General features: G+C 38.9%; 103 protein-coding genes, 5 tRNA genes and 1 other RNA gene. 66 read left to right on the top strand and 43 right to left on the bottom strand.

The genetic code is table 11. From position 1 onward, the window contains the following. Nucleotides 1-42: 42 nt before the first annotated feature. The 8 genes from H4J54_RS07980 to H4J54_RS07945 form a co-directional block, all read right to left on the bottom strand. Nucleotides 43-1782 carry a hypothetical protein gene (locus H4J54_RS07980; protein ID WP_182190352.1) on the bottom strand — a complete coding sequence of 580 codons (1740 nt, stop codon included), beginning with the start codon at nt 1780-1782 and terminating at the stop codon, nt 43-45. 80 nt (nt 1783-1862) lie between these two features. Further along, nucleotides 1863-2171 (bottom strand): hypothetical protein, encoded by a 309-nt coding sequence (locus tag H4J54_RS07975; RefSeq protein ID WP_182190351.1) that lies wholly within the window; start codon nt 2169-2171, stop codon nt 1863-1865. Nucleotides 2172-2348: 177 nt separating this feature from the next. Next, nucleotides 2349-5249, bottom strand: coding sequence for an aminomethyl-transferring glycine dehydrogenase (gcvP, locus tag H4J54_RS07970; protein ID WP_182190350.1), 2901 nt, complete (start codon nt 5247-5249; stop codon nt 2349-2351). A 306-nt stretch (nt 5250-5555) separates the two neighbouring features. Next, on the bottom strand, nt 5556-5945 hold the full coding sequence (gene gcvH / locus H4J54_RS07965) for a glycine cleavage system protein GcvH (RefSeq protein WP_182190349.1): 390 nt from the start codon (nt 5943-5945) through the stop codon (nt 5556-5558). A 179-nt stretch (nt 5946-6124) separates the two neighbouring features. Beyond that, entirely contained in the window at nt 6125-7213 is a 1089-nt protein-coding gene (gene gcvT / locus H4J54_RS07960; RefSeq protein WP_182190348.1) for a glycine cleavage system aminomethyltransferase GcvT, read from the bottom strand. Between the two features lie 391 nt (nt 7214-7604). Beyond that, entirely contained in the window at nt 7605-8993 is a 1389-nt protein-coding gene (locus tag H4J54_RS07955) for a UbiH/UbiF/VisC/COQ6 family ubiquinone biosynthesis hydroxylase (protein ID WP_182190347.1), read from the bottom strand. A gap of 138 nt (nt 8994-9131) precedes the next feature. Beyond that, entirely contained in the window at nt 9132-10469 is a 1338-nt protein-coding gene (pepP, locus tag H4J54_RS07950) for a Xaa-Pro aminopeptidase (protein ID WP_182190346.1), read from the bottom strand. Between the two features lie 160 nt (nt 10470-10629). Beyond that, complete coding sequence (locus tag H4J54_RS07945; protein WP_182190345.1) at nt 10630-11199, bottom strand: UPF0149 family protein; 570 nt, start codon at nt 11197-11199, stop codon at nt 10630-10632. Nucleotides 11200-11434: 235 nt separating this feature from the next. Between H4J54_RS07945 and H4J54_RS07940 the strand changes: the two genes are divergently transcribed. The 9 genes from H4J54_RS07940 to H4J54_RS07900 all read left to right on the top strand — a co-directional run bounded on the left by H4J54_RS07940 (nt 11435) and on the right by H4J54_RS07900 (nt 19298). Continuing rightward, nucleotides 11435-11740 carry a cell division protein ZapA gene (locus H4J54_RS07940; RefSeq protein WP_182190344.1) on the top strand — a complete coding sequence of 102 codons (306 nt, stop codon included), beginning with the start codon at nt 11435-11437 and terminating at the stop codon, nt 11738-11740. 140 nt (nt 11741-11880) lie between these two features. Next, nucleotides 11881-12062, top strand: a non-coding RNA gene (gene ssrS / locus H4J54_RS07935) — 6S RNA. Nucleotides 12063-12549: 487 nt separating this feature from the next. Continuing rightward, nucleotides 12550-13404, top strand: a complete 855-nt coding sequence (murI, locus tag H4J54_RS07930) for a glutamate racemase (protein ID WP_259366933.1) — start codon at nt 12550-12552, stop codon at nt 13402-13404. A 197-nt stretch (nt 13405-13601) separates the two neighbouring features. Further along, nucleotides 13602-14789 (top strand): methionine adenosyltransferase, encoded by a 1188-nt coding sequence (metK, locus tag H4J54_RS07925; RefSeq protein ID WP_182190343.1) that lies wholly within the window; start codon nt 13602-13604, stop codon nt 14787-14789. A 593-nt stretch (nt 14790-15382) separates the two neighbouring features. Then, the gene (rsmE, locus tag H4J54_RS07920; RefSeq protein ID WP_182190342.1) at nt 15383-16129 is read left to right on the top strand and encodes a 16S rRNA (uracil(1498)-N(3))-methyltransferase; all 747 of its coding nucleotides are present in this window, start codon (nt 15383-15385) and stop codon (nt 16127-16129) included. Between the two features lie 121 nt (nt 16130-16250). Next, on the top strand, nt 16251-17204 hold the full coding sequence (gene gshB / locus H4J54_RS07915; RefSeq protein WP_182138073.1) for a glutathione synthase: 954 nt from the start codon (nt 16251-16253) through the stop codon (nt 17202-17204). A 77-nt stretch (nt 17205-17281) separates the two neighbouring features. Further along, complete coding sequence (locus H4J54_RS07910; RefSeq protein ID WP_182190341.1) at nt 17282-17836, top strand: YqgE/AlgH family protein; 555 nt, start codon at nt 17282-17284, stop codon at nt 17834-17836. Beyond that, nucleotides 17836-18273: a Holliday junction resolvase RuvX gene (gene ruvX / locus H4J54_RS07905; protein WP_182190340.1), complete on the top strand. Its 438-nt coding sequence runs from the start codon at nt 17836-17838 to the stop codon at nt 18271-18273. Before H4J54_RS07910 ends, ruvX begins: the two co-directional genes overlap by 1 nt. Before the next feature lie 92 nt (nt 18274-18365). Further along, nucleotides 18366-19298: an AEC family transporter gene (locus H4J54_RS07900; protein ID WP_182190339.1), complete on the top strand. Its 933-nt coding sequence runs from the start codon at nt 18366-18368 to the stop codon at nt 19296-19298. Nucleotides 19299-19326: 28 nt separating this feature from the next. On the opposite strand, the gene H4J54_RS07895 is transcribed toward H4J54_RS07900, so the two are convergent. From H4J54_RS07895 to H4J54_RS07885, 3 genes are all read right to left on the bottom strand, one after another. After that, complete coding sequence (locus tag H4J54_RS07895; RefSeq protein ID WP_182190338.1) at nt 19327-19872, bottom strand: DsrE family protein; 546 nt, start codon at nt 19870-19872, stop codon at nt 19327-19329. 146 nt (nt 19873-20018) lie between these two features. Beyond that, a complete protein-coding gene (locus H4J54_RS07890; RefSeq protein WP_182190337.1) occupies nt 20019-21146 on the bottom strand; it encodes a PilT/PilU family type 4a pilus ATPase in 1128 nt (375 codons plus the stop codon). 35 nt (nt 21147-21181) lie between these two features. Next, nucleotides 21182-22225 (bottom strand): type IV pilus twitching motility protein PilT, encoded by a 1044-nt coding sequence (locus H4J54_RS07885; RefSeq protein ID WP_182190336.1) that lies wholly within the window; start codon nt 22223-22225, stop codon nt 21182-21184. A gap of 70 nt (nt 22226-22295) precedes the next feature. Between H4J54_RS07885 and H4J54_RS07880 the strand changes: the two genes are divergently transcribed. The 7 genes from H4J54_RS07880 to tadA all read left to right on the top strand — a co-directional run bounded on the left by H4J54_RS07880 (nt 22296) and on the right by tadA (nt 27840). Further along, the gene (locus H4J54_RS07880) at nt 22296-22970 is read left to right on the top strand and encodes a YggS family pyridoxal phosphate-dependent enzyme (RefSeq protein WP_182190335.1); all 675 of its coding nucleotides are present in this window, start codon (nt 22296-22298) and stop codon (nt 22968-22970) included. A 140-nt stretch (nt 22971-23110) separates the two neighbouring features. Continuing rightward, nucleotides 23111-23923, top strand: a complete 813-nt coding sequence (proC, locus tag H4J54_RS07875; protein ID WP_182190334.1) for a pyrroline-5-carboxylate reductase — start codon at nt 23111-23113, stop codon at nt 23921-23923. 145 nt (nt 23924-24068) lie between these two features. Then, nucleotides 24069-24617 (top strand): YggT family protein, encoded by a 549-nt coding sequence (locus H4J54_RS07870; RefSeq protein ID WP_182190333.1) that lies wholly within the window; start codon nt 24069-24071, stop codon nt 24615-24617. A gap of 67 nt (nt 24618-24684) precedes the next feature. Next, the gene (locus H4J54_RS07865) at nt 24685-25125 is read left to right on the top strand and encodes a DUF4426 domain-containing protein (RefSeq protein WP_182190332.1); all 441 of its coding nucleotides are present in this window, start codon (nt 24685-24687) and stop codon (nt 25123-25125) included. A 348-nt stretch (nt 25126-25473) separates the two neighbouring features. Next, nucleotides 25474-26073, top strand: coding sequence for an XTP/dITP diphosphatase (locus H4J54_RS07860; protein WP_182190331.1), 600 nt, complete (start codon nt 25474-25476; stop codon nt 26071-26073). Then, entirely contained in the window at nt 26074-27219 is a 1146-nt protein-coding gene (hemW, locus tag H4J54_RS07855; protein WP_182190330.1) for a radical SAM family heme chaperone HemW, read from the top strand. Nucleotides 27220-27357: 138 nt separating this feature from the next. Next, nucleotides 27358-27840, top strand: a complete 483-nt coding sequence (tadA, locus tag H4J54_RS07850; protein ID WP_259366938.1) for a tRNA adenosine(34) deaminase TadA — start codon at nt 27358-27360, stop codon at nt 27838-27840. 97 nt (nt 27841-27937) lie between these two features. Here the strand turns inward: tadA and H4J54_RS07845 are convergent, their stop codons facing one another. Continuing rightward, complete coding sequence (locus tag H4J54_RS07845) at nt 27938-28318, bottom strand: hypothetical protein (RefSeq protein WP_182190328.1); 381 nt, start codon at nt 28316-28318, stop codon at nt 27938-27940. Nucleotides 28319-29146: 828 nt separating this feature from the next. Beyond that, nucleotides 29147-30583, bottom strand: a complete 1437-nt coding sequence (gene mltF, locus H4J54_RS07840; RefSeq protein WP_182190327.1) for a membrane-bound lytic murein transglycosylase MltF — start codon at nt 30581-30583, stop codon at nt 29147-29149. Between the two features lie 196 nt (nt 30584-30779). Between mltF and purL the strand changes: the two genes are divergently transcribed. Beyond that, entirely contained in the window at nt 30780-34715 is a 3936-nt protein-coding gene (gene purL / locus H4J54_RS07835; protein ID WP_182190326.1) for a phosphoribosylformylglycinamidine synthase, read from the top strand. 95 nt (nt 34716-34810) lie between these two features. On the opposite strand, the gene H4J54_RS07830 is transcribed toward purL, so the two are convergent. Continuing rightward, entirely contained in the window at nt 34811-35689 is an 879-nt protein-coding gene (locus H4J54_RS07830; protein WP_182190325.1) for a universal stress protein, read from the bottom strand. 309 nt (nt 35690-35998) lie between these two features. Here H4J54_RS07830 and H4J54_RS07825 point away from each other — a divergent pair, with 309 nt between their 5' ends. Together H4J54_RS07825 and H4J54_RS07820 are read left to right on the top strand one after the other, a co-directional pair. Next, nucleotides 35999-36274, top strand: a complete 276-nt coding sequence (locus H4J54_RS07825) for a hypothetical protein (protein ID WP_182190324.1) — start codon at nt 35999-36001, stop codon at nt 36272-36274. Between the two features lie 129 nt (nt 36275-36403). Then, on the top strand, nt 36404-37078 hold the full coding sequence (locus tag H4J54_RS07820) for a nitroreductase family protein (protein ID WP_182190323.1): 675 nt from the start codon (nt 36404-36406) through the stop codon (nt 37076-37078). A gap of 58 nt (nt 37079-37136) precedes the next feature. Here the strand turns inward: H4J54_RS07820 and H4J54_RS07815 are convergent, their stop codons facing one another. Further along, nucleotides 37137-37349, bottom strand: coding sequence for a hypothetical protein (locus tag H4J54_RS07815; RefSeq protein ID WP_182190322.1), 213 nt, complete (start codon nt 37347-37349; stop codon nt 37137-37139). Nucleotides 37350-37365: 16 nt separating this feature from the next. After that, nucleotides 37366-37716 (bottom strand): ribonuclease E inhibitor RraB, encoded by a 351-nt coding sequence (locus H4J54_RS07810; protein ID WP_182190321.1) that lies wholly within the window; start codon nt 37714-37716, stop codon nt 37366-37368. 197 nt (nt 37717-37913) lie between these two features. Between H4J54_RS07810 and H4J54_RS07805 the strand changes: the two genes are divergently transcribed. Further along, nucleotides 37914-38786 carry an RluA family pseudouridine synthase gene (locus H4J54_RS07805; RefSeq protein WP_182190320.1) on the top strand — a complete coding sequence of 291 codons (873 nt, stop codon included), beginning with the start codon at nt 37914-37916 and terminating at the stop codon, nt 38784-38786. Between the two features lie 160 nt (nt 38787-38946). On the opposite strand, the gene dapA is transcribed toward H4J54_RS07805, so the two are convergent. Both dapA and H4J54_RS07795 read right to left on the bottom strand, forming a co-directional pair. Beyond that, a complete protein-coding gene (dapA, locus tag H4J54_RS07800; protein ID WP_404851893.1) occupies nt 38947-39855 on the bottom strand; it encodes a 4-hydroxy-tetrahydrodipicolinate synthase in 909 nt (302 codons plus the stop codon). A gap of 79 nt (nt 39856-39934) precedes the next feature. After that, nucleotides 39935-40330 (bottom strand): hypothetical protein, encoded by a 396-nt coding sequence (locus H4J54_RS07795; RefSeq protein WP_182190318.1) that lies wholly within the window; start codon nt 40328-40330, stop codon nt 39935-39937. A 437-nt stretch (nt 40331-40767) separates the two neighbouring features. Here H4J54_RS07795 and H4J54_RS07790 point away from each other — a divergent pair, with 437 nt between their 5' ends. The 4 genes from H4J54_RS07790 (at nt 40768) to H4J54_RS07775 (ending at nt 45261) form a co-directional block, all read left to right on the top strand. Continuing rightward, nucleotides 40768-42048: a CinA family nicotinamide mononucleotide deamidase-related protein gene (locus H4J54_RS07790; RefSeq protein WP_182190317.1), complete on the top strand. Its 1281-nt coding sequence runs from the start codon at nt 40768-40770 to the stop codon at nt 42046-42048. A 195-nt stretch (nt 42049-42243) separates the two neighbouring features. After that, nucleotides 42244-42570: a hypothetical protein gene (locus tag H4J54_RS07785; RefSeq protein WP_182190316.1), complete on the top strand. Its 327-nt coding sequence runs from the start codon at nt 42244-42246 to the stop codon at nt 42568-42570. Between the two features lie 191 nt (nt 42571-42761). Then, the gene (locus H4J54_RS07780) at nt 42762-44447 is read left to right on the top strand and encodes a DUF342 domain-containing protein (RefSeq protein ID WP_182190315.1); all 1686 of its coding nucleotides are present in this window, start codon (nt 42762-42764) and stop codon (nt 44445-44447) included. A gap of 40 nt (nt 44448-44487) precedes the next feature. Beyond that, a complete protein-coding gene (locus H4J54_RS07775; RefSeq protein ID WP_182190314.1) occupies nt 44488-45261 on the top strand; it encodes a DUF2884 family protein in 774 nt (257 codons plus the stop codon). 181 nt (nt 45262-45442) lie between these two features. On the opposite strand, the gene H4J54_RS07770 is transcribed toward H4J54_RS07775, so the two are convergent. Then, nucleotides 45443-47092, bottom strand: a complete 1650-nt coding sequence (locus H4J54_RS07770; RefSeq protein WP_182190313.1) for an electron transfer flavoprotein-ubiquinone oxidoreductase — start codon at nt 47090-47092, stop codon at nt 45443-45445. A 290-nt stretch (nt 47093-47382) separates the two neighbouring features. Between H4J54_RS07770 and H4J54_RS07765 the strand changes: the two genes are divergently transcribed. The 4 genes from H4J54_RS07765 (at nt 47383) to H4J54_RS07750 (ending at nt 50556) form a co-directional block, all read left to right on the top strand. Then, nucleotides 47383-48135, top strand: a complete 753-nt coding sequence (locus H4J54_RS07765; RefSeq protein ID WP_182190312.1) for an electron transfer flavoprotein subunit beta/FixA family protein — start codon at nt 47383-47385, stop codon at nt 48133-48135. Further along, nucleotides 48132-49058: an electron transfer flavoprotein subunit alpha/FixB family protein gene (locus tag H4J54_RS07760; RefSeq protein ID WP_182190311.1), complete on the top strand. Its 927-nt coding sequence runs from the start codon at nt 48132-48134 to the stop codon at nt 49056-49058. The genes H4J54_RS07765 and H4J54_RS07760 overlap by 4 nt, the downstream gene beginning before the upstream one ends. A gap of 280 nt (nt 49059-49338) precedes the next feature. Further along, nucleotides 49339-49737 (top strand): translation initiation factor, encoded by a 399-nt coding sequence (locus H4J54_RS07755; RefSeq protein ID WP_182190310.1) that lies wholly within the window; start codon nt 49339-49341, stop codon nt 49735-49737. A 30-nt stretch (nt 49738-49767) separates the two neighbouring features. Next, on the top strand, nt 49768-50556 hold the full coding sequence (locus H4J54_RS07750) for a response regulator (RefSeq protein WP_182190309.1): 789 nt from the start codon (nt 49768-49770) through the stop codon (nt 50554-50556). A gap of 51 nt (nt 50557-50607) precedes the next feature. Here H4J54_RS07750 and H4J54_RS07745 read toward each other — a convergent pair whose 3' ends face one another. After that, nucleotides 50608-52173, bottom strand: coding sequence for a sigma 54-interacting transcriptional regulator (locus H4J54_RS07745; protein WP_182190308.1), 1566 nt, complete (start codon nt 52171-52173; stop codon nt 50608-50610). A gap of 324 nt (nt 52174-52497) precedes the next feature. Here H4J54_RS07745 and megL point away from each other — a divergent pair, with 324 nt between their 5' ends. Then, nucleotides 52498-53709 (top strand): methionine gamma-lyase, encoded by a 1212-nt coding sequence (gene megL / locus H4J54_RS07740; RefSeq protein ID WP_182190307.1) that lies wholly within the window; start codon nt 52498-52500, stop codon nt 53707-53709. Between the two features lie 169 nt (nt 53710-53878). Here megL and H4J54_RS07735 read toward each other — a convergent pair whose 3' ends face one another. From H4J54_RS07735 to topA, 3 genes are all read right to left on the bottom strand, one after another. Then, nucleotides 53879-54310, bottom strand: a complete 432-nt coding sequence (locus H4J54_RS07735) for an HIT domain-containing protein (RefSeq protein WP_182190306.1) — start codon at nt 54308-54310, stop codon at nt 53879-53881. 93 nt (nt 54311-54403) lie between these two features. After that, nucleotides 54404-55336: a ribosome biogenesis GTPase YlqF gene (ylqF, locus tag H4J54_RS07730; RefSeq protein ID WP_182190305.1), complete on the bottom strand. Its 933-nt coding sequence runs from the start codon at nt 55334-55336 to the stop codon at nt 54404-54406. A gap of 402 nt (nt 55337-55738) precedes the next feature. Then, nucleotides 55739-58438, bottom strand: coding sequence for a type I DNA topoisomerase (gene topA, locus H4J54_RS07725; RefSeq protein ID WP_182190304.1), 2700 nt, complete (start codon nt 58436-58438; stop codon nt 55739-55741). A gap of 398 nt (nt 58439-58836) precedes the next feature. Here topA and H4J54_RS07720 point away from each other — a divergent pair, with 398 nt between their 5' ends. Together H4J54_RS07720 and H4J54_RS07715 are read left to right on the top strand one after the other, a co-directional pair. Continuing rightward, nucleotides 58837-59943: an arginase family protein gene (locus tag H4J54_RS07720; RefSeq protein ID WP_182190303.1), complete on the top strand. Its 1107-nt coding sequence runs from the start codon at nt 58837-58839 to the stop codon at nt 59941-59943. A 129-nt stretch (nt 59944-60072) separates the two neighbouring features. Continuing rightward, nucleotides 60073-61277, top strand: a protein-coding gene (locus tag H4J54_RS07715) for an IS3 family transposase (RefSeq protein ID WP_182190302.1) whose coding sequence is annotated in 2 segments (ribosomal slippage) — nt 60073-60439 and nt 60439-61277 — 1206 coding nt in all. Because the reading frame shifts where the segments join, the coding sequence is not laid out codon by codon here. A 42-nt stretch (nt 61278-61319) separates the two neighbouring features. On the opposite strand, the gene H4J54_RS07710 is transcribed toward H4J54_RS07715, so the two are convergent. After that, nucleotides 61320-65702, bottom strand: a complete 4383-nt coding sequence (locus H4J54_RS07710) for a hypothetical protein (protein WP_182190301.1) — start codon at nt 65700-65702, stop codon at nt 61320-61322. Between the two features lie 451 nt (nt 65703-66153). Between H4J54_RS07710 and H4J54_RS07705 the strand changes: the two genes are divergently transcribed. Beyond that, nucleotides 66154-67488 (top strand): dicarboxylate/amino acid:cation symporter, encoded by a 1335-nt coding sequence (locus H4J54_RS07705; protein ID WP_182190300.1) that lies wholly within the window; start codon nt 66154-66156, stop codon nt 67486-67488. 222 nt (nt 67489-67710) lie between these two features. Here H4J54_RS07705 and kdsA read toward each other — a convergent pair whose 3' ends face one another. From kdsA to hemA, 7 genes are all read right to left on the bottom strand, one after another. Continuing rightward, nucleotides 67711-68553, bottom strand: a complete 843-nt coding sequence (gene kdsA, locus H4J54_RS07700) for a 3-deoxy-8-phosphooctulonate synthase (RefSeq protein WP_182190299.1) — start codon at nt 68551-68553, stop codon at nt 67711-67713. A 37-nt stretch (nt 68554-68590) separates the two neighbouring features. After that, a complete protein-coding gene (locus H4J54_RS07695; protein ID WP_182190298.1) occupies nt 68591-69853 on the bottom strand; it encodes a DUF819 domain-containing protein in 1263 nt (420 codons plus the stop codon). An 87-nt stretch (nt 69854-69940) separates the two neighbouring features. Beyond that, nucleotides 69941-70741 (bottom strand): tetratricopeptide repeat protein, encoded by an 801-nt coding sequence (locus tag H4J54_RS07690; protein WP_182190297.1) that lies wholly within the window; start codon nt 70739-70741, stop codon nt 69941-69943. A gap of 312 nt (nt 70742-71053) precedes the next feature. Further along, nucleotides 71054-71428 carry a SirB2 family protein gene (locus tag H4J54_RS07685; protein ID WP_182190296.1) on the bottom strand — a complete coding sequence of 125 codons (375 nt, stop codon included), beginning with the start codon at nt 71426-71428 and terminating at the stop codon, nt 71054-71056. A 36-nt stretch (nt 71429-71464) separates the two neighbouring features. Next, nucleotides 71465-72304 (bottom strand): peptide chain release factor N(5)-glutamine methyltransferase, encoded by an 840-nt coding sequence (gene prmC, locus H4J54_RS07680; RefSeq protein ID WP_182190454.1) that lies wholly within the window; start codon nt 72302-72304, stop codon nt 71465-71467. Between the two features lie 50 nt (nt 72305-72354). After that, nucleotides 72355-73443 carry a peptide chain release factor 1 gene (gene prfA, locus H4J54_RS07675; protein WP_182185068.1) on the bottom strand — a complete coding sequence of 363 codons (1089 nt, stop codon included), beginning with the start codon at nt 73441-73443 and terminating at the stop codon, nt 72355-72357. Between the two features lie 188 nt (nt 73444-73631). Beyond that, complete coding sequence (gene hemA, locus H4J54_RS07670) at nt 73632-74900, bottom strand: glutamyl-tRNA reductase (RefSeq protein WP_182190295.1); 1269 nt, start codon at nt 74898-74900, stop codon at nt 73632-73634. A 266-nt stretch (nt 74901-75166) separates the two neighbouring features. Between hemA and lolB the strand changes: the two genes are divergently transcribed. The 11 genes from lolB (at nt 75167) to H4J54_RS07615 (ending at nt 82207) form a co-directional block, all read left to right on the top strand. After that, nucleotides 75167-75781, top strand: a complete 615-nt coding sequence (gene lolB / locus H4J54_RS07665) for a lipoprotein insertase outer membrane protein LolB (RefSeq protein ID WP_182190294.1) — start codon at nt 75167-75169, stop codon at nt 75779-75781. 10 nt (nt 75782-75791) lie between these two features. Continuing rightward, nucleotides 75792-76652: a 4-(cytidine 5'-diphospho)-2-C-methyl-D-erythritol kinase gene (ispE, locus tag H4J54_RS07660; protein ID WP_310650182.1), complete on the top strand. Its 861-nt coding sequence runs from the start codon at nt 75792-75794 to the stop codon at nt 76650-76652. A gap of 123 nt (nt 76653-76775) precedes the next feature. Further along, nucleotides 76776-77723, top strand: a complete 948-nt coding sequence (locus H4J54_RS07655; RefSeq protein ID WP_182190293.1) for a ribose-phosphate pyrophosphokinase — start codon at nt 76776-76778, stop codon at nt 77721-77723. Nucleotides 77724-78176: 453 nt separating this feature from the next. After that, on the top strand, nt 78177-78791 hold the full coding sequence (locus H4J54_RS07650) for a 50S ribosomal protein L25/general stress protein Ctc (protein ID WP_182190292.1): 615 nt from the start codon (nt 78177-78179) through the stop codon (nt 78789-78791). A gap of 128 nt (nt 78792-78919) precedes the next feature. Continuing rightward, nucleotides 78920-79504 (top strand): aminoacyl-tRNA hydrolase, encoded by a 585-nt coding sequence (gene pth, locus H4J54_RS07645; protein WP_182138024.1) that lies wholly within the window; start codon nt 78920-78922, stop codon nt 79502-79504. Nucleotides 79505-79536: 32 nt separating this feature from the next. Then, nucleotides 79537-80628, top strand: a complete 1092-nt coding sequence (gene ychF, locus H4J54_RS07640) for a redox-regulated ATPase YchF (RefSeq protein WP_182138023.1) — start codon at nt 79537-79539, stop codon at nt 80626-80628. Between the two features lie 979 nt (nt 80629-81607). After that, nucleotides 81608-81684: transfer RNA gene (locus tag H4J54_RS07635), tRNA-Met, on the top strand. Between the two features lie 31 nt (nt 81685-81715). After that, nucleotides 81716-81800: transfer RNA gene (locus tag H4J54_RS07630), tRNA-Leu, on the top strand. Nucleotides 81801-81851: 51 nt separating this feature from the next. After that, nucleotides 81852-81926: transfer RNA gene (locus H4J54_RS07625), tRNA-Gln, on the top strand. Between the two features lie 63 nt (nt 81927-81989). Beyond that, nucleotides 81990-82064, top strand: a tRNA-Gln gene (locus H4J54_RS07620). A gap of 58 nt (nt 82065-82122) precedes the next feature. Beyond that, nucleotides 82123-82207, top strand: a tRNA-Leu gene (locus H4J54_RS07615). Nucleotides 82208-82573: 366 nt separating this feature from the next. Here H4J54_RS07615 and H4J54_RS07610 read toward each other — a convergent pair. Continuing rightward, complete coding sequence (locus H4J54_RS07610) at nt 82574-83743, bottom strand: FAD-dependent oxidoreductase (protein WP_259367166.1); 1170 nt, start codon at nt 83741-83743, stop codon at nt 82574-82576. 427 nt (nt 83744-84170) lie between these two features. Between H4J54_RS07610 and miaB the strand changes: the two genes are divergently transcribed. From miaB to H4J54_RS07575, 7 genes are all read left to right on the top strand, one after another. Further along, complete coding sequence (miaB, locus tag H4J54_RS07605; RefSeq protein ID WP_182190291.1) at nt 84171-85613, top strand: tRNA (N6-isopentenyl adenosine(37)-C2)-methylthiotransferase MiaB; 1443 nt, start codon at nt 84171-84173, stop codon at nt 85611-85613. 86 nt (nt 85614-85699) lie between these two features. Further along, nucleotides 85700-86779, top strand: a complete 1080-nt coding sequence (locus tag H4J54_RS07600) for a PhoH family protein (protein ID WP_182190290.1) — start codon at nt 85700-85702, stop codon at nt 86777-86779. Beyond that, complete coding sequence (gene ybeY, locus H4J54_RS07595; protein ID WP_182190289.1) at nt 86769-87239, top strand: rRNA maturation RNase YbeY; 471 nt, start codon at nt 86769-86771, stop codon at nt 87237-87239. The genes H4J54_RS07600 and ybeY overlap by 11 nt, the downstream gene beginning before the upstream one ends. Nucleotides 87240-87441: 202 nt before the next feature. Beyond that, nucleotides 87442-88320, top strand: a complete 879-nt coding sequence (locus tag H4J54_RS07590) for an HlyC/CorC family transporter (protein ID WP_182190288.1) — start codon at nt 87442-87444, stop codon at nt 88318-88320. Nucleotides 88321-88326: 6 nt separating this feature from the next. Continuing rightward, nucleotides 88327-89886, top strand: coding sequence for an apolipoprotein N-acyltransferase (gene lnt / locus H4J54_RS07585; RefSeq protein WP_182190287.1), 1560 nt, complete (start codon nt 88327-88329; stop codon nt 89884-89886). 268 nt (nt 89887-90154) lie between these two features. After that, on the top strand, nt 90155-91816 hold the full coding sequence (locus tag H4J54_RS07580; RefSeq protein WP_182190286.1) for an amidohydrolase: 1662 nt from the start codon (nt 90155-90157) through the stop codon (nt 91814-91816). 5 nt (nt 91817-91821) lie between these two features. After that, nucleotides 91822-92187: a VanZ family protein gene (locus H4J54_RS07575; RefSeq protein ID WP_182190285.1), complete on the top strand. Its 366-nt coding sequence runs from the start codon at nt 91822-91824 to the stop codon at nt 92185-92187. A 114-nt stretch (nt 92188-92301) separates the two neighbouring features. On the opposite strand, the gene H4J54_RS07570 is transcribed toward H4J54_RS07575, so the two are convergent. Beyond that, a complete protein-coding gene (locus tag H4J54_RS07570) occupies nt 92302-93261 on the bottom strand; it encodes a GGDEF domain-containing protein (RefSeq protein WP_182190284.1) in 960 nt (319 codons plus the stop codon). A gap of 2 nt (nt 93262-93263) precedes the next feature. Next, the gene (locus H4J54_RS07565) at nt 93264-94346 is read right to left on the bottom strand and encodes a response regulator (RefSeq protein ID WP_182190283.1); all 1083 of its coding nucleotides are present in this window, start codon (nt 94344-94346) and stop codon (nt 93264-93266) included. Nucleotides 94347-94572: 226 nt separating this feature from the next. Here H4J54_RS07565 and tpx point away from each other — a divergent pair, with 226 nt between their 5' ends. Both tpx and H4J54_RS07555 read left to right on the top strand, forming a co-directional pair. Then, nucleotides 94573-95217 carry a thiol peroxidase gene (gene tpx, locus H4J54_RS07560; RefSeq protein WP_182190282.1) on the top strand — a complete coding sequence of 215 codons (645 nt, stop codon included), beginning with the start codon at nt 94573-94575 and terminating at the stop codon, nt 95215-95217. 352 nt (nt 95218-95569) lie between these two features. Further along, on the top strand, nt 95570-96043 hold the full coding sequence (locus tag H4J54_RS07555; protein WP_182190281.1) for an Hsp20 family protein: 474 nt from the start codon (nt 95570-95572) through the stop codon (nt 96041-96043). 224 nt (nt 96044-96267) lie between these two features. On the opposite strand, the gene H4J54_RS07550 is transcribed toward H4J54_RS07555, so the two are convergent. After that, the gene (locus H4J54_RS07550; protein ID WP_182190280.1) at nt 96268-97605 is read right to left on the bottom strand and encodes an amidohydrolase; all 1338 of its coding nucleotides are present in this window, start codon (nt 97603-97605) and stop codon (nt 96268-96270) included. A gap of 780 nt (nt 97606-98385) precedes the next feature. On the opposite strand from H4J54_RS07550, the gene H4J54_RS07545 reads away from it, so the two are divergent. Beyond that, on the top strand, nt 98386-98547 hold the full coding sequence (locus H4J54_RS07545; protein ID WP_182190279.1) for a hypothetical protein: 162 nt from the start codon (nt 98386-98388) through the stop codon (nt 98545-98547). Between the two features lie 82 nt (nt 98548-98629). Further along, the gene (locus H4J54_RS07540) at nt 98630-98812 is read left to right on the top strand and encodes a hypothetical protein (RefSeq protein ID WP_182190278.1); all 183 of its coding nucleotides are present in this window, start codon (nt 98630-98632) and stop codon (nt 98810-98812) included. A gap of 187 nt (nt 98813-98999) precedes the next feature. Here the strand turns inward: H4J54_RS07540 and H4J54_RS07535 are convergent, their stop codons facing one another. The 3 genes from H4J54_RS07535 to H4J54_RS07525 all read right to left on the bottom strand — a co-directional run bounded on the left by H4J54_RS07535 (nt 99000) and on the right by H4J54_RS07525 (nt 100562). Further along, the gene (locus tag H4J54_RS07535) at nt 99000-99392 is read right to left on the bottom strand and encodes an MGMT family protein (RefSeq protein ID WP_220464325.1); all 393 of its coding nucleotides are present in this window, start codon (nt 99390-99392) and stop codon (nt 99000-99002) included. Beyond that, on the bottom strand, nt 99386-100051 hold the full coding sequence (locus H4J54_RS07530) for an SDR family oxidoreductase (protein ID WP_182190277.1): 666 nt from the start codon (nt 100049-100051) through the stop codon (nt 99386-99388). The genes H4J54_RS07535 and H4J54_RS07530 overlap by 7 nt, the downstream gene beginning before the upstream one ends. Nucleotides 100052-100184: 133 nt before the next feature. Next, nucleotides 100185-100562 (bottom strand): hypothetical protein, encoded by a 378-nt coding sequence (locus H4J54_RS07525; RefSeq protein WP_182190276.1) that lies wholly within the window; start codon nt 100560-100562, stop codon nt 100185-100187. 609 nt (nt 100563-101171) lie between these two features. Between H4J54_RS07525 and H4J54_RS07520 the strand changes: the two genes are divergently transcribed. From H4J54_RS07520 to H4J54_RS07505, 4 genes are all read left to right on the top strand, one after another. Further along, nucleotides 101172-102137: a tRNA-dihydrouridine synthase gene (locus H4J54_RS07520; RefSeq protein ID WP_182190275.1), complete on the top strand. Its 966-nt coding sequence runs from the start codon at nt 101172-101174 to the stop codon at nt 102135-102137. Nucleotides 102138-102297: 160 nt separating this feature from the next. Then, nucleotides 102298-103275 (top strand): methylenetetrahydrofolate reductase, encoded by a 978-nt coding sequence (locus H4J54_RS07515; protein WP_182185054.1) that lies wholly within the window; start codon nt 102298-102300, stop codon nt 103273-103275. An 81-nt stretch (nt 103276-103356) separates the two neighbouring features. Next, complete coding sequence (locus tag H4J54_RS07510) at nt 103357-103599, top strand: hypothetical protein (RefSeq protein ID WP_182185053.1); 243 nt, start codon at nt 103357-103359, stop codon at nt 103597-103599. Nucleotides 103600-103674: 75 nt separating this feature from the next. Then, nucleotides 103675-103875, top strand: coding sequence for a hypothetical protein (locus H4J54_RS07505; RefSeq protein ID WP_182190274.1), 201 nt, complete (start codon nt 103675-103677; stop codon nt 103873-103875). Nucleotides 103876-104125: 250 nt separating this feature from the next. Here the strand turns inward: H4J54_RS07505 and H4J54_RS07500 are convergent, their stop codons facing one another. From H4J54_RS07500 to H4J54_RS07490, 3 genes are all read right to left on the bottom strand, one after another. After that, a complete protein-coding gene (locus tag H4J54_RS07500; protein WP_182190273.1) occupies nt 104126-104515 on the bottom strand; it encodes an acyl-CoA thioesterase in 390 nt (129 codons plus the stop codon). Between the two features lie 63 nt (nt 104516-104578). Further along, nucleotides 104579-105649 (bottom strand): beta-ketoacyl-ACP synthase 3, encoded by a 1071-nt coding sequence (locus H4J54_RS07495; protein WP_182190272.1) that lies wholly within the window; start codon nt 105647-105649, stop codon nt 104579-104581. A 331-nt stretch (nt 105650-105980) separates the two neighbouring features. Continuing rightward, nucleotides 105981-106595, bottom strand: a complete 615-nt coding sequence (locus H4J54_RS07490) for a DsbA family protein (protein WP_182190271.1) — start codon at nt 106593-106595, stop codon at nt 105981-105983. A gap of 159 nt (nt 106596-106754) precedes the next feature. Between H4J54_RS07490 and H4J54_RS07485 the strand changes: the two genes are divergently transcribed. From H4J54_RS07485 to H4J54_RS07460, 6 genes are all read left to right on the top strand, one after another. Next, nucleotides 106755-106970, top strand: coding sequence for a hypothetical protein (locus H4J54_RS07485; RefSeq protein ID WP_182190270.1), 216 nt, complete (start codon nt 106755-106757; stop codon nt 106968-106970). Between the two features lie 20 nt (nt 106971-106990). Then, nucleotides 106991-107317 (top strand): hypothetical protein, encoded by a 327-nt coding sequence (locus tag H4J54_RS07480; RefSeq protein ID WP_182190269.1) that lies wholly within the window; start codon nt 106991-106993, stop codon nt 107315-107317. A gap of 114 nt (nt 107318-107431) precedes the next feature. Next, nucleotides 107432-108112, top strand: a complete 681-nt coding sequence (locus tag H4J54_RS07475) for a hypothetical protein (protein WP_182190268.1) — start codon at nt 107432-107434, stop codon at nt 108110-108112. Between the two features lie 127 nt (nt 108113-108239). Then, nucleotides 108240-108398, top strand: a complete 159-nt coding sequence (locus H4J54_RS07470; protein ID WP_182190267.1) for a hypothetical protein — start codon at nt 108240-108242, stop codon at nt 108396-108398. Between the two features lie 667 nt (nt 108399-109065). Then, nucleotides 109066-110490 carry a nodulation protein NfeD gene (locus H4J54_RS07465; RefSeq protein ID WP_259367164.1) on the top strand — a complete coding sequence of 475 codons (1425 nt, stop codon included), beginning with the start codon at nt 109066-109068 and terminating at the stop codon, nt 110488-110490. Further along, entirely contained in the window at nt 110474-111256 is a 783-nt protein-coding gene (locus H4J54_RS07460; RefSeq protein ID WP_182136929.1) for a slipin family protein, read from the top strand. The genes H4J54_RS07465 and H4J54_RS07460 overlap by 17 nt, the downstream gene beginning before the upstream one ends. A gap of 476 nt (nt 111257-111732) precedes the next feature. Here H4J54_RS07460 and H4J54_RS07455 read toward each other — a convergent pair whose 3' ends face one another. Together H4J54_RS07455 and H4J54_RS07450 are read right to left on the bottom strand one after the other, a co-directional pair. Continuing rightward, a complete protein-coding gene (locus H4J54_RS07455) occupies nt 111733-112170 on the bottom strand; it encodes a universal stress protein (protein ID WP_182190266.1) in 438 nt (145 codons plus the stop codon). A 30-nt stretch (nt 112171-112200) separates the two neighbouring features. Next, nucleotides 112201-112656, bottom strand: a complete 456-nt coding sequence (locus H4J54_RS07450; protein WP_182190265.1) for a cytochrome C — start codon at nt 112654-112656, stop codon at nt 112201-112203. A 617-nt stretch (nt 112657-113273) separates the two neighbouring features. On the opposite strand from H4J54_RS07450, the gene H4J54_RS07445 reads away from it, so the two are divergent. Beyond that, nucleotides 113274-113738 (top strand): Hsp20/alpha crystallin family protein, encoded by a 465-nt coding sequence (locus tag H4J54_RS07445; protein WP_182190264.1) that lies wholly within the window; start codon nt 113274-113276, stop codon nt 113736-113738. 386 nt (nt 113739-114124) lie between these two features. Continuing rightward, nucleotides 114125-115036: a DNA-binding protein gene (locus H4J54_RS07440; protein ID WP_182190263.1), complete on the top strand. Its 912-nt coding sequence runs from the start codon at nt 114125-114127 to the stop codon at nt 115034-115036. Nucleotides 115037-115343: the final 307 nt, after the last annotated feature.

The following is a 115343-nucleotide window of genomic DNA, read 5'->3' as shown; positions in this document are numbered from 1 at the left end:
ACATTTTTACCAATTTGAAATTGAATAAAGTTTGTGACTAAATTAAGACTCTGTTCGATAAAAACTTCTCAACAAAGATCCTGCCTTTTCCAAAGGTAATGCGTTAATTTCCTTATTAAGCATTATACCGACTGTACATAGTTTCTCTGGTTCTTCGTGATATTTAGTTGGATTACTAAGAACGTCCCCATATGAACTATCTACCGCTATCATTTTTTCAACAACACCAGTAATGATCGTAGTTTGCTCTTCTTTATCTACAATATAATTAGAAGACGATAGTGATTTAATTAATGAGTTAAAAGCAATGGTCTCTTGGTCACTTACTTCTGAAGGTATTAAACTAGATATATTATTGGCAATATTCGCATCGAACACTTCTGGATATGTATAAGCAGCACATTTAGCAGGGTAATCATTCTTCAAATACTCCATCTGTAAAATTTGAGATGCCATATATTGAATAACTTCTTCATCCCCACCCAACTGCATATAGTGATTTAGCCTTTCAATATAAAGGTATTGGTTAACACTAGTCGTTAGAGTATTTAATGGTGTTCCATCTTTTATTGCTGAAACCATCTTTTCTCTTACAACGTTGTACCCTTCTTTATCAAATTGGTTAAGGCTTTTATAAACTTCATGCTTTTGTAATTCTTGATCGATTGTTGTTGGGTTTTGCCAATCACTAACTCCACTATGAGCATAGTTTCCCGAATCTACCACTTTATCAATAACTCCAGCTTTTTTAAGCTCATCATTTGATGGATTCCAAACATCCTCGGAACTAATTTTCGATACTTTTTTAACAAACCAAGATGGTACATTGGCTTCTTCAAGTTGAGAAAGTAAAGGCTTATTCAATTCTTCAACTTCACTACCTGAAACACTTCCAAATGAAGCGCTATGAAAACCCAATTTGGCAGAATCTCCTAATAACTTCTCTTTTCCAGCTAGAAAGACAATGGGGCAAGCAGATAAACACTGTGTCTTACTATAAGTTATCAACTTATTCTTCTTAACTAATAAAGCCAGCTTTTTAGCTTCCGCTATACGTCCCCCCATGCTATTTAAATGAATTACTTTAATCGATGGGTTATCAATTAATACTTGAGACAAGTGGTTAGATGTACCAAATTCAATTCCTCCTTGAAGCTCAACTTCGGTGCCTTGGTTCATTACCCGGATAGATAATGGAGGCAACTTTGATTCTCCAACTATTAGTTTGCCACTCTCTAAAATGAAAGGAACCCCAGTCTGATTCATATCAAAACAATAGCGGCCAATACCAATCAGAACCATCATTTTAGCTATCATTGCCCAGCCAGAGGAGCCGCCTCTAGAGGTGTGTTTATCAGCAGAACGATAAAGCCCCGTCAATTGCCAGACAGATACACCAGTTATTACCACATAAAATGTAATAATAAGCAGTCCTCTCAATGTGGAAGATGCTTCACTATCAGCCAAGTATTGAAATAATGGTGGAGTAATAAATAAGAATGCTATGCCAATAGCGAACACATTGACCCAATAACTAAGATCTAATGGTAAAAGTCCTTGCCAATGTAACTTAAACCAATTTCCATCAGGCGCTTGGTATTCCTTTTCATTTATATATTCAGCAGGTTTATTCTCAAGGAACTCATTGTCTGAATTCAAACGAGCTTCGATTTCTTCTTTTAGTTTTTTCGCTCGATCTGGGTAAGCATCTTTATCAATATAAGAATATGTGCTTTCAAGTTCAGATAAATTATAATTTTTATAGTCAGGTTCCGTTTCCAAGTTTAATCCTTTAATTAACATTCATGAGTTTGTCTTAACAAAATAATCGCTAAAACTCTACCAAGTGATGATTACAAATTCTATATGATATCGCTTTTCACTTGATTTGAGTTTGCTTGTAGCCAGTTTTTAGATTCATCCATTAGATAACCTAAGAATTTTTGTTCAGCTTTATCTCTTGGGAGATCTTCATGGCAGATTAATCTTGAACCGTCCCGACAATCCCAAACCTCTCTTAGCCAACAAAATACCTGTTCAAGTTTAAGATTACTACCTAAATATTTGCCGTCAGGTAGTTCCGTATCTATCTCATGATGAACATCCCAATAAATGAAGTTCACACCTTCCATCAGATCGATAGAGTTAAAAACTATCTTTTCTCTAAACAAGCCACTAGCAACTTTAGCAATTGAGTTAAATTGCTATAGAAGAAACTCTATATATCAGATACAAAAAAGGTGAGCATTAAGCTCACCTTTTAATTAATTCTGAGTCACAAACTTAATTGTACTCACAAACTACCAATATTAAGTCACATACTTAATTAGAACGCGACAATCAATTAGTTAGTCCTGATAACTAGAAACTGGAGGACAACTACAAATTAAATTTCTATCGCCATAAACATCATCGATACGGTTAACCGTTGGCCAAAATTTATTTGCTGCAGCCGCAGGCACTGGGAATACTGCTTCTTGAATCGTGTAAGCACGATCCCAAGGTGAGGTAATGTCCGCTAGTGTATGTGGTGCGTTGTGTAATGGGTTGTCTTCACTTGTCCACTCGCCTGAGGTAACTTTACGCACTTCGCCGTGAATAGAAATCATAGCTTCAATAAAGCGATCAAGTTCAACTTTTGACTCAGATTCAGTTGGTTCAATCATAAACGTACCCGCTACTGGGAACGACATGGTTGGCGCATGAAAACCGTAATCTATTAAGCGTTTAGCGATATCGACTTCAGTAACACCTGATTCTGCCTTAAGTGGGCGTAAATCAATGATACATTCGTGGGCAACACGGCCATTTTTCCCTGCATATAACAGTGGGAAGTGTGGGCTAAGTTTTGTTGCTACGTAGTTAGCATTAGTAATCGCGTATTTAGTGGCATCGGTAACACCTTTTTTACCCAGTAAGGCACAGTAAAGATATGAGATACATAAAATACCGGCACTACCATAAGGTGCTGCTGATACCGCGCCGTTACCTTTAGTTTCTTCATCAACATTAATTAATGCATGGTCAGGTAAAAATGGGGCTAAGTGCGCTTTAACGCCGATAGGACCCATACCTGGACCGCCACCACCGTGTGGAATAGAAAAGGTTTTATGTAAGTTTAAGTGTGAAACGTCAGCACCGATGAAACCCGGTGATGTTAAACCCACTTGGGCATTCATGTTTGCGCCATCAAGGTAAACTTGACCGCCGTGATCATGCACTATGTTACAAATTTCTGCAATTGTGGTTTCATATACACCGTGCGTAGACGGGTAAGTGATCATGATACAAGACAGGCTGTCAGCTAACTCACTTGCTTTCGCTTTTAAGTCGGCCATATCAACGTTACCGGCTTTATCACAAGCAACCACTACCACTTTCATACCAACCATTTGCGCTGACGCAGGGTTAGTACCATGTGCTGAAGATGGAATTAAACAAATGTTACGATGCGCATCACCACGGCTTTCGTGGTACTTGTGAATCGCAATTAAGCCAGCATATTCACCTTGTGCGCCGGAGTTAGGTTGCATTGACATTTTGTCGTAGCCGGTTAACTCAACTAACCATTTGGCTAGTTCGTCAATCATGTGCTTATAACCTTGCGCTTGGTCAACAGGGGCAAAAGGATGCATGTTGGCAAATTCAGGCCATGATACTGGGATCATTTGCGCTGTCGCATTTAATTTCATGGTACAAGAGCCCAATGAAATCATGGAATGATTTAAGGCTAAATCTTTGTTTTCTAATTTTTTGATGTAACGTAGCATCTCAGTTTCACTGTGATACGAGTTAAATACTGGGTGCGTTAGAATCGCTGATTCACGTTGTAAGGCCGCTGGAATTGACGACTGCCCTGCAGCGATAATTTGCTGATCAAGTACTGCTACGTCTAGGCCGTGATCTGCACCTAATAAAATATCAAACAAGGTTTGCACGTTTTCACGAGTTGTAGTTTCATCTAATGAAATACTGATTTGACCGTCAACATCAGTGCGGAAGTTAGCGCCATTCGCTAATGCACGGGTAACAATTTCATCTTTATTGCTGACATTAAAGGTTAAAGTGTCAAAGTAGTGCTGATGAAGTGCTGGCAAGCCATTTGTTGCCGTACCTAAAGATAAAATATCCGCAAAACGGTGAATACGTTGTGCGATAGTTTTTAAACCTTTAGGACCATGGTAAACCGCGTAAAACGCCGCCATGTTCGCTAATAATACTTGTGCAGTACAAATATTTGAGTTGGCTTTTTCGCGGCGAATGTGTTGCTCGCGTGTTTGCATGGCCATACGCAGTGCTGGGTTATCGCGTGTATCTTTTGATACACCAATAATACGACCTGGTAATGAACGTTTGTATTTTTCAGAGGTAGTGAAAAATGCCGCGTGTGGTCCGCCGTAACCCATGGGCACACCAAAGCGTTGAGTTGAACCAATAACGGCATCAGCACCTAACTCGCCTGGTGCTTTTAATAGCACTAAGCTCATGATGTCGGCCGCAACGGCAACAATGCCTTTTTTCTCATGTACTTTGGCAATTAAATCGCTAATGTCAGTGATTTCACCTGTGGCACTTGGGTACTGTAATAAGGCGCCAAATACGTCGTGTTCAACAACTTCTGCAGCCGGTGCTACAAGGATGTCGAAACCAAACATTTCAGCACGTTGTTTAACTAAGTCGATAGTTTGTGGATAAACGTCACTTGAGATAAAGAACAAGTTTGATTTCTTGTTTTTTGATACCCGTTTCGCTAATGCCATGGCTTCAGCTGCGGCTGTGCCTTCATCAAGTAATGACGCCGACGCTAGCTCTAAACCCGTCAGGTCGATACACATTTGTTGAAAGTTTAATAATGACTCTAAACGCCCTTGAGCAATTTCTGGTTGGTATGGCGTGTATGCCGTGTACCAGCCTGGATTTTCTAACACGTTACGTAAAATAACGTTAGGCGTTAGTGTGCCGTAGTAGCCTAAACCAATATATGTCTCGTTTACTTTGTTCAAACTTGCGACCGCTTTCAAGTCGGCTAAAGCTTGTACTTCAGTTTTGCTTTCTTCGATAGCAGGTAAATCAGCTAAACGAATATCATTAGGTACGATTTCATCGATAAGGGCATCGACAGATTCTGCACCGATATCTTTCAACATGGCTTGTGTTTGCTCATCACTTGGACCAATGTGACGTCGAATAAAATTTTGTCTTTGCTCTAATTCAGTCAAAGATAAAGAGTCATTATATTGAGTAGTCATAAAACAGCTTCACTATAAAGTTAATAATATTTAATAAAAAGAAAGCCCTGAACTATTAGATCGAGTTAAGGGCTTAAATATCGTTTTTGATAACAATCGGCTTTTAGGCACAAATAAATGGCTGCAAACTTAATCTAGTACTTAACCCTAGTACTTAAAATTGGCACTTAGGTTAAGTGTTTGAGCTCAGTAGTTACTTTAATATAAGCAACACGATTGATGTTATGAGTTGTACGAGTTTAGTCGACTAAATGATCACAAAAAATAACAGAAACAAGGTGCGTCGCAGCATAATGTGCCTAAAATTTAATCTTCGTCGATTGAGTTTGCATAACCTTCAGCATCAAGTAAGTTGTCAAACTCACTTTCATCTGCAATTTTTAATTTAAATAACCAACCGCCACCGAAGGCCTCTGAGTTAACTAACTCAGGTGAGTCTTCAAGGTTTTCATTCACTTCAATGACTTCACCGCTCATTGGTGCGTAAATGTCTGATGCAGCTTTTACCGACTCTGCTACAGCAACATCGTCGCCCGCACTTAATGTGTCGCCCACTTCAGGTAACTCAACAAATACCATGTCACCTAAAAGGTCTTGTGCGTGTTCAGTAATACCAACAGTAACAACACCGTTGCCATCGTTGCGTACCCATTCGTGTGATGTTACATATTTTAATTCTGAAGGAATGTTGCTCATTGATTTTGTCCTAATCTTTATTTTTAAATTGGATATACCAAGCAGATTAACTAATTGGTATTAACGACTATAGTATGAAGCTTGCCTGCGCTAATCATCCCATACTATAGCTTAAATTTTTAGCATTTTTTAACTAGCTTTTACGGTTCACTAATGAACCTTGACCTAGCCCTAAGTGGTTAAAAAGCTTTTTTGCCATTACGCACAAAACTTGGCTTAATCACTTGAACCTTAACTAGCTTTTTACGCATTTCAACTTCTACTGTGCTACCTAGCGCTACACTACGTGGTATACGAGCCATTGCGATACTGTAACCTAAAGTTGGAGAAAAAGTCCCTGAGGTAATAACGCCTTCGCCTGCTTCAGTAATCACTTTAAGACCCGTGCGTAATACGCCTTTTTCTTCAAGCACTAAACCAACGAGTTTAGGTTGGTCGCCTGCAGCACGTTGCGCCGCTAATACTTCACGACCGTTAAAGTTACGATCTTCAGGTTCCCAGCTAATCGTCCAGGCCATATTGGCGGCTAATGGCGAAACGCTTTCGTCCATGTCTAAACCATAAAGGTTCATACCAGCTTCTAAACGTAGAGTATCGCGAGCGCCTAAACCGCAAGGCTTAACACCCACATCAAGCAATTGTTGCCATAGGTCGGCAGCTTGGTCAGCAGGTAGGGCTATTTCATAACCGTTTTCACCTGTGTAACCTGTTGTAGCAAGAAATAAGTCGCCGGCTTGTACCGAGAAAAATGGCTTCATGCCTTCAACAGCAGCTCTTTGCTCAGCGTCTAATAATGTGGCTACTTTGGCTTTAGCTTGTGGGCCTTGCACGGCGATCATGGCAAATTCTGGACGTTCTGTTATTGCTACGTCAAATGCTGATGCTTGCTCGTTGATCCAAGCTAAGTCTTTTACGCGAGTCGCTGAGTTAACGACTAAGCGGTAATCTGTGTTACTGAAAAAATAAACGATTAAGTCATCGATAACGCCACCTTCAAGGTTACACATTCCTGTGTAAAGTGCTTTACCTGCAACATCTAATTTGGCTACGTCGTTAATCACTAAACGACGTAGAAATGCCTGTGCATCAACACCTTGAACATCAACAATAGTCATGTGTGAAACATCGAACATACCAGCGTCTTTACGCACCGCATGATGTTCTTCAATTTGAGAGCCATAGTTGATCGGCATTTCCCAACCATAAAAATCAACCATTTTAGCGCCAGCTTCTATGTGCTTAGCATGTAATACTGTTTTATTTGTCATCGTACGTTTCACTCACGTTAGTTGTTTTATCTAAGTTTGTCAGTGCTTAAAATAAGCATCACAACTAAACCTAGGATAAAGACGGAAGATTTATAAAAAGTACGGATGATTATAGCCCTGAGTAACTGTTGATTCAACAGATAAGAAAGCATTTTTGAAATTTAAAACCGACTAAAGAAATTATTTAAAATTATATTTCCAAAAACGCCTGTTTTAAAAATATAATTCCTTGAGCGTATTAAAAGTTAGCTTGTAGCAAACTTAAATTTTATATTGGTGAAAAGAATAAAAGTACTATTTTACTCAAACGGCCCATTTGTTATCGGCTGACTGAGCAAAACAGTGCTTTTGTTGACTAAATAGTCAACAAAATGAGGCGATAAGTGTGATGCTATGAGCTATTTTTTTGTTGTGGCACTTGTTGTGGTGACTGCGATGATGGTTGTAGAGTTTTTTGTGAAACTTGTGGTAAGACTTGTTCTGATAATTTTTGCGGCACTTGCTGTGAAAGTGCTGTAGCTAATTTGGGTAAATCATCTTTGAAACCCAAGGCTTGATTAATCAATAACGCTTTTGCCGGTTTAATATTATTGAGTAACGACATACCCAAGCCACGAAGTAATTTAATCGCGCTTTGCTGAGGCGTAAAGGCTTGTTTTATAGCCTCCATCGAGGCAATCATTTCTACTGCTTCACTTTTGCGCCAGCGGGCAAATTGTTGTAACGATTTGTTGCTATACCATGCGTTATCATCAAGCGTGCCTTTAGCTTGTACTTTGCGAAGTTGCTCGCTAATGGTTTGTGACAAAGCGGCAGCATCAAGCAAGCCTAAGTTAGCACCCTGTCCAGCTAACGGGTGAATAGTATGTGCCGCGTCACCCACCAATACCATTCTGCCTTTAACAAACTCTTGAGCAAAACGCATGGTTAACGGGTAGGTAAATCGCTCACCTACTAGCGATACTTGCCCTAAATTACCATCGCTAGCGGCGGTAATTTCTTTGCCAAAGTCTTCGGCTGACAAGGCAGTTAATCGAATCGCCTCTTCAGGGCTTGTTGACCAAACAATAGAGCATAAATCAGCTTGATATAAAGGCAATAGTGCTAATGGGCCGGTATCTAAAAATACTTGCCAAGCCGTGCTTTGATGGCCTTGTTGACATTTAACTGTAGCGACAATCGCGTGGTGATCGTAATCTCGAAAGGTTAACGGCACGTTCATTTGTTGACGTACAAAAGAGTTTGCCCCATCAGCACCAACCACCAATTTCGCCACTATCGGCATAGGTTGGCTGTTGGTATGGCTGTTATATTCGAAGGTAGCAAAAACTTCGTTATCGCTAGGATTTAATTGTTGGAGTTTGCTGTCAGTAAAAAACTCAATACCGCTGTCTTGCGCCGCTTTCTGCCACAAGGCGTTACGAATGGCTTTATTTTCAATAATAAAACCTAACTGCTCTGGGCCATTACCCAAGGCCGAGCGGCTAACATCTTTTAAAGCAAAGTTTAGCTGTCCATAACCGGCCTTGTCCCAAATGTGCATATCGTAATAAGGCTGAGCACGTTGCGCGATAATATCTTGCCAAACATTAAGCTGGCTGAATATTTGCTGGCTGGCGGCATTAATAGCACTAACGCGCACCTCAGGTTCAACGCTTAACGCTTCAATAGGCGCGTTATCAACAATAGCGACACTTAACTGACTTTGCTGGCGAATAGCAAGTGCCAGTGTTAAACCCACCGTACCGCCACCGACAATTAATAGATCAAATTTTTGCATTGTTTTTCACATTTATGTTATTCACAAGCCCACAAAGTTGTAGGTAGCTGATTATTTTCCTGCCTACGTACTTGGATCAGCAAGCCAGCTTTAAGGCTTAAATCACCAGCAAGTCAATATTGATTAACTCCCTAACAACTAAGCCATCAAGGCTTCAATTTCAGCAATGGTTTTTGGTGCATTGACCGTTAGGTTTTCATAACCTGTTTCGGTTACTAGCACATTGTCTTCAATACGTACGCCAATACCACGCCATTTTTCATCCACGGTTTGATCATTTTTTGGAATATAAATACCCGGCTCAATAGTCATTACCATACCGGCGACAAAAGGGCGTAATTGCTCTCGCTGTTGACTCGCATGGTAATCACCCACATCATGCACATCAAGACCTAACCAGTGTCCAAGGCCATGAATAAAGTATTTTTTGCAGGCTCGTTGAACTAATAATATGTTTAAATTACCTTTAAGAATGCCTAAATCATGCAAACCTTTGGTCAGAAAGTCACACACTATACGGTTTAATTCAGCAAGGTTTTGTTCTGGCTTTATCGCCGCAATGGCAAGGTTTTGGCTATCAAGCACTAATTGATAAATCACTTGTTGTGCCACAGTAAATTTACCATTAACCGGAAATGTGCGTGTAATGTCAGCGGCATAACCCGCTAACTCACCACCGGCATCAATAAGTAATAAGTCGCCGTCGTTTAGCACGTCATCATTGTCAGTGTAATGTAAAATATTGGCGTTATCGCCGCCAGCAACAATTGAGCCATAAGCCGGGTAACGCGCACCATTAGTTGCAAATTCGTGCAATAACTCTGCTTCTATTTGATATTCAAACTTACCAGCTTTAGTTTGTTGCATTGCTCTTTGATGAGCGCCGCCACTGATGACATTAACCTGGCGCATAATATCAAGTTCAGCATTTGATTTATGTAAGCGCATTTCATCTAGCAAGTTACTGCAATCAATCAAGGTCCTTGGTGCTTTAACACCCGTGCGAGCTGCCTTTTTAATCTCGGCTAACCATGCAAGTACTTGTTGCTGGAATGCCTTTTGTTCATGCTGGCAAATTAATACGGCGGTTTTACCTGCCATTAACGGCAATAATTGCTCATCAATTTCTGCTAAGCTAAAACACTTATTAAACTGATAAAGGTCAACCGCTTGCACTTGACCAACACGTCGTCCATGCCAAATCTCTTGCTGAGGATCTTTTTCACGAGAAAATAAAACACTTTCTGCTGACCTTGCGTCATCACCTTTAATTAAGGCTAAAATGGCATCGGGTTCATTAAAACCGGTAAGATAATAAAAGTGCTTATTTTGGCAAAATGGATATTCGGTGTCATTACTGCGGGTAACTTCCTGACCAGCAGAAATTAATGCAATGCTATTTACCGGCATTTGCGCCATAAAATCATTTCTACGCTGACAAAATTCAGCAACGGGCAATAAGGTGTTTTTGATCATGGATACCAGCTTATTTTTTAATTAAATTTTAACAGTTAGGTCTTCAACCTTGAGTGTTTTAAGCTGATTTTTAAGTTATTGGTGTTTCAGTTTTAAAAAGGTCAGCGTTAAAAGGTCAGCGTTAAGTGCTTTATTACTAAAGCACTTTAACCGCAAAGCGCTAGTGCAAGGTCGCGCTTGTGTCTTGTTGCGCGGGTGGCGCACCTAATTCAGTAAAACACAGTAGCGCAGAGATTCTAACATATTCAGCAATTTCAAAATACGCTTGCTCGGTCGCTTCATTTTCTTCCATTTCATCTGACAAGTTAGCAATTTCGCCAAAGTCGACCAATACTTCTTTAACATCTTCAGACAAAGCGGCATTTTTAATTTGTTGTAAACCAAAGCCTAAGTTGAAGCCTTGCACCCACTTACTTAGTGCGTGCCCGCGTTCAATAATTGAGTCATCATCATCGGGTAGCATTAATTGGAAGCCGTATGAGTCATCAAGGATTTTTTGCCAAATATCACTATAAATGTCTTTAACTAAGCTTTTAATGGCTACCGGTAAACCTTCAGCATTATTAAGCATGTCATTAACCATAGCGATATAATCATTACTTTCAAATTCAAAGCCTGCAGAAATCAAACCTGTTAGCACACCGTGAATTTCAGCAGCATGTGCCTCAATACCTTCACTGGTTAATATCGCTTGTGCGGCGGAAAAATCTAAAGCGGTGTTATTAGACATAAAAATATAAATTCAATCAGGGGGATATTGTTAGCTATCTTAACATTGGCATAGCCTTGATTCCAGAAAAAACCATAGAGATCACTTGCATAGTGTAGCGCTCACCGTTATAGTTTCATCTTATGGCGCACTAAGTTTAGTTATCAGTATTTTTCTTGGTATTACAAGCGAGTAGCGCAATTTTTTGAGTTTAGAGCTCAATAAACTAATATTATGCATTGAGAATATACACGCAATGAGCCAACACACAGTCACCATAAATGTTGCCAACAAACGACTAAAAGTCGCTTGTCCAGCGGGAAATGAGTCTGCGTTGTTGCAGGCGGCGAGTGAAATAAACAAACGTTTAGAACAAGACGCCAAGAAAAAATTCTCAACAAAAACTGTTGAGCAGTCGCTGGTGATGATGTCATTAAACCTTGCGCATGATTTAATCCAAGCCCGATATGAGCAAGAGCAAGAACGCGAAAGAATGCAAAGCAAAATTGAATTACTACAAGCCACCATTGAACAAGCGGTAAACCGTACTAAATCTGCCTAATAGACTTATTCATCGTTTAACCTATTTTTAAATAAACTACTTTCGTTTAAAGAAACTTCAATTTGTTCAAGCATTAAGCGAACAGGTCTTATAAGTAATAAAAGACTTAATTTGGCTGACATTATTCGCTATAATGTTTGTGACTTCTGGGGTGTTTGTTTGTGAACTATGTCCCTGAGCCGATAAGTTTTACCTAAGGATGTTGATTATTAACTATTGTGCAAGCCCGGCTCGTATCGGGAAGCCTACGGTTAGCATGATACGTCCGCCCTGAACACCCGGTGTTCAGGACAAATGTGAACTGCGGCACCTTGGAAGTCACTTTCCTCTATTTTCTAATTCTGTAACTCATCCTATAATATCAACAATATTTTCGCGCCTTGCTAGAAAATCAAGATTAATCGCATTAAAAAATCAACCCGCATATTCATGGTCAATCCTTAAATTATCAATGATTTTATTTAGCTAAATCTTATCGTAACGTTCAATTTTTCTAAGACAGCTGTGCTAATTAGCCCTCCTTCCCTTCTCATTTTTTCCTCTCTGTAAAAAATAACAAAATTATTCACAGGGAGAAAAGCAGGAGAGCTATAGGAGGAAGCACGGAAAAACCACACTTCAAACTTTTTTAACTTACTGACAGCTGAGACTGGTCTTTAAACGTCCCTAAATGCTCTGCCTTCGGGACTCATCTCAATTGCGACAGCTTTGCAATCACTACCTATCTCAAAATATGTATAGATCTCATTTGCTTGTTGATAATATACTTAGCCTAACTAACTACACCAAACTTAAGCTGTGCTTAATTAATGCCCATGCAAAACCAAGCTGATATAAAAGCAGCTACTTCAATCCTAAAAAGTAAACGCCAAACGGCTAATGCCGATCCTATTGGTATATTTGACTCCGGCGTTGGTGGTTTATCTATCACCCAGTGCATTGAACAGCAATTACCCCATGAAAATTTGCTCTATGTCGCTGATACTCTATATGCACCCTACGGTGAAAAGTCTACTGAATTTATTCAACAACGGGTTAATGAAATTGCCCAGTGGTTTATTGCCCGTAACGCTAAAGCTATCGTTGTTGCCTGCAATACCGCCACGGTTAATGCTATAGATCAGCTACGGAGAAATATTTCAATTCCTGTTATTGGTGTTGAACCTGCCATAAAGCCGGCCGTAAATATGAGTGAAAATAAAAAAGTAGCCATATTAGTCACTAAAGCTACGGCTGAAAATAAACGCTTTTTAGCCTTAGTGGCGCAATATAGTTATAACACTGATGTTACTATTCAGCCTTGTCCCGGCTTGGTAGAACTTATTGAACAAGATAAGAAAAATTCGCCTGAGTGCAAATTAATGCTGTTGAACTATTTACAACCTTTACTCGAAAAAGGGGTAGATACTATCGTATTAGGTTGCACACATTACCCGTTAGTCAAAAACTTGATTAACGAAATATGTGGCGACAGCGTAGTTGTTATGGAAACAGCACAACCGGTAACTGAACAATTAAAACGGCAATTAGCCTTACATCAGCTCATTAATCCCAGTAAAAACTTAGGCACAACGACCTTTTACAGTTCGAAGTATTGCTTAAGACAACAAGCGCTTTTTAGCCATATTTGGCAACGGCCATTATGCTTAAATAGCTATCCTTAATGACCTAACTTCATTTTTTACCTCATTAAAATTCAATATGCTCAAGAAATTGCCATCAAAGTTTACTCAAAATTGCCACACCCTAAAGACGTTTAGCCATCTAGGCGTAAATAAATCTAGAAAAAGATTAACTAAACAGTTAGAATATCGTTATTAAAGACGATTATTGTTTTTCAGTTAATTTTTACCGAGGTTTTATGTCTACACACCTTTTTACTTCTGAGTCAGTGTCAGAAGGACATCCAGATAAAATTGCCGATCAAATTTCTGATGCGGTTTTAGATGCTATTATTGCCAAAGACAAACATGCACGCGTTGCTTGTGAAACTATGGTAAAAACGGGTGTTGCTATTATTTCAGGTGAGGTTTCAACCTCTGCTTGGGTAGATTTAGAACAAATTACCCGTGATGTTATTTCTGAGATTGGCTATACCTCATCAGATGTTGGCTTTGATGGCGCAACATGCGGGATTATGAACTTAATAGGCCAACAATCACCCGAAATTGCCCAAGGTGTTGACCGAGAAAATCCAGAAGACCAAGGTGCCGGTGATCAAGGTTTAATGTTTGGTTATGCGACCAATGAAACCGAAACCCTGATGCCTGCGCCACTATATTACTCGCACCGTTTAGTTGAGCGTCAGGCGGAAGCACGTAAATCAGGAATTTTACCTTGGTTACGTCCAGATGCAAAAAGCCAAGTAACCTTTATTTATAAAGATAACAAGCCTGTAGCTATTGATACCGTTGTGTTGTCAACTCAGCATAATCCAGATATTAAACAAGAAGACTTGCACAATGCCGTAATGGAAAACATTATTAAGCATGTTTTACCTGCCGAGTTATTAACCAAAGACACTAAATATCATATCAACCCAACAGGTCGCTTTGTTATTGGTGGTCCTGTCGGCGATTGTGGTTTAACCGGTCGTAAAATTATTGTTGATACTTATGGCGGTATGGCTCGTCATGGCGGTGGTGCTTTCTCGGGTAAAGATCCATCAAAAGTCGATCGCAGTGCGGCTTATGCTGGTCGCTATGTTGCCAAAAACATTGTCGCAGCCGGTTTGGCTGAGCGTTGTGAAATTCAAATATCTTACGCTATTGGTGTTGCTGAGCCGACCTCAATCTCAATTGATACTTTTGGTACCGGTAAAGTGTCTGAAGAGCGTTTGGTTGAAATAGTACGTGAACACTTTGACTTGCGTCCTTACGGTATAACTAAAATGTTAGACTTGCTACACCCTATGTATAAGCAAACGGCGGCTTATGGTCACTTTGGTCGCGAACCCTTTGAAATGACCGTTGGCGATGATACCTTCACCGCATTTAGCTGGGAAAAAACAGATAAAGCGGAAGCACTGCGCTTGTCAGCCGGTATTTAATTCGTACTTTGATTAAAGCTTCTGTTTAAAAAAAACCGCTCTTTGAGCGGTTTTTTATTTTCATACTCTTATTTTCATACTCTTATTTTCAATAAGCTTACCAGCCATAACGTATAAAAATACTCCTAATATGCCCTTGCTCGTCACACTTGGCTAAATATCATCATCCGCTGCCACTTATTTAGCAGGTACTTCACCAACCTCAATGATTACAGTGATATACTCAAGCAAATAGAGAAAAATAACACGGGTTATATAATAAGTTAGCTGCAAATAATAAATCGTCTGGCAAGTGACTTATCTTAATAAAAATTCAATCAAGATTAGCCGTATCTCAATTTCAAGTATTTTCATAGCCTGCGAGTTTTTCTGCTTTATTTCGAACAAGTGCTAACAAAAAATAATGTCATTTTTTTAATATAAACAATTGAATTTACGATGAGTTGCCCTTATTAACAGGCTATATTAGAAAAAATTATGACTCATACTTTCTAGCAACAAAGCCTTGGCCTTTAATCGCTATTAATTTTAACCTGAACGGCTACTGTAAATCACTCATCTATAGCTGCGACAATAAACATGGATAACCTTATATGCGTAACCCTCGTATTTACCAAGCACAAGCATTTGAAATAGGTCAAACACAAGTATTAAATGCTGACGCTTTTGGCCATATTGTGCGCGTATTACGACTTAAAGACGGCGATGATATTACGCTATTTAATGGTATAGCAGAGCAAGAAGGTTATTTTGAGTATCAAGCAAGACTTTGTAATGTAAATAAAAAGTCTGCTGATGTAGAAATTATTACTAAAAAAATCGTTGCAAACGAGTCGCCACTTAATATTCATTTAGCACAAGGTATTTCACGCGGTGAACGCATGGACTTTACTCTGCAAAAATCGGTAGAGTTAGGTGTTAATACCATTACGCCTATTTTCAGTGAACGTTGCAATGTAAAGCTTAGCGGCGAGCGTTTAGAGAAAAAGCACCAGCAATGGCAAAAAATAGTGATCAGCGCTTGTGAGCAAAGTGGCCGTTGCACTGTCCCTATTGTTGCCCTACCCATTTATTTGGATGAGTGGTTACAACAAGACAGTTCAGCATTAAAGCTAAATTTACACCCTAAAGCCCAGCACTCTATTATGAGTTTGCCAATAGAAAACCAACGGGTTCGCCTGTTGATTGGGCCAGAAGGTGGTTTAAGTGATGATGAAATTTCTCGTGCCAATACAGCAGGCTTTCACGATGTTTTACTCGGGCCGCGGGTACTAAGAACAGAAACCGCAGCCCTAACCGCAATAACGGCATTACAATGTCGTTACGGTGATTTAAATTAACTAAGTGTTAAGTTTAGTGCACCATAGAGCAACTAACAGAAAGACCAGCTAAGAATTTAATGGCTTGTAGCATTTACATAATGCCATGGCATTTATCAACATATAACCTTTAGGAAAACACATGAGCATAAAAATTGGCGTTGTTATGGACCCCATTGCCCAGGTCAAGGTAAAAAAAGATTCTTCAATGGCGATGATGCTTGAAGCGCAAGCGCGTGGTTATGAAATTTATTATATGGAAATGCAAGATCTCTATTTAGAGCAAGGCGTTTGTCGAGCAACCGCAGCCAAAGTGAAAGTATTTGACGACACTGAGCATTGGTATGAATTAGATGAACGAGAAGACATCAATGTAGCTGACTTAGATGCGGTATTAATGCGAAAAGATCCGCCGTTTGACACTGAGTTTATTTATGCCACCTACATGTTAGAACGCGCAGAAGTTGCGGGCACTTTGATTGTTAATAAGCCACAAAGTTTACGTGATTGTAACGAAAAATTATTTACCGCTTGGTTTCCAGAGTTAACACCAAAAACATTAGTCACACGTAATAATCAAAAAATCAGAGAATTTCATAAAGAAAACAAAGATATTATCATCAAACCCTTAGACGGTATGGGTGGTTCATCTATATTTCGTATTGGTGAGAATGATCCCAATGTTGGCGTAATTCTTGAAACATTAACAGCACATTCAACACAATATGCTATGGTACAAGAGTACCTGCCAGAAATCGTTGACGGTGATAAACGCATATTAATCGTTAATGGTGAACCTATGCCTTACTGTTTAGCCCGCATTCCTGCACAAGGAGAAACCCGCGGTAATTTAGCCGCTGGTGGTCGTGGTGAAGCGCGTCCATTAAGTGCTAGCGACAAATTTATTGCAGAAACTATTGCACCAGAATTGAAAAAACGTGGATTATTTTTTGTTGGTTTAGACGTTATTGGCAACAAAGTCACCGAAATCAATGTAACAAGTCCAACCTGTATTCGCGAAATTGAAGCAGCATACCCAATAAATATTAGCGGTAAACTCATGGATGCTATTGAGCAAAACATCAGAAAACGCTAGTTAATATCAATCGCAATAAGATTGCTAAAGGCAAAGTGACCTTTAGCGTATTTCTCTCTGATTATTAAGGTATATTTATGGATAGTTTTGAAAATCAACTTTTGATTGCTATGCCCAGTTTAGACGACTCTTATTTTAATAAAACAGTGACTTATATCTGTGAGCATAATGCTGAAGGGGCAATGGGTTTGATCATAAACCTTCCTATCAATGTCACCTTGAACGAATTATTAACCCAAATAGATCAAGATAAAATTGCCACACCCGAGTTAGACCAACAAGTCTTAACTGGTGGCCCAGTATCACAAGACCGTGGCTTTGTTTTACACAGCACACAAGCAGGCTGGAATAGTTCTTTAGCCTTAACTGCTGACGTAATGATCACGACCTCAAAAGATATTTTATTGGCCCTAGGTACGGCACAAGCACCTGAAAAATATATGGTAACCCTAGGTTATGCTGGCTGGGGACCGGGCCAATTAGAGGAAGAAATTAAAGCTAACTCTTGGCTACTCACCCCCGCTGATGGCGATATTATATTTAATACCCCTATTGAGCAAAGGTGGAAAAAAGCCACTGATAAATTGGGTATTGATATGGCTCATTTATCCAGTGAAGTAGGGCATGCATAATGGCGAGTAAAGCCGCGATTGGCGAACGAACAATACTTGGCTTTGATTTTGGCAAAAAGTATATTGGGGTTGCTGTCGGTCAAGAAATAACCGGTTTAGCTTCCGCTTTGGGTTCAGTAAAAGCGCGTGATGGTATTCCTGATTGGGATAAAATGACCAAATTTATGCACGAATGGCAACCTGACTTTATTGTGGTGGGTTTGCCACTCAATATGGATGGCAGCGAGCAGCCTTTGACCCATGACGCGAAAAAATTTGGTAACCGAGTATCCGGACGATTTGGTGTTAAAGTTGAATTTCAAGATGAACGCCTAACCACCGCCACCGCCAAAGAAGCACTGTTTGCTGAAGGTGGTTACCGTAATCTTAAAAAAGATAATATAGACGCCGCATCAGCAAAATTAATTATAGAAAGTTATTTTGAAAATCAATATTAAGCCAATTAACCTTGATAACGTTCTGCCCTTATGAGTATTAGCAAGTACTTGTTTAGCGAGTTTTACTTTGTCGTTAGTGTCATAAGCGTTTAATGGCTATTTTCACCCTTATTAGTCCATTAATTATGGTTGGCTTGCTCGGTTTTATACTGGCTAAAAGTAACTGGTTTAATAAAGGCCAAATTGATACCTTAAGTAAATTTACCTTTAATATCGCTATTCCGGCATTTTTATTTCAACAATTGGCCAATGCGGATATGAGCACAATAAATTTGAATATTTATAGTGCCTTTTATTTACCCTTATTGTTAGTTTATGGCCTAGCTTGGACGATAAATTACTATTTTCACCAGCATTTAAAACGTGATCTTCCTGCATCCGCGGTTTACGCTTTCGGCGCTAGTTATTCAAATAATGTTATTGTTGGCATGCCTATCGCTTTAATGGTGCTAGGTGAGCAGGTATTGCCAACAATATTTTTAGTGATCAGTTTGCACAGTGCACTGCTAATTGGCATTACCAGTATGTTGGCGGTTAATATTAAACAGTTTAATTGGTGGATATTTCTCAAGCAGACTTTTTACAACCCATTACTGATTGCTATTACCGGTGGCTTTATCGTTAACTTAATGACGATAAAGTTACCCGTAATCGTTAACAACAGTCTGTTATTGTTAGGTAAACCTGCAATTACCTTAGCACTTTTTTTACTCGGCGCTTCGCTAGCCTTTTATAAAATTCGTAATGAAGTTAAATTTATTGTTACTGCCAGTCTAATAAAGCTAGTACTGTTACCGACTTTAATCCTATTAACCAGTCATTTTATATTTCAGTTTTCGGCGCTCACCACCATGACTTTAGTGATTTTAAGTGCAAGTCCAACGGGCGTAAATGCTTATTTAATTGCTAAGCAACATGCAAAACATCAAGAGACTATAGCCGGAATAGTCGTGATTACCACCTTAATGTCTATCGTTTCTATCCCCTTATGGATATGGGGTTTGTCGAATCTATTTACTTTATAAAGACTTTATAAAAGGCTTATTGAAAGTCTTAGAATGGATTAACCTTATAACCTTTACTTTGTAATACCGCATGAGCTGTCATTGCTGACAAGGCCATTTTAACCCCTGATGCTAACATGTCATTGCTAATATCGTAATAAGCGGCCGATTGACCACATAAATAAACCCTTACTTGGTTTTTCATCAAGTCTTGCAACAGTGCGCTATTAGCATTTTTTTGCTGAAATTTTTCTTGGTACAACGGCCCTTTTAGTAAATCAAAACCCGCTTGACCATGTACCACCAAAGCTAAATGAATATTATTTGCCGGCATACCATTTGCCACATGCATGTTAATAAAACGCGCCAGAGTCTCGATCTTTCGATTAACCTCGCCTATTTTTCCTTGCTCACCGATGTCAAAAGCGACTTTAAAGACACTATTTTTATCAAAATTAAAATCCTGCTGAACCTTGGCATGCTTGCCATAGTTTTTAATGACTGGCCCCGCCATAAATTCATCAGCCCCCGCTATCGCGAAATTGGCTGTAGTGAAAGTTAAAACAAGTATTAACACACGTATTGTAGATAACATTGGCTGATCCTTTTATATTGCAGCTAAACTTTATTGTACTTTATTATATTATAGCGTTTAAAAAAACCACCACTCTTTCTAAACATAAAAGCATGCCGATATAGGCATGCCTTTATGTTTAGAAAGAGTGACTTGTCAGATAATTATCATTGTTCTTTGGGCGCTAAACCATCAATCGTTACACCCGACAATGAACCCGCCCCCCCTTGATCATTGCTACGCAATTTGATCATCAAGCGTAAATCATTAGGTGAATCAGCATGATGTAAAGCGTCAGCGTAATTAATAACTCCTTGTTGATACAAATGAAATAATGCTTGGTCAAATGTTTGCATACCTTGATCGGTAGATTTTTCCATGACTTCTTTAATACTACCGATATCACCTTTTTTAATTAGCTCAGCGATATACGGCGAGTTAAGTAATATTTCAATCGCTGCCACTCGGCTATTTCCATCACACGTTGGAATTAATTGTTGTGCGACAATACCGCGTAAATTTAACGCAAGATCAAACAGTAGTTTGCCATGTTGCTCTGCGGGTACTAAATGCATAATACGATCTATAGCTTGGTTTGCATTATTAGCATGCAAGGTCGCAATACATAAGTGACCCGTTTCTGCAAAGCTCAACGCATGCTCCATGGTTTCTTGGCTACGAATTTCGCCAATGAGTATAACATCGGGGGCTTGGCGCAAAGAACTTTTTAAGGCGGCATCAAAGCTCTCAGTGTCTAAACCCACTTCACGTTGCGTTACCATACATTTACCGTGCTCATGAACAAACTCAACTGGGTCTTCTATCGTCAGAATGTGGCCACGAGAGTTTTTGTTACGATAGCCAATTAACGCTGCCATTGACGTTGACTTACCAGTACCCGTACCACCAACAAATAACAATAAACCGCGCTTTGACATCACCACATCTTTTAATACTGAGGGTAAACCCAGATCATCCGCTTCGGGTATTTCGGTAACAATACGGCGAACAACCATACCCGCCATATCTCGCTGCCAAAATGCCGAAATACGAAATCGGCCAATGCCTTCAATTGAAATCGCAAAGTTACATTCTTTGCTTTCTTCAAACTCAATTTTTTGTTTTTCTGACATAGTGTCATGCACTAAGCCTAAAGCCTCAGTCGCCGACAAAACGTGCTCATCAATAGCGATGAGTTCACCATTAATTTTTGCACTAACAGGCAATTTAGCTGTAACAAACATATCTGATGCTTCGTGCTGCACCATCTTTTGTAATAAATCATGAAAATTCATTTAATTACCTTTCGCTTTATTTTATACCAGCAAGACTAGTAACCATTAAATTGATTTTTATCGTACGCTGTGTCCATAGCATCTTGCCTAGTTATCATGCCTCGGTTGACCAAGTTTTGTAAACATTGATCCATCGTTTGCATGCCATGAGACATACCGGTTTGAATAGCTGAATACATTTGTGCAATTTTATCTTCACGAATAAGGTTACGAATTGCCGGCACACCCATCATAATTTCGTGTGCAGCAACACGGCCGCCACCCACTTTTTTAACCAAGTTTTGCGAGATTACCGCACGCAATGACTCAGAAAGCATTGAACGCACCATAGCTTTTTCTTCGCCCGGAAATACATCAATAATACGGTCAATCGTTTTTGGCGCTGAAGTCGTATGTAAGGTGCCAAAAACTAAATGGCCGGTTTCAGCTGCGGTCATCGCTAAACGTATGGTTTCTAAATCACGCATTTCACCCACCAGAATAACGTCAGGGTCTTCACGTAATGCCGAGCGTAATGCGGCGCTAAAACTTAAGGTATCGCGATGAACTTCGCGTTGGTTAATCAAGCATGACTGACTTTGATGCACAAATTCAATTGGGTCTTCAATAGTTAAAATATGATCGTGCTTATTTTTATTGATATAATCAACCATCGCGGCCAGCGTTGTTGATTTACCTGAGCCTGTAGGCCCAGTAACCAAGACTAAACCACGAGGAAGATCGGCTATATCTCGGAAAATATCAGGGCAACCTAAATCATCTAATGAGAGTATTTTGCTCGGGATAGTACGAAATACCGCGGCAGGGCCACGATTTTGATTAAAGGCATTGACCCTAAAACGCGCTAGATTGGGCACTTCAAAAGAAAAATCGACCTCTAAATTTTCTTCATACTCTTTGCGTTGTCTATCATTCATAATATCATAGACCAAAGCGTTAACATCTTTTTCATCAAATGCTGGTATATTTAACTTACGCACATCACCATCGACGCGAATAGACGGGGGATTTCCCGATGATAAATGTAAATCGGAAGCATTATTTTCGACACTAAATGCTAATAATTCGGTAATATCCATACAAACCTCTTAGTCTAATTTATAATTGAACTAACAACTTAATAAGTCATTGAGAACTGAAATAAACAATATGATTGCTATTAAAGATAATATTGCTGCGGTTAAACTGCAAATCGCTTCTGCTTGTCAACTTGCTCACCGCAACCCTGATGAAGTCACTTTACTGGCGGTAAGTAAAACTAAACCTATTGAAATGCTCGAACAAGCTTACCACGCAGGGCAACGAAATTTTGGCGAGAACTATGTACAAGAAGCGGTGGAAAAAATTATCGCTTTGCAAAATAAGCCAGATATAACTTGGCATTTTATTGGCCCAATTCAAACCAATAAAACCAAGTTAATCGCCAGCCATTTTTCGTGGGTACATAGCATAGACAGAATTAAAGTGGCTAAACGTCTTAACGAGCATAGGTCTGGTCAAGATACTCCGCTCAACATTTGTTTACAAGTGAATATTAGTGGCGAATTAAGTAAAGCTGGCGTATTACCCGAAGCGCTTCCTGAACTGCTGGGGGTTATCGAAACTTGTGACCATTTATGCTTGCGTGGTTTGATGGCCATTCCAGAAAAAAATGCGGCTCAGGCAAGTTTTGTTAAGATGCAGAACCTGTTCATCGAACTTAAACAGCAATACCCCACCATGGATACGTTATCAATGGGCATGTCTGCTGACCTGCAACTTGCGATTAATGCCGGCTCTACGTTAGTACGTATTGGCTCAGCAATATTTGGCGCTAGAAGCTAAGTAAATCAGTGCAAAAAAAATAATATAATAATGTTAATATAAAGGGTATCTGCCGCTAACAATAGTGGCGGTTTACTACAATATCATCCGGTGTTTGAGCCACGATTAAATATCGAATCAGTAATTCTTGAAGGAAAATTATGAAAAAAATAGCTTTTATCGGCGCAGGCAACATGAACGGCGCTATTATTTCTGGCCTTATCAATGGCGGTTTCAACCCTGAAAATATCATGGTGTCGAATCCATCGCCCGAAAAACGCTTAGCATTGCAAGCAACACATGGCATTAAGCAAACACCAGATAATATTGAAGCAACAACATTTGCTGACGTTATCGTGCTTGGCGTTAAGCCTTACCTTATTAGCGATGTATGCCAACACTTAAGTGAGCATATGGATATTACCGGTAAATGCTTTATCTCTGTTGCGGCAGGATGCACCATAAAGCAAATAGAGCAGGCGCTAAATAAACCATGCACTGTGATCAGAACCATGCCAAATACTCCTTCACAACTAGGTTTTGGCGTGTCTGGAATATATGCCAACGATCACGCTAATGACGAAGAAAGAGCATTCACTACATCGCTTATGGAATCGGTCGGTATTGTTAAATGGTTAACATCAGAACAGCAGATTGATCATATCATTGCCGTGTCAGGCTCTGCCCCTGCCTACTTCTTCTTATTTATGGAAGCTATGCAAAAACAGGCGATCGCTTATGGGTTTAGCGAACAAGATAGTCGAGATCTTGTTCAGCAAACCGCATTAGGCGCAGCTAAGATGGTGATAGAAAATCAGTTGCCGATCAGCAAACTACGTGAAAACGTCACCTCTAAAGGTGGCACAACCCAAGCGGCTCTGAGTTCTTTGATTGAAGGTGGATTAGAGTCACTGGTATCAAATGCCATGAATTGTGCTGTAGATCGTGCTAAAGAAATGGCGAAAAATGGTTAATAGTATTATTATCATCATGTTTGAGATTTTAACTGTATAAAAAATTAGTAAAGTGCTGATGTTTTTAATCTTTTAGATCTCTAATAGTCACTTGAGTCACTATTACATGATGATCAAATCCCTTCTCATAATTTTGGAGTTTTAGATGGAAGCAATTAATTACTTGCTTAAATTTGCCTTTGACACTGTACTCATGATTTTAGTATTGCGAGTGTGGTTACAATTAGTGCGCGCTGATTTTTATAATCCTTTTAGTCAATTTATTGTCAAAGTGAGTAACCCATTAGTTATTCCATTGCGCCGTGTCATCCCCAGTATTGCTGGTGTTGATTTAGCCACCATTGTTTTAGCTTATATTTTCGCCACGTTAACTTTTATCATTATTCCATTAATCAATAGTGGCCCTATTGATATCGTTTCTGCTTTGTATTTGGGCTTAATATATCTTATTAAACAAACCGGAATCTTACTGTTTATCATTATGTTGGTTATGGCGTTAATGAGCTGGGTAGTTCAAGGTTACAATCCAACACAAATGATTTTTCATCAACTGACTGCACCGGTTTTAGCACCGATTAGACGCATTATCCCCAGCATTGGTGGACTTGATTTATCTGTGCTGATCGCCTTTTTATTATTGAACGTACTTAATATTCTCTTTCGAGGTTGGATACCGTATTGGGCGATGTTGTAAGCGGTTATCTAATTTGAGATTGTCATATATACTCAACATCAACGACGTAAATAATAAGGTCATCAAAATGAAAAGTATCATCAACAAATTTGTATTAATTACTTTATTAGCACTCTCTGTTATTACCACCAGTAGCGCTGAAAACATGAAAAAAATGGATGGTCTTAATGTACATTACATTGCCTTAGGCTCTGCATTTTTAACACCTGAAATTGCTAAAGCATACGGTATTGAACGTAGCCGCTATAAAGGTTTAGTCAATATCTCAGTGCTGGATAATACCCAAGCTGGCAATCCGTCAAAAACAGTATTTATTAACGGCAAAGCTAGAAACGATGTTGGGCAAATTAAATCATTAGAATTTACCGAAGTAAAAGAAGGTGATGCGGTTTATTATCTCGCACAAGTGAGTTATACCAATGAAGAAACCATCTATTTTGATATTAATATCACAGATAAAGGCAAGCAACATAACTTAAAGTTTTCTCAAAAGTTTTATGTTGATTAATTTTATATTGACTAGCTTTATGTTGACTAGCTAAGTTCCTAATTAGACTTAACCCAAATAAACGGCAATTAATTTGCCGTTTTTTATTGCCTGCTTTTAACATAAACTAGCATTTTGAACCTGATAGCAATCTCATTAAATTATCGCCCACTTGTGCTCAGTTCTGGGTAATTGTGTCTTTGATGTTCCCTCTTTGATGCAGATTAAGGTATTATGCGCGCCATTGTTTTAATTAATTTATCGAGTCGTTTACTTATCAGTATTCTAGGTTGTAAACCGCTTGTTTAAGCTCAGCCGCTAATCAGACATTAGCTAGGCTTTTAGCTAGGAATATAAAAGGTATTTTCTATGACCACTATTGTATTAGCCACAGGTAACAAAGGTAAAGTTAACGAACTTACCAGTTTGCTAGCAACACAAAATATTGAAATTAAGCCACAAAGCGAATTCAATGTAAGTGATGTTGCAGAAACAGGCACAACCTTTGTCGAAAACGCGATTATTAAAGCTCGTCACGCGGCAAAAATTACCGGTTTACCCGCTATTGCTGATGATTCAGGTCTAGAAGTTGACGCGTTAAACGGCGCACCTGGTGTTTATTCAGCACGTTATGCCGGCGAAAATGCCAATGATGATGACAATACCACTAAGCTGCTAAGCGCCCTAGAAAACATTGCTGATGAGCAACGCAGTGCGCGTTTTCATTGTGTGCTAGTTTATATGCGCCATGAAAACGATCCAACGCCGCTTATTTGTCATGGCGTGTGGCAAGGTAGCATTAGCAGAGAAAAAATAGGTCAGCAAGGGTTTGGCTATGATCCCGTATTTTGGCAAGCTGAACATCAAATGACATCGGCACAATTACCAAGAGAGCTAAAAAACCAACTCAGCCATCGTGGCCAAGCACTACAGAAATTGGTGCCACTGCTTTTAGAAGAACTCGCTTAGATGTTAATTGCACCGCCACTTTCGCTTTATATCCACATACCTTGGTGTGTAGAAAAATGTCCCTATTGTGATTTTAATTCGCACGCATTAAAGCATGCTATTCCTGAGCAAGACTATATTTCGCAGCTGTTGCTTGATTTAGACAGTGATATTACCCGTTTCAAACTCAACAACAGGCCCTTACATTCCATTTTTATTGGCGGCGGAACACCCAGTTTGTTTTCTGCGCCCGCTATTGAGCAACTGCTAACACAAGTTCTGCAACGCTTTGAGCATAAAGTTGATATCGAAATAACCTTAGAAGCCAATCCAGGCACGGTTGAAGCAGATAAGTTCATCGGTTTTTTTAATGGTGGTGTTTCAAGATTATCGGTGGGTGTACAAAGTTTTGCTTCAGATAAGTTAATTAAGCTAGGGCGTATTCATGATAGCGAGCAAGCTAAAGTAGCGGCAAAGTTAGCTCACGAGTGTGGGGTTAAAAGTTTTAATCTTGACTTAATGCACGGCTTACCAGAGCAAACGGTCGCCCATGCACTTGATGATTTAAAAACAGCCATTAGCTTAAATCCAAGCCATATTTCTTGGTATCAATTAACCATTGAACCTAATACTGCCTTTCATTCTCGGCCACCTAAATTACCGCAAGATGAAGTACTTTGGAATATCCAAGACCAAGGCATTGCGTTATTAAACCAAGCCGGTTATCAGCAATATGAAATTTCAGCTTACAGCAAGCCTGAATTTCAATGTCAGCATAACCTTAATTACTGGAAGTTTGGTGACTATCTTGGCATTGGTTGTGGCGCACACGGCAAAATTACTGATGTTGAAAAACAAACCATTCACCGTACGGTAAAAGTAAAACATCCAAAAGGTTATTTAGATATTAGTAGAAAAGCACTGGATAAACTGCATACCGTAAGCAATGAAGAATTGCCCTTTGAATACATGATGAATCGTTTACGTTTGTTTTCAGGTTTCTCACTCGATGAGTATCAAGCGTATACTGGCTTAAGCATTAACAGTGTTTTACCGATATTATTAAAAGCCCAAGATAAAAACCTCATGGAATTTAATGGCACACATTGGTCAGTCAGCACACTTGGCCACCGCTACCTTAATGATTTATTAGAAATGTTTTTATAGCTTATGATAAAAAACACCTTAGCAGATAAACACAAGAATCAAGTCGTTAGTAAAGTAAATGATGACGGATTTTCTGACCACAGTGTTTCTGATGACAGTTTTTCTGATGACGCTTTTTCTGATGACGATCGTAAGTTTATGCGCCGCGCTATTGAACTAGCAAAAATTGCCGACAGTCATGATGAAATTCCGGTTGGCGCTGTAGTTGTTTGTGCCGGGGAAATTGTTGGCGAAGGTTTTAATCAATCGATTATGAATAATGACCCTTCAGCACATGCAGAAATGATGGCCATGCGTGATGCGGGTAAAAATTTACAAAATTATCGTCTGCTAGATTGCACCCTATACGTCACCCTTGAGCCTTGTCCAATGTGTGCTGGTTTATTGGTACACAGCCGTATCAAGCGATTAATATTTGCCAGTAACGATTTAAAAACAGGGGCTGCCGGTAGTGCTTTTTCACTAATAAACCATGAAAAACATAATCATCAAGTGGCCGTAACAGCCGGTCTTTTAGCCGATGAATGCAGTACTATGCTGTCGACTTTTTTTAAACGTCGACGAGCAGTAAAAAAAGCTGAAAAACAAGCGGCAAAAAAAGCGCTAAGAATCCCAGAATAAACGCCAATTAAAATGGCCAAATGATTATAACGAGGAAATACAGCTCAATTTGTATAAAAATACTGCACTGGGAATGTTGTGCTAGAAATCTTGCACACTACAACTGGCTTATAAGCCAAAGTTTTGCTTCTTGCACGTCAGTAAACTCTCGACGGCTTTTGAGTTCAACTAATGCCGCTTGCTCATTTTTTACAATATCAGCATAAATACGTTGGCTATAAATACTGGCTAGGGCAATATAGTTACTTTTATTTAACCATAGCAAATATTTGTTGGATATTTTATGCGCATCAGGCGTACTACCTTCATAGCCAATACAATTAAGCAATATGCCAAAGGCTTGACCATTCAAGCTTTCAACTTTAGCTTTTATTTGCTGACAAGCAGAAAGTGTTGCAATATCATTAAACGTACCTAATAAACTAATGCTTAACAAATTCCCCTCGAGTACAACTGAAAAAGTGCCGTGTTCATGCATAAGTAAAAAGACCTCATTAAATATTGATTTTCTTACGTTAAGTTTAGCTTAAATATTTTTTTTACACCAACTTAGATGCTCTTTTTGCACAGCTAAAATGTGCCCTTTGATTAATAAATGAAAAAGCCGATTGTATTTACAATACATATTTGATGATTTAAAACGATGGTGTGACTTAATGACGACTATAATAGAAATTGGTAAAATTAATCTGGGAGTGAAGCGACTGAAAAACCGACTGGAACCGCGGCAAGCACGATTGAAAGGCTAGCAAATTAATTCAAATCCAGCTCGCTATCGCTATTTAACCACGGGCGGTCGTTACTACACAGATCCAAGGCAAACTGGGTATGACGGCGATTAACTAATCTTATTTTATTACGATTTAATGTTCTTTTTCTTTGGTTACTTAATAAACTTTTTTTAATTCTCATATTTACCTCTTTGGCATGAGTATAACTAATAATATATAGACTGATAATTGTAGTGTTATACCAAGCAGATTAGCAAATGGATCACCTTCAAATTGTCTAAATAATAAATTTCTTCACTGTGCGCAATCGTGAAACTAGCTATTGCTCAACACTTTTTTTGCCTTGTTCTACTGACTTACCTCAAGCTACAAGGCTTTGCTAATGCCGTACAGCCGTGTTGTGACATAGCTGTAGGTACTTATGTTTAGTCTGGAACAAAAACATCTGAATTTAACTATTTATCCGTGTTGAATTTTTAATTCTTTATTTAATCCCTTGGGTATTACACTTAGTATTACCCACTTTTGTGACAACTTAGTGACATAACAGATAATATTCTAGTCTGCCTTAACCATTATTCTTCAGCCTCATTCACCGTTAACTCACTTTTCGCCGGCTGTTGCTTAGTCTGATTGTCTATCCAAGTTAACGTATCATAGTAACGACGAATATTCTCTACGTAATGAACAGGTTCATCACCGCGAGCATAACCATAACGGGTTTTTTTATAAAACTTCTTTTGCTTTAGGAGTGGTAAACGTTCTTTTACGTCGACCCAGCGGTCATGATCTCCACCTTGTTGTCGGGTGATTTTACGCGCATCGTTTAAGTGCCCTAAGCCAACATTATAAGACGCTAACGCGAACCAAAGTCGATCCGGTTCTGGCACTCGCGCAGGCATACGTTCAATAAGTTGTTTAATATATTTAGCACCACCACGAATACTTTGCTCTGCATCTAAGCGACTTTTTATACCCATTTGTTTTGCTGTCGGCAAGGTCAACATCATCATGCCACGCACACCGGTATAAGAACGGGCATGAGGCTCCCAATGCGACTCTTGGTAACTTATAGCCGCCAATAAGCGCCAGTCAACTCCTTGACCATATTTTTCAAATAGCGGCCTGTATTTAGGCAACTTTTTTTCAATCGCTTTGATATACATACGGGTATCGACATAATTGAACTCTTCAATGTGGCCATAATGTTTATCATTCAAGGCTAACAAAACACCGTTATGATGCACTTGACCAAAAAACTCAATTAAACTAGCAAAAATGGAATCATCGCTATTTTTATTGATCATCCAAGCTAAAGACTCTGCTTCATGGATAGTAAATCCTATACTGATTTCTGGATAATATCGGCGACTAATGGCCAAAGCATTACTATCTGCAATGGTATAGTCAATTTCATCCATAAGTACACGTAACAAAAGCTCTTCGCTATCTAACTCGCTAGTTGTCGACCATGATAGTTCAGGGTTAGATAATTTTAATTGCCCTAAACTTTCCACGTGACTAGATTGCTCTAGCACTTCTAACGTGCCGGTTAAATCAGCCAATGTACGTGGGCGAATATTACCTTGCTTGAAAACCAACTTTTGGCTGACATCATCATAACTTGGCGAAAAGTGATAATTTTTCAGGCGTTTATCTGTGACCGCTAGCCCAGCAGCCAGTAAATCGACGCTACCATTATCAAGTTGCTGAAATAACTCTTTTAAGTTGTAACTCGGCATCATTTTTAATTCGACACCTAAATATTCAGCATATTCTTGCGCAAGTTCGTATTCAAAACCTGCCGGCCCCTCGGCATCAAGATAGTAGCTAGTGTTACCATAAAGTGTGCCTACGGTTACATAGCCGCGATCAATAATACGCTGCAAATTTGCCGAGGTTTTTTGTGTTTCACAAGCAGACAAAATAAAAATACAGGGCAGTAACAACAAGGTTAACAGCTTATGTATATTAACTTTATGAGCAAATAATTTTATTTGTTTTTTTATCATAGTAGCCATTGTCACGTGAATTGAGTTATTTAAAAAGCTATTTTTTTACTGCTTAACCAGTTTTACCCTTATAAAATTAGTTTGAAATGAGACAAATCATTTCTCTAATCGCCCTGTTTCATCTATAATACGCGCGTTTTTTATGCTTAATTTCCTTAATTAATATAACCCGGTGAAATAGTCTATGTCGATGTTGATGAAAACCTTTCGCGGTGCGCCAGCACTGTCTGATTTTAGAGTAAACAAGCTATTAAATCAGTGTGCTGAGCTGCAACTGCCCGTCACGGATATCTATGCTGAATTTAGCCACTTTGCTCATATTTCAGCAGCACTAAACGTTGAAGAGTCTCAGGTTTTACAGCAACTGCTTAAGTACGGTCCGACCATAGAAGAACATGAGCCTGTCGGGCAATTTATCTTAGTAACCCCACGACCTGGCACTATTTCTCCTTGGTCATCAAAATCTACCGATATTGCCAACAACTGTGGTTTAACTAAGGTTATTCGCCTTGAACGTGGTTTAGCTTATTATGTCAATACCGAAAACGCAGCACCATTGACGACAGAGCAACAATCGACATTGAATAATTTAATTCATGATCGCATGATGGAAGCCATTTTCACCGATCTCAATGACGCTACCGCACTTTTTGCTAGTGCAGAGCCTGGTGAACTTACCAGTATTGATATTGAACACGGCGGTAAAAACGCTTTAGTTCGAGCCAATAGTGAACTCGGCCTTGCCTTAGCCGATGACGAAGTTAATTATTTATTCGAAAACTTTACTAAACTTGGCCGTAATCCCCACGATATAGAACTGTACATGTTTGCCCAAGCAAATTCAGAACATTGTCGTCATAAAATATTTAACGCCGATTGGACTATTGACGGTGTAAAACAGCCTAAATCATTATTTAAGATGATCCGCAACACGCATGAACTCAATCCTGATTTTGTCTTAAGTGCCTACAAAGATAACGCCGCGGTTATGGTCGGCAATAAAGGCGGTCGTTTCTTTCCAAATCCAGACACTAATATTTATGGTTATCACCATGAAGACATTCAAATATTAATGAAGGTTGAAACACATAACCACCCTACCGCTATTTCTCCTTATCCAGGTGCAGCAACTGGCTCAGGGGGTGAAATTCGTGACGAAGGCGCAACCGGTATCGGCTCAAAACCCAAAGCAGGTTTAGTCGGGTTTTCAGTTTCAAACTTACGTATACCCGGTTTTGAACAACCTTGGGAAACCGACTTTGGCAAGCCCAATCGTATCGTTTCAGCCTTAGATATAATGTCTGAAGGCCCATTAGGTGGCGCCGCATTTAACAACGAATTTGGTCGCCCAGCTATTTTAGGCTACTTTCGTACCTATGAAGAACAAGTTAATTCATTCAATGGCAGTGAAGTGCGTGGTTACCACAAACCTATCATGCTGGCCGGTGGCTTAGGTAATATACGTGATGAACACGTACAAAAACGTGAAATTATTGTCGGTGCTAACTTAATTGCCCTTGGCGGCCCCGCAATGAACATTGGTTTAGGTGGCGGTGCGGCTTCTTCAATGGCATCAGGTCAATCAGCTGAAAGTTTAGATTTTGCTTCTGTTCAACGTGAGAATCCTGAGATGGAACGTCGTTGCCAAGAAGTTATTGATAAGTGTTGGCAGCTAGGAGAGGAAAATCCTATTGCTTTTATTCATGATGTGGGTGCAGGCGGTTTATCTAATGCTTTCCCTGAGTTAGTCGCTGATGGCGGTCGTGGTGGTGTTTTTGAACTACGTAACGTCCCTAATGATGAACGCAGCATGGCGCCACATGAAATCTGGTGTAACGAATCTCAAGAACGTTATGTTATTGCCGTATCAGACAAAAATTTAGCGACTTTTGAACAAATATGCCACCGTGAACGTGCACCGTTTTCTGTCGTTGGTCGTGCGACCGAAGAGCTACATTTAACCGTGACTGATGCCCACTTTGCCGGTAATGATAAACTCGATACACCGATTGATTTACCGCTTGAAGTTTTATTAGGCAAAACCCCTAAAATATTCAAGGACGTGTTAACGGCAAAGGCCGCTGGCGATAATTTCTCTGTTGCTGACATCACTTTAGTTGATGCGGCAGAACGTATTTTATCGCTCCCCACGGTTGCAGAAAAAACCTTCCTCATTACCATAGGCGATCGTTCAGTAACTGGCATGGTTAATCGCGATCAAATGGTTGGCCCATGGCAAGTACCCGTGGCTGATTGTGGCGTTACCGCTTCAGCACTTGACTCTTACCACGGCGAAGCCATGTCATTAGGTGAGCGTACGCCAGTGGCATTATTAAACTTTGGCGCTTCAGCGCGTTTAGCCGTTGCTGAGTCGTTAACTAATATTGCCGGTACTGATATCGGCGATTTAAATCGCATTAAGCTTTCAGCTAACTGGATGTCGCCAGCAGGCCATCCGGGTGAAGATGCGGGTTTATATGAAGCGGTTAAAGCCATTGGTGAAGAGCTTTGTCCAGCGCTTGGCTTAACTATCCCAGTGGGTAAAGACTCGATGTCGATGAAAACCCAATGGGATGAAAACGGTGAGCAAAAATCTGTTACCTCACCAATGTCATTAATTATCACCGCTTTTGGTGTTGTTGAAGATATTCGTAAAACGGTAACGCCAGAATTACGTATAGATTTAGGCGAGACGCAACTTATTGCCATTGATTTATCAAAAGGTAAACAGCGCTTAGGGGGCTCATGTTTAGCTCAGGTTTATAAACAGTTAGGCAATGAAACGCCTGATGTTGATAGCCCTGAAACCTTAAAAGCTTTCTTCAATGCCATGCAAACCTTAGTACGTAATGAGAAACTGATCGCTTACCATGATATTTCTGATGGCGGCTTGTTCACCACTGTGGTTGAAATGGCTTTTGCTGGTCATACCGGTGTTGATATCGACTTATCTCAGTTAACATCAATATCAGGCAACGACGTTGATGTATTATTTAATGAGGAGCTTGGCGCAGTAATTCAAATTCTCGCCAGTGATGCTAATGCTATTCAGGCTGTTTTTGCTGAGTACGGTATTGCCGATTGTTGTACTGATATTGGTCGTATCAATAACGAAGATACACTCCGCTTTAGCCGTGATGGCGAAGTGGTGTTAGAAAACTCTCGTACTTATTACCGTACTACTTGGGCACAAACCACCTATAAAATGCAGTCACTGCGTGATAACCCAGAATGTGCACAGCAAGAACACTTTGTTAAATTTGATACCGAAGACCCAGGCCTAAGCGCTGACTTAAGCTTTGATATCAATGAAGATATTGTTGCACATTTAATTGCAAAAGATGCACAACAGGGTACCAATCCGCGTATAGCCATTTTACGTGAACAAGGCGTTAACTCTCATGTAGAAATGGCAGCGGCCTTTGATCGTGCAGGTTTTATTGCTATTGATGTGCATATGTCAGACATTTTATCTGGCCGTACTGATTTAGCTGACTTTAATGGTTTAGTGGCTTGTGGTGGTTTCTCTTACGGTGATGTATTAGGCGCTGGTGAAGGTTGGGCAAAATCAATCTTGTTCAACAAAGAGGCCAAAGCCATGTTCAAAACATTCTTTGAACGTGAAAATACTTTCTCATTAGGTGTGTGTAACGGCTGTCAAATGTTGTCAAACCTGAAAGAAATTATTCCGGGTGCAGCCGCATGGCCTCGCTTTGTACAAAACCAGTCAGAGCGCTTTGAAGCGCGCTTTAGTTTAGTTGAAATACAACCAACGCCATCTATCTTCTTTGATGGTATGGCTGGCTCTCGCATGCCTATCGCTGTATCACACGGTGAAGGTCGAGCAGAATTTAGTTCTGATGACGCGATTGATAGCGCAAATGAATCTGGTACAGTTGCTATGCGTTATGTCGATAACTATGGTCAGATCACTGAAACTTATCCGGCAAACCCTAACGGTTCACCAGACGGTATTACGGCATTAACCACCACTGATGGTCGTGTAACTATTATGATGCCACACCCTGAACGCGTATTTCGCACCGTAGCTAACTCATGGCACCCTGATGAATGGCAAGAAGATTCGCCTTGGGTACGTATGTTCCGCAACGCGCGTAGGTTTATTGCTTAAGTCGAGGTTCTTTGCTTAAGTCGACAACCTCAGTATAAAAATATAAGCATAAAAAAGCGCCTTAGTGGCGCTTTTTTTATGCCTCTTAATAAGTACTATTGTTCATTACACCTATTAGCTTTTAAAATCAGGGCATCACAAGCTAAGCCATCAACAACATACTCGCAAGCGTGACCTTTAAGTAAATCGATTAAACCATGATGCTCACCGGCCCCTAGGGTAACAATATTCGCATGATGTTTTTTAGCTTGATGTGGAATAACATACTCAGGTAATCCCGGTTCAACGTGTATCTGCTCTGGTGGTAAACCGTAGCGCAATGCTGAGTCTTGTAAGTGACGCCAATGCTGTTGTAATGGCTCTTCAACACCTTCGGCAAGTAGTTGGTCAGCCAATGAAATACTGGGTTGTTCTTGATAACAGTTGAGCAAATGCACTTCGCTATTTAATAGTCTAGCCAAGTACTGACTTTCATCTATCATAAAATGGTTTAGCTGTTGGTGTTTTTCAGTTAACTCTTCTGTTTCTAGCGCCGCGAGAATCTTGCCTCTGTCTGGCCATTGTGTTTCACCAACGAGCAAGAGGTTTGTCTCACCTTCGCGCAATAAATAATAATTATCAGACCAAGATAACCCCCACTGAAAATGTGCTGAATGAATATCCTTAATCAGCAAATCATAAGCATGTTCGGTAATTTCAGCGAGTATATCTTGGTGAGAAAACGGAGCTGCACAATATTTTATATTGATATCAATGTTAAGTTTTGATACTTGATAGCCATTTAGCATGGCTAAATCAGCTGTTTTTTGTTGATAAATCAGCTCAAGATGCTGCTCTATTTCCTTATCTTGATTATTGGCAATAATCGTTAAACTTGCCTTGGCATGTTGCGCAAGCGTCAGCGCTTTGTGCAGTAATGTTTGATTTAGGCCAATGTCTTCAGCAATCACTAAAATATTTTTAAAGTTTTTCATGTTAAAACCTTATTTATCCCTAAGGAGTTAATGAATAATTTTAGCCCATTTAAATTTCTGTGTTGATAATTATACTGTCTAACACAAGTGGCTTTTTATTGATTTTACTGCCCTTGTAAGCATTAAAAAATAAAACCTCATAAGCTATTGAAATAAAAAATTTAAACCTCGTACTAAAAAAAGGAGATGACTTTATAAGCTTCACTTCTTTGATATATTATTTTTGAATATAAATTGACTTATATATTCCTGTTTAGTTAATTATACTCATTTATGAATTATTAACTTTGTATATAAGAAAATCATCCTTTGAAAAAAGTCACATCGATAAATCCGCTCTATCTAGAGAAAGCGCTAATGGCAACATACATCTGGTTACGCATAACCTTAAGCTATTGCGTTGTAGGTGCTGTTATCACCACACTCTTGTCTGCTTATATTCAAACGGTGAGTTTACCCACCATCAGCTTAATTATGACCCTATTCCTTTTCATTGGCGTGTATAATGCTGAAGTTACCCGTCGTTATACTGGCCTCAACAGCTATTTGATTAAGTTATCTCATCAAAAACACCACGATCTTTAAACCACTGCCCTCGCCCTAATATATCCAGCGACTCCTCGCTCATTTAAAATATATTATGCTGACATAAGCTTGCCTTTTGATAAGTTTTATCGATAAGCTATAAAAAATATTGATCAGAGAAGTTAGTTTATGAAGGCCCATAACTCATCGCCTTTAAGCGATTATATTGAATACACCCCTGACGAAATGTTACAGCGCTCGGCTGAATTTTATGAAAATATTAAACGCCGCCACAGTATTCGCAGTTTTAGTGATCGCTTAGTGGCAAAACAGATCATTGAAAACTGTATAAAAGCAGCAGGAACAGCGCCAAGTGGCGCTAATCATCAGCCATGGCATTTTGTTGCAATCAACAATATTGACGTTAAAAAGCAAATACGCCAGCAAGCTGAGATTCACGAAAGTAATTTCTATCAGGGCCGAGCCAGTGAGGAATGGTTAGACGCGTTAAAGCCTTTAGGTACCGATGCTAAAAAGCCTTACCTAGAACATGCGCCATGGTTAATTGCGGTTTTCAGTGAGAAAAAAGGCGGGGTTGCTACAGCAGATAAAAACACCAATTATTATGTACATGAGTCAGTGGGTATCGCCACCGGTTTTTTAATTAATGCTTTACACTCAAGCGGCCTAGTCACCTTAACCCATACCCCAAAACCCATGTCATTTTTAAGTAAAATTTGTGGTCGTGATGATAATAGCCGGCCTTATATGCTGCTTATTGTTGGTTATCCAAGTGAAGACGCGACCATTCCAGATCACGCAACAACAAAAAAAGCGCTTGCAGATATCGCAACATTCTTATAGCAAATAAAACATAACGAGCTAGGTCAAACCTACGAGCTAAGAAAAATCACTTAACTCCTTATATAACAAAGTCTAAAGCGATATTCGTGCAACCTTTAGCACAAAATAAACCTGTGGTTTTTTTGTCTTCAGGCAAAGTAACTCTGATAAATGTTCCGCATTGCTTACATGCCACATCTCGTCCGGCTAGCACTTTTTTTATCAAGGCTTTTTGATCATTAAATGATTTGGCACTGACACTTTTTAGACGATCAAACTGCTGTTCATCCATAAAAAATTCTCAACCTTTAGGTTTTACTAGCATCAACACAATACCAGCCGTCATACTGGCCAGAAAAGGGAGTCGCGCTGGTCATTAGTAGCTCTTGATAAGCGGCTATATTTTCATAACTCGCTGACATAAAAGGATAAGCGGTAATTTCCCAAGGAAGGTTGTCATCACCTTCGTAAGGACAAAAAGATAATTTTTGATTGTTTTCTAACAGTAACTGACCAAATTTTAAGGCTTGGTCTTGGTTTGAGAAAATGGTGGAAAATTCAAACTCGCGTTCAATAGTTAAATCATCACCGCTATTTAACATCTCCCATAGTGCATTACCGACATTATCGAGTGGAAATAATTCTTCGTTACGTTGCATAGCTTGTGCTCATATTAGTTTTACTGTTGCGGGTATTTTATCTTTCTCTGACGTTAAAAACCAAGGGCAATTACACTTAATTAAACATATTTATAGTCAATATTCCCTTGCAGCAATAATAAGTTGCTTTTAGCCATGCCAATTATCGGAAAAAATTTGTTAAACTAAGCATTAATCATTAATTGAGTAGATTTATTTTGAAAAAATTTGAATGCCATATCAATATTGATCGCGCGATAAATATCGTTGAAGCACTGCAAATTCAATGTGACTTAAGCGTCGGTGAAATAAAAAAAGCGATTGATAAAGGCGCATTATGGCATAGCCGCGGTAAAACAACACAACGCTGCCGTCGCCTGAAAAAAAAATTACATATCGAAGATAAACTACATTTTTATTATGACCTAGATGTTTTATCTCAAACACCGACACCGGCAATATTAATCGCCGACTTAAGTGATTACAGTGTTTGGTATAAACCTTACGGTATGTTGTCTCAGGGTTCGAAGTGGAGTGACCACTGCACAGTAACGCGCTGGGCACAAAAAAACTTGCTTCCTGAACGGCCAGTTTTCCCCGTACATCGTCTTGACCGTGCCGCTACTGGCTTAATTTTAGTTGCTCACAGTAAAAGTGCCGCACGGGCATTAAGCATGATGTTTGAGCAAAACCAAGTAGAAAAAACCTATCATATTATTGTTCATGGCGATCACCAGCAGCGCCCGCAACCTGACACTATTGACTTGGCTATTGATGATAAAAGCGCTCGCAGTCATTTTCGTTGCCTTGAACATCACCAAGCAAGCAATTTATCTTTACTGCAAGTTAACATTGAGTCTGGCCGCAAGCATCAAATACGCATTCACGCCGCTAGTATCGGCTTGCCCGTGGTTGGCGACCGACTGCATGGCAAGGCAGCAGAGCTGAATCAACTCAAGGACTCTGATGACCCAGTAGATTTGCAACTTTGCGCCGTACAGCTCAAATTTATCTGTCCAACAAACAAAACTGAGCAGCACTTTTCTCTACCGATTGAACTTCACCCGCAATTAGCAAAATTGATCGATTAGCAGCGAGTTCAAGTAAATTTAGCTGACTTGTAACTTACCTTTAGTTTACTTTTAATTTGGTTATAGCCTTAGAAACAAAAACAGCGAGCATAAGCTCACTGTTTTTTCATTTTTAGGACCTTGTTAAGTTATAAACTTAACGCTTTAGGTGTTAGGTGTTTTAACAACAATATTGAAAGTCATCATCTGCCATTAACATCAGTTTATTACCAACAAGTTCATCCTTAGCAATCTTGGCAAGTACGGCTAGACCTTGTTCACGCTGAACTTTAGTTAATGCTTTATAAGGCATTCTGAAAATAGGCGCTACAGCACCTGTCATCATGAGTGCAGTATTAATACCAATGGGGTTCGGTTCACAAAAAAGCCATTGCATTAACGGCTGCATAGTTTGCTGTAAACTGTCGTTTGGCGCGTCGATTAATTGTCTCATTAAGTTAGGAACAATATTAGAAGTGACCGAAATAACACCATGAGAGCCATACTGATGGCGCCCAGCGGCACTTTCATCATCATTACCTGACCAGCAAGCAATGCCTCGCTCTTCATAATAGGCAATGCGCTCATTACCGGTACATTCTTTAACACCGATAAAGTTTTTATGTTTTGATAATGGCTCAATTAAGGCGGGCGTTAGATCCTGACCGGTACGGCTTGGCACGTTGTAAATAAAAGCAGGGCCAATATCAAGCAATTTTTCAAAATGCGCTATGACACCTTCAGATGAGCTGCGACCATAATAGGGATTAATTTGCAGTGTTGCATCCATACCGGCAGCAAAACCATATTGTGTCGCTTTAATAGCTTCTCGAGTGTTGTTACTACCGGTATTACCGATAATAAGTAAATCTTTACCATGTTTGTGAACACTATGAGCAATAAGGATTAAATGTTCTTCCCAAGTAAGCAAGTGTCCTTCACCTGTAGTACCGCCAACAACAATGCCATCAACACCGGCTTTAATTTGTTTAGCGACCAATTGATCATAAGTATTAAAATCTATCTCGCCTTTGACATTAAATGGTGTTTTGATTGCCGTGATTAAACTGGCTGCTTTAAATTGCTTCATCCGAACTCTCAAAAAAATGATAAATGGAAACTGATAACAAGAAGACGATACTTTTGCCCTTGTATTAGTTTAAATAAGTTTAACTTAAGGCAATATTATCAATAACTCGGCGTAGGATAAACACTTCATTACTTAAGATGTGTTGATATTCAAAAATTTGGCTATTTAAGGTCAGTACGCGATAAGCATGATAATTATCATCATGCTCTAAGTCCGCCGCATAATGTTCATCATTGACGAATTCACTCTTACTAATGGTAAAGTGAATATCGCCTACTAAACCCCAATCACCTGATTCTACCGATTGTTCTGAAACCGTGCCATGGTCGTCATGCTGCATAAAAGTAAACTCGTAACGGCCATCAGCTGAAATTTCTGCAAACTCGGTAAACATGTAACCTTCGTCATCTCGTTCGCTGCGATACCATTTACCAAACAAAAGTGTTCGATGGTACGACTGTATTTTTTGGGTCATATTATAAAAAGTCTTATTAATTCATAGTGATACAGCCAAGCCACTTCAAGCTGCAGGCTTGGGTATTGGACTAAAGTTTTTCTGGTATTCAACAATTTCGCTAGTGTTGCAACCATAGTGTATTTCTGCTTTATGTTAGTACGGCTTGACTATTTTCACTTCAGCATTACTCTCATCAAGATTACCATATAATAGAGGCTTTAGCCTCTATGTTAGTCAGAGTGATAGTGACAGATTAAATAACCACAAGATAAAAAATACACTTAATAACCTCTGTACTTTGGTTTTTCTCTACTATTCGCTCATTTTGCTTTATATTTATTATATCTAATGAAAATACGGTAATCCTGTGAAATAAACCCAGCTAAATTTACAGCGCAATTTAGCCACTTTTTCGCTAACATGAAAGCCATATTACAATTGAATTTTGGCGCTATATGACTACTCAGGTAAATATACTATTAACCGGTAACGAATTGATGAATGGCGATGTTATTGATACAAACTCAGTGATGTTTGCACAACAGCTCAATGACATTGGCTTAACTATCAATAAAAAAGTAACTATTGCAGATGAGCTAGCCCTTTTACGTGCAGAAATAGTTCAACTTAGTCAAACAGCAGATGTACTGCTCATTAATGGTGGCCTTGGCCCAACGATTGATGATCTTACATCACAAGCACTCGCACAAGCTTGCTGTGTTGACTTACACCTTGACCCACAAGCACATTTACACTTAAAAAAATGGGCCAAGCGCAGAAACACTCAACTCAATCAACCTAATTTAAAACAAGCTTACTTACCCTTAGGCAGTGAAATTGTTGATAATGCCACTGGCAGCGCTGTCGGTATTCGTATTCAATTAGGCCAGTGTCTGATTATTTGTACCCCTGGGGTGCCAAGCGAATTAAGCCACATGCTAAAAGATGAGATTATTCCTAGCTTGCAGCAATTATTTCCAATAACAAACAAACAAAACCTCATCCGTTTGCAGACTTTTGGTATGGGTGAGTCAACATTACAGGCACTGGTCAATGACAAACTCCCCGACTGGCCTAATGAAATAGCGATTGGTTTTCGCGCAGCGATGCCATTGCTTGAAGTGAAATTAAGCGTTCAATGCCCAAAAGGTAAAGAGCTATTAGCGCAATGGCAGCATAAACTGAGTAACTTGTTAGGCAGTCATATTCTCACAACAGGTAAAAGTAACCATGTAACAGTCGCTGATTACCTTGTCCCCTTACTCATTAAGTCACAACAAAAAATTACCCTTGCAGAATCTTGTACTGGCGGACTAATTGCCAGTCAAATAACCGCTATAGCTGGCGCTTCAGCAGTTTTTGAAGCCGGTTTTGTTACCTATTCTAATAAGATGAAAAGTATCATGCTTGATGTGCCAGCGGCGACTTTAGTTAGCCAGGGCGCAGTTAGCAAGGCAACAGTGTTAGCCATGGCCAAAGGAGCTTTAGCTAAGTCGAATGCCGATTATGTCATCGCTGTTTCCGGCATAGCAGGGCCAGATGGTGCTACAGAAGATAAACCTGTCGGCTCGGTCTGGATAGCTTGGGGTAACAAACAAGCGTTACAGGCGAAGTATTATTGTATCCCTGTCGCTAGACAACATTTTCAGCAGGTGGTTGCGGCTCGCAGTTTAGATTTAATTCGAAGGATGTTAATAAATAGTCAAGATGAACCATACTACGACCGTATAAGTTAATCTTAAGGCAAATTGAGGTAAACGAGCGGTTTTATATTGCTTACTGATTCAAATCTTTATATATTTAGAGCCATTAAATTTAATATTATTGAAAGCTGATCTTGATATAAAAATAATAAATTTCAACATTAGCTGCAAAATTTGCTTTGACAACAAGTTAAAGTACCAAGTCACTCATTATCATAGGGGAGTACTTTGAACGATAAAAACTTTAGAGTCAGTGGCCGTAACACTATCATTCATAAAAATAAAAAAATTGATTTACTTTTGGTTAACGGTGATCATCCAGTGATAATAATAAGCCATACAGGTATTGATTTATATAAAGGTGTTATACCAGAGAAACGCATTGATGCAAAACGAGCCCATCAAGAACTTATTGATGTGAGTAAACCTGACGTGTTTGGCCAAGAAAAAACGTTAGTGTTTATCGAGGCATTAGACAATAAAGAATATAAATTAGATTATTCAAAAATAAACACCGCAAGTTTTATTAAAGTTCATCAAGAGAATTATATTTAGGGAATAATAAATTTTATAAAATAATGGAGTGATAGGCTTGTGAGCAAGGTAAGTTCACCAAGAGAATTATATTCAGGAAATAATAAATTTTATAAAATAATGGAATGATAGGCTTGTGAGCAAGGTAAGTTCATCAAGAGAATTATATTCAGGGAATAATAAATTTTATAAAATAATGGAGTGATAGGCTTGTGAGCAAGGTAAGTTTAGTAATTAACGATGTCAATAACATCGACCTAGTGTTGTCTCCTATAAAAACGAAGACCCCCCTAACGGAAGCTGATATACATGAGCTAATTAATAACTCTCAATACAGTCATTTATATGTTGTTGAAGCTAATATTAAAAATGCCATCGCTGAACTAGAAAGTATTTTAAAAACGTTAAAAGAAAATCATACTGGCCGTGAAATAAAATACCAAATACTTGAGCGGCGCGATGCTACCTTTTTAATTGAAGTTGCTGACGACAAGATGTCAGCTTCAGCAGAAATTACAGCCGCGCTTGGTGGCCAACACATGAGCGCAAAAGCAATACTTGATGCTGCTCAAGCCGCTAAGGTTTATAAAGGTTTTAATAAAGAACAATTAATAACACTTGCCAAACGGGCAGCTAAAGCGCCAGCCGGTTCTATGGTAAAGTGTGAAATAGCATACGGAAAATTACCGACTGAGGGTGAAAGTTCCTATATAAAATTCTTAGTAGAGAGTGCACAAGATAGAATATTAAAACCAAAAAAACGTGATGATGGTACTGTAGATATGCGTGATCTTGGCGATATTATCTGTGTAAAAGTAGGTGATCCTCTCGCTAAAAAAATCCCACTGACTAATGGTATTCCAGGCTATACCGTCACCGGCGATATATTAGACTCTTCACCTGGTACAGATATTGAAATGTCGATTGGTGAAGGAACCGCTTTAAGCCCAACAAACAGCAGCATGTTAGTTTCTACCTTGGTTGGTCTCCCTCGTATTATTGAAAACGGTATGGAGGTTGACAGTGTTTACCATCTTAAAAATGTTGATGTCGGTACTGGCCATGTTAAATTTAAAGGTAGTGTCATTATAGATGGTGACATTGGTGAGGGCATGAAAGTAGTGGCTACAGGTGACATTTCAATTGGGGGTTTTGTTGAATCCGCTTCGCTAGATGCTGGTGGAGATATAACTATTGGCAAAGGTATTATTGGTAAAAAACAAGAAGTTGAATCAGTCGATATTTCTAAAATCAACTTAAGTGCTCATATTAAAGCCAGCGGTAAGGTTTTTGCCAAATATTGCCAATACGCCGATATCACCTGTGACTCATTACGAATTGAAAATCAAATAATGCATAGTATAGTAAAGGTTAATAAAACGGTGTGGGTTGGTCGTGAAGAAAAAGCCAACGGTAAACTTATTGCTGGCTATATTAGTGCAGGCCAGTCGGTACATGCAGGTACAATAGGTGCAACGGCCGGCAGTATGACCATGATAACTTTTGCCGATAGAATGCACGAATGCTTAGCTAAAATTGTAGAAATGGATCAAGCTGTAAAAGCTGAGTCGGATACCCTTTTAGGGCTAAAAGATGCAGTGATTAAACTAAAAAAACGCCCAAAAGATAAAGCAAAAGCAGAAATTTTGACGAAAGTTATCTCCACTTACCGCTATCATACGAAAAAAATGGCTGAGTTTAGCGCTGACAAAGAGTCATATAAAGAGAAACTGCACGAATATATGACCAGTGGTTCTGTTGAAGCCAGCGAAAAAGTGTATCCTGGTGTACAAGTTATCATTGGTGAATGTCACGATAAAACTCGCCGTGAATATGGCCCAAGTCGATTCATTTACAAAGACCAAAAAGTTCATATAGAACCACTTGTTTCAATATAATAATATCCGCTACAAATCCGATATAATATGGAGTTTTGCTATGGCATTTATAGCCCGCAGCTTACTAATTACCTGCTTGTGTATGAGCGCAGCAAACGCCCAGCAATGCGATATTAATTTTAATTATGGTGTTATTATCGATCCTGCTCACCTGCGTATTGTCAATCAGGGTCAAACTTATGTACAAATCAATGGTCAACATCAGCTTTTTGTCTATGGCCGTGAAATTGCGCTTAACAAGGCACAAAAAAGTCAATTGAGTGAGTATACCCGCGGCATTAGATCACAAGTGCCTGCGATCGTTTCAATCGCTATAGAAGGTGTTGAGCTCGGACTAAAAGCGGTCAATAAAGTGATCAGCAGCTTAACTGGTGAAAACAGTGCTACACATCAACAGTTCCAAGAAAAGTTTGATGAGATGAAATCGCGACTACGCACTCGCTTTAACCATAGTGATGAAAGCTACTATATTGCGCCACAAGATTTCGATGATTTTGATGAGATTTTTACGGGTGAATTTAAAAAAGAAATCGAAACTATTGTGACCAACTCTGTCGGTAACATTTTAGTCGCTGTGGGTGAAGCAATAACCCATAAAGAAAAACAAAGTACCGAACAACGCATTGAAACTTTTGACCAACGCATTGAATCACTGGGTAATGATATAAAAATCGATATAAGTAACCAAGCCAATACGTTAGAAAATAAAGCGGCAATTATTTGTGCAAGCTTACTAAAACTTGATCAGATAGAAAACAAGCTGCAATTAGAAATACCAGCCTTGGCAGAATTCAATTTGATAGTAACTCATTAAGCAACTGTATTTACAGCGCTCCTCACTATGCCATTGAAAAAAGCGCTAAAGTAAGCTTTATAATTGTAAAGCCCATTTTCTAAACATAAAAAAACCTGCAATTGCAGGTTTTTTATTCAAAAATAGCGATATACGCGATCACCTCAATCTGAACGAGTGGCTAATAGTCCGTTTTTTATGACTACATATTAGGATAATTAGGGCCACCGGTGCCCTCTGGTGTTACCCAAGTAATATTTTGGCTCGGATCTTTTATATCACAAGTTTTACAGTGCACACAGTTTTGCGAGTTAATAACAAATTTATCGCCGTCTGTTGTACTTTCAACTTCATATACCCCTGCAGGACAATAAAGTCGCGCTGGCTCAGCATATTTGACTAAGTTAACACCAATAGGAATACTGCTATCCCCTAACTTCAAGTGGCATGGCTGCTCTTCTGCATGATTAGTGTTTGATAAGAATACTGATGACAGTTTATCAAAACTCAATTTATTATCCGGTTTGGGATAATTAATCACCGGCACATCTGCGGCTAGTTTTAGTTGCTCATGATCTAAGCTGTCATCTTTAAAGTTGAACGGTAACTTACCACCAAAAAAGTTTTGGTCTACTGTATTATAAGCACCACCTAAAAAGGTGCCAAACTTGTGCATAGCAGGACCAAAATTACGCGTCTTATATAGTTCGTCATATAACCATGAGTTTTGATACTTCTCTGTGAAACTGGTGAGGTCTTTGCCACCTTCATCGCCGGTTAATAAGGCATCAAAAATAGACTCAGCCGCCAACATGCCAGACTTCATCGCGGTATGGTTACCTTTAATTTTCGCAAAGTTAATGGTACCCGCGTCACAACCTACTAATACCGCACCTGGCATGGTCATTTTAGGTAGTGAATTAAAGCCACCTTTAGCCATTGCTCTTGCGCCATATGATACACGTTTGCCACCTTCAAGGTATTGGGCAATTTTAGGATGATGCTTGTAACGTTGAAACTCATCAAACGGACTTAAATGTGGATTGCTATAACTTAAATCAACAATTAAGCCAACAAAGACTTGGTTGTTTTCCGCATGATATAAATAACCGCCACCGTTAGTGTCTTTCTCAAGCGGCCAACCAGCAGAATGCACCACTAAACCTTCTTGATGCTTTTCAGGGGCAATATCCCAAATTTCTTTAAAACCCAAACCGTAATGTTGTGGTGATTTATCAGCATCTAAGCTAAATTTAGCGATAAGTTCTTTGCCTAAATGGCCACGACAGCCTTCAGCAAAAACCGTGTATTTTGCTTTTAGCTCCATACCCGGCATAAACGAATCTTTAGGCTTACCTTCTGCATCTAATCCCATATCACCGGTAGTAACACCGCCAACACTGCCATCGTCATTATAAATAATACTATGAGCAGGGAAGCCTGGGAAAATTTCTACGCCCAACTCTTCAGCCTGTTCGGCTAACCAACGACAAACATTGCCCATACTGACAATGTAGTTACCGTCATTATGCATAGTTTTAGGGACACTAAAGCTAGGTAATTTTATCGCACTTTTTTCGCCATTAAATAAATAAATATCATCGCCAGTAACCGCGGTATTTAAAGGCGCACCCTTTTCTTTCCAATCAGGAAATAATTCATTCAATGCCCGTGGTTCAAAAACTGCACCGGAAAGAATATGAGCGCCCACTTCAGAGCCCTTTTCCACTACGCAGACCATAAGTTCTTGTTCTTTTTCTTGTGCAAGTTTCATTAGTTGACAAGCAGTCGACAGGCCTGCAGGACCGGCTCCAACAATTACAACATCAAACTCCATTGATTCGCGTTCCATAACATCTCCCATCATTTAATTATTATATGAAATATTCAAACACACGTTTGATTTTCAAACACCTGTTTGATAATATCAAACATTATAGATATATTCGTGTTAAATACTATCTTGTATTGCATTAATTAACGATAATATTTATTTAAACACGATTTGACTGACCATATCGACAGAAGACGTTGACGTAAACGTCATCTGCAAGTAGTCTTTCAATCCATCATTATAGCGTTAAGTTGAATTTACTTTAGTTTAACCAAGATTACCTACAACCAACATAATCAGAGGCAACGATGAAAGTATTAGTACCCATCAAACGCGTTATTGACTATAACGTAAAAGTACGTGTTAAAGCAGACAATTCAAATGTCGATCTTGCTAATGTAAAAATGGCAATTAACCCTTTTTGTGAAATTGCTGTTGAAGAAGCCGTTCGTTTAAAAGAAGCGGGCATAGCCACTGAAGTTATCGCCGTGTCTATTGGTAATAAATCTTGCCAAGAACAGTTGCGTACAGCCCTAGCCTTAGGTGCTGACCGTGCTATTCAAATTGACACAGATGAAAGCTTAGATTCAATTAACGTTGCTAAACTATTACAAAAAATAGTGGAAGAAGAGCAGCCACAACTGGTTATTCTTGGTAAGCAGTCAATTGACAGCGACAACAACCAAACAGGCCAAATGTTAGCGGCACTTACCGGCATGTCACAAGGTACATTCGCCTCGGCGGTAAGCATTGATGGCGATAAAGTTAATGTCACTCGTGAAGTTGATAGCGGTTTGCAAACTCTAGCCTTAACTCTACCGGCTATTGTCACCACTGACTTACGCTTAAATGAACCTCGTTATGCCTCATTACCGAATATAATGAAGGCCAAACGCAAGCCACTAGTGGTAAAAGCGGCCGCTGATTTTGGTATTGATTTAACCGCACGTACTAATTTAATTAAAGTTACACCGCCTGCTGAGCGCAAAGCCGGTATTATTGTTGAAAGCATTGATGAATTAGTAGAAAAATTAAAAAATGAAGCGAAGGTGATCTCATGAGCATTTTAGTATTTGCCGAACACGACAATAGCGAATTAAAAGCCGATACACTAAAAACGGTTGCAGCAGCGCAAGCTATTGGTGGAGATATTCATCTTTTAGTTGCCGGTCACAACTGTCAAGCCGTTGCTGAAGCAGCAAGCAAAGTTAATGGTGTTTCAAAAGTGTTGGTCGCTGATAACGCCGCTTATGAACACCAACTGGCTGAGAATGTTTCATTATTAGTGACTGAACTTGCCGCAGATTATAGCCACATCATGGCGACAGCACTGACAACGGGCAAAAACTTTATGCCACGTGTTGCTGCGTTATTAGATGTTACGCAAATTTCAGATATTATTGCCGTAGAAAGTAGTGACACCTTTGTCCGTCCTATATACGCGGGTAATGCCATTGCCACCGTACAAAGTTTAGATAACAAAAAAGTAATTACTGTTCGCTCTACCGGTTTTGACGCCGTTGCAACCGATGGTGATGCTGAAATTATTGCTGTAGACAAGGTCACTGATGCCGGAATTTCTAGCTACGTAAGTGAACAACTTTCGGTTTCAGAAAGACCTGAACTCGGTGCGGCAAGTGTGATCATCTCTGGTGGTCGTGGTATGCAAAACGGCGAAAACTTCAAATTACTTGATGGTATAGCTGATAAGTTAGGCGCAGCCATCGGCGCTTCTCGTGCCGCGGTTGATGCTGGCTTTGTACCAAACGATATGCAAGTGGGTCAAACAGGTAAAATTGTTGCTCCTGACTTATATATCGCCGTAGGTATTTCAGGTGCTATTCAACATTTAGCCGGTATGAAAGACTCTAAAGTCATTGTTGCGATTAACAAAGATGCCGAAGCGCCAATATTCCAAGTAGCTGATTACGGTTTAGTGGCTGATTTATTTGACGCTTTACCTGAATTAGAAAGTAAGCTTTAAGCTCACTTTATTCTCTGTATAATAAAACCACTCGAGCAGTGGTTTTATTTTATCCAAATTTTAGCAGTAGGGCCATTTCATTAATTATCAGCTCTACTTTATATGCAGGTAACATCTCAAAATACAAAGCATTTATTTAATAACGACTTGTTTAAGACCATAGGCTACTGCATTATCTAATAGTCGGCATTCATAAAGCGATAATGATTAAATAAACAAGCTAGTATTGGCTTTTTTTAACCAGTATAAATGATCAAAAATTAGTGAGGTTAGTACAACTATGACAGAAAAATTTTCTAGCCTAAGTGACTTAGCTAGTGCCTTTGGTAAAAGCATCGACGATATACCGTCTAAGCAAAATAGTAACCATCAAGCTTTGGTCTATTCAACGGCTGACGGAAGAATATCACCGGCTAAAAATACGACAGTTACGCCGTCAGACGGTTTTGCAAAAGTACGTCGAGAAACTAAAGGCAGAAAGGGAAAAGGTGTTATCACCATTACCGGTTTAGGCTTAGATAATAAAGCCTTAAAAGAACTTGCTAAAAAAATTAAGAAAATCTGTGGCACTGGCGGCAGCGTAGTGGGTGAAGTGATAGAGGTTCAAGGTGATAAGCGCGAAGAGATAAAATTAGTGCTGGAAAAAAATGGCTTTAAGGTCAAATTTATTGGTGGCTAAATAATCAATTAAAAACTATAGAGTAATATTATGAATCCAAATGAATTATCTTTACTGGTTGTTGAGCCTTCTGATTTACAAAGAAAAATTATAATTAAAGAGTTAAAGCAGCTGGGTATTACCCAAGTATCAGAAGCTAAAAACATTGCTGAAGCTTATGCCAGTGCCGAAAAATATCCACGTGATTTAATTACCAGCGCTATGTATTTTGATGATGGTAATGCGATAGAACTACTGTCTAAAATAAGAAATAACCCTGCTATTGCTGACACACCTTTTATGCTAGTTACCAGTGAGAGTCGCCTTAAAAAATTAGAAGAGTTTAAGCAGTCGGGTGTTCTTGCTTTACTACCAAAACCTTTTACTTCTGATCACTTAGCAACAGCAATAAACACGACCATTGATTTATTATCAACCGATGAGCTAGAACTTGACTACTTTGATGTTCATCAAGTTCGCGTTTTGCTCGTTGATGATAGTCGTCTAGCCAGAAATCATATTAAACGCGTATTGAACAACTTGGGTTTACTGAAAATAACCGAAGCGGTTGATGGCAATGAAGCCATTGCCTTGTTAAAAGAAAATATGTTTGACCTCGTCGTTACTGACTACAATATGCCAGAGATCAATGGTCAAGAGCTAACCCGATATATTCGCAATGAGAGCCAACAATCACATATCCCCATACTCATGGTAACGAGTGAAAGTAGTAAAACCCAGTTAGCGAATATTCTCACTGAGGGCGTTACAGCTATGTGTGATAAACCATTTGAGCCTAAAAACGTTAAACAAATTCTTTATAAAATATTAGAAGATTAAATCATCTTCACAACGGTTACCCATAGGTATTAGTGATTCGGCATTAGTTATTTAATTATTAATACCAAACTGGCGTAATTTCATGGCAATTTTGTTATGTGATACCTTTAATCGCTCTGCCAATTTGCGCGTTGTCGGATAATAAGGATATAAAGCGCTAATAAGCTGCTGTTCAAATTTTGCTTGCGCACTTGCCCAATCCTCCAGTTCGTTTTCCACTTTAAATTCAACCACACCAGTGACTTCAGTTCGTTTAAATTGCGCTAACGCGACGCTGATATTTTGTGCAGAGATATCACCATATTCATTCAGTGCTACCGCCCTAAAAAGCACATTTTGTAATTCTCGAATATTGCCGGGCCAAGGATACGATGAGAGTAATTGTATGGCACTTTCATCAATTTTCGGTTGCTGCAAGTTCATTTGTGTTGCCGCTAACACCACAAAATGGCGCGCTATTAAGGCAATATCTTCCACACGTTCACGTAATGGTGGCGAATTCAAATTCAGCACATTTAAGCGATAAAACAAATCCTCCCTAAACTTGTGCTGACTTATCATAGCTAATAAATCTTGATGAGTCGCACTCAGTACTCTAACGTTGGCCTGTAATTCTTTGGTGCCACCGAGGCGACGAAATTTAAAGTCTTGTAAAAACCTTAATAATTTAGCTTGTAAATAAGGTGACATTTCAGCAATTTCATCTAAGAATAAAGTGCCACCTTCTGCCAACTCAAGTAAACCCGGTTTACCACCCTTTTGCGCGCCCGTAAAAGCACCGTTTGCGTAGCCAAATAGCTCACTTTCAAGTAAATGTTCAGGTAACGTAGCACAGTTTACCGCTAAAAATGGCGCTTGTTGACGTTTGCTTGCATTATGTAAAGCCCTAGCAATAAGCTCTTTACCCGTGCCTGTTTCACCATTAATTAATACCGGCAATTCCAATTCAGCAAAACGGGCTGTTTGCTCTTTAAGTAATTGAATGTTAGCAGATTGACCAATAATATGGTCAAGTCCCTGAGCATCTCTCGTTTGCAGTATCGAAATTTGTCGACCTAAACTTGTGATTGATTTTAAGGATATAACGGCACCTGAGCTGTTTTCTTGTTCACTGATCGGACTAATTTCTGCTAGGTAACTTTGTCCGGCAATATCCACATTTTGCGAGCTAGCTTTATCTAATAAAGGCAAGATTATTTCTATATCAAGTAAGCGATTAACTTTAGCTCCTTTGAGTTGCTCACCGAGCAATGGCGATACACCTTTGTGGCGTTGATGATTCTCCAATAGCTTTTCACTGGCTTGATTTAACGCCATCACACAAGCGTTTTCATCAATATCGATAATAGCATCAGGTAAACGATTCACTAATGCCCTTAAATGCCGTTCTCGACTTTCTGAGGGTAATAAATCTACTGCCCGACAGTGATCAACCCCAGCAACGCTCATTAATACTTGTTTTACTTTATTAAAACTAATGGCGCTTTTGGTCAAATGCACAAATATAAATTGTGAACTTACTTCCATTGCTTGAATGTCTAGCGCTAAACCAGTAAAAGTTGCTAATATTTCTTGGCTAATACCCATTCGGTCTTCAGATTTTATTTCTATTCGCACATCAACTCCTCATCAATACCATACTATTCTTAGTGTTGTAATAATAACATTACAATGTAATATTATTATTACAAAAAAACAAACGTCAAGCACAGCTATAACCAACATGACTTTCTTTTATATTTTAACTCACTATCTTTATTAGCCACAAGTAAGTTGTAATAATAATATTACAACTTACTTGTTGAATTTAATGCAAATAAACATAAGCCACTGATAAATAACAAAATAAAAAGATGGCAGCATAATTGCTACATAACCGTTAATAAGTGACTGATTTACAGTTAACAACAATAATAATTCTCCTATAGATAAAGGTATCCCATGTCAGAAAGTAAACATATTGAAACTCAAGCGATTCATTCAGGCCGTATTAATGACGAACAATTTGGTTCATTAGCTACGCCACTTTATCAAACCTCTACTTTTATCTTCGACAATGCACAACAAGGCGCTGATAGGTTTGCTGGCGAAGCTGAAGGCTACATATATAGTCGCTTAGGCAACCCAACAACTCGACAATTAGAAATGCGAGTAGCCGCAATGGAAGGCATGGAAGACGCCGCTGCTACGGCTACTGGCATGGGCGCGGTGTCTGGCGCTTTATTGAGTAATTTATCTTGTGGCGATCATTTAATTTCATCAAAAGCGGTTTATGGTTGTTCATTTGCGTTAATGAATCATCAACTTACCCGATGGGGCATTGAAGTTAGCTTTGTTGATATGGCAAACCCTGCAGAAATTGCAGCGGCCATAAAACCCAATACAAAAGTCATCTTTTTAGAAACACCGGTAAATCCAAACTTAGCGGTATACGACTTAGCTATGATTGGTGAAATAGCGCAAAAAAACAATATTATTTCTATCGTCGATAACACCTTTTTAACGCCGGTATTACAGCAACCGGGAAAGTATGGCATAGATATAGTCGTGCATAGCGCGACAAAATATTTAAACGGTCATGGTGATGTGGTTGCTGGTATTATTTGTGGTACGAGTGAAATGATCATGATGATAAAAATGACCGTACTCAAAGATATTGGCGCAACCATGAGTCCACATGATGCATGGTTGATCATGCGAGGCCTTAAAACCTTACCTATTCGTATGGAGCGCCATTGCAGTAACGCTGAAAAAATAGCGAAATTTTTAGAAAATAATGAGCAAGTCACGCACGTTTATTACCCGGGCCTAAAAAGCCACCCAGGACATAAATTTATCGGCTCGCAAATGAAAGCAGCTGGCGGTGTTATTGCTTTTGAAATTGATAGTGATTTAGCCGGTGGTAGTGATTTTATTAACCGTATGCAGTTGTTTTCAATTGCCGTCAGTTTAGGGGATGCAGAGTCTCTTATTCAACATCCTGCCTCGATGACACATTCACCTTATACTCAAGAAGAACGTTTAGCCGCCGGTATCAGTGATAGTTTAATTAGAATATCAGTTGGTCTTGAAAATGTTGATGACTTAATTGCAGATTTGAGCCAGTCACTTGCCATGATGAAGCAATCATCTGTTGCTGAAAGCTTTGCATAAGTTAGCTTAGTTAGGCTAATTTAAGCTTAAGAAATTATACCGGCTGCACTTCAAATACTGCTTTGTATCTTGAAATGTAGCGGGTAAATACAAGAAGCCTTAACACTCTGAGTATTAAGGCTTAGCTATATTAAAACTCAGTTATCTTAAGACTTAGTTATCTTCAAACTTAGTTATCAGATAACAATATGGCTGATAGCTTAGGTATTATTCGACTTTTGATAACTTCTAGCTCGCTATCTGTATAGGGTGTTAGCGCCTGCTGCCCCCAAATAGGCTTAGGCCAACAAGCATCTTTTTCATAACGCACTATGTGGTGTAAATGCAATTGTGATACTACATTGCCTAAGGCTGCCACATTCATTTTGTCACCTTTAAATTCCTGCATAAGCACTTCACTTAGCATGCTTGATTCATTTAATAGCTGTTGCTGTTGTTGCCAATCCAGTTGATATATATCCTGAATACCATCGACTTTTGGCACTAAAATGAACCAAGGGTAAGCACTGTCATTACACAGTAATAAACGAGAAAGTGGAAAATCAGCCATAACAAAGCAATCATTGGCTAATTGTGGATGTAATTTAAATGGCTCACTCATATTGCTACCTTATCTTAATCTTATAACTAAACTTACTGATTAAACATATAACTAAATTTTTAATGCTAAGTTTAGTTATATGTTTAGTTAATACTAACGTTTATTACGGCGACCTCGGCCTCTGGCGAGTTTTTTGGCTTCTCTAGCAGCAAGTTTGTCTGCTTCAACCTTATCAAAATGCACCACCTCTGCCATCACCATTTCTGGCGTTTCAAAGGATATGCCACCTAAGGTTTTATCGCGAATTTCATTAATTAATATTTCAGATGCTTTGTGAAAGTCAATGTGTCCGCCGCTTTTAACGCAACCACGACGTTTACCAATGGCTTCAATTAACTCAACTTCTTGTGCTGGCAGTTCTTCAATGCCATAACGCTCTTTTAAACGCTCAGGGTAAGCCGCTAATAAATATTCAGCGGCAAAACAAGCAATTTCTTCATGGTCGAATGCGGTATCTTTCACTGCGCTGGTAATTGCTAAACGATAACCACTATTTTCATTGACTATTTTCGGCCAAAGCATACCTGGGGTGTCATATAAATATAAACCTTCATCAAGACGTATTCTTTGTTGACCTTTGGTTACCGCAGGTTCATTACCAACTTTAGCCTTAGCTTTACCCACAAGGGTGTTAATCAAGGTAGATTTTCCCACATTGGGGATCCCCATGATAACGGCATTGATTTGCTTACCGGCTTCATCTTTATTAGCGGCTAATTTTCGAATTAAGGTTGGAATAGTCTTAGCAACCGATGGCGACTCTGTGGTCAATGCAATCGCTTTTACGTTATGCTGAGACTCTAGATGGTTCAGCCATAACTCAGTGACTTTTGGGTCAGCTAAGTCTGATTTATTTAAAATTTTAATTAATGGTTTATCACCACGAATTTCAGTGATCATGGGGTTTTCGCTACTAAAAGGTAAACGCGCATCACAAACTTCAATCACCACATCAATTTGCGGTAGAATTTCTTTAATTTCTCTTTGGGCTTTATGCATATGCCCCGGGAACCAATTAATCGCCATAATAAATCTTTGATAAAATAAAACAGATTTTATCACTGATAATAATGAAAAGCTGTTGAAACTCGACATTGTTTTTGACATCGCCGTTTTTTCACATTAACGCACATTATCGCACATGAATGTTCGAATGCCGTGAAGCTATTTTTTTATCGGGATGCAAGTCATTAAAGTAATGCATGAGCAATTACCGAGATGGCGATGAACCGCCATATGAACACGACATTGCCGGCAGGAATTTTGGAACTTAGTTTTGTCTGGAACAAAAGAAATGTTATAAGCTCAAACTGACCGTTTGTCGTGAACATAAAAAAAGCGCTCTTAGAGCGCTTTTTTTTGTAACATGACTGCACCATTCTACTTCAAGATACAGTTTCAGCATTTTGAAGTAGAGCAGTTATCTATTTAAGCTGTTTTTTTCGCCTCAGGCTTAGCTTTAGGCTTGGCTTTAGCTTTAGGTTTTGCTTTGGCTTTGGCTTTTACTACTTTTTTCTTAGCGAGTTCTTCAACCCACTTATCATCAACATACTTAGCATTCCAACCCGTTGCTTTGCCTTCAACTTCAGTCATAACATATTGTGACTTAGTTTTTCGACTATAACGAACAACAGCTAAGTTACCTTCTGGATCTTGCGTTGGTGCATCGGCTAGGTAATAGAATTTTTCTGAAATTCTATCGCGAAAACGCGCCAGTTCAGCCACTTTAGGTGCTCGTGTTTCCCGTGATTTTGGGAAGGTATTAGCCGCTAAAAAGATACCGGCGGCGCCATCACGTAATACAAAGTGTGCGTCAGACTTTTCACATGCTAATTCAGGTAATTGTACTGGATCTTCTTTGGGTGGCGCAGCTTCGCCACTCGCCAATAACTTACGGGTGTTTTTACACTCGCTATTAGTACAATCAAAATACTTACCAAAACGGCCCGATTTTAACTCCATTTCAGCATCACAACGGTCACATGCTAAAATAGGTCCGTCGTAACCTTTAAGTTTAAACTCACCTTTTTCTAACTCTAGGCCGTCACATACTGGATTATTACCACAAATATGCAATTTGCGTGTTTCATCAATCAGGTAACTGTCCATCGCCGTGCCACATTTATCACAACGGTGCATAGCACGTAACGCTTCGGTTTCTTGATCTTCAGCTAAGATACTAACCGCTTCTTCACCAGGCGTTAAGTTCATAGTGGTAGTACAACGCTCTTTAGGTGGTAATGCATAGCCAGAACAGCCTAAAAACACACCCGTTGAGCCAGTTCTAATACCCATTTTACGACCACAGGTTGGGCAATCAATATCGGTTACAATTGGTTCGTTATTACGCATACCACCTTCCTCAGAAGGCTTGTCGGCAAGTTCTAGCTGCTCGGTAAAGCTTTTATAGAAGCCGTTTAATACATCTTTCCAGTTACTTTTACCTTCAGCAACTTCATCTAACTCCTGCTCCATATTGGCAGTGAAGTCATAATTCATTAACTTTTTAAAGCTACCCGATAAGCTATCGGTAACAATTTCACCCATTTTTTCCGCATAAAAGCGTTTTTTATCTAAGCGCACATAACCGCGATCTTGAATGGTAGAAATAATTGACGCATAAGTCGAAGGACGACCAATTGAACGTTTTTCTAACTCTTTAACTAACGATGCTTCACCAAAACGCGCTGGTGGCTTAGTAAAGTTTTGCGATGGATTTAACTGTTGAAGTGTTAATACTTCACCTACGGCTAAATCAGGTAAATGTGTGTCATCACCTTTTGATAGTTGTGGGTGAACACGTGTCCAACCGTCAAATTGCATTACACGCCCTTTCGCTTTTAAATCAAAGCCAGAAGCATCAACGGTAATGGTACTTACCGTGTAACGTGCTGCCGTCATTTGACAAGCCACAAATTGGCGCCAGATTAATTCGTATAATTTTTTCGCGTCCGCATCCACATCAGTGATAAAGGCCGCTTCAAGCTTAACGTTTGATGGCCGAATAGCCTCATGCGCTTCTTGAGCATTTCCTTTACTGGTATAAACTTTCGCATTTTCTGGTAAATAATTTTCACCAAAATTATCAGTAATATAACCGCGACAGGTTTCAACCGCATCTTTACTTAAGTTGGTCGAGTCGGTACGCATATAAGTAATATGACCCGCTTCGTATAAACGTTGCGCAAGCCCCATGGTACGCTTAACACCAAAACCTAATTTAGTACTGGCGGCCTGTTGCAACGTCGAGGTAATAAAGGGTGCTGACGGCGTACTTTTTGACGGTTTGTCTTCACGTTTACTTACCGTGTAAGGTGATGAGGTTAAAACGGCTAACGCTTTATTTGTATCGGCTTCATTAGTTGGCTTAAAAGCTTTGCCATGGTCATGAGTAACATCTAATGCAAAGTCGCTACCTGTAGAGGTTTGCGTATCGGCACTAACTTCCCAATACTCTTTCGGATCAAAAGCTTTAATTTCACGCTCTTTTTCCACAACAAGTTTAACGGCAACCGATTGCACACGCCCAGCTGATAAACCTCGAGCTACTTTTTTCCACAATAATGGACTGACCATAAAGCCAACCACACGATCGAGAAAACGTCGCGCTTGTTGGGCATTAACCCCAGGCATGCTTAATTCGCCTGGTGCAGAAAACGCTTGTTGAATAGCGTTTTCAGTAATTTCGTTGAAAACTACGCGCTTAAATTTGGCGTCATCGCCACCAATAATTTCTTTTAAGTGCCATGCAATTGCCTCACCCTCTCTATCCAAATCGGTTGCGAGATAGATGGTATCAGCGGTACTGGCAAGCTTGATTAATTCAGCAACAACTTTTTCTTTGCCTTCAAGTATTTGATAATTCGCTGCCCAATCGTTATCAGGGTCAATACCCATACGATTAACTAATGCGAGTTTATCGCGTTTAGCTTTATATTTAGCTTTCGCCGCAGGCGCCATTTTTCTTACTTCAGCAGGAGATTTTGCCGCTACTTTTTTACCCGTGCTACTATGCGGTAGATCACGAACGTGACCCACACTAGATTTAACAATAAAATCTTTACCAAGGTATTTGTTAATTGTTTTCGCTTTGGCTGGCGATTCCACAATTACCAGAGATTTTGCCATATTATTTTATATTCCTACTAAGCTGACGATGTCAGTTGCGTCACAGTTATTTGCATTGAATGACTTAATATTGCGCGAGCTAAACATTAAGAAAAAATTGCCTTCGTAAATAAAACTGAAACGTAAAATTAAATTTGAGACTGAAATTACTATTAGATATATCTGTAAATTAGCAAGCTGACAAGCAAAAAATTTTATATATATGCCTTTTTACAACTTTTAGCTATAATGACGCGAACTTTTCGGCGCCATCATAATCGACTTTTTAGCAAAATTTAAGGGCTGAAAGCGAAATAACTGCACTTTATGGTCAGTATTAACAATTTTTTACAATCACTCCAGGTAGTTTGCGTTCATTTAAGTGAATTTCAATACCTTTTAATAGGAAGAGAATATACATGACAACTTCATGGTCAACATTTAAAAATAAAATCACCCAGTGCTTATGTCCACCAGGAAACGGCGTTTTTACCGTCAACACAGCCAAAGAACGTAAGGAGCGTTTGCATAAAGCCTTATTTGGCCAATCAAACGATATAGAGTCACTATGGCAGCAAAGTATTGAAACACTGCCACAGTCGACTAATGCGGTAATTCTCGGCATTGCTTCAGACTGTGGTGGCGGAATTTTACGTGGTGCTAACTGGGGGCCCTTGTTTGTTCGCTCAACACTGTTAGAACAATACCCTGATTTAAATGCCTTTGATTTAGGCGACGTGCGCGTTATTCCGCATTTGTTACATGATAAATATCTTAATGAGGCAACCATTGCCAATTGTCGAAAAGCACTTTATCAAGATCAGAATAGTGAGTTTCCTGTTAGCCCGTTATCAATCACAGAAGATGTATTACACGACTTTTATGCCGAATTCCCTAACAAAGGCATCTTTGGTATTGGCGGTGATCATTCTGTTAGTTACCCATTAGCAAAAGCCTATTTACAAGCGAAGAAAAAACAAGGCGTGCGTGCGGCTATTATTCACTTTGACGCCCATACCGATTTATTGGTTGAACGTTTAGGTATCGACTTATGCTTTGGCTCGTGGTGTACACACATCTTAGACGACTTAACTGAACGTCGTGATTTAATTCAAATCGGCATTCGTTCAAGTGGCAAGCCTAAAGCACATTGGGAAAGCACTTTTGGCGTTAAGCAACATTGGGCACATGAACTTAAAGAGCAAGGCGTGGAAGCGATTATTGCAAAAATAATGAAACAATTGAAAGATGATAACGTCGATGAAATTTATGTTAGCTATGACATTGACGCACTCGATGAAACCTATGCAGCAGCAACAGGTACACCAGAGCCAGATGGCTTATCACCCAACGAATCAATGCAAATATTGCGCGCTATTGCCGCTCAGTACCCAATTACCGGCGCCGACATGATGGAAATTGCCCCCTTCACCGACAGCACAGGTTTAGGTGCCGTCAGCCGTGATAAAACTCTTGCAGCAGGTGCAGAGATTTCAGCTTTCTTGATTGAAGAGATGAATAAATAACTTATTTTAAATAACGTTGGCTCACAATCAAGTTAATAAAAAAGGCTCCTACTGGAGCCTTTTTTATTATGCCTTATGACCCGTCCTAAATAAGGTTGACACTTTTCCAGCAATGCATTGGAGAGTGTTATGAAATCAACCACTAAACGTACTCAAAAAGATTATTCCCTCGCCTTTAAATTAGGTGTTGTAGACCAGGTCGAAAGCGGGGAATTAACCTATAAACAAGCTCAAGATAAATATGGAATTCAAGGTTGTTCTACTGTTTTAATTTGGCTTCGTAAGCATGGTCGACTAGATTGGTCTACAGGCACACCAATTTTTTTAACCCAAGGTTTTGCTATGTCCAAATCAAAACTCCCCCAAACGCCCGAGCAACGTATTAAAGCACTAGAGCAACAGCTAGCAGACAGTCAACTCAAAGCACAATTTTTTGAGGCTGTCGTTAATGTCCTTGAAACGGACTACGGGGTACGCCTAACAAAAAAGCACAAAGAGAAGTTATCAAGCAAAAAGCGATAAAGACCTTAACGGTTACCAAGGCTTGCGCTTTTATTGGTATCACACGTCAAGCTTATTATAAACAATGCGTTACGCAGGCTCACCGTCAAAAGCACGAACAGCGTATACTTGAATTTATCGTTAATGAGCGAATGTATCAGCCGAGAATTGGGACGCGTAAACTCAAATATTTACTGTCATTACAACCATTATTTATTGGTAGAGATAGATTATTTGAATTACTTGCATCATGTCGTATGCTGATATCACGTCAGCGTGCCTACCATAAAACAACCAATAGCCACCATAGATTTCATTGTCACCCTAACTTACTTAAAGCGGGGTTTGTTCCTCAAAGCCCTGAGCAGTTATGGGTCGCAGACATTACTTACTTACCAACAGTGTCAGGTAATACGTATTTGAGTTTAGTCACAGATGCCTATTCAAGAAAAGTGGTGGGCTATCACATTGATGACAACATGAGAGTTGATTCTGTTAAACAAGCCTTTGTAAAAGCGTTAAAGCAACGAAAGACAAAGAATAACCTAGTGCACCATTCAGATAGAGGTGTTCAATATTGTTCGAATGAATATCAGTATCTTCATAAAAAACATCATATTAAGTGCTCGATGACCGATGGTTATGATTGTTACCAAAATGCCTTAGCGGAGCGTATTAACGGCATATTAAAAAATGAATATTTGTTAGTAAAACCTAAAAATTTAGAAGAGGCTAAGAAAATGGTTGAGGAGTCTGTGATGATATATAATGGAAGAAGGCCACATACGGCCTTAAAATACAAAACGCCCGATGAAGTTCATCAGGCGTTTTAATTCAAAATGTGTCAACCCATGCTAGGACGGGTCATTATATACTTAAAGCGACGTTATATTTATAGTCGCAACAGTATAAGAGGTAGTAACCCCCAACGGTGTTGTTACGGTAACTACAAGTGGACCACTAATGTCTTTATCTTTTACCCCTTCAATGGTAACAGCAAAACTACTACCTCCATTAAAGCTAGTATTAGGCCAAGTGTAAGTACTTAATCCCTTCACAGAACCTACAGCAGCCTCAAATATAACTGTTGTTCCTGCAGGCATAGGTTGATTATGAAAATCAGCAATAGTAACTGCCGCGGCGGCTGTTCCATCTTGTACAATATCAATGCTGTCACCATTGGTAGGGTAGTTAGTAACAAACATTGGATTACTACCAGACATCACTAATACAAGCGTTCCACGAACATTAATTGATTTCTTAACAGCACAATTGTCAGCATCACCACATAATGAGCCATTGTACTTATTATTTTCTAAGTCAAATTCGGCACTTGAATTAAAGTCATCAAATTTCTCTTCTTCACCACCAGTTTCACCACCAACTCTTTCGCCATCAGCCACTGTTGGATCTGGGTTATAAATACCATCTTCATTGTAATCAATAAAAGACTCTGTTAAGTCATAAGGTGAACCATTTACATCTAAGCCTGAATTATCATTAATACCTAAAAAGGCATTTTTTTCAATTTGATCATAAAGGCCATTACCATTAAAGTCTGGGAATGACTCTTCACCAATAGCTGTTGCAGAAATCGTCGCTCGTCCACCATACTTTTGCCCCATAAAATTATTTGAACTAGGTGAAGCACTATTAATTCTCGAGGCGAAAGTTGTGCCATCAGCAATACCTAACTCTGCAAACGTATCACTAGTACCAGCACCATTAGTTATTTTTATATTGAGACGAGTTGGTGATTTAAGTAGTAGGTAAGTGTCTCCAGCATAAATAAACTCTGAAGCAACTACAGAAGACACTGCTAAGTCTGTATTAACTTTTTCAACTATATCCGCAGGACTATCATAATTACTGTTTAGGGTTACTGTATCTAGACCATCGGTGGTTTGAACATTAAACTCAATATCGTTGATGCTAAAGTCTCTACCTGCATTAATGATCTTAATTGCATTCGTACCGACAAATGTTGATGCAATACCATCAGGAATACCTAACTCATTAGACGTACTACTACTGCCTCCTTGGTCTGCTATCGTAATATCGAGACCACTCGTTGTAGTAAGCTTTACATAACTTATCCCATTTTCAATAGACTCTGAAGCCTGTACAGGACTTGGATCCGCCCTATTCCCTTCGTTAAGTAATGTATTAATCCTAGATATAATAGAACTAGAAGAAGTGTAATTTTCATCTAAAAATACAGTAGCTATAATTGAACCTGAACCATCATCAGTTGTAACAGTAAATTTAATATCGTTGGTCGAAAAATCCTTACCATCTTTAATGCGGTTGATTCGACTTAACCCTATAATTTGGGTAACATTATTATAATAAGTGATACCATTTTTTAGACCTAAAACATCGAAGGTAGTTACCGAACCAACTGAAGTATCTGTGATGGTGATATCTAAACCTGTGGTTGAGATCAGTTCAAATAAACCTTCAAAACCAGATACGGCTTTAACACCAGAATCAACCAGTTGCTCATTAGTTTCATCGAGTAATTCAGCTTTAGATGCAAAATTAGAGTTTAAAGATACAGTGTCAGCAGCATTTTCCGGCGTAGTAACTGTAAACTTTATTGGTTTTTCAGTAAAATCCAATCCTTTACTGATATCAACAGTGCCTTGAACTAATGTTGGCCCATCATTTACTTCGCCTAATTCTTGTCCTTCTGGTCTGACATTTTGACTGGTCCAAATTACCGAACAGGCACCTTTTGTAGTAACACAAGAATTTTCAATGGCACCACCTTCAGTGGTAAAAGCAACAGCTGTTCCATCAGGGGCAGGGTTATTAAATGCATCAGCTAACCTTGCCGTAATGATAACTTCTGTACCATCAATATTCCAAGCTTCTGGATTAAAGACACTGGCAGATAAGCTAAAACTGTCTTGATCTGGAATACCAGTTGAAATAACTAACAGTTTAGATTGTGTAAAAATTGATGCATCTTCATTTAACTCAGCTCTAACCCGAACACTCGTATGTACTGTGCCTGAATTGACAACTGTTTGAACCAAACCATTACTATCAGTTTGGGCAAATTTTGGGCTCCAGCCAATACCACCAACTTCAGTATTTAAGGAAAAATCAACATCTTTATTAGCAACAACATTACCGTTGGTATCTCTTACTTTAAAGACAACTGTTGAGCTTTCTATACCACCAACACCTTTCAAACTAATATTTTCTGGTGTTGCAGAAATAAATTCAATACTGCCAGAATCCGGTGAACTAATTGTCACTGTTCCTGTGGCAGATAACACTGTTCCTCCAGCATTAGCCGTTGCTGTAACAATATCAGGTCCCTGACAACCTTGGGCTAAATAAGTGCTTTGAGCAATACCGGCTATAGTGGCAACAGGGGAATCAATATTGGCTGTTGGTACAGATAGGACACTACAACCTGAAGTAAAGCTAACTTCAACAGTTTCTGTGGTAAATAATGTCGCAGGTGTACTCGCTGAAGCATTAGAGACGTCCCAAATACTCACAGACAAACCAGCAGTAGCACCCGCAGAAATAACACCAGCTGGCACAGCAATTAAACCATCAGGTAAACCTGTAACGCCATCAATGGCATGACCCATGCCAAGAGAAGATGCGCCAATTGAAAAAACTAACTGCTCTGATTCACCTGATACTAATTGTGCTATCACGGTACCAGCACCTAGAGAATTACCAGCTAAAAGATCAACAGTTGCAATATAATCACTACCTGTTGTTGCGATTGCTGTTTGAATGGGAATAGTGCCTAGGTCAGTTGTAAAAGTAACAATAACCGCTTTGTTTACCCCAGTAACGGTTGCAATTAGTTTACCAGAAGAGATACTGCTTATTTGTTCAACTTCATTACCATCACTATCAGTTAAAGCTAGGCTTATATTGACACCTGATCCAACACTATTACCTTCAGAAAAGAAACCTTGTGTAACCACATCACCCGCACTGGAGCTAGCTGTTAATACCCCTGCACCACGAACTGTACCGGCAAAAAGTGTAATGGTGGCATCACCGCTACTGTTGGTAAGTACTGTTCCCACAACTGGATCCAACACACCGAGAGTGGAGGTAAAAACAATGACTTCATCACTTAAGTCATTGCCATTAGCTGCTTCAAAATGAATAGTAATACTAGCAGGGGTGGCATTGGAAATTGACGTACTATTGGTAAAGCTGGTAATCGTTAACGAGTTACCTCCTTCTTCTGGGCTATCACCCTCAGTAAAGAAACCTTGTGTTACTGCATCACCCGCACTCGAGCTAGCCGTTAATACACCTGCACCACGCACAGTCCCCGCAGAAAGTGTAATACTTGCATTGCCAGAACTATCAGTCAGTACAGTCCCCGTTTTAGGATCAAGTGCACCTAAGGTGGAAGTAAATGTAATCACTTCATTTGATAAATCAGTGCCATCAGCGGTTTCAAAGTGAATAGCAATGCTGGCAGGGGTTGCATTGGAGATCGACGTAATATTGGTAAAACTGGTAATCGCTAAAGAGTTTCCGCCTTGTTCTGCACCATCACCCTCGGTAAAGAAACCTTGAGTTGCCACATCTCCTGAAGTAGAAGTGGCTGTTAAGGTACCTGCTCCTCGTACTGTACCAGCAGCAAGTATTATAGTGGCATCGCCAGTACTATTGGACAGAACTGTACCCGTGTTCGGATCTAGAACACCCAGAGTTGACGTAAATGCAATCACTTCATTCGCTAAATTTATACCATCTGAAGACTCGAAGTGAACAGATATACTTGATGGGTTCGCTTTAGAAATAGCTCCGCTATTAGTAAAGTTAGTAATCGTTAAAAAGTTACTAACTTCTTCTGAGCCATCACCTGCACTTTTAAAAGTTACAGAGTTAGAATCAATACCATCGACACTCGCTGTGATTGAACCATCACCACTACTAGAACCAACAAGTAAACCTATTTCAGCGTTTCCATCTGCATCAGTACTACTCGTATTGACATCAGTACTGAAACTTGCCAAATCTGTATTACTCACTGTAAATGTGACTAATTTATCAGATAGCGGTGTACTACCTTGCATGACGTTTACTGTAAGCGTTTGTGGTGTCGCTTGAGCTAAATTCTTATCTGAAATAGCTAAGGAAATTGTTATAGCGTCTGGTGTACTACCATCATCTGGGCTTTCGTCAAATCCACCAGCACTGCCGCCGCAACCGATTAAAGTTGCAAACAGTAAAACAAAACTAAGGCGTTGAAATAGCGCCATAAAAAGGATATCCCTATATTTTTCATTATCAATTAACTTAATGATAACCGAATTATTACAAAAAAGTCAGTGATTCACATAAAAAATATAATTTATCTAGAACGGGTGGTTTTCAGGGGATTATTTATTAAATTTACGCCACTTAAATCAGACGGAATGCTATTTTTTATTGAGACAAGTCCCAAGTAGCTATGCAATTTTCAAGCAAAGTGGATACAGTGAGAAAATTAAAGCAACTTAACATACGCACCATAAAAAGTTTTTTGTCGTTAATCTCGTATCATCACATATTAACGCCAATCATTACCTTTTACCTACTTAGCTTAATTAAAGAGCAAAAAAACCGGCAGTAAAAATAATATCCTAAAATCAACACCTCTATGCTTTAATCATTTGATTTCTGCTCTTCGCAACAACATAATAAGGCATCGCTCAATAAAATAAGAAAAATATGGCTGAAAAAAAGCAAGCAAGTTTAACTGCTCGAATTGTTACCGGTATGATTGCGGGTATCCTCACTGGCACAATTTTACAATCGTTGATGCCTGATGGCTCTGACTTCGTCATTCCTTTATACCTCTTTGATTTTTCAGTCCGCGGCTTTTTAGTTGATGGTGTTTTTGAAGTTATTGGCCAAGTATTTATTTCTAGTTTACAAATGTTGGTCGTGCCTTTAGTGTTCGTGTCGTTAATTTGCGGTACCTGCTCACTAAAAGATACCACTAAGCTAGGTCGCATCGGTGGAAAATCTATAGGCTTATATTTACTCACAACGGCTATTGCTATTAGCTTTGCTATGGGTTTAGCTTTACTTGTTAGCCCTGGTGAAGGCGTAAATATGACGGCGGGTACAACCTTTACCAGTCGAGAAGCCCCTTCACTTGCTCAAACCCTTATTCAAATGTTCCCCAGTAATCCATTTGCCTCATTTGCTCAAGGCAACATGCTGCAAGTTATTATTTTTGCTTTATTATTTGGTATCGCCATTGCACTTTCTGGCAAACCGGGCGAGCGTGTTGCTGCACTTTTTGAAGATATGAGTGTGGTCGTTATGCGCCTGGTTACTATCTTAATGAACATTGCGCCCTATGGTGTATTTTGTTTATTAGCCGGCTTATTTACCGACGTGTCGTTAAGTACCTTTGGCAATTTGTTAGGGTATTTCTTTGTGGTGCTTTTTGCATTATTACTGCATGCCTTTATCACTTATCCTGTTTTACTTAAGTTATTTACTGGCTTAAATCCATTAATCTTTTTAAAGAAAATGCGTGATACCGCTATTTTTGCATTTTCAACCTCAAGCAGTAATGCAACTTTACCCATTACCTTAGAGACAACAACAAAGAAAATGGGTGTTAAGAACTCCATTGCTTCATTTACTGTGCCATTAGGTGCCACCATTAATATGGACGGTACGGCAATTATGCAAGGTGTTGCTACGGTATTTATTGCACAAGTATTTAGCCAAGACTTAACGCTTACTGATTACTTAATGGTGATATTAACAGCGACATTAGCATCAATTGGCACGGCAGGTGTTCCCGGTGTTGGCTTAATCATGTTAGCTATGGTGCTAGAGCAAGTCGGTTTACCTGTTGAAGGTATTGCGCTAATTATTGGTGTAGACCGCTTACTAGATATGACACGTACCGCGGTTAACGTGACGGGTGATAGCATGGTAACGATTATTGTCGGTAAGTCTGAAGATCAATTTGATGAAGCGGTGTTTAACGACCCTGAAGCGGGTAAAAATATTGAAGATATTGACTTCCATCACTTGAAATAACCCTTAATCATGGCACTACTCATATAGAAAAGGGCGCTTAATAGCGCCCTTTTTATTTGTAGTCAATATGTTGAGTAAACGATGTGTTGTTGTGACTAAAAAGTAGTGACTAAAAGTTGCTACTGGCAGTTGCTACTAACTTAGTAAGCTCAACAATAGCTAATTAACCTAGCGCCACTATAAAAACCATATAAGCTAAGCCGTATATCTAAGTTGAAGTATCTACCCTGTAATAAGCGGTTCAAAGCCTTTAACTAACTCGTCTAACGCTTTCATTTGTGCTAAATAAGGTTCAAGTTTATCTAAGGGTAACGCGCAAGGGCCATCGCACTTTGCGTTTAATGGATCAGGGTGCGACTCGATAAATAAGCCTGCAATACCAATAGCCATACCACTACGGGCTAATTGCGCCGCTTGTGCACGTCGGCCATCAGCTGAGTCTTCTCTACCACCTGGGCGTTGCAAAGCATGCGTGGCGTCAAACATAACAGGCGCATAGTTTTTCATCTCATCCATGGCTAACATATCAACAATTAAGTTATTGTAACCAAAGCAACTCCCACGCTCACAAAGAATAATGTCTTCGTTACCGGCTTCAGCAAACTTATTGATGATATGACGCATTTCATGGGCAGCCAAAAATTGTGGCTTTTTCACGTTAATAATCGCACCGGTTTTTGCCATAGCAACCACCAAATCAGTTTGGCGAGCAAGAAACGCAGGTAACTGAATAATATCAGCCACTTCAGCAACAGGCCCAGCTTGATAAGGTTCATGTACATCAGTAATAATCGGGACATTAAATGTCGACTTAATTTCTTGAAAAATCTTTAAGCCCTCGTCCAAACCAGGGCCACGATATGCGCTAACCGACGAACGGTTAGCTTTATCAAATGAGGCCTTAAATACAAAAGGAATATTGAGTTTTTGGGTTACTTCAACATAATGTTCGGCAATGGTCATGGCTAAGTCTCTCGACTCCAGCACGTTCATACCACCAAATAATACGAAAGGTTTATCGTTGGCGATATCAATATCGCCAAGTGAAATTAATTGCTTTGTCATAATATTTCCAATATTTATCTATAGATTAGCGGCGATTCTAGCTACCAATAATTCTTAACAACTGGCCACATAACCATGCCATGTAAGTGCCTAATGCATAACCAAAAACGGCTAACAAAACCCCAACAGGGGCTAATGACGGATGAAATGCCGAGGCAATAACGGGTGCTGATGCTGCGCCGCCAATATTAGCTTTACTACCAACCGCTAAATAAAATACTGGCGCTTTAATATACTTACGTACTGCAAATAATAAGCCTACGTGTACGGCCATCCATATTAATCCAATCACCATATATTTAGGCGCTTCAACGATTTGCGTAATATCCATATGCAAACCAATAGTGGCGACTAAAATATAAAGAAAACTACTACCCACCTTTGAGGCTCCTACCGCCTCTAGTTTTCTGACTTTAGTAAAGGAAAGTGCTAAACCAATAGTGGTCACTAATACGATGATCCAAAATAATTTACTGTGCAAGCTAAATTTCTTTAACTCAGGATAGCTATTTTGAAAAAATGGTACTAAGTAATCAGCCGCTAAATGCGCCAAACCGGCAGCACCAAAGCCAATGGCTAAAATGAGCATGTAATCTTTTAGTTCAGGTTGTTTTGAATTTTCCTGGGTTTCGGCTTCAACTTTTTCAATCAATCGATCAATGCTTGAAGTATCTGCACCATTTTTTGCATCAATTCGCTTATGATTCGCCGCCATATAAAGCAAAATGGCCATCCAAATATTGGCAACAACAATATCTACCGTCACCATGATGGTAAATATTTTACCATCAGCACCGTAAATTTCTTTCATGGCAAGCATATTTGCGCCGCCGCCAATCCAACTTCCCGCCAGCGCTGCCATACCTCGCCATACGGCGTCTGGGCCTGAAACCCCAATTAACTCAGGCCATACAGCTGAAACAATTAATAATGCTAGTGGCCCACCTATGATTACGCCAACGGTACCAGTTAAAAACATAATAATGGCTTTACTACCCAAACCAGCAATAGCTTTAATGTCGATACTCAGCGTCAATAAGACTAAACAAGCGGGTAATAAATAATATTTTGCCACTTCATCAACTTTACTGACTTCAGCACTAACAATACCAAAAGTATTTAAAAGCGAGGGTAACAAATAGCACATTAACAGTGCGGGCACATACTTATAAAATGATCGACAAGCGGGGTTACTGCTGCTTGAGGTATAAAAAACAAAGCCTAAAATTAGCGCTAGAATTCCAAGTACTGTTGCATCGTTGGTGATCAATGGCATGCTAGCCACGACTGAATCTTGCATTACTTATCCTTATGATTTTTCAAGTTACGGTATTGTTATTATTCTTATAAATGACGCTTAAGCCGACTTATTAACCGGTAAGTTTTGTTAATGCAATATGGTATCTGCAATTGAAATTTTATCTAACTGTAGCTTTAATAGCTGCGCCGCAGGATCTTTCGGGCATTGCTCAACAAAGTATTGGTAATCATCATAGGCGACTTTAAAACAATCAAGTTGATGTAATAAAAAGCCACGATCGCGACGTTCAAAGGGATCATTTGGATTCAGTGCCAATAGCATATCCACACATTTAAGTGCGTTATCGTAAGCCTGTTCTCGTATAAAAGCCGCTTTTAAACTCGTGATATGTTCAAGCACTAGGCTTTCTTGTTTCATTATATCTAGCGTGACTTCAAATGGGTCACCTGAAATTTCACTCATGCGAGTATCAAGCTCGTGCCAATTTAGCGACTCACCGGTAACGGGATCAAGAATAATGGCGTAACTGTCATCACAAATAATTCTTAACATGGCTTTTTCTGGTACAAAAACAATGTCAGTCTGACAATCACAAGCATTCGCTACATAGGCAATAAGTACCGATTTTAAGATAGGTGAAACCAGTTTATGCGTTAACGCTGATGACACCTGATATGACATTACTGGCCAATTTTGCTGCTGTTTATCAATAAAAAGTTGATCAATAAATAAGGCATTAATCAATACCTCAGCACGTTCAATGGGATCTTTAATTTCATCAGTTTCACCTTGGCAATAACCCACTAGATCATCCAGTTCACTTTGAACAGTCGTTTTTTTGCCAAAAATAAACTCTTCTATTAATAAAAAAGTTTGTAATAGTTCATTTTCTTCAGATTTAATTTCTGATAACAATAAATCGTTCATGCATACTCTATTAGTGTTTAATACTTATACCAATGCCAATAAGTTTCTTCCCACTTAGCGAGATTTAAAAAGCTTAGAGAAAAGGCATTGGTTGTAGAGAATGGTTATTCCATTTTCAAAATCAATAACGCAGACTGTAAGCCTTTTAAGCTCGCCCTTCGAGAGTTTTCAAGCGATTCGATAACCGCCTATAATTTCCTATAATTCCCTTCATATAGAACAACTATATGAAAAAAATTAAACTTGCTCTCAAACAGCTAACAAGCTCTGAGTGACCACTAACTTAATGGCTTTGGTCATGATTTTAGCCGCTTATAAGCCAGCTAAAAATACGGATTCCTTGCTTATGGCGAGACGAACAATCAGCATTATCCAGCCTATTGCGCCCAAAAAACCAATAATTTGCATGGCACGATTTCGCGCCAATTTCAGGGTGTAGTAACCGGTAAAAATATAAGCCAACACGGCAAACAGTTTTTCGGCAAACCAGAGTTGTTCTACTGGATTTATCGCTAGCTGAATCGATAACGCGACCCCAAGACCCAGTAATAAGGTATCGATAATATGTGGGGCAATTTTCAACCATTTCAAGGTTAATTTATTTGAATTAGCTAAGGTTAAGACAAAACGAAAAGTAAAAAATAAAACACTGATCATCGCAATGGTCATATGTAAATTTTTAAGCATAATAACTCCGTTAAGTTTATTTTTTAGTTTTGTGCTTTATGCAGAGTAACAAGCCCAAGTCACTCGGTCATTGTGACTGTAATCTTTTATTGTTTGGATTTCGCTATAAGCTAAATCTGCTAGAATTTTTTGCACCATTTTACTTTGCTCAAAACCATGTTCAATATACAAAAAGCCACCCGGTTTTAAAAAGTTAAGTGCGTGGTGAGCAATAACTATAATATCAGCTAAGCCATTATCCGCAGCCACTAATGCGGTTTTAGGCTCATACCTGACATCCCCTTCATTAAGGTGATAATCATGTTCATCAATATACGGAGGATTGCTAACGATAATGTCAAAGCGCTTATCATCAGCTACCTGATTAAACCAATCACTTTGATAAATATTAACTTGTGTTAGCGCTAAGTTGTCGGCGTTAACCTTGGCGAGCGCAACGGCCTCATCGCTATAATCTACCGCTTCTATTTGCCATTGAGGTCGCTCTGAGGCTAAAGCTAAGGCAATAGCCCCCGTACCTGTGCCTAAATCTAAACAACTTAGTTCTGCTGCTTGATGATGAGTTAACACCAGTTCAACTAGCACTTCAGTATCTGGACGCGGAATTAAAGTCGCAGGTGAAACTTGCAGTGGTAATGACCAAAACTCACGTAGTTCAACAATATAGGCGATAGGTTCGCCCTGAACTCTTCGCAACATGAGTTCAGAAAATTGCTTTGCTTGGCTGGTAGATAACTTATGCTCTGGCCAAGTTAATAAAAAACTTCTTGGTTTTTCAATAACAAAGCAAATGAGTATCTCAGTATCTAATTTGCTGCTATCTGAGTGAGGCAACAAAAGTTGTTGACCAAAAACCGTTAATTTAGCCAAGGTCATCGATGATAAGTTTTCAACCGACAACCTTTGCGCTACCACTGATGCACTCACTAATGCTGCTCAGCAAGCTCTGCTAATAAATCAGCCTGACTTTCTTGCATAATGGGCTCAAGTACTAAGTGTAAATTACCTTCCATGATTTCGTTTAAACGATAAAGTGTCAGGTTGATACGATGATCACTCATGCGCCCCTGTGGGAAGTTATAAGTACGAATTCGCTCAGAACGATCACCACTAGCCACTAAGTTACGACGAGAAGACTCTTCTGCACTTCGGCGTTTTTCATCTTCTATTTGTTGTAAGCGAGCTTGTAATACTGACATCGCTTGGGCACGGTTTTTGTGCTGCGAACGCTGGTCTTGACATTCAACCGCCACGCCACTTGGAATATGGGTAATACGAATAGCTGAATCGGTTTTGTTAACGTGTTGTCCACCCGCACCAGAGGCACGGAAAGTATCTACTTTTAAGTCAGCTTTATTGATTTCAATGGCTTGTGACTCTGGAATTTCTGGCATTACAACCACAGTACAAGCAGAAGTATGCACACGCCCTTGTGATTCAGTTTCAGGCACACGTTGCACTCTGTGACCGCCAGACTCATACTTCATCTGACCGTAAACACCAACACCGTTAACTTTAACAATAATTTCTTTATAACCGCCCTGCTCACTTTCGTTGGAGTTCATCAATTCGATTTTCCAACCTTGCTTTTCAGCATAACGGCTGTACATACGGAATAAATCACCGGCAAAAATAGCCGCTTCATCACCACCAGCTCCAGCGCGAATTTCAACAAAACAGTTATTGTCGTCTTTTGGATCACGAGGCAATAATAAAACTTGCAATTCCTCGGTCATTTTTTCTACCAATTTCTTCGCCGACTTAAACTCTTCTTGCGCCATTTCACGCATATCCGGGTCTTCATCTTTAAGCATTTCTTCTGCCGCAGCAAAATCATTCTCGGCATCTTGAAAGCGATGAAAGGCTGAGGTTACAACTTCTAATTGTGAAAATTCTTTTGATAATGCCTGAAACTTTTCTTGATTAGAAATAGTTTCAGGATCAGACAATAACGCTTGTACTTCTTCAAAGCGTTCGACAAGTATCTCAAGTTTTTGGTAAACAGATTTATTCATTAAATGATCTTATATAGTCAATAATTGATGAATTACCCGCGCATTATATTCGACTATGCAGGTAATTTATACTAAATAGGTATGCAAGCGAGCAGTATAAAGAGCTTAGCTCAGAGTTTCAACGGGTGTGAAGATAGCGAAAGGTAAATTATTGCCCGCTTAAATTAAAGACTAGGTAAACCCAGTGGCTAATCTTGATGGTCAATATTAAAAATATCGCGTAAGTAAATCAGCCGATCTAACTCTCCACCTTGTGCGGCCGATTGAATAGCACTGGTGGGTGCATGCATAAATTTATTGGTTAGCTTAGTGGCAAGCTCAGCAATTACCGCTTCAGGTTTTTTATTTGTCGCTAGTTGTTGCATGGCTTTTTCAAGCAATTGATCACGATTTTCTAAACACTGTTTACGATATGAAATCACCGTATCTTGGGTATTTAAGCCACGTAACCATGACATAAAAACAGATGATTGTTCAGTAACAATACCTTCGGCTAATACCGCTTCTTTGCGGCGATTATTTAAATTTTTTGCAATAATGTTTTGCAAGTCATCAACGGTGTAGAGAAATACGTCTTCAAGATCTGAAACCTGCTCTTCAATATCACGAGGAACAGCTAAATCGACCATAAACATGGGTCGATGCTTTCTTTTCATTAAAGCCTTTTCCACCATACCTTTACCTATAATGGGTAAAGTACTACCGGTAGAACTGATGACAATATCAGCACTAGACATCATTTCTGGAATTTGCGCGAGTGTTATAACATCGGCACCAAATTTTTTTGCCATGTTTTCAGCGCGACTTAAGGTACGGTTTGCCACCGTAATATGGCCAACATTATTTTCGTATAAGTGTTTAGCTACTAATTCAATAGTTTCCCCAGCACCTACTAACAGAACCCGGGTTTTATCTAAACTGGCAAAAATATGTTTTGCTAGGTTAACCGCAGCAAAAGCAACAGAAACCGCACTTGCCCCTATTTCGGTATCGGTTCTCACTTGCTTAGCGACACCAAAAGTACGTTGAAAAAGCCGGTCCATCACTAACGCCATCGAACCAGCCGCTTTAGCTTGCTTATAGGCTTGTTTCATTTGCCCTAATATTTGTGGCTCACCCAGTACCAAAGAATCTAAACCACAAGCAACACGCATCATATGATTAACCGCTTGTTGATCTTGATGCCAATATAAACTTGGCGTAATGGTAGACGCAGGAACATTGTGGTGTTGTACTAACCAACGTACTAAACGCTCTTGCGTTAAGGTAATATCACCTTCTTGAACGATATAAAGCTCGGTTCGATTACAGGTAGATAAAATCGCGGCTTCTTTACAATCTACTGAATGAATCAGTTCCTGCAAAGCCGAACTCAAGTTATCAGGGTTAAATGATATTTTTTCCCTAATGGCTACTGGAGCGGTTTTATGATTGATACCTAATGCAACTATCGACATATGAATATATTGAGTCCAAAAAATGTTAATGGCCGGCAGTGTCTGCGGCGGATGACTATTATCTTACGGCTGATTATACGCTTGTAATGACTATTCGACACAATTATCAGTTAGATATTGAAAAAAACCTATGATCTGAGATAAAAAATCGCGATAATTTTACGTAAAATCACCTTAAATTGAAAGCATGCAGTTATATGTTTTCGTTATTTGTTGTTTCTTTTGATGAAGCAAAGCTTATTTAATTTATTCAGCTCAGGAATGCTATGTATAATATACGACTCATTACGCTATTTTTTGTCAGTCTATTAAGTGCTTGTTCTAGCATCAACGATATACCCGTAGAGAATAATCAAAAAAACCAAAATATTGCCACACGCAACCAACAAGTATCACAGCTTGATAGCTGGACCCTAGTGGGGAAAATAGCCTTTATCGATAGTCAAAAGCGCCAAAGTGCGTCATTGCACTGGCAAAAAAATGCGGTTGGTCAAACCGAGTCGTTAAATTTATCGACCTTATTTGGCATTCAGGTATTAGCACTTACTCGACAGCAAGATAACTTTGTTTTAGAAGTTGACGGTAATCTTTATAATACGTCAGATTTAGACCATTTAATCTATACACTTACCGGTTTAGATTTACCGACGCGTGCCATGAGCCATTGGCTGAAAGGGCTAGCTTTTTTACCTACAGATAAGATAGATTACCATGCAAAAACTCAACTACCACAGTCTTTAACCAGTCATTATAACAATAAAAACTGGTTGATAAAATATAGTAAATATCATCACATTGGCCCATTTCAATTGGCTAAACAGCTAACGATTATTCAAGGCGATTTACGGATAAAAATTGTCATTCATTCATGGAAAGTTTAACGAGGTTATCGTGAATAAGCAGCCATTTATTGTATTCAAGTCACCGGCTAAGCTCAATTTGTTTTTACATATTGTCGGTAGAATGGACAACGGTTATCACCAACTAGAAACTGTTTTTCAGTTTCTAGATTACCACGACACTATCGCCTTGCGGATCACAGCAGATAAAGCCATAACGCTGCTGACGCCGATTCCCGGCGTAAACAATGACAACAATTTAATCATCAAAGCTGCACGATTATTGCAAAACTATAGCGAGTGTCAGCAAGGGGTGGATATTAAGATAGAAAAATTATTACCTATGGGCGGCGGCTTGGGCGGCGGTTCATCAAATGCCGCGACTGTGCTACTGGCACTCAATGCACTTTGGCAAACAAAGCTGACGATTAAACAACTTGCTGAACTTGGTATAACCTTGGGTGCTGACGTACCCATTTTCATTCATGGTTTTGCCGCATTTGCCCAAGGCATTGGCGAACAACTGACCCCCGCTGCACCAAAAACTTATTGGTATTTAGTTTCTAAACCCGATTGCAGCATTTCTACTGCCAGTGTTTTTGCAGCGAAAGATTTAACTCGAGATACGCCCACTATAGGTTACAGCGATGATGATATAGAAAGTTATCACAATGATTGTCAAACTTGGGTAATAAAAAACTACCCCGAGGTTGCCAAACTACTGGCTTGGTTGATAGAATACGCGCCGTCCCAGATGACTGGAACTGGTGCGTGTATTTTTTCACGTTTTAGCTCCAAACAAGACGCGTGCTATGTGCAATCTTTACTGCCAAACGGTATAGAATCATTCGTAGCCGAAGGACTAAATCAATCGCCCTTACATGCTGCAATTGCGGCAGTAAACGACAATTAAGTTCGGATAAAATTAATATAAATGCCATTAAAACTGGCAAAAATAAAATAATTTGCTGATATTTAACTCACCGTTTTATTCAGTATCGTAATTTAAATGTCAAAAGTTTCTAAGGAACTCACCGTGCCTGACATGAAGATCTTTGCGGGTAATGCCACCCCTGAACTGGCCAAACAAATCGCTAACCGCTTATACATCACCTTAGGCGAGGCCAAGATTGGCAGTTTTAGTGATGGTGAAATTAGTGTTGAAATTACCGAAAACGTACGTGGTGCGGATGTTTTTATTATTCAATCAACATGTGCCCCTACCAACGATAACTTAATGGAACTAATCGTGATGATTGATGCGCTACGTCGTGCATCAGCTGGACGTATTACCGCTGTTATGCCTTACTTTGGTTATGCTCGTCAAGACCGTCGCGTTCGTAGTGCTCGTGTCCCCATTACTGCAAAAGTTGTTGCTGACTTCTTATCAAGTGTAGGTGTTGACCGTGTTTTAACGGTTGATTTACACGCAGAACAAATTCAAGGCTTTTTTGATGTACCGGTTGATAACGTTTTTGGTACGCCTATCTTATTAGAAGATATGTTAGCGCGTAACATTGAAAATCCAGTGATAGTTTCACCTGATATTGGCGGTGTTGTTCGTGCACGTGCCGTAGCTAAATTATTAGATGATGCAGATCTTGCCATTATCGATAAACGTCGTCCTAAAGCAAACATTGCGCAAGTAATGCACATCATTGGTGATGTTAAAGGTCGTGACTGTTTTATTGTTGATGACATGATTGATACTGGTGGTACATTGGCAAAAGCGGCTGAAGCATTAAAAGAACACGGTGCTAAACGCGTATTTGCTTATGCAACTCATCCGGTATTTTCTGGTAATGCCGCTGAGAACTTAAAAAAATCAGTAATTGATGAAGTTGTTGTTACTGACTCAATTCCACTATCAGATGAAATTAAAGCGCTGGGTATAGTTCGTCAACTTACCTTAAGTGGCATGTTGTCAGAAGCTATTCGTCGAGTATGCAACGAAGAATCTATTTCTGCGATGTTTGACGCTTAAGCGTTAATCAAAAAATATCATTCAAAAAAAGCACCCTTAGGTGCTTTTTTTTATTGTTATAAATCGAAAGCCCTTGCTCATAATAGCCTTATACCAATTTCATTAATTAGGTGCTCTACTTTATACGCAGGAAAAATGGCCAAATATAAGGCATTTATTTAATAACTAGTTGTGCTAATTATTAAATAAATAACGCAGTAGTTAGTTGTTTTAACCAGTAAAAATGATCAGATAATTAGTGAGATTGGTATTACCTTTAAAAGTAACATAAGTAATGGATTTCGATTCATCAGAGTGTTATCATGCTGCGCCTTTTTTAGCTAATTACGCTTGGATAGTGTTTCACTAATAGTGAAGTACTAGTTAATCGCTAATTAACCGTAAAAAAAGGAACAGGTTGCTTTTGGTCGCAAAAAGCAACGACCTTTAATTATTAAATAATGGATATAACCCATGATTGATTTATTTACATTGGATGCTGAAGTACGTACAGATTTAGGGAAAGGTGCGAGCCGCCGCCTACGTCACGCGAGCAAAGTTCCAGCGATTTTATACGGTGAAGGCCAAGAGCCTGTTTCTTTAACGTTAGCACACAAAAATGTTTTTCGTGCCCAACAAGAAGAAGCATTCTACTCTCACGTTTTAACTATCAACGTTGACGGCAAGCCTGTTGAGTGTCTTTTAAAAGACATGCAACGTCACCCGTTTAAACAACTTGTCATGCATTTAGATTTTTTACGTATCGATGCAACGCATGTTGTGCAAGTTAATGCTCCAATTCATTTCCTTAATGAAGAAGCAGCAGAAAAACTAGGTGGCAAAATTGCTCATCTAATGAATGAAATAGCAATTACATGTTTACCTGCTGACATTCCTGAGTTTATTGAAATTGATCTTGCTAATTTAGCTGTTGGTGAAACAATACATTTATCAAATGTTACTTTGCCTAAAGGCGTTACATCTGACGAATTAGCTAAAGGCGAAAGCCATGATCAAGCCGTTGTTACTGTGAACGCTCCTAAAGTTCCAAATGCTGACAGCGAAGCAGCTGAAGCTGCTGCTGAGTAATAGTTAACTTTACGCATGATGAACAAGCTTAAAGGGAGATGTTTTTATAACATGCCCTTTAAGCTTTTTAGTTTTAAATACACTTGAATTTATTGACCTTAAGTTTGATAACAAGAGTAAATAATTAGATGGCGATTCAATTAGTAGTCGGTTTAGGAAATCCAGGTTCCGAATACAGTAAAACCCGTCATAACGCTGGTGATTGGTTCGTTCAAGAGCTTGCTGCACGTAACAACATTTCACTAAAACCAGAAAAAAAATACGCTGGTCTATACGGTAAGGGGTTAATTGCAGGGCAATTAGTTCATCTTCTCATTCCTACTACCTTTATGAATTGTAGTGGTAAAGCCGTAGCCCCTTTAGCCAATTTTTTTCGTATTCCTGTTGAAAGCATTCTTGTTGCTCACGATGAGCTAGATATGTTACCTGGCGTTTGTAAAATCAAACAAGGTGGTGGTCACGGTGGCCACAACGGCTTACGTGATATCATTTCATGTTTGGCTAATAACAAAGAATTTTATCGGTTACGCATTGGTATTGATCATCCAGGTCATCGCGAACGCGTTACTGGGCATGTGCTTGGCAAAGCGCCGGCCAATGAACAAAATTTAATTGACCAAGCGATAGACGAAGCTGCGCGCTGTTTTGAAATTTGGCAAACAGACGACATTAAAAAAGCACAAAATCGTCTACATTCTTTTAAAGCGCAATAAAGGTTATTGCGTCAACATAATAGGTAAACATCATGGGATTTAAATGTGGTATTGTTGGCTTGCCCAACGTAGGTAAATCAACGCTTTTCAATGCGTTAACTAAAGCAGGTATTGAGGCAGCAAACTTCCCCTTTTGTACAATCGAGCCTAATACGGGTGTTGTGCCTGTACCCGACCCACGCTTAGACGCATTAACAAAGATAGTAAAGCCAGAGCGTGTGTTAGCAACCACCATGGAATTTGTTGATATTGCAGGCTTAGTGGCTGGCGCTTCAAAAGGTGAAGGTTTAGGTAACAAATTTTTAGCTAATATTCGTGAAACTGATGCCATTGGTCATGTTGTTCGTTGTTTTGACAATGACAATATTATTCACGTTGCTAATAAAGTTAGTCCCATTGATGATATTGAAGTGATCAATACTGAGTTAGCCTTATCTGATATGGACACCGCAGAGCGCGCTATTTTTCGTTTAGCTAAGAAAGCCAAAGGTGGCGATCAAGAGGCTAAATTTGAAATGCCCGTCTTGGAAAAAATACTAAAGCATGTTGAAGATGGTGAAATGATCCGTTCTTTAGTCTTAACGAAAGAAGAAAAAGCTGCCGTTGCTTATTTAAACTTTTTAACCATCAAGCCAACTATGTATATCGCCAATGTTAATGATGATGGTTTTGAAAATAACCCTTACCTTGACCAAGTGCAGAAAATTGCTGATTCCGAAGGTGCCATAGTGGTAGCGGTTTGTGCTGAAATTGAAAGCGAATTATCTGAAATGGATGATGAAGACCGTATTGAATTTATGGCTGAAATGGGCTTAGAAGAGCCTGGCCTAAATCGTGTTATCAATGCGGGTTATTCTTTACTTCACTTGCAAACCTATTTTACCGCTGGTGTAAAAGAAGTAAGAGCTTGGACAGTGAAGCAAGATGCTACCGCACCACAAGCGGCTGGTGTTATTCACACTGATTTTGAAAAAGGCTTTATCCGCGCTGAAGTAGTTGCCTATGATGATTTTATCGAGTTTAACGGTGAGTCTGGTGCGAAAGAAGCGGGTAAGTGGCGTTTAGAAGGTAAAGAGTATCGCGTTAAAGATGGCGACGTGGTGCATTTCAGATTTAATGTTTAAACTTTAATTTTTAATTAAAGTTTAAACGACCAAAAAAAGAGAGCTTAGGCTCTCTTTTTTTTTCTCCCATAAGCTAGCACTTGATCTGTTTAACGTTAACGCTAGCTCTTTGCAGTTAAGTAAAGCGCTTGTCATCATCCTCAAACATTAAAATATAACATGCCTATGCAGTTGGCTCAGGTGATGCCTGCTTCCTGAGTAAGGTACATAGGCATGAAATATAATTCAGTTATAGCCATTTAATTAAGTGGACTACTTGTTGATACAGAAAAAAGTATAAATTGTACAACACAGTAGTTTTTCATTTTCACCATTAAAAATTAACAGCTAATTAATCAACTGGGTATTAGATAGCCGTTTCACCTCAAGGCTGAGGAGTTGCAGAGCTAAGTTAGAAAATCGGATTAAGGCACAATTACCTATATAGCTAGAAACCGCGACTTAGATGAATGCACTAATGCCGTGGAGCCATAGATAGCTGAGAACGGCTAAGAACAGTGAGATAATTATCAATTAGTATCTCTCCTATGTAAATGTCGGTACTTACCTTTAGTCTGGAACCATCTGCCGTGAAGAGTTTTCACTGCGCGCAACAAGATCATAAACTTAATAAAACCGGTATAACTCTTTTTAGACTTACTGAAATCTACTAACAAAATAATAAAACTTGGTTTTAAAGCAGACTTAGTCACTCAATAAGACAATAAAGCATAAAACGTTTCGTAAAAGTTTAGTGATTATTAAAAAAATCTTGTGGTAAAAGCTAGCAAGGAAGTTATTAAATAGTCATGATAAGCAAACTCATTAAACTAGCTTACTATTAGCTTTGTCTTTTGGGGCTATTTCTGTGCAGATATCCGACAAATTGCACAGCGATTAGCCAAACAAGAAAAAAGTCTTATTTTTTGATAAAAAACGGTTGACGTAAGGCGATCAGATTTGCATAATACGCGCCACTTGCTGAGAGGCGAGATGGAAAGGCTACATAGCTCAGCTGGTTAGAGCACATCACTCATAATGATGGGGTCCCAGGTTCAAATCCCGGTGTAGCCACCACTTTTCACTCTTAGTAAGAAATAGAAAAAATGCGGGTTTGGCGGAATTGGTAGACGCGCTGGATTTAGGTTCCAGTATCGAAAGATGTGAGAGTTCAAGTCTCTTGACCCGTACCATTCTATTAACAAGTATCATCATGGTATTTGTTATAAAGTAAGTAACATTGTTGGGGTATAGCCAAGCGGTAAGGCAGCGGGTTTTGATCCCGTCATTCTGAGGTTCAAATCCTCATACCCCAGCCACTTTCTTTTGCGTTATTTGAAAGTTCATCAATGTTTCTCACTTTAAATCTAAAAGTATCCAGTTGGGGTATAGCCAAGCGGTAAGGCAGCGGGTTTTGATCCCGTCATTCTGAGGTTCAAATCCTCATACCCCAGCCACTTTCTTTTATGTTAACTGTTTTATAATTTCAATTTATTGAGATTACTACCTGAATATGCGGGAGTGGCGGAATTGGTAGACGCGCTGGATTTAGGTTCCAGTATCGCAAGATGTGAGAGTTCGAGTCTCTCCTTCCGCACCAATTCTAGATGTAAATTTTCTACCCTCCTTCTATACCGTTATCACAACTAAAATTGTCCTTATAACATTCCCTAGATATTGTTTCGCATACAAAATACACTTTAACGTTTAATCTAAGCTGATTTTTACTCTCTGTTCGCTTTCAAAATAAATACGCTTGCTAATATTCAGATTATTTTTCCTGATTACCCCCCCACGTTATTTATTTAATCACTATCGCTGCATCAATACAGTTTATCAGACCATGCCGGGGCCTATTGTCCTAAAAAAGGCGTTATTAAAATAAACGCCTTCTCTTTGGCCGTTTTCCCTGCGAATAAAGTAGAGCAGATAACTAATGAAACGGTTACAAAACATTAAATTAACGCTATACACCACACGCATAAGCTAAGGCTTTATTTTTCAAGTTTGGCACTTTATTCACCATCATTAAGCCAGCATTTCGGGCAAGCTTAACTAAAGGTGATACATGGCCAAATGACAAATATAATGCATCCATAGTAGTCATCATTAATAAATTATCCATTCTTCTTTTTTGTTGATAACGCGATAAAACGTCTGGTTGATGCCATAACTCGCCATTACCGATAGCTTTTGCAATAACATGCTGCAAGGCTTTAACATCTTTAAAGCCTAAATTAACCCCTTGTCCTGCCATAGGGTTAATCGTGTGTGCCGCGTCGCCTATTAAGAGTACACGGCCTTTCTGGTATTGATTCGCATGTCGTCGTGTCAGGGGAAACGAGGCTTTATTAATGATGGCTATTTTTCCTAAACACTTTGGAAAGTGCTGCATTATTTCTTGCGTTAGATTGTCATGGGATAATGCTGATAAGCGCTTTATTTCATCTTTATTATGATACCAAACCAATGAAGCACAATTCCCTAACATAGGGAGCATGGCAATAGGGCCTGTTTGAAAAAACTGTTGCCAAGTTATATCTTGTTGCGGCTTTTCGGTCTCGACATTGATTAACAGAGCAGATTGGGCATAGTCCCAACCTGTGGTGCCAATATTCACCAGTTTACGGACATAAGAATTCGGACCATCGGCACCAATAACTACGTTAGCTTTTATAGTGCCTGACGATAAAGTTAACTCAACGTCTGTTAGGCTTTGCTCAAGTTTAATTAAGGTTTCAGGGCACAATAAAGTAACATTGCTGTGTTGCTGCATTTGTTGCCATAAAGAAAGTTGTATCAACCTATTTTCAACAATATGACCTAAATGCGTTTGATCGATATCTTTGGCATTAAACTCGGTATAGCTTTGCTCAAGCTCCCATACGCCAAGGCGCTTATAGGGGCACACTCGCCATTTTTGCAACTGCTGCCAAGCACTTAATTGTTTTAACAATTGCTCTGAGGCTAACGAAATCGCTGAAACCCTCAAGTCAAAGGCTTGTTCAGGAGAAAACTTTTCTGGCACACTTTTTTCAATAATGGCGACACTTAATCCTAGCTCAGCCAGTGATAAAGCACTTGCCGCACCTACCATGCCACCACCAACAACAACACAATCAAACTGATTCATCATGATTTTTACAACTTTATGAACGTTAGGTTATTCTACCCAACCTGATATCTTAATTCGATGTTTATGTGCCCTATGATGCAACAATAGCCATATCACTCATTTTCTCATTATTCAGCTTGTGAACCTAACTCACGACTCGGTTATTTATTTGCTCGTTTTACCCGCATATCAAGTAGACCCTCGCATGAATGAACAGGGTAAAACTCAAGTGAAGCACTCGCAAAAAAACGCACCATTAAACACTTAAAAGTAAAACTCGCCGCTTCAAATTTCTGATGACTCACAGCGCTAAACTAAAAACTTAAAACTATTTTTAACCAAGATATTTCTAAGCTAGCATCATAGGCAAAGAAAGAGTAAAATATGGCTCCTTAAATTCTCTAGCAAAAACTAGAATCAATTCATAGAAAAGATTAGGCGCGAAACAATGAGTAAAAAGCTATATATCAAAACTTGGGGCTGTCAAATGAACGAGTATGACTCGCAGAAAATGGCTGAACTTTTAGACTCTACCCATGGCTTTGAATTAGCCGAAGCAGCTGAAGATGCTGATGTTATCTTACTTAACACCTGCTCTATCCGTGAAAAAGCACAAGAAAAAGTATTTCATCAGTTAGGTCGCTGGAAAAATCTCAAAGTAAAAAATCCTGATTTAATCATAGGGGTTGGTGGTTGTGTTGCTTCACAAGAAGGCGATGCTATTCGTCAACGTGCCCCCTATGTAGATATGGTTTTTGGTCCACAAACCTTGCACCGTTTACCTGAAATGATCCAACAAGTTACCGGTCACAAAGGTCATGTTGTTGATGTGAGCTTCCCAGAGATTGAAAAATTTGACCGCTTACCTGAGCCAAAAGCCGATGGCGCTACTGCCTTTGTTTCTATTATGGAAGGTTGTAGTAAATATTGTACCTTCTGTGTAGTGCCTTATACCCGCGGTGAAGAAGTCAGTCGTCCGCTTGATGATGTCTTATATGAAATTGCTCAGCTTGCCGAACAAGGTGTGCGCGAAGTCAATTTACTTGGCCAGAATGTTAACGGTTATCGTGGCGATTCGCATGACGGTAGTATTTGTCGTTTTTCTGAACTGTTACGCCTAGTCGCTACCATCGACGGTATTGACCGTATTCGCTATACCACATCACATCCAATCGAATTTACTGATGACATTATTGATGTTTACGCTGATGTGCCTGAGCTTGTTAGTCACTTACATTTACCCGTGCAAAGTGGTTCAGACCGTATTTTAACGCAAATGAAGCGTGGCCATACCGCTTTAGAGTACAAGTCTCAAATCCGTAAATTGAAAAAAGTTCGACCTGATATTTGCATGTCATCTGACTTTATTATTGGTTTTCCAGGTGAAACTGATGCTGATTTTGAAGCGACGATGAACTTAATTAAAGCAGTAGATTTTGATTTAAGTTTCAGCTTTATTTACAGTGCTCGCCCAGGTACACCTGCGGCCGATATGGTTGATGACATTAGTGATGAAACTAAAAAGCAACGTTTACAAATATTGCAAGACCGTATCAGCCAACAAGCACTGCAAATTGCACGTCATATGCTTGATACCGAGCAACGTATTCTAGTTGAAGGTCCGTCAAAGAAAAATCCAATGGAATTACGTGGTCGAACAGAGAATAATCGTATCGTAAACTTTGTTGCTCCACATACCGTTATTGGCCAATTTGTTGATGTCAAGATTACGGATGTTTATGCCAACTCGTTACGCGGTGAACTGATTCGCCAAGAAAGTGAGATGGGTTTACGTATCGCCCATTCACCCGCTGACATTTTGGCTAACAACCATCACCAAGCAGAACAAAATCCAGTGAATGAGCTAGGGGTAGCCACCTTTACGCCTTAAGCCATTATTATTCATAAAAGTAAATATTAAGGGCAAATAATTATTTGCCCTTTTAACATCTTACTTAAAACACTCGGGAGCAGCAATTGAGTAAAAATACCAGTATAACTTTTGAACTATCTCCGGCCGATAATAATCGTCTGGCCAATTTGTGTGGCGCTATAGACGACAACCTTAAGACGATAGAACGTCGAATGGGCGTTGAGATCAGCTACAGAAGCCATGAGTTTAAAGTTACCGGTAAAAGTGTCAATGCAGAGGCTGTGAAGCAAGTTTTGATCAATCTTTACCTTGAAACTGAAACCGTTAAAGGTAAGTCAAACACCATTACCGCTAAAATGCTGCACTTAGCCATTGTAGAAGCTGGAGTGTTAGAAGCCACGCCAAGTAAGCTTGATGCTAAATACGACGATATGGTAACGATAAAAACCAAACGTGGCATGGTCAAGCCACGTAACGAAAGTCAGCAAAGTTATGTCCAAAATGTTATTACCAATGATATCAGCTTTGGTGTTGGTGTTGCCGGTACAGGTAAAACTTACCTAGCCGTGGCCTGTGCTGTCGATGCTTTAGAACGTCAAGAAGTCAGACGCATATTACTGACCCGTCCAGCCGTAGAAGCGGGTGAAAAGCTCGGATTTTTACCCGGTGATTTATCGCAAAAAGTCGACCCCTATCTACGTCCGTTATACGATGCGCTATTTGAAATGCTCGGTTTTGAAAAAGTTGAAAAGCTGATTGAGCGTAATGTCATCGAAGTGGCCCCATTGGCTTACATGCGCGGTAGAACATTAAACGATGCCTTTATTATTCTTGATGAAAGTCAAAATACTAGCGTAGAACAAATGAAAATGTTCTTAACCCGTATCGGCTTTAACTCACGCGCCGTGATCACAGGTGACATAACTCAGGTAGATTTACCACGCGGACAAAAATCTGGCTTACGCCATGCTATTGAAGTATTAGTGGATATACCCGGGGTTAGTTTTAACTTCTTTCAAGCAAAAGATGTGGTACGCCACCCTGTTGTCGGTCATATAGTTGAAGCTTATGAAGCGTTTGAGCAAAAAGAGCAAAGCTTAAAAGCAGAAAAACAACAAGCACGCGAACAACAGCAAAAAGCAGAAGCCTTAGCCGCTACAAGCGAAAGTAAACATGGCGAATAACGCGGCTAATATTATCGTCGATTTACAATTGGCTTGTGGTGATAAGGCGGTGCCTGAACTCAGTGATTTTCAATGTTGGACTGAGGCAGCGCTAGCGCCATATGAAAAATCATTTGAACTTACCATTAGATTGGTCAATAGTGATGAAAGCCGCCAGCTTAATCATCAATATCGAGGCAAAGACAAAGCCACCAATGTTTTATCATTTCCATTTGAAGTACCTGATGGCATTGAACTTGATTTATTAGGTGATCTGATTATTTGCGTTGATCTTGTTGAGCAAGAAGCCGCAGAACAACACAAATCTATCAATGCCCATTGGGCGCACATGGTTGTACATGGCTGCTTACATTTATTGGGTTTTGATCATATTGACGATGATGAAGCAGAAGAAATGGAAGCGCTTGAAACGAAAATAATTACCGGTTTGGGCATTGCTGCACCTTATGAAATTCAATAGCAGCCAATATTCAATCGTAAGCGGACTCATTGATGAATTCGCTTAGTATAAATATCAAAGCATTATTTGATCTCTCTCAATAAAATAGTTACTGAAGAGAATAAGCAACAATTTAGTACTTGAAATTAATTACGATCGGCTACAGACTAGTCGAATAATTAAATAGTACTAAATTCAACTAACAAGGAATTAAAAAGGCTCTATGAGCGACGACCAACCCCACTCTAGTAACGGTTCTTCAAATAAGTCAATCTTGACTAAAATTATACAAATATTTACCGGAGAACCGAGAAGCAAAGAGCAGCTAGTCAATGCATTAAATGATGCTGAAAACCATGAATTTATCAACCCTGAGATCAAGCAAATGATCGAAGGCGTACTCGAAGTATCTGATATGCGAGTACGTGATATTATGATCCCTCGGTCACAAATGATCACCTTAGATATTAATGATCCGTTAGAGAAATCACTCGCCATTATAGTGGATTCTGGACATTCAAGATTTCCCGTGATTAATGATGATATTGACGACGTTGAAGGCATCTTATTAGCGAAGGATTTACTCGCTCACGGCTTTAACCAATTCGATGAAGCATTCACCATTGCACAAATTATTCGTCCGGCCATTATTGTTCCTGAGAGTAAAAAAGTTGATCCACTTTTAAAAGAGTTTCGTCAACAGCGTTATCATATGGCGATTGTCGTTGATGAATACGGTGGCGTTTCAGGTGTGGTGACCATTGAGGATATTCTAGAGTTGATCGTCGGTGAAATTGAAGACGAAACCGATGATGCTATGGAAGAAGATATTAAATACCTTGCTGGCCAAGTTTATCAAGTGAAGTCACTTACCGACCTTAACGACTTTAATAATTACTTTAATTTTCAATTTAATGAACGTGATGCCGATACCATAGGGGGTATTGTTACCCAACACTTTGGTCATATGCCGAAAAAAGGTGAAAAAACCACCATCAATAAAGTTATATTCAAAGTCACCGCTGCCGATAACCGTCGTATTCAAACCTTGCAAATTACCGTACCAAAAGAGCATGTAATTGCAGGTAAAGTGGCCGATTAACACTTTATGCTAAATAAATACTTTAGACGAATTAACCACAAGATCATTAATAAAGACAATGGCCTCAGTTTTTTACTGGGGCTTGCATTAGTACTCTGCTATGCACCATTTTCTTATTATTGGCTAATGGCGATACTATTACCCACTTGGCTATATTCGCTACAAGGAAAATCAGCTAGATCGGCAGCCAAGCAAGGTTTTATTTTTGCCTTTGGTTGGTTTTCTGCTGGTATCAGTTGGGTACATGTCAGTATCGACCAGTTTGGTGGTTTACCGCTGATGGTGTCGATATTATTAATGGTGCTGCTGTGTGTATATTTAGCGTTATTTCTCGCCCTTGCCTGCTATTTGGCTGCGCGTTTTTCCTATCAACAAAAACTTAATCTTTGGCTTTTATTACCCTTTTGGCTACTTGCCGAGTTCTTACGTGGCATATTACTCACCGGCTTCCCTTGGTTAACTTTAGGTTATAGTCAGATTGACGGTCCTTTGGCTGTGTTTGCCCCTATCATGGGTGAGAAAGGTATCAGCGCCCTAGTGATCATCCTCAGCATTGGCATGGTTTATATTGTTAAACAGCGCAAACCTTGGCGACATATTGCCTTACTTGTCGCTATTAGTGTTACAAGCCTAGCCTTACAGAATAAAGTTTGGGTGTCAGCAACGGGTCAGTCTGTTAACACTGTGATGGTACAAGGCAATATAGAGCAAGCAGTGAAATGGTCGCCAGAGTTAACTTGGCCAACCATGTTAACCTACTTAGATCTAACCCGGAAAAATTATCCTGCTGATATTGTTATTTGGCCAGAATCAGCCATCACTGCAATCGAGCCAAGTGCCCAAGCGCAAGATTTCTTACAAATAGTACAAAAATCAGCCTTATTGAATAACAGCGCTATTATTTCCGGTATCATTGATTACAACATCAATAGCAGAAACTATTACAATAATTTAATCGTACTGGGTAAAGAATTACCGAGTGACAGTCAAGGAAGTTACCAATATAACAATCAGAATCGTTATGCTAAGCATCACTTACTGCCCATAGGTGAGTTTGTGCCCTTTGCTGATTGGTTAAGACCACTAGCAGCGATTTTTAATTTACCAATGTCGTCTTTTAGTCGTGGTGAATATGTGCAAAAAAACCTCGTTGCTAATGGTTATCACTTACTGCCACTGATCTGCTTTGAAGTCGCTTTTGCAGAGCAACTTAGCGCTAATTTTTCTAACCAAACTGATTTACTCTTAACCGTGAGTAATGATGCTTGGTTTGGTGATTCACATGGCCCACACCAACACTTAGAAATTGTTAGAATGCGTGCGCTAGAGTTTGGCCGACCTTTCTTGCGGGCAACCAACAATGGCATTACCGCTGTTATTGACCATCAAGGTCATATTGTTAAACAAATACCACAATTTGAACAAGCCGAACTGAGCAGTCAAGTAGCTTTAGTAACTGGACTAACACCTTATGCGCGCTATACGCGTGTTATCGACTTTGTTATTCCTTTATTACTTTTATTACTGGCGGTGATACGCCGTTTTCAATATAGAGCCAAATCATAAAAGCTTAACAGCCATGCTTGTAACACAAACTTTTATGACAACAAAAACTGTATTAATAAGCCCTACTACAAGCAAAAAAAGTTAATCGGTAATAGTGCTAGCGACTTAACACCTAGACTAAGGTTATGATTTTATCTTATTCTCCTTTCAGAGCCTTTAGGCATTTTGCTCATAAAAAGCTCTGCGTCCATAGATAAAACAGCTAAAGTTTTCATTATTTTTCATGTTAGTATTTAGTGATAATAAAAAGGTACATCAAGGAAATACAATGATTAAACTATCCACCTCAATAAAATCGGCAATACTCATCGCAACATTGAGCCCAAGCCTAGTATTTGCAAAAACTACGTTAATGACCAATGTTCAAGGCTATACCATAACGGGCAGCGAGCTAGAAAGCTTCGCTGCTATTGCCTTTACCGATGACAAAATCGATAAAATATATTCAGCAACAGACACACTGCCAAACACAAAAAATTTAACCGTTATTGATGGTAAAGGAAAAACCTTAATCCCAGGTTTGATTGATTCCCATGGTCACATTTTAAACTACGGTTTAAGCCTATTACGCGCAGATTTAGTCAACAGCGCTTCAGAGCAAGACGCCGTTAATAAGACCTTAGCATACGCCAAAGCCAACGCGGGACTGACATGGATACAAGGTCGCGGCTGGAACCAAACTCAATGGCCAAGCAATGCCTTCCCTAATGCAGAGAGTTTAGACCAGCACTTTATCGAGCAACCGGTTTGGCTTGAACGTGTTGATGGCCATGCCGGCTGGGCAAATTCAAAAGCGATGGCGCTGGCGGGCATCACAAAAGAGACCATATCACCAGAAGGTGGTGAGATTATTAAAGATAAGAATGGCCTACCTACGGGGGTTTTTATCGATAATGCCATGGCACTCATTAATGACAGTATTGCGCCTTTAACTATCAAGCAGCAAAAACAAGTGTTGGTCAAGGCGATGGACTCGCTTGCCAGTTATGGCCTTACTAGCGTACATGACGCTGGTATTGACACAGATAACCTTAATGCTTTTAAAGAACTCAGCCAAGAACAAGCGATGAGTATTCGCGTTAATGCTATGTTGTATTTACCGTCGGCTAAGTGGCAACAAACTTTAGCTAACGGTCAATATCGCAGCAAAGACGATATGTTAACCTTTAATAGCGTTAAAATTCAAACCGATGGTGCCTTAGGCAGTCGCGGGGCGGCATTAATTGAAGATTATTCTGACCACCCAGGTCATAAAGGCTTACTGCTAAATACCCCGCAAGAATTTGAACATTTAGTCAATACTTCAATGCGCCAAGGCTATCAAGTTAATAGTCATGCCATTGGTGATAATGCGAATAAACTGGTACTTGATACCTACGAAAAACAGATCAAAGCGACTAATACCAAAGCGTTACGTCACCGTGTTGAACACGCACAAGTATTACGCCTTGAAGATATACCGCGTTTTGCAGCACTAGATCTTATTGCTGCCATGCAAGCAACCCACGCGACCAGTGATAAAAACATGGCACAAGACCGACTTGGGCCAAACAGAATGTTAGGCGCCTATGCCTGGAGAAAGTTACTCGATGCTAAAGTAATGATTGCCGCTGGTTCAGATTTTCCAGTTGAATCACCCAATCCATTTTTTGGTCTACATGCCTCAATTACTCGTCAAGATCATACCAATAGTCCCGAAGGTGGTTGGTTTGCTGATCAGAAAATGACACCGCTAGAAGCTTTTAGAAGTTTTACCTTAGATGCTGCCTATTCTGGCCATCAAGAAAGCATCATTGGCAGCTTAGCCCAAGGGAAAAAAGCTGATTTTATTTTACTCGACAATAATTTATTTACCATGCCTGAGCAAAATATCTGGCAAATATCGGTGGATAAAACTTGGGTAAATGGCAAGTTGGTGTATGAAAAATAGTGATTATGATCGCAATAACAAACTTTATTAAGCAGTTTTGGCTGGGTATAACAATCGTGATCTTAGTACTAATAACGCTTGCTTCACTTTATCCTGCCCAGCATTTGCCCAGCGTACCTGGCAGTGATAAAACCCATCATTTCATTGCCTATTGCGCTTTAATGTTACCTACCGCACTACGTCGGCCTAAGTATTGGTTAGCCTTTGCCTTGTTATTCATTTCGTGGAGTGGCTTAATTGAATTGATTCAGCCACACGTTAATCGCTATGGTGAATGGTTAGATCTGGCGGCTAACACAGGTGGTGTGCTATTAGCGATAATTATTGCACAAGGGCTACATGGATTAATTGCGCTAAAAAAAACAATATAATCAGTAAGCTAACATAAGTAAACTAGCTTACTGATCACTGAAGTATTAATGCGTTTATTAATATAAAAAAAGCCCATATGGGCTTTTTTTATCATCATAATACTGGCTAGAGCATTATTTTTGATAAATCGTCGATTTATTACGGCCATTATCTTTAGATTGATATAAAGCATTATCGGCATGCTCAAGCCACTGTGTTTCTGAGCTATAGTTTGGTTGAACTTGTGCCACCCCTAAGCTAATCGTATATTGAACCTCAATGCCATTATAAATAACCACTGACTCTTCTACTGTTTTACGCAAGCGCTCAGCAAATATTAGCCCGCCTTCTGCATGAGTGTCCGCCAATAAAATAATAAACTCTTCACCGCCATAGCGGGCTGAAATATCAGTTTCTCGTACTTGTTCACGGATAAATTTAGCTAAATGGCGAATCACATCATCACCTACTAAATGGCCATAGTTATCGTTAACAGCCTTAAAGTGATCTATGTCTAACATAACTAAGCAACTAGCATGTTGGTTACGCGTATAGCGCTTAAACTCAGCAGCTATACATTGCTGCCAATGATTGCGATTAAATAATTGTGTCAGGCCATCGGTTCGACTCAAAATAGCTAAATCAGCGTTAGCTTTTTTTAACTGCTTTTTCTGAGTAGCATTATCAGTTACGTCGTAAACTAATAAACATAAATGAGAAATTTCACCCGTAGTCGACTTTAAAGGAATAAACGTTGTATTTTGGTACATAAACTCAGCGGTACCGGTAATAGGGCGATAATTGTTAAATTTGAAGACATAAGGGCGTTGCTCCCAAATAGTAAACGCTTTATTTTTTAATAAAAAAACTGATTCAGCTTTACGACGAAACCAATCTTGGGGTATTTCGTCAAAAAGGTCAAAGAGTAACTTACCTTTGACTTCACGCGGCAATAAGCCACTGTGGTTTTCCATAAAACCATTCCAAATTTGAATGGTGTAATCACGATCAAGTACCACCAGACCAACATCAATGGTATGAAGCACTTCCATCATCCAATGTAATTCGTTCAACTGTTCTGTTTGTAATGACATGATTAATCCAACAAGTAAGCTATTTTATGATTAAGTACGGCTAACGATTGTTCAGTAAAGAGCAGCAGTAGATCGAATTTAATAGGGTAGTTTTCGATACTATAACTAATTTCAATCGCGAGCGTTTTCTTCCATTTATTAGTATTTATCGCAATTAATTCAGAAATTTTCCTATGTTGACCTAACACGACCGGATGGCCCTGACTAAAGGACATATCAAGCTGTTCTGCAATACCAGTTAAACACGCACCAATAAGTACATTAGCCATGTCCATTAACAACTCTAACTCAACATTGTTATCAAATTTTTGTTCATATTTCATCAAGGAGGCAATGTCTTTAAAGCTTGAGTCATTGAGAATTAAAAGTGCTTCGCCTGAGATACCAGCACCAATAAAACCTTGACAGATACCTGAGGTTTCATCTTTGTTCTCAACGTCCGAAAGCGCCATGGTTAACTCGCTGACTTCAATTAAATTAACATTAGGAATGGGTAAAACAACAACAACGTCCAGTAGACGAGCGAGTAAATCACCTGCCTGCCCCATAGCTACATTGGTAATTTCTTTATAACAATCAATCATTTCACTATCAATTTTGATAATTGATTGTTGTGCTGCTGCCACAGCAGGCTTTATCACTGATGCGCTTTTTATCGGGCCTGTTGATTGATTTATCAGTTTAGCTGCTTCATTTTCAGCAATAATGAGGTCTTCTTTACTGAAAACCCCAAAAGCACTCAATACTTCAGTGAGTTTGCTTTTATCAACCGGTTTTTTAATGAAATCTAATGCACCTAAACCTTTCACTCTTTGATGTGCTTCAGGTTGAATATCACCTGATATAACAATGGTAAGGGTTGGCAGGTCTTGTTTCAATATGGTTTCTAGTACTTGATAGCCGTCCATTTTTGGCATATTCAAATCAAGTAATAAGATATCACCTTTACCTGACTTAATTGCCGCTATGGCTTCAACACCATTAGTGGCAAATGTTACATCAACATCCCAGCCATCAGGAAGTGAGCGCGCAACTTGTTTTCGCGCCATAGTAGAGTCATCACAAATAAGTAAAGAAGTTGGCATAACAGAAAGACCCTAGGTTGGGATAGCAAAAGATAACTCAAGTGACATTTTCAGCAAGATATATTCAGTAATAAAGACTAGGATATACTCATGCTATGAAATTTAGTGGTAGTTTTTTAAAATAAAACACGATTAATTCGCATTTTTTTCTACACTTTTTTCTACACTTTTTTCTTACAAAAAGGTAAGCTTGGGCTCTAGTTTACCTTAAGTAAATATCGAAATTATGAATATTTTTAAATTAACCGCAATTGCCTTACTTAGCTCAGTATTTTTCTCTTCAGCCAGCGCTGATATTTCTGTACCTGAACTGACAGAAACTACCAATTTAGTCATGGCAGGTAATAAGTACGTTACCTTACTTGGCAATCAAGTAAAAGTAGGAGATCAAGCACCTGACTTTAAGGTAGTAACTCAGTCATTTTCACCCGTTACCTTGGCTGAATTTAAGCATAAACCTGTGTTAATTTCAGTTGTACCGAGTTTAGATACCGGTGTGTGTTCTATTCAGACTAAGCGTTTTAATGATGAAGTAGCAAATTTACCCGAAAACGTGGTTATGTTAACCATTAGCAATGATTTACCTTTTGCTCAAAAACGTTTTTGTAAAACTGAAAAAGTGCAAAATATCAAAGTGTTATCTGATGCTGTTTGGCGAAATTTCGGTCATAATTATGGTTTGCTTATTAAAGATATGGGCTTGTTAACACGCGCCATTTTCATTATTGATGTTGACGGAAAAATTGCTTACAAAGAATTAGTGGGTAATATTTCTCAACACCCAGATTACGACACGGCGTTAACCAAATTAAGGTCAATGAGTCAAACAGTTCAACCAGAAAAAACGACAACAAGTGAGCATTCTGGCTAGCACTTTTCAAACGATAGTATGATGAGAGACAATAGAAAACATTAGCTCTCATCAACTCACAACAGTAAAATAAAAAATTATATTACATAAAAATCAATGGCATAAACACAAAAAAAAACAATAAATCAACTATATACCTTCCTTGCTCTTGAAATTAAATACATTAATCCCATCTCTAATAGTGTAGTCGCCGATAGGGTCTACATTAACCGCCTGTTCAATATTGAAAGGCACAATTAAACTCTGTAAACATTTAATTTCAGTTGTCATAATTCGCAGCTTTAGCTGGTTTTAGCATCAGAAATATATTTACAGAGACAACATATTGCTAAACTTAAATAGGATATGAATTATGCGTACAGCGACAGATTTCAGCCCACTTTACCGCTCATTTATCGGATTCGATCACTTAGCCGGATTAATTGACAAAGCATCAAGGGCAGATAAACAACCTTCTTACCCTCCTTATAACGTAGAGTTACTGGCGGAAGATCAATACCGTATCACCATGGCAATTGCTGGCTTTGCCGAACAAGAACTAGATATTGAATCAAAGCAAGACACACTCATAGTTACGGGTACAAAAAGCGCTAGCGACAATAATAAAGAGCGAAAATTTTTGCATCAAGGCATTGCTGATCGCAACTTTGAACGTAAGTTTCAATTAGGCGAGCATGTTAAAGTCATTGGTGCGTTTATAGAACATGGCTTACTGTCTATAGATTTAGAACGAGAGATACCCGAAGCGCTAAAGCCAAGAAAAATTGCGATCAACGGCAAAAGCTTATTACAACAACGTAATGCCAATGTAATAGAAAAAAATTAATCCCTTTGTTTAAATAGTTTCTCCCTGTTGTTTTGCCCAGTCTGTGACTGGGCTTTTTTATCAATAAAATACGGTTAATAAACAAGACTCAGCACTAAGGTCATGGCTATTTTATTATCACTAAAGCGATATTAATATAATCCGCGCTAACGATTAAATTTATTGTGATACTGAACAATTTACTTTCCAGTATCACAATAAAGACAAGTTAAGGGCTAGGGTTGTTATTTCGCCATAACATCAAGTAGCGCATATACCGTAGCTTCAACACCTGATTTAATCGCGGGCTCAGGGGTTATTTTAAATTGCGGGCTATGATGACTTGGCACAGCCGCGCCACCGGCTTGTGCACGCTCAAAATCAGCTTTTGGCGTGCCGCCTACTTTAAAATAAACGCTAGGAATATAAGGCTGTGTGGTAAAAAAGCCAAAATCTTCTGCGCCCATACCCGTTTCTGCCGGTTCTAATAGCGCGTCAGCACCCATTTTTTCACTTAATACGTTTTTCAAACGCTTAGCCAATTTTTTATCATTAAAGGTCGGTGGGTAAGCGAATTCACTGACCACAACTTCCGGTAATTTGTCTTCTGGTATACCTGCAGTGCGTGCTGTACCAATAGCAACACGCTTAATGGCTGATAGTAACTGCTCACGTACCTCTGGAGTTAAACTGCGTACCGTTAACTGCAGCTTAGCTTCATCTGAAATAATATTATGCTTAGTACCAGCATGAAATGAACCTACTGTGATAACACCCGCATAACGAGGTGCCAACTCACGACTAATAATCGTTTGTAAGTTGTTCACAATTTGCGCACCGATCACGACAGGATCTTTACCTTGATGTGGTGAAGCACCATGAGCACCAATACCATGTACCCTAATATCAACCGTATCCGCACCGGCATAAGGTGAGCCTTCGTCTACAATTACCTTACCGGCTTCTGAATTAGCAGTAACATGAAAAGCAAAAGCATAATCAGGTTGACCAAAACGCTGCCATAAATCATCTGCCATCATCGCAGACGCTCCTGGACCCTTTTCTTCTGCGGGTTGCCCTATAAGCATTAAAGTGCCTGACCATTTATCTTTATTTTCAGCCATATAGCGGCCAGTTCCCACTAGGCTCGTCATATGAACATCATGACCACAAGCGTGCATAACACCAACAGTTTCGTCATTCCAATTCTGCATTTTAACGGTTGAGGCATTAGCTAAGCCTGACTGCTCAACTACGGGTAAACCGTCCATATCGGCTCGTACCATGACCATTGGGCCTTCGCCATTTTTCATTATCGCGACAATACCTGTGCCACCAACACCTTGAGTAACCTCATAACCAACAGCACTCAATTCTTGCGCTAAACGTTTTGCTGTTTTAGTTTCCATTAATGACAATTCAGGATTACGATGAAAATGATCCCATAAGGGTGCTAAGTGCTGTTGATAATCTTTTGCAATATCGTTAGCCGTGTCTTGTTCAAAGGCTAAAACGTTAGTCGTCGCAAAAGACGAGATTGTTAGTGCTGACGCAATTAAAATTGCTAGTGTTTTACGCTTCATTTTCAACTCCATAGATTGTCCAAATGTCATCCCATTTTTATAACGAATCACTTTAAAACCTTGGTGACTTTATTGTTATAGCCAACGGAGTGGGTATGTAACTTACTGTACCTAGGCTAATTATCAATGTCTTGCTGTTTTCGCTAATCTGCCTAGATTCAACGACAGTTGACCTTAATTTATAGTCATTTATGTCTAATTATTATCTTATTCTTGTTGGTAATTAAAGCAATAGCTGGCTGTACAAAGCTCAGTCATATCGAGTCTTTAACCACCCTTTCGCTTAACGAATATGCGCTTAATAACACATTTGTTTACTTCTTGATTTATGAGCCTCGGGGATAAGATTTTTTTAACAACAACTAAAGCTTAATTAACCGACAAAAACTTAACCTAACACCAGAAGAAATAATCTACTTTTTTATGAAAAAAATTACTGATATTAAATTTTTATTGTGCTCAATATTGTGCTGAAATTTAAATTCAGTTTTACTCATGCGGCCAGCAATATTGAGTTATCATTGCATAAACGGCAAATCAATATTGCCTGCTGGTACAAGGGTAAATAACTCAACAGCAGTTCAGGTGCTATCGCCGGCTGTTTTGTACAACAAAGACACATTGAAAATACCCAAGTTAACCGCTATGCGGGTTAAGTGTTAGCACTAATGGGCGCACACCTAATGTTATTTGTGTTGCGCCCGTGTCGTTAATTTATTTGAATCACGACCTGACTCACGCAATCATAATATTTATCAGGGTAAGTCGATTAACATTGCTTTGTCTGATCGGGGCTGGTTGGCATTAGCCGCTGTTGGTATTGAAGCAGAGATTAAACAGCATGCCATTGATGGTACGATTACCGAACAAGCATATGGTCAAAAGACCAAACTATTTGGTCAGTTTCTCGTTCGGGTATTAATGAGCAGCTACTTGATTTAGCTGAACAAGAGATTATGCAGAAAATAATGCAAATTTCCAATATCGAAAAATGTTGGCAACCCGACTTTGTTTATGAAAAATTGTGGCAATTAGCCCAAGCGCATTTGGCGTTGGCAATACTGATTTAGTTACCCAGAAAAATTTAACCGATTACGGTAAAGGCAAAAGCAAAAGCAGGCTCGACAATGGCAATGCTAATAATGCCAATGCAAAGAAAAAAGCCGCTAGCGAAAACAAGATAACTGGCGGTCCTTTTCATCATTAACCCCTGATGTTGGGTATAATTATCAGGCACTGAAAACGATAATAATCAGGGGTTAGCTTCTTAAAATAGCCGTTAAAGGTGAGATTTATCCTTAAGCCGCTTGAAATTCGTAGCCATTTATAACTCACCGCGATAATGCAGCTTAAATTCATTAGTTAACTCAGCTGCTTTTAATTATAGACAATAACTAATGCGTTAAAACAAACAACAATTCTGCTAAATCAGGTTGCCATTGAAAGTCTTTTAATTTGATGCGCGCCCCTATAACCAGTACTTGCTCAGCTTGCAGTAAGTCATGTTGTCGAGCAAAATTATCGCTACCGGCTGCAAATGAAATTCTACCTTGAGCATTAATCACCCGATACCAAGGCACGGTTTGCCCATGCCAGCCGTTAGTCGGCACAGCAGCTAACGCTTTGCCTACTAAACGAGCGCGGCCAGGTAAACCTGCTAGATCAGCAATTTGGCCATAGCAGGCGACTTTCCCCGCAGGAATAGCCAGAACAGTTTGCCAAATTTTTATATGCTTGCTACTAAACGGTTTACCAACATTTGAGCTTATATTGCGCTTAATTACCAAGGCAAAACATTGCCATTGGAGTGTTTAAAAACACCACTTTGTGCCAAGGTTAATTGATTAATTAATTCAACTAGCTTTTTAGCCGCATCACTCGCGCTAATATCACCACCATAATTAACCATCTCTGTTTGGACATAACCAGGGTGATAGATACCAACAGCCACTTCATTACTGGCAAGGTCATGACTCAACGACATGGCTGCCGCATTTAAAGCCGCCTTTGACATTCTGTAACCATAACGACCACCTGAGTCATTATCGGCAATAGAGCCCATTCTTGAGGTGATAAGTGCTACTTTTGCTCCTTGGTTAAGCTGCTTTTGCAAACTAGCAACCACTCTTAGCGGTGCTAATGCATTGACTTCGAACTGCTCTCGTATCGTGTTTAGATCGAGATTGGCTAAACTTTCATCCCTTAAAATACCCGCATTACACACCAATACATCAATGTCGATATGCTTTAATCCAGAGACCATATTTACTATACCCAAATCACTTGTTACATCGATATCTTCGATGATATTGACATCAAGCGCGGTTAACTCAACTGAAGTTTTTCGACACAGCGCAAAAACATGATCTCCTTGTGCCTTAAAGTGCATACACATGGCTAAACCTATGCCTCTATTCGCACCTGTAATCACAATATTATTGTTCATTGACTATCCTTATATGTAAACGTTTTAATTGATATTAAATCATTAAAACTAAAAAACCACTTCAGTGAAGTGGTTTATAATATGTTATCAAGCTGATTGGCTAAGCGTTAGACTTATTGACTAAGCAGTGAGCTTATTCGCCACACTTGCCTTCTTTAGCTTTTGTGGCTTTACCTTCACCACATTTGCCTTCGCCACATTTACCTTTGGCTTGGGTCTTCATTTTACTTTCGCCACACTTGCCTTCAGTTTTAGCTTTGCCTTCGCCACACTTACCTTCGGTTTTAGCTTTGCCTTCACCACACTTGCCTTCAGTTTTAGCTTTGGCTTTACCTTCACCACATTTGCCTTCGCCGCACTTACCATTCTCGTGACCGTCAGCCGACACTATAGTCATGACATTTTGCACAGCAAATGGGTTAGTTTCTGCTTGCACTGGCATTGTTGCCGCAACAGTTAATACAAATAAGCCTAATAAAGCCGCAATTGAAGATTTTTTAATTAATTTCATTATATTTTCCTTTTAATTTTTTATTTAGGTACTACATCTACTAGGGATAACTATTAACAAAGACCATACTGGATATAAATAAATTTCAAGTGCTGTAAATTTTTTATATAAATTTAAAGAAATTTTGTACCTACAACACCGTCAGATTAGCTTTGTCTACATGAAACCACAAGTAAAAAAACTCACCTATTTAAGTTCTGCATTAACCACTTTTGGTAGCAAAATGTAGTTAACATGATCAATTATCATTCTCTTTTTGTCAAAAAAATCACATAAACATAGACTAAGCTCATTTAACTTTACTACCGCCACTTAATTTTTTATCACAAAACCACATTAGCTCTGAATAATTTTCCGGTGGAACCCTAAGTTTTTTGAGAAATTTTTAACACTAAAAAATAGAAGATAAATAAGTAGCCTGCTATTTATTTTTAGTTGTTATGGTGCGCTTAATGTTATTATTGCCTGATGATTACCCTTGGGTAAATCAACATTAATGGCAGCTAAAGTGCGTTGCCTGTTGAGAACACAGCTTGCTCTTAGCATAAGGTATTTAATAAAACACCATTGAATAACGTCTACCGCCTCAAATATTACAGCTAATAACGTATGCATACCCCAATAGAAAGCAAAGTAAAAAAAATAATCCTAGCACCTATGGAAGGTGTTGCCGATGAGTTAATGCGTAAGACACTAACATCTCTGAATAATTATGATTTTTGTATAACAGAATTTATTCGTATTGTTGACGCCTTAATGCCTGAGCATGTTTTTAGAAGAATGTGTCCTGAACTAGAGAATGGCTGCAAAACTCAAAGTGGTACACCTTTGAGAATTCAGTTACTCGGCCAAGAGCCAAATTGGATGGCTGAAAATGCGGTCAGGGCATTAGACATGGGCTCATATGGTATTGATGTTAATTTTGGTTGCCCAGCTAAAACCGTTAACAAAAGCAAAGGCGGCGCTGTTTTGCTGAACGAGCCAGAAAAAATCTACCAAATAATGGCTAAAATGAGAGCTGCCATTGGCCTTGATGCAACTTTATCAGCGAAAATTAGGCTAGGCTTTAACGATGCTTCAAAGCTAGATGAAATTGTTAGTGCTATCGAGTCAGCTCAAGTTGACCAATTAACCATTCATGCTCGCACCAAGCAAGATGGCTACCGACCTCCTGCTTACTGGCACTTTATTGGCCAAATAAGACAAAAATACGCTATTGAGATATTTGCTAACGGTGAAATTTGGAGTCAAAGTGACGCGGCTAACTGTATAACTCAAAGCCAAACACCCAACCTAATGCTGGGGCGTGGCGCATTAGCCCTACCCAACTTAGCCAATGTGATTAAGTTTGATGAAAAACCTATGCCTTGGTCTGAACTAAGCTTGTTGTTAATAAGTAATAGTGAATTTGACTTAAAAGGTAATAAAAGCTTTTATTTTTCCAGTCGTTTAAAACAATGGTTGCGTTATTTAAAGTTACAATACCCACAAGCAGATACCTTATTTAACAATATCAAAAGATTAAAAGATAAAGATGAAATTCTGCATCAAATAGATATCGCCGCATCGATATAGAAAATCAATCGAACGTACTAAACTAAACCCGTCGCCTTATCAACATTAGCTATAATGTTGATAAAACTATTATTAAACTAACGCAGATTTTTATCATGCAACAAGGTAAGATAATTATTATTAAAGAGCATTAATTTACCTTAAATAAGAAGTAACGATAGTGAAGAACGGTTCAGAGTTAAGAGCACGATATAACGACGTAAATCGTGGTGTCTACTTTATTGGCACAACCCCGCCTAAAAGTGATACACCCATTGAGCAAGTATCAACCATTGCCGATAAATTACTTGAGCGTGTAAGCGACATCGACTTTGACGGTTTAATTGTTTATGACATTCAAAATGAGGATTCACGGACCTCAAAACCACGGCCTTTTCCTTTTAAGTCGACACATGATCCTCGGCTTTACTCTTCACTTTTACAGCAAAAGTCAAACCGGCCGGTAATTACTTACAAGAGTGTCGTGCAATCAAACGGAGATGCTTTTAATCAGTGGGCTAATGAAGCGTGGCATGAATATGGTATTCGCGATATTGTGTTGGTTGGAAGCCCTTCACGGCAAAATAATATTAGTCTACCTTTAGGCGAAGCCTATAAAACCTTAGTAAACAATGAAAACAACTTTTTTATTGGCGGTATTACTATTGCTGAGCGCCATGCAAATAAAGGCAACGAACATGTTAAATTAATTGAAAAACACCAGCAAGGTTGCAATTTTTTTATCTCGCAAGCCATTTACAATGCCCAAGCAACCATTGATATGTTAACGCGCTATGCCATTGAATGTCAGCAACAAGGTATAAAGCCACAACGTATTATTTTAACTTTCTCTCCTTGTGGCAGTAAAAAAACCTTAGCGTTTATTGAATGGTTAGGTGTCAGTGTTCCTGAAGCAACAAGTTTACGCATTTTAAATGCTGAGCGCCCCTTATACGAATCAATTAGAATTTGCAGCAATACCTTAGTTCAGATACTTGATGCAGTATTACCCTACAAAGTACCTTTAGGGCTTAATATTGAGAGTTTAACCAACCGTAAAGAAGAAATTGACGGTTCAATATTACTTTATAAACTCTTGCGTTCAACCATGGATAATTATTTAGCTAAACAAGAGCTCAGTGGACTTTTTACTGATTAATTAAGCATTTTTCTCATCGTTATACGCTATGCTTAAATGAAATATTAGTTATTTCAATTATAAGGTAAAGGAGACTTAAACATGTCAGGTACAGCAATGGTTGTGTTAATTGTATTTATTTCAGTTGGCTTTGGGGTGATATTCGACATGTACAAAAAGCATTTAGAATTTAAAACCAAAACCTTAGACCACAACAGCCAAAGTAATGAACAAGCTGTAGCGATGACAAAACAAGTACAAGCACTTGAAGAACGTATGCAAGTTTTAGAAAAAATTGTCACTGATGAAGGCTATAGCGTACAAAAAGAGATTAATAAACTCTAAGCTACAAACTTTTGCTATTGATAATTATGAGGGTGGTGATCATTATAGTCATGACCAAAAGGATCAAGTGTTAATATGAAATTAATCATGAGAACCGAATTTGAAAACTTAAAAAAAAATCCACTTCATGGTTATCAAAGTGATGTGAATGGCGAAAAGCAGGTCGTAAAATTATATCGAAATGAACAACTTATTGCGAAAAAGATCACGCTAAAAAAGTCTATTCGATATTTTGCTGTTGATGGCTATCAGCAATTTCTCACTGATGAAACTTAGTAAACACAACTACGACTAACTATCTGTTCAGATAAACGTCTGATCAGATAAATACCTAATAAATAAATACACCGCCTGCATCACTATATTGCAATGTACTTAACTTATCGTGTTTGGTGCTTATTTGGTATTACCACACCAAAACCACTAAATAAGGGTAGGTTTTAGCGCTTCAATAGCGAGGTAGAGTTGATAAATTCTAATGATTTATAAGGCGGTTACTAAGGACTCTTTAGATTAACCAAACGCATTAATCTTCCAAAACTTCAGTTAAAGAAGCCAAGGTTTTACCATGTGGGATCGGCTGTTTGGATTCAGGATCGACCTGAACAAAAACGATATCATCCGCCAAGCATATTGTTTTTTTCGTCACCTTATTGCGCATAATGCATGTAATGGTAATCGACGACCTTCCAACCGCTTTAGTTGATAAACCAAACTCAACAATGTCACCTTGTTGTGCCGACGATTCAAAGTTTATTGCGCCAATATGCTTAGTCACCAAACAGTTTGTTTCTAGTTGGCAAATGGCATATATAGCAGCTTCCTCATCAATCCAAGCTAATGCCCTGCCACCGAAGAGTGAATTGGCATAATTTAAATCATTAGGTAAAATTAACCGACGAGATAAAAAGCGCATAGGTATCCTTATTATAGCGATAAGCCAACTCAAAGTAGTGTTGGCTTATAAAAAAATTAATTTTTACAAAGATTTGCCAGCAATAATGCCTTGAACTAGTTCCAAGCCAGACTGCTTACATTCAGGTAAGTCAACATCGGTTGTTGATAAAGCGTGCGTTCTATCACCCCATTTCACCACATGAGCGCTCCATGTTAAACCACCACCAAAGGCCGGAAGCAGCACATAAGATTGCTTTGCAATGAAGCCTTCTTCTATCGCTTCTACAAAGGCCACTAAGGTGGTTGCCGCTGACATATTGCCGTATTTATGGATGTTGATAAATACCTTTTCTTTGTCGACTTTAAGACGTTTTACTAGGGTATCAATAATACGTAAATTGGCTTGATGAGGAACAACACTGGCCATTTGGTCAGCACTGAGCTGTGCTTGTGCTAGTGCTTTTTCACAGGCCTGCGCCATACCTGAAACCGCTTTTTTAAAAATATCGGGCCCTAAAAACGCCCAATTAGACTGCCCAAGCAAACGTCCTTTATTAGCATATTTCATGCCCCAACCTTCAACAGCAAGAATATCTCGAGATTCGCCATAACATCCTAAAGCTTGCGTTATAACGCCAGTTTCTTCTGCACTTTCTTCCAAGTAAAGCGCTGCTGCTCCGTCACCAAATAAGACAGCAACATCGCGATTACTCCAGTCCATAATGGGCGAAATAGTTTCAGCTCCAATAACCAGCGCTGATTTAACCACGCCACTTTTTATCATAGACGTTGCAACACTTAAGCTATACATGCCACCAGTACAAGCGGTACTAACGTCCATACAAGCGGCATTCTCAGCTCCTAGTAAACGCTGGACATTGGAGGCTGCGTTAGGACAAATCTGATCAAAGGTGGTGCTGCCAAAAACAATCAATTCAACATCTTTGGCGGTTTTACCTGCAGCAGCTAATGCTCGCGCACAGGCAACATGGGCTAACTCACTGACGGTAACATGAGAAATCCTTCGCTCTTTCATGCCTGTGCGAGAAGTTATCCATTGGTCATCTGTTTCTAAAAACGTTGCTAAATCATCATTAGTAAGAATAGCAGGCGGTAAGCATTTGCCCCAACCGGTAATTGCTGCGTATGTCATAGGAAACCTTATTTTGCTGTTATTTTTACTTTTAAAAAGCAAAGAATAGTCTTTTTTTATGACCACATCATACTACAAAAAAACAGTATATTAACGGCTATTTACTGTATTTACACTAAGTTGATTTAAAATTTGGTCAGTCGATAGAGGCTAGCATTAAATACCTGCTAAAAAGTCAGCATTTTCACCTCTCCTGCTGCCGTCCTTCTTCTCTCTCTGTGAATTATTTTTTTACAGGAAGGAAACAATAGAAAATAATGAGGAAAGACTTAAACCTTTTAGGAAAATTCTATTGATACAAGTTGAACCGTTAATTTTAAAATTTTTGAAGCTAAAGTTTGGCCATTATTAACGCATAACTACTGCGCCAATCTTTATAATCAATGGGAATATTAATAAGCGTTTGGTTGTTAACTAAAACTAACGCAGGAAAACCGTTAATTTGCATCATACTCATTTGAGAAATTTCTTTTTTCAGAGCCTTATCAAGTTGCTGGCTGTTCATTTGTTGCAAAAAATTATTGCCGTCCAAGCCAATTTCAATCGCTAACTTATGTAAGGTATCGATATTGGATGGATTTTTGGCCTGTAAATAATAAGCATGCTGAATAGCCGTCAGCATGCTTTGTTCTTTATTGCTGGCTCTTGCGATAAGCGCAGCGCGACAAGCCGGAAAGGTAGATCGCCTTGGCTGACAATCACGCCAAAAATCAAAATTAAATGCTGTACCAAGTTGCCCAGAGATATTTAGCCAAGTTTGCTGTAAAAAATTTTGCATTTCGTCTGGCATAATTTCATCGCAATCTTGTGCTAAACCACCAAGCCTATAAATAATATCAACATGTGGCGCAAGTTCTTGTTGCAGTCGATGCCAAGTAGGTGCATAACCCCAACACCAACTGCACATCGGGTCGTAAATATAATATAAAGTAGAGGCCATATTCATTTTAGATCAGGAAGTTGTAGTGATAACAACTAGCATACTAACTTCAATCTAACATTTCATTATAACTCTATTATCTAAAGTGATCTTCCCCCGCTTTAACGGACACCAAAATCTAACTAAAGATGAGGTGTTATTAGCCACAGGAAGTTTTGCGTTAACATGGTCGTTTCGATAGTGCTAAAATTAGAAAATAGCCAAGTGACTTTTTGGGCTTTAATGGCGTTTTTTGTTATCGGTGTTTTAATCGAGTTGGGTTTAGGTGTTCATTCATTTATCTATCTTTGCTTACTAGCAAGTTTTGCTTTTTCTGAAAACCAGAGCAACAATACTTCCAAGATCCCAAAGACTTGGGCGAATACTCTTCTGAGTATTTAGCTTCTATTTATCGTGCATTTATGGCTATCTCTTTTGTATTTTTAGCTTATTGGCACTCAGCTCAAATTACATTAGATATAGCATTTTTTATTCTGTGGTCTTTGGGTTATTCATTGCTAGGTTTTACCTCCACTTTTGTGCCTAAAAATGTTTTCAAAGTTGACAGTAATTACAAAACTGCTCAGGTTTACTTTTTTATATTCTTACTAATTAATTTAGTGTTAATCTATTGGTTAATTACAAATTTCTCTGGTTTAAATTGGTTCAGTTCAGTAATTACAAAACCATTAAGCTTGGTAGCAAGTGGCTTGGTCCAACTACAAGTCATTAAAGCAAGACAAGGATAGTTCAGAGTGTATTTCAAATATTTCTTTATAATGGTTCTTCTTTTACTATCCGTAGGATGTCAATCGACCCAAAAGGGAGGATCTATCCCTATAGAGTCAAATAAAGAATTGAAATTGGATGTACTAAACATTGATTGGAGCGATTTTAGCTTAGCTCCAGGAGATCGAAGAATTAAAGGTACAGGTTTTGTTGTTGCCAATTGGTCTGAATCTTCAGATGATATAGGTCTATATTTCGGGGTTCTCGGGGTTCTCGGTGTTATAGCGTCCGATTTTTCTAATGAAAAAAACTTACAGGGTAGTTTAGAGGTTCAGCTTAAAGACAATTTTGATTTAGCTAAAACTCTACTCAAATCACTAAATAACAATCAAGATTTAACCGCAGAAATTAAATCTATTCATCTCAATTCAAATATTAAAAAACAAGTTATAACGCTTGAACCTTGGTGTATTATTTTTACTAACGAAAAAGGTTTAATATTTCTCCCTCAGCTTAAAGCAACATTAAGATCTGAAACAGGTAAAGCACTTTGGGAGGGGAATTATGGACCTCTGAGCAAAAATAAACCTTTCAAGCTAAATAATTCAATGACTAGTGATCATGTGATTGAATTGCAGGCTAGATTGGCTGTCGTTTATGAGGAAATCACAAACCAATTAGTGGCTAATATTCAGGGGCAAGATAGCTATGTTAATGAAGAGGAAAGTCAAAAGTTTACTGATGACTTAATGAAAAAAATGGAAATAGAGTTTGACGACAGTCTACTTAACAAGAAATTAAACAAGGACAAATAACAGTTGATTTTTGCTCCATCGTCACTTATTTTAACCAACTATTATTTGCCTGTTAATTAGGCGTTCGCAGGCTTTAAATATTTGTGTTAATTAACACTATACTTTATCAATTTTGGATTTGAAAATAATGGAAAAATCAAAGAATAACTATTTCGTACTGAGCTTAACGTTAACGACTATAGGCACGGTGTTAACTACCCTTAAAGTAGATTTCTATTTAGATATTATAGTGTTAAGTACAGCTGTAGTAATTGGTGTGTTGGGCTGTAACAAAGGTAAAGCGTAGCGCACTGCTAAGTCACTCAAAAGGACAAAAAACAGTTGGTTTTGCTCATTCGTTGCTTATTTTAACCAACAGTTTTTAGTCTCTTAATGAGGCGTTATCTGCAAATGTCACTTTGGCATTCGTAATTATCATTCAAAATAAGGATATACTTTGAACAAATTAATTTTACTCTTACCTATGCTGTCTCTTGGTTGTTTTGCTGAAGAAGAGTGCTATAGCAATAAACGAGAAGAGTTAACCTTTACGATGTAAAACAAACAATCTGCCATCGCAATATCTTTATTTAATGTCGCCATAGAGACCTTCACTTCTTGTTTACAAACCAATTGATTTTCTTTAGCGATAAAGTAATCATCTATGACATTATTTTTTTCATCATCCATTAATGCTAAATTTTCTAAACCAAGCCAGTTTGTAACTTCACTTTTTTTATTATCCTGTTAGCTTAACGCGTTAAATAATAAGCGGGTTTTAATGAAAAAACGCCATTTAAAACGCTTTATCAGCAGCATTTATTATTTCACAAGTATTCAAACACCTTGAATAAAGGCATTATTTTTCGTTAACAACTAAGAGTTACTGATCTTTATCAGCATTTCCCAACACAAGTTAGAGATATTGACCAAGTACAACTAAGCTCATAATTCAGCGATCAATGGAAACTGTTATGTGTAAATTGTGCGGAATATTCTTGATTTTATATTGTGCTTTGCTCTCAATGCATGCCTTAGGAACAGCAGAAACGCCGTACTTAAAGCCAGTAGCCAATAGCGATCAGCAAGAGATAAGTATTAACGCAAACACTTTAGTTGTGCCATTATTAACCATCAAAGGTACTATCGGGCCCGCCGTCAGTGACTATTTAGTGCGAGAAATAAACAGCGCTAATATGGCCAGTAACATTCCTTTAATTATTATCACACTCGATACTCCTGGTGGCTTAAGTGCCAGCCTACGTGACATTAATAAAAGTATCTTAAATTCTACTATTCCAATCGCCTGTTTAGTTTATCCACAAGGAGCACGCGCCGCGAGTGCAGGTACTTACATACTTTATGCTTGCCATATTGCTGCTATGGCTCCCGCCACCACTCTGGGCGCTGCAACACCGGTTAATATTGCTGGGCCAATGACGCCACCAACAGATGATAAAACACAAAAAAACGCACCTTCTGCGATGGAGAAAAAGGTATTAAATGATGCCATTGCCTATATTCGTTCACTCGCACAATTACGTTCTCGTAATGAACTATGGGCTGAAAAAGCCGTTACAGAAGCGGCAACACTAACAGCGAAAGAAGCACTAAAAGAAAATGTCATCACGTTAATCGCTCAGTCGCCACAAGTGTTATTAAATAAACTAGAGGGTCAACGGGTAGCGATAAAACAGCAAAAAATTAAATTATCCTTACAAGGTGCTGAAATAATTAATAAAAAACCAGACTGGCGTAGCCAATTTATTGCCACCATTACCGACCCTAATATTGCCTATATTTTAATGCTACTGGGTATTTATGGTTTGTTACTAGAATTCTACAGCCCTGGTGTAGGCATAGCGGGCATCATCGGCGGTATATCATTACTTATCGCTTTATATGCCCTGCAGTTATTACCCCTAAATTTTGCGGGTGTTGCCCTACTCTTGTTAGGCGTAACACTCATGGTGATGGAATCACTGATACCAAGTTTTGGTATTTTTGGCCTAGGTGGTATTAGCGCATTTGTTTTAGGCTCGATATTTTTATTCGACACTAAGCTTGAGCAATTTAAAGTTTCACTGCCATTAATTGCCGGTTTTGCTTTTGTCTCTGCACTCTTTATTGTCTTTGCCTTCGGTTTTATCTACCGAGCACGAAAAAATAAAATCGTCAGTGGTCAAGAAGAAATAATTAATGCTTGGGTTACGGTGGAAAATGACTTCACTAATAAGGGTTATGTGCTCTTTAATGGCGAGCGTTGGGCGGCTAGTAGCCCACTAGCCTTAAAAAAAAGTCAACAGGTACAAGTGCAAGCAATTAATGGCCTAACCCTTGTTTTAGCGCCAGCAATCAACACAACAACTAAGGAGCAAGATAATGACTTCACTATTTAATAATTCAGAATTATTCACCGGCTCAATTATTTTTTTACTTATTGCCTTTTTTTTCAGTGCTTTTAGAATTTTACGAGAATATGAACGCGGGGTAGTTTTTTTACTTGGACGATTTTATAAAGTGAAAGGGCCTGGTTTTATTCTTGTTATTCCCTTTATCCAACAAATGGTAAAAGTTGATTTACGTATAGTGGTGATGGATGTACCTAGCCAAGACGTTATTAGCCGCGATAATGTCTCAGTAAAAGTTAATGCGGTTATTTATTTTCGAGTTATTGACCCACAAAAAGCGATTATCAATGTCGAAGACTATTTACAGGCAACGTCTCAACTTGCACAAACCACCTTACGTTCGGTGTTAGGGCAACATGAATTAGACGAAATGCTCGCAAATAGAGATATGTTAAATGCCGATATTCAAACCATTTTAGATGTCAGAACCGACAGTTGGGGCATAAAAGTGTCTAATGTTGAAATTAAACACGTTGATTTAAATGAAACTATGATCCGCGCTATTGCCAGACAAGCCGAAGCAGAGCGAACTCGTCGAGCCAAAGTTATTCATGCCACAGGGGAATTAGAGGCGTCAACTCACCTGACCCAAGCCGCAAATCAACTGGCCAAAGAGCCTGATGCGATTATGTTACGTTATTTACAAACCTTAACAGAAATTGCTGGCGAGAAAAATTCTACTATTATTTTCCCTTTACCCATGGAGCTGATCAGCGGTCTTATTAAATCAACAGACAAAACAACCAAAGGATAGCAGAAAAATACACGCTATTATCAAATACACGCTATTATCCTTACTCATTATTATAATATTAACGTTAATCTCTTATGACAAGGGGTTAACTCCCCTTAATAAAATCACCTACTAAACCATAATATTGAAACAGTAAACTTTGCATTAAACAGCCAAGAAAAAGCCGCTAAACTTGAACCTGTGCTTGCCTTATGTGCTGAATAAATTTTAACTGTAATTAAAATTATTGTTTAGAACAGAACATATACCTGCAGTGACTGGTTAATTTTACCCCGTCTATCGAGATAATATTTCACGCACTTGAACCCAGATACAGAGCAATAAAGGATAACAGTCTATGTTGATATTGGTTTATTACCTTAAGTTATCAACAATAAAAACACACGACTAGCAGCTTAATCTTTTGGCAAGTTGTTATTAACTAAAAGTTTATCTTTATTAAAGTGCAAGAGATTAGAACTTATAGACTTATGGATTTATGGAACTAAAACAATAGGCACACCAACACAATGGGCCAGTTTATTCGCCACACTACCCAGTAATATATCGGCAAAGCGCGATCGACCTCGCCGACCAACAAAGAGCATATTAGCGTGATAATCATTTACCTGTTGAAGTAACGCGTCAACAGGCTCACCCCAGATATATTCACTGCTCAAATCAACATTTTCTGCTTTAAATTTTTCAATCGAGGGTTGTAAAATTTTTTCATTCACATCATGTTCTATTTGTTTTTTATCAAGCGGAGGTGGCGCAACACCCTCAATCATCATTGGCTGAAATTCTTGCCAAGTAATCACATACACTAATTTAACACTCGCACCTGTTTTTTGTGCCAGATGAACCGCTCGTTCAACAGCTCTGTTGCTCCACTCACTGCCGTCAACGCCAACTAAATATAAAAGTTTATGCATGTTATTTACCCTTTTTAATAACCTGTATTTTTAATAGTGATAAAATTGATAGTCAGTTCTTCTATAAGGCACCAACTCATAATGAGGTTGTAAAAATGTTACTAAATCAACCAACTCTGTTACTGTCATTACATCATTAAAATTGCTCATTTTAGACTCTCCTTCAACAGTAATAGCCGTAAGAGCATAACCTTTAGCAAGTTTATGTGAAGGATTAATAACACTGGTCACAAGTTCAGCATACGTTGTTACTTTGGTTGATTTTCCTCCTAAACGCACATTTAAATCAGGGTTATTTATACCTTCAGCTTGTTCCACACCATTGAGATTATGACAAGCTAAACATTGGTATTTTGTTAATACCATCGCTCCCTTATCCACATCACCTTTTGGCAAACTAAAGCCTCTGGGTGAATCAGGGCCTAAATCACAACTGCTCAGACTAATAGCGATTAACGTAAAACAACAAAAAAGTAAATATTTCATAACAACTCCTCTATGATTCAAAAAAGAACAACTATTTTATAAACCTAACATCAACTGCCTATAATAAATAAATTCAACAACTTAAAATCACAAGAGATATGTATATGTCTCTGTGTAATATGTCTCTGAGTAAAATTACTTAATTTTTTATATTGATAATTTACAATTTGATAATAATGCACATATTAATTTACCTCTACTTTTTCTAACAAGCAGCTGAGATAGATCAGTTAAGGGTCATTAATGATGAAAAGATGAGTGTTATTCATAAAAAAGTAGAGCAATACCCAGTAAAATTAATTGCTTGATTAATAAAATTGTAAAGATAAAGATAAAAATAAGTATCAACGCCTCATTTCCCTCTCTATCTAACACACAAAATAACACGCCAAAAAACTTCATATAAATGACATTTATCAGGATCGCCAATATAACTTGGTGATAATGTCGTGGTGAATAGCAGCGGTATTGTCTGTTTTATTCAATGTACCTATTGATTATGACAACGACTATTTAATGCATGAGCTTGTAAAAGCTATATTGAAATTTTTATTAACTTAATAACGCTAGCAACTATTTACGCTATGGCGTTATAACACTGTACGGAGATAAAAATCATGACATTATTTAAACATCAACCATTAGCAACAAGACCACAACTGCCCTTGTTTTCGCAATTATCTAACGAAATTGATCGATTTTTTGGTCAGGGGTTTCCAATGAATAGCCGGAGTTCAGATTTACTGACTGATGTTTGGCAACCTTCTGCGGATATAGAACGACAAGACAATCGCTATATAGTCAGAGCCGATATCCCTGGCGTTGATCCTAAAAACATTAATGTCTCCATGGATAATGGTAATTTAGTGATTGAAGGTAAAAGAGAAAGCAAAACGGAAGATAAACGAGAAAATTACTATCGACTCGAACGTTCATACGGAAGCTTTTATCGTAGTTTCAATTTACCTGATGCCCAAGATGCCAAAAAAATTGAAGCGCATTGCCATAACGGTGTATTAGAAGTAATTGTGCCTACACTCGCCACAGAAAAGCACAAAAAAATAGAAGTAAAAGTAGATTAATACCCGTTCCATTATGTTTGTGATCTTGTTGTGCACAGAAAAATAATTCAAAGGTCATATTAAGGGTCTTATTTATTGTTTCAGACTAAACATAAGTATCTACATCCGTGTAGGCAAGGTGCTCAATTGATCAATAACTAGCTGTTGGTATTGAGAGTGTTGGTATTGAGAGCACAGGTTTTTAGTTCCAGAAAAAATTTAAGTACTCGGCTCCATGTGAGCAATAAAGCCTTGGGCTATTTTAACCAAAACAAGTGAACAATAACGTAATAAAATTGGTATGACTCAGCAAATTTATTTATCTGGACTGGGGGATCAGTCCAGATAAATTTTGGCTATTCAGTGCTAAAGTTATGGAAGTTAAGCTTTATGATAAGGAATAAACCATGTTATCTTTTAATCATGAGGTAGCCCAAAACCTACGAAAAATCTCATTTTTACTTAAAGAGCAACACGCCAATCCATTTCGCTGTCAAGCTTATCTAAAAGCGGCAATCACCATTGAGGCATTACCACAAGATCTCAGGCAACTTTTTAAAAACAGTGGGATCAAAGGATTAACTCAGTTACCCAATATCGGCCTAGGTATAGCCCGTTCAATCAATGATTATATTACCATGGGACATATGACGAGATTAGATAATCTCAGAGGAAATACCAATCCCATCGATTTATTTCAAGTTATTCCAACCATTGGTCACAAGATGGCCCAACGTATTCACGACACCTTACATGTCGACACCTTAGAAGCTTTTGAAAATGCGATATTTGAAGGTCAATTAGATAATATTAAAGGGATAGGCGTAAAACGAAAAAAATCTATTGAAGCTTGGTTTTCTCAATGTTTTGGTGCCCGTCAATTACCCATACCAACTCACCAGCAGCCCATTGAGGCTAAGCCCAATATTGAACTAATTTTCAATATTGATGCACAATATCGTAAAAAAGCAAAAGCAGGAGAACTGCCTGTCATTACACCAAAACGTTTTAATCCAGAAAATAAGCCTTGGTTACCTGTAATGCATATTAATAAAGAAAATTGGCATTTTACTGCCATGTATTCTAATACTCAGCGCGCCCATAAGCTTAACTTAACTTTAGACTGGGTATTAATCTTTTGTTATGACGAACATCATCAAGAAAGCCAATACACCCTGGTTACCGAAACCCATGGCCCACTGAAGGGGAAACGGGTGATCAGAGGACAAGAGGCCGCCTGTGAAATTTTTTATACCACAAAAAATGCTATCAAAAACTCTAATACTGATATCGAAAAAATAGCAGCAACAGCAAAATAAATCACCAAATTATAAATTATCCGCCAAAATAACGATAAAGAAAGAAACAAAAATCAATAATGCTAACGTTTGTTGTATAACACCTGAAAGCAACGCAGATATTCGATTTTTAGGCCGCTTAAGAATAATTTATTATCGAATTCAACAAGTTATTGTCAAATTAAATTTGTATTTTTATCTAAGCGCTAGTTATCTACCTTAGTTTGTTAGGCAAGTTATTGCGACTCTCTAATGTTGGGTGATTTTTTGTCGGTCGGACTTTAGTCCGTCAACCGTTAAACAGGCAATTAACCTGATGTATTAACCA

Source organism: Colwellia sp. MB3u-8 (assembly GCF_014076985.1).
In the GTDB taxonomy this organism is placed as follows: Bacteria; Pseudomonadota; Gammaproteobacteria; order Enterobacterales; family Alteromonadaceae; genus Cognaticolwellia.
The sequence above is the reverse complement of the archived record's forward strand: the minus strand, read 5'-3'. Positions and strand labels throughout refer to the sequence as shown.

Coding starts and splice junctions, on each gene's coding strand:
- topA (WP_182190304.1), bottom strand. CDS start 58,438: ATGGCAAAATCTCTGGTAATTGTGGAATCGCCAGCCAAAGCGAAAACA.
- proC (WP_182190334.1), top strand. CDS start 23,111: ATGAAAAAAATAGCTTTTATCGGCGCAGGCAACATGAACGGCGCTATT.
- H4J54_RS07735 (WP_182190306.1), bottom strand. CDS start 54,310: ATGAGTGAGCCATTTAAATTACATCCACAATTAGCCAATGATTGCTTT.
- metK (WP_182190343.1), top strand. CDS start 13,602: ATGTCTACACACCTTTTTACTTCTGAGTCAGTGTCAGAAGGACATCCA.
- mltF (WP_182190327.1), bottom strand. CDS start 30,583: ATGATAAAAAAACAAATAAAATTATTTGCTCATAAAGTTAATATACAT.
- tpx (WP_182190282.1), top strand. CDS start 94,573: ATGAATATTTTTAAATTAACCGCAATTGCCTTACTTAGCTCAGTATTT.
- H4J54_RS07590 (WP_182190288.1), top strand. CDS start 87,442: ATGAGCGACGACCAACCCCACTCTAGTAACGGTTCTTCAAATAAGTCA.
- megL (WP_182190307.1), top strand. CDS start 52,498: ATGTCAGAAAGTAAACATATTGAAACTCAAGCGATTCATTCAGGCCGT.
- H4J54_RS07455 (WP_182190266.1), bottom strand. CDS start 112,170: ATGCATAAACTTTTATATTTAGTTGGCGTTGACGGCAGTGAGTGGAGC.
- H4J54_RS07755 (WP_182190310.1), top strand. CDS start 49,339: ATGACAGAAAAATTTTCTAGCCTAAGTGACTTAGCTAGTGCCTTTGGT.
- H4J54_RS07860 (WP_182190331.1), top strand. CDS start 25,474: ATGACCACTATTGTATTAGCCACAGGTAACAAAGGTAAAGTTAACGAA.
- H4J54_RS07530 (WP_182190277.1), bottom strand. CDS start 100,051: ATGAACAATAATATTGTGATTACAGGTGCGAATAGAGGCATAGGTTTA.
- tadA (WP_259366938.1), top strand. CDS start 27,358: ATGCGCCGCGCTATTGAACTAGCAAAAATTGCCGACAGTCATGATGAA.
- H4J54_RS07810 (WP_182190321.1), bottom strand. CDS start 37,716: ATGCAACGTAACGAAGAATTATTTCCACTCGATAATGTCGGTAATGCA.
- gshB (WP_182138073.1), top strand. CDS start 16,251: ATGAGCATAAAAATTGGCGTTGTTATGGACCCCATTGCCCAGGTCAAG.
- dapA (WP_404851893.1), bottom strand. CDS start 39,855: ATGAAGCAATTTAAAGCAGCCAGTTTAATCACGGCAATCAAAACACCA.
- H4J54_RS07520 (WP_182190275.1), top strand. CDS start 101,172: ATGCATACCCCAATAGAAAGCAAAGTAAAAAAAATAATCCTAGCACCT.
- H4J54_RS07940 (WP_182190344.1), top strand. CDS start 11,435: ATGAGCCAACACACAGTCACCATAAATGTTGCCAACAAACGACTAAAA.
- H4J54_RS07760 (WP_182190311.1), top strand. CDS start 48,132: ATGAGCATTTTAGTATTTGCCGAACACGACAATAGCGAATTAAAAGCC.
- H4J54_RS07910 (WP_182190341.1), top strand. CDS start 17,282: ATGGATAGTTTTGAAAATCAACTTTTGATTGCTATGCCCAGTTTAGAC.
- H4J54_RS07490 (WP_182190271.1), bottom strand. CDS start 106,595: ATGAATATGGCCTCTACTTTATATTATATTTACGACCCGATGTGCAGT.
- H4J54_RS07890 (WP_182190337.1), bottom strand. CDS start 21,146: ATGAATTTTCATGATTTATTACAAAAGATGGTGCAGCACGAAGCATCA.
- murI (WP_259366933.1), top strand. CDS start 12,550: ATGCCCATGCAAAACCAAGCTGATATAAAAGCAGCTACTTCAATCCTA.
- H4J54_RS07815 (WP_182190322.1), bottom strand. CDS start 37,349: ATGGATGAACAGCAGTTTGATCGTCTAAAAAGTGTCAGTGCCAAATCA.
- H4J54_RS07550 (WP_182190280.1), bottom strand. CDS start 97,605: ATGAAGCGTAAAACACTAGCAATTTTAATTGCGTCAGCACTAACAATC.
- H4J54_RS07695 (WP_182190298.1), bottom strand. CDS start 69,853: ATGCAAGATTCAGTCGTGGCTAGCATGCCATTGATCACCAACGATGCA.
- H4J54_RS07820 (WP_182190323.1), top strand. CDS start 36,404: ATGAAGGCCCATAACTCATCGCCTTTAAGCGATTATATTGAATACACC.
- lnt (WP_182190287.1), top strand. CDS start 88,327: ATGCTAAATAAATACTTTAGACGAATTAACCACAAGATCATTAATAAA.
- gcvH (WP_182190349.1), bottom strand. CDS start 5,945: ATGAGCAACATTCCTTCAGAATTAAAATATGTAACATCACACGAATGG.
- H4J54_RS07685 (WP_182190296.1), bottom strand. CDS start 71,428: ATGCTTAAAAATTTACATATGACCATTGCGATGATCAGTGTTTTATTT.
- H4J54_RS07485 (WP_182190270.1), top strand. CDS start 106,755: ATGGTCGTTTCGATAGTGCTAAAATTAGAAAATAGCCAAGTGACTTTT.
- H4J54_RS07845 (WP_182190328.1), bottom strand. CDS start 28,318: ATGCATGAACACGGCACTTTTTCAGTTGTACTCGAGGGGAATTTGTTA.
- H4J54_RS07445 (WP_182190264.1), top strand. CDS start 113,274: ATGACATTATTTAAACATCAACCATTAGCAACAAGACCACAACTGCCC.
- H4J54_RS07895 (WP_182190338.1), bottom strand. CDS start 19,872: ATGTTATCTACAATACGTGTGTTAATACTTGTTTTAACTTTCACTACA.
- H4J54_RS07795 (WP_182190318.1), bottom strand. CDS start 40,330: ATGACCCAAAAAATACAGTCGTACCATCGAACACTTTTGTTTGGTAAA.
- H4J54_RS07555 (WP_182190281.1), top strand. CDS start 95,570: ATGCGTACAGCGACAGATTTCAGCCCACTTTACCGCTCATTTATCGGA.
- H4J54_RS07505 (WP_182190274.1), top strand. CDS start 103,675: ATGAAATTAATCATGAGAACCGAATTTGAAAACTTAAAAAAAAATCCA.
- H4J54_RS07510 (WP_182185053.1), top strand. CDS start 103,357: ATGTCAGGTACAGCAATGGTTGTGTTAATTGTATTTATTTCAGTTGGC.
- miaB (WP_182190291.1), top strand. CDS start 84,171: ATGAGTAAAAAGCTATATATCAAAACTTGGGGCTGTCAAATGAACGAG.
- H4J54_RS07570 (WP_182190284.1), bottom strand. CDS start 93,261: ATGTCATTACAAACAGAACAGTTGAACGAATTACATTGGATGATGGAA.
- H4J54_RS07705 (WP_182190300.1), top strand. CDS start 66,154: ATGGCTGAAAAAAAGCAAGCAAGTTTAACTGCTCGAATTGTTACCGGT.
- ruvX (WP_182190340.1), top strand. CDS start 17,836: ATGGCGAGTAAAGCCGCGATTGGCGAACGAACAATACTTGGCTTTGAT.
- H4J54_RS07450 (WP_182190265.1), bottom strand. CDS start 112,656: ATGAAATATTTACTTTTTTGTTGTTTTACGTTAATCGCTATTAGTCTG.
- H4J54_RS07885 (WP_182190336.1), bottom strand. CDS start 22,225: ATGGATATTACCGAATTATTAGCATTTAGTGTCGAAAATAATGCTTCC.
- H4J54_RS07720 (WP_182190303.1), top strand. CDS start 58,837: ATGACAACTTCATGGTCAACATTTAAAAATAAAATCACCCAGTGCTTA.
- prmC (WP_182190454.1), bottom strand. CDS start 72,304: ATGACCTTGGCTAAATTAACGGTTTTTGGTCAACAACTTTTGTTGCCT.
- H4J54_RS07610 (WP_259367166.1), bottom strand. CDS start 83,743: ATGATGAATCAGTTTGATTGTGTTGTTGTTGGTGGTGGCATGGTAGGT.
- H4J54_RS07440 (WP_182190263.1), top strand. CDS start 114,125: ATGTTATCTTTTAATCATGAGGTAGCCCAAAACCTACGAAAAATCTCA.
- H4J54_RS07470 (WP_182190267.1), top strand. CDS start 108,240: ATGGAAAAATCAAAGAATAACTATTTCGTACTGAGCTTAACGTTAACG.
- H4J54_RS07710 (WP_182190301.1), bottom strand. CDS start 65,702: ATGGCGCTATTTCAACGCCTTAGTTTTGTTTTACTGTTTGCAACTTTA.
- H4J54_RS07880 (WP_182190335.1), top strand. CDS start 22,296: ATGATTGCTATTAAAGATAATATTGCTGCGGTTAAACTGCAAATCGCT.
- H4J54_RS07480 (WP_182190269.1), top strand. CDS start 106,991: ATGGCTATCTCTTTTGTATTTTTAGCTTATTGGCACTCAGCTCAAATT.
- H4J54_RS07750 (WP_182190309.1), top strand. CDS start 49,768: ATGAATCCAAATGAATTATCTTTACTGGTTGTTGAGCCTTCTGATTTA.
- H4J54_RS07465 (WP_259367164.1), top strand. CDS start 109,066: ATGTGTAAATTGTGCGGAATATTCTTGATTTTATATTGTGCTTTGCTC.
- H4J54_RS07790 (WP_182190317.1), top strand. CDS start 40,768: ATGACTACTCAGGTAAATATACTATTAACCGGTAACGAATTGATGAAT.
- H4J54_RS07500 (WP_182190273.1), bottom strand. CDS start 104,515: ATGCGCTTTTTATCTCGTCGGTTAATTTTACCTAATGATTTAAATTAT.
- pth (WP_182138024.1), top strand. CDS start 78,920: ATGGCGATTCAATTAGTAGTCGGTTTAGGAAATCCAGGTTCCGAATAC.
- H4J54_RS07870 (WP_182190333.1), top strand. CDS start 24,069: ATGGAAGCAATTAATTACTTGCTTAAATTTGCCTTTGACACTGTACTC.
- H4J54_RS07460 (WP_182136929.1), top strand. CDS start 110,474: ATGACTTCACTATTTAATAATTCAGAATTATTCACCGGCTCAATTATT.
- H4J54_RS07775 (WP_182190314.1), top strand. CDS start 44,488: ATGGCATTTATAGCCCGCAGCTTACTAATTACCTGCTTGTGTATGAGC.
- H4J54_RS07770 (WP_182190313.1), bottom strand. CDS start 47,092: ATGGAACGCGAATCAATGGAGTTTGATGTTGTAATTGTTGGAGCCGGT.
- gcvT (WP_182190348.1), bottom strand. CDS start 7,213: ATGACAAATAAAACAGTATTACATGCTAAGCACATAGAAGCTGGCGCT.
- prfA (WP_182185068.1), bottom strand. CDS start 73,443: ATGAATAAATCTGTTTACCAAAAACTTGAGATACTTGTCGAACGCTTT.
- gcvP (WP_182190350.1), bottom strand. CDS start 5,249: ATGACTACTCAATATAATGACTCTTTATCTTTGACTGAATTAGAGCAA.
- H4J54_RS07495 (WP_182190272.1), bottom strand. CDS start 105,649: ATGACATACGCAGCAATTACCGGTTGGGGCAAATGCTTACCGCCTGCT.
- H4J54_RS07830 (WP_182190325.1), bottom strand. CDS start 35,689: ATGAAAAACTTTAAAAATATTTTAGTGATTGCTGAAGACATTGGCCTA.
- H4J54_RS07650 (WP_182190292.1), top strand. CDS start 78,177: ATGATTGATTTATTTACATTGGATGCTGAAGTACGTACAGATTTAGGG.
- ylqF (WP_182190305.1), bottom strand. CDS start 55,336: ATGGCGATTAATTGGTTCCCGGGGCATATGCATAAAGCCCAAAGAGAA.
- lolB (WP_182190294.1), top strand. CDS start 75,167: ATGTATAATATACGACTCATTACGCTATTTTTTGTCAGTCTATTAAGT.
- H4J54_RS07565 (WP_182190283.1), bottom strand. CDS start 94,346: ATGCCAACTTCTTTACTTATTTGTGATGACTCTACTATGGCGCGAAAA.
- kdsA (WP_182190299.1), bottom strand. CDS start 68,553: ATGACAAAGCAATTAATTTCACTTGGCGATATTGATATCGCCAACGAT.
- purL (WP_182190326.1), top strand. CDS start 30,780: ATGAAAACCTTTCGCGGTGCGCCAGCACTGTCTGATTTTAGAGTAAAC.
- H4J54_RS07945 (WP_182190345.1), bottom strand. CDS start 11,199: ATGTCTAATAACACCGCTTTAGATTTTTCCGCCGCACAAGCGATATTA.
- H4J54_RS07865 (WP_182190332.1), top strand. CDS start 24,685: ATGAAAAGTATCATCAACAAATTTGTATTAATTACTTTATTAGCACTC.
- H4J54_RS07580 (WP_182190286.1), top strand. CDS start 90,155: ATGATTAAACTATCCACCTCAATAAAATCGGCAATACTCATCGCAACA.
- ybeY (WP_182190289.1), top strand. CDS start 86,769: ATGGCGAATAACGCGGCTAATATTATCGTCGATTTACAATTGGCTTGT.
- H4J54_RS07765 (WP_182190312.1), top strand. CDS start 47,383: ATGAAAGTATTAGTACCCATCAAACGCGTTATTGACTATAACGTAAAA.
- hemA (WP_182190295.1), bottom strand. CDS start 74,900: ATGTCGATAGTTGCATTAGGTATCAATCATAAAACCGCTCCAGTAGCC.
- hemW (WP_182190330.1), top strand. CDS start 26,074: ATGTTAATTGCACCGCCACTTTCGCTTTATATCCACATACCTTGGTGT.
- rsmE (WP_182190342.1), top strand. CDS start 15,383: ATGCGTAACCCTCGTATTTACCAAGCACAAGCATTTGAAATAGGTCAA.
- H4J54_RS07690 (WP_182190297.1), bottom strand. CDS start 70,741: ATGAACGATTTATTGTTATCAGAAATTAAATCTGAAGAAAATGAACTA.
- H4J54_RS07955 (WP_182190347.1), bottom strand. CDS start 8,993: ATGCAAAAATTTGATCTATTAATTGTCGGTGGCGGTACGGTGGGTTTA.
- pepP (WP_182190346.1), bottom strand. CDS start 10,469: ATGATCAAAAACACCTTATTGCCCGTTGCTGAATTTTGTCAGCGTAGA.
- H4J54_RS07575 (WP_182190285.1), top strand. CDS start 91,822: ATGATCGCAATAACAAACTTTATTAAGCAGTTTTGGCTGGGTATAACA.
- H4J54_RS07900 (WP_182190339.1), top strand. CDS start 18,366: ATGGCTATTTTCACCCTTATTAGTCCATTAATTATGGTTGGCTTGCTC.
- ychF (WP_182138023.1), top strand. CDS start 79,537: ATGGGATTTAAATGTGGTATTGTTGGCTTGCCCAACGTAGGTAAATCA.
- H4J54_RS07525 (WP_182190276.1), bottom strand. CDS start 100,562: ATGAAATTAATTAAAAAATCTTCAATTGCGGCTTTATTAGGCTTATTT.